This window comes from Streptomyces sp. NPDC088910, assembly GCF_044749865.1.
In the GTDB taxonomy this organism is placed as follows: Bacteria; Actinomycetota; Actinomycetes; order Streptomycetales; family Streptomycetaceae; genus Actinacidiphila.
In genome coordinates this window covers 352,597-467,939 of record NZ_JBIVIV010000002.1, presented here as the reverse complement: position 1 = coordinate 467,939, position 115,343 = coordinate 352,597, and the positions used below count along the sequence as shown (strand labels likewise).

The following is a 115,343-nucleotide window of genomic DNA, read 5'->3' as shown; positions in this document are numbered from 1 at the left end:
TCGCCTACCACCGCGACCACGCCGAGCACTGGACACTGCGGCTGGGCGACGGCACCGAGGAGAGCCACCGGCGCACGCAGCGCGCGGTGGACGGCCTGTGGCGCTACACCGGGGAGCTGTTCGAACCGCTCGACGGGCTCGGCACCGACCTTCCGTCGCTGCGCGAGCCGTGGCTGGAGCGCGTCACCGACGTCCTGCACCGGGCCACGCTGGAGATACCCCAGGGTGTCGACCGGACGCCGTGGTCGGCGGGGGCCGGACGGCAGGGTGTGCACACCGAGGCGTTCGGCCGGATGCTCGCCGAGATGCAGCACCTGCACCGCGCTCACCCGGGTGCGTCATGGTGACCGGGAGCGCGCCCGCCGCCGAGGCGACGAGCGCGCTGGAGAAGGAGCTGCTGCGGCTGGCCGGAGCCGTGCCGGATCCCGAGCTGCCGGTGATCTCGCTGGCCGAGCTGGGGGTGCTGCGCGACCTGCGGGTGACCGGGCCCGGCCGGGTCGAGGTCGAGCTGACGCCGACGTGGACGGGCTGCCCGGCGCTGGACACGATGGCCACCGACATCACCGAGGTGCTGACCGAGCACGGCATGTCGGACGTCGAGGTGCGCACCGTGCTCTCCCCCGCCTGGTCGACCGACGCGATCAGCGCGGAGGGCCGCCGCAAGCTCGCCGAGCACGGTGTGGCGCCGCCCCGCCCGCTGGCCGGCGCGCGACCGGCAGGCGGCGGGCCCGTCGCCGTGGAGCTGACCGTGCGCTGCCCGCACTGCGGCTCCACCGACACCCGGCTGCTCAGCCCGTTCTCGTCCACCGCCTGCAAGGCGCTGCGCCGCTGCGAGTCCTGCCGCGAGCCCTTCGACCACTTCAAGGAGCTGTGAATGTTCCATCCGCTCCGGGTGACGGAGGTCAGCCCGCTCACGGACGACTCGGTGACCATCGCCTTCGAGGTCCCCGAGGAGCTGCGCGCGGAGTACCGGTACGCGCCGGGGCAGCACATAGCGATCCGCCGGTTCGCCGACGGGGTGGAGATCCGCCGCACGTATTCGCTGTGCGACCCGGTGCTGCCCGAGGAGGGTTTCGGGAACGACGGCGTGGAGACCGGGCCGCGGACCCTGCGGGTGGGGGTGCGGCTGGTCGAGCAGGGGGAGTTCTCCACCTACGCGCTCAAGGAGCTGGCCGCGGGCGATGTGCTGGAGGTGATGACGCCCGCGGGGCGGTTCGTGCTGGAGCCGAGGCCGGGGCGGTTCGCCGCGGTGGTCGGCGGCAGCGGCATCACACCGGTGCTGTCGCAGATCGGCACCGCGCTGGCGCGTGAGCCGGGGGCGAGTTTCTGCCTGGTGCGCAGCGACCGTACGGCGGCGTCCACGATGTTTCTGGAGGAGGTCGCGGACCTCAAGGACCGCTGGCCCGACCGCTTCCACCTGGTGTCCGCGCTGTCCCGCGAGGAGCAGCAGGCGGGGCTGCCGTCGGGGCGGCTGGACGCGGAGCGGCTGACGGCGCTGCTCCCGGCGCTGATGCCGGTGGCGGCGGTGGACGGCTGGTATCTGTGCGGCCCGCTGGGACTGGTCGGCGCGGCCGAGCGGGCGCTGCGCACGCTGGGTGTCCCCCGGTCCCGCGTCCATCAGGAGATCTTCCATGTGGACGAGGTACCGGCGGCCGTCACCGCGGCCGAGCCGATACCCGGCGGCGGCACCGTACGGGCGACGCTCGACGGCCGCGGCGGTCAATGGCCGTCCCTGGCAGGGGAGTCGGTGCTGGAGACGGTGCTGCGCAACCGGTCGGACGCCCCGTACGCCTGCAAGGGCGGGGTCTGCGGGACCTGCCGGACGCGGCTGGTCAGCGGCGAGGTGCGGATGGACCGGAACTACGCGCTGGAGCCCGAGGAGACGGAGGCCGGATATGTGCTGGCCTGTCAGTCGCACCCGGTGACTTCCGTCGTCGAGGTGGACTTCGACGCTTGACCGCCCTAATCTGACGCATCGTCAGAATTGGTGGCGGGAGGAGCGGATCGTGGACTTCGGCTTCACCGAGGAGCAATTGGCGGCGGTCGAGGCGGCGAAGTCCGTCTTCTCCGGGGTGGCGGTGGACGGGGTGCCCAGCCCCGCGCTGACCCCCGGCGCGGTCGCCGAGGACTTCGACCGCGCGCTGTGGCGCAAGCTCGCCGACGGCGACCTGCTGAGCCTGACGCTGGACGAGGCGTACGGCGGGGCGGGGCTCGACCCCATCGCGCTCTGCCTCGTACTGCGCGAGGCGGGGCGGGTGCTGGCGCGGGTCCCGCTGCTGGAGAGCTGCGCCGGGGCGCTCGCCGTCCAGCGCTACGGCTCCGCGCCCCTGCGCGAACGGCTGCTGGCGGCGGCCGGTCGCGGCGAGACCGTCCTCACCGTCGCCGCCAACGGCCGCAGCGGGCACGACGGGGCCGAACTCGCCGTCCGGGCACAGCGGGTGGACATCGGCGGCACCGACGGCGGCGGCTTCGTGCTCGACGGGGTGCAGACCGGGGTGCCGTGGGCGCGGAGCTGCGACCTGGTGCTGGTGCCCGCGCACACGGCGGACGGCGCGGCGGTGGTGGCCGTCGTTCCCCTGGACGCGGAAGGGGTGGCGCTGGCGGAGCAGGTCTCCACCAACGGCGAGCGGTTCGCCGAGGTCACGCTGGACGGTGTGGGGGTGCCCGCGACGGATGTGCTGGACGCGGACGGCGCCTGGGAGTGGCTGCGGCAGGCGCTGACCGTCGGCACCTGCGCGCTGGCGCTCGGGCTGGGGGAGGCGGTGCTGGGGATGACCAGCGCGTACGCCTCGAAGCGGCAGCAGTTCGGGTATCCGATCGCCACGTTCCAGGCGGTCGCGGTGCAGTCCGCCGACCGTTACATCGACCTGCGGGCGATGGAGGCCACCTTGTGGCAGGCGGCCTGGCGGCTCAGCACCTCGGCGCCCGGACCCCTGCCGGTCGCGGGTGATGTGGCGGTGGCGAAGATCTGGGCGGCCGAGGGCGTCCGCAGGGTCGTACAGACCGCGCAGCACCTGCACGGCGGATTCGGCGCGGACACCGACTATCCGCTGCACCGGTACCACGCGTGGGCCAAGCAGTGGGAGCTGGCGCTGGGCCCGGCCGCGGCCCACGAGGAGGCGTTGGGCGACCTGATCGCCGCCCATCCGCTGACCACGTGACCCCTGCGGGGCTGCTTACAGGACGAAGCCGTCGCTGCCGCTGCCGTCCACCACCGGGCGGCCGGCGGCCTCCCAGTCGAGCATGCCGCCGCTGACGTTCACCGCGTCCACGCCCTGGGCGATCAGGTACTGCGCGACCTGGGCGGAGCGACCGCCGACGCGGCACACCACGTGCACCCGGCCGCCCTCCGGCACCTCACCGATCCGCGAGACGACCTCGCCCATCGGGATGTGCACGGCGCCCTCGGCGTGACCGGCCGCCCATTCCTCGTTCTCCCGCACGTCCAGCAGGATCGCGTCGGCCGGTACGGCGGCGGCATCCACCGCGGGCAGCTCAGAGCGGAACATCGGACGCGGCCTCCTGGGCACGAAATCGCGGCCCGCGAAACCGCGGCCCGCTCACCTTGGCTCACCAGATCACTGGCTGACCCGAAAAAACCTACCTCAGCCCCCAACCACCCCCCGCCCCGCCCGATTCCCCGGGGTCCCCCGGCCCCCGCACCGGGACCGGGCCCGCAGGGGGCGTCCGGGCGGAAGCGCGGGTCGTGCGAGCGGGCCGCGAGGCGCTATTCGGGGTCGCGGACCAGTTCCGCCAGGCGGGCCTCGCGTTGGGCGACCTGGGTCAGGAGCTGTTCGGCGATCTCGTTGAGGAGGGCGTCGGGGTCGTCCGGGGAGAGCTTCATCATCTGGCCGATGGCGCTCTCGTCCAGCTCGACGGCGATGGCGGCCAGCTTCTCCTTGCGTTCGGCCAGCCACTCCAGCCGGGCGTAGAGGACCTCGGCCTCGCTCGGCAGCTCCTCGTCCGCGACGGGACCCGCGTCCCACTCCGCGGACAGGGCGCGCAGCGTGTCCTCGTCGGCGTAGGCGTACGCCTCGTTGACGCGGGCGATGAAGGCGCTGCGGCGCTCCTTCTCCTTCTCGTCCTGGGCGAGGTCGGGGTGCGCCTTGCGGGCCAGCTCGCGGTAGAGGCGCTGCGCCTCCTTGCCGGGGCGGACGCGGCGCGGCGGGTTCGGGTCGTCGACCGGCCGTACCCCGTCCGTGCCGAGCAGCCCGCCGAACAGCTCCTCGACGCCCGGCATCGGCATCACCAGCGCCCTGGCCTCCCAGGCGCGCTCGATGTCCTCCCGCTCACCGCTGTGGGCGGCGACGGCCTCCGCGACCAGCGCGTCCAGTTCGTCCAGCCGCGCGTACATCGGGCCGAGCCGCTGGTGGTGCAGCCGGGAGAAGTTCTCCACCTCGACCCGGAAGGTCTCGACCGCGATCTCGAATTCGATCAACGCCTGCTCAGCCGCGCGTACCGCCTTCGCCAGCCGATCCTGCGAGCCGGGCTCGGAGGGTCCGGCGAAGGTGGCGGAAGAGGCGGAGGACTCGGTTCCTGAGCTGTTCGTCACTCGGACAGCCTAGGCCCTGCACGGCCGATCTTCGCGGGGCCGCGGGGCGCGGCAGCGCCCGCCCGCACGGATCACGCCACGGTGCCCCGCCCACCTGCGCCGACCCGCGCGCCCGCCCCCGTACGGGCTCGCACCGCCCCGGCCCTGACACCGCCCTGACAACCCGGACGCCCCGGGCAACCCGGACACCCCGGACACCCCGGACACCCCGGCCGGGGAACCCCCCTACACCCCGGCCGGGGAACCCCCTACACCCCCAGCTCCGCCGGCAGCCGCCCCGACCGGACCGCCGCCAGCAGCTCCGCGTGGTCCGCCTCCGTACGGTCCGCGTAGCCGACGGCGAAGTCCGCGACGGCCTCGTCCAGCGCCTCGCCCTTGCCGCAGTAGCCCGCGATCAGCCGGGGGTCGGCGCTGTGGGCGTGCGCCCTGGCCAGCAGGGCGCCGGTCATCCGCCCGTAGTCGTCGAGCAGGCCCGGCTCCAGCCCGGCGGGATCGACGCTGCCCTTGCGGTTCCTGAACTGCCGCACCTGGTACGGCACCGCGTCCATGTCCGTCCACCCCAGCAGGAAGTCGCTCACCACCTGCATACGTTTCTGGCCCAGCACCACTCTGCGGCCCTCGTGCCCCACCGGACCGGCCGGAAATCCGGCCTTGGCCACGTACGGCAGCAGCGCCGACGCCCTGGCCTCCTTGATCTGGAGCACCAGCGGCTCTCCCAGGTGGTCGAGGAGCAGCACCACGTACGAGCGGGTGCCGACGCTTCCGGTGCCGACGACCCGGAAGGCCACGTCGTGGACGGAGTAACGGGCGAGCAGCGGCAGCCGGTCCTCGCCGACCGTCCGCAGATAGCCGTCCAGGGCGCCCGCGACCGCCGTCGCCTCGCGGTCCGCGACCCGGCGCAGCACGGGCGGCGCGTCGGTGAAGCGCCGCCCGCCGCCGTCCACGGCCGCCGTGGCCTTCGCCGCGAATCTGGCGCTGGTGTTGGCCATGGCCTTCGCCGAGACCCGCTCGATCGTGCCGAGCAGGTCGCGGGCGTCGGCGTGGGTGACCAGTTCCTCGTCGGCGATGGCGTTCCACGCGTCGAGCACGGGCAGCGTCGCCAGCAGCCGCATCGTCCGCCGGTACGCGCCCACCGCGCCGTACGCCGCCGCCCGGCACACGTCCTCGGCCGCGCCCGCCTCCCGCCCGGCCAGCACCAGCGAGGCCGCGAGCCGTTTGACGTCCCACTCCCAGGGGCCGACGACGGTCTCGTCGAAGTCGTTGATGTCCATGACGAGACGGCCGCGGGCGTCGCCGTAGAGGCCGAAGTTCGCGGCGTGCGCGTCACCGCAGATCTGCGCGCCGACACCGGTCACCGGGCTGTCGGCGAGGTCGGCGGCCATCAGCCCGGCGGACCCGCGCAGGAAGGCGAAGGGGCTCGCCGCCATGCGGCCGACGCGCAGCGGTATCAGCTCGGGTATCCGGCCCGCGTTGGAGTCGTGGACGGCCCGGAGCGCGGCCGAGGTCCAGGGCGCGGCCGAAGTCCAGGGGGCGGCCGAGGTCCGGGGCGCGGCCGAGGTCCAGGGCGCGGTCGCCGCGAGCGCGGCGGCCACCGCAGGGACGACGTCCGCCGTGTCGCGCCACATGCCGGAGGGCGGCCGGCCGTGCGCGGCGCGCGGCACCTTCTCCCGCAGCGCCTTCCCCGCCCGCTTCGGCGACGCCCCGTGCGGCCATCGCGCGAATCCCGCCACATGCGGCACTCTCGAATCCACCGGTCACCCTCCCCACCGCCCACGTCAACGGACGGACGCCAAATCCCCACCGCCGGGGGTAATCCGGCCAATAGGTCGACCCCGCACAGGGTTTCGTGCTTGCCTTGACGTCAGGACCCTACTCAGCGCCGAACCGCAGGTGCACGACGTTGGACGAGATCACCCGGCAGCCCGCAGCCAGCGACGCAGAACACCGGACGGACCGCTCCGCCCGCTACGAACAGCGCGAACAGCAGGACCTCCACGACCAACCGGAGCATCCGGAACCCCGGGCCGACGAGTCGGCACAGGCAGACCGGCCGCGCCAGGGCACCGAGCGGCACCCACGGCGCGACCCCCATGCCTCCGACCACCCGCCGACCGGTGGCAGCGACACCAGCAGCCGTACGGAGGACGTCGATACGGACAGGGCCGGTACGGAGCACGCCGGTACGGACAGCGTCCGTACGAGCCTCGACGCGCCCCACAGCGCAGGTCGCGACAGCGCAGGTCACGAAAGCGCGGGTCCCCACACGCGAGTGTCCGACGGCCAGGGTCCCCATGCCCAAGGCCCCAACGCCCCAGGCCCCACCACCCAAGTCCCCGGCGGCCGGAGCGCCAACGGCCGGAGCCCGCTCGGCGACGGCCTCACCGGCGTGGCCGCCCTGCTGCGCCTCGCCGTCCTCTGCGTCGACCCCGACGGCCGGATCTCGTACTGGAACCGCGGCGCGGAGGAGCTGTTCGGGCACCGCTGGGATCACGTCTTCGGCCACCGGGCCTCGGGGCTGCTGACGCCCGCCCGGTCCGCCGCGGGCGTCGCGCGCACCTCGTCCTCGCCGCACCAGGACACCCTCGACCTGCTGGACGACCTCACGCAGCCCGCGTGGGCGGGCGCGCTCGCGGCCACCGACCGGGACGGCGCGCTGAAGGACGTCCTGTGGTGGACGTACCGCGTCGCCGAGCCGGGCGGACGCAGCCTGCTGGCCATCGCGGCGCACGCCAAACCGCTGCGCACGGGCGGCCTGCGGATCGCGCTCGGCGGTCGCTTACTCCCCTACACCGCGGAAGGCCCGCAGCGTCAGGACATCTCGGTGGCCGCCGTCCTGGGCAGCGTCGCCGACCCGGCGCAGGCGCTGGCCCTCGCGGCCCGGCTGGGCACCGTACTGCCCGGCGTCAGCGCGGGACGGCTCGACCGGCTCGTCCGGCAGATCGCGCCGCTCGGTCCCCCGGCGCTCGAAGTGGACGGCGGCACACGGCTCCCGGTCACCCCGCACGACTACGCCCGCATGGCCGCCGCCGCCCGCGCCGACCAGCAGGACCCGTCCCTGCGCAGGGAGTTGCTGCCCGGCCCGCGCCCCGGAGCGGAACACGGCCCCGGACCCGCACCCGGACCCGGCCACGACCCCGGACCCGGCCACGACCAGCCCCCCGACCAGACCCCCGGACACGCCGCCGCGTACGGCCCCGGCCGCGACCCCGAGTACGTCCACGGGGCGAACGGCGGCGCGGAGGCCGCCCCCGCAGGCGACCGTTCCAGCGCCTCGGCACTGACCGCCGTGCCCTTCGCCTCCCTCACCTCCCTGACCTCCGACCTCGGCCCCAACGGCTCGGCGGACGCCCTGACCGGCCAACAGCCGCTGTCCCCGACCGAGTTCACCCCTGGTCTCGCCCCCGGCTTCGCGCCCGGCCTCGCTCCGGTCCTCAGCGGCCCGCCGTCCGTCCAGCCGCTCGGCACGCCACCGGGCCAGGCCCCCTTCGGCCAACCGCCCTTCGGGCAGGCCCCGTTCGGACCCGAACCCGGCGGCCCCGCGTCCGGCGCCCACCCGCTCGGCGGCCACGTACTCGGCCGCCCCTACGGCTCCCACCTGCCGGGCACCGCGCTGGACGAGCAGTTGGCGCTGCTGCGCGAGACCGGCGCGGTGGTCGGCTCCACGCTCGACCTCCAGACCACCGCCCGCGAGCTGTGCGCGGTGACCGTGCCGCGCTTCGCGGACTTCGCGGCCGTCCTGATCGTGGACCAGCTCTTCTCCGACTCCGAGCCGCCCAAGGACGACCGCCCGGCCGCCACCGTGCTCGTCCGGCGCGTCGCCATCGCCCACGACGGACCGCCCGGACCGTGGGAAACGGCCCTGCCGGAGGGCGAGTTGCTCTCCCTCGCCGTCGACGGGATCGTGCCGCGGCTCGGCGATCACGTCCTCGTTCCCGTCGTGGACTCCTCGGTCGCACCCGACATAGCGCTCGACCTCGGCGTGCCCGCGCTCGGCCCGCTGCTGCCCGGACACTCGATGATCGTGGCGCCGCTCACCGCGCGCGGCACCGTACTGGGCCGGGTCTGCTTCCTGCGCGGCCCCGGCCGCCGCCCGTTCGACGCGCGGGACGCCGCCACGGCCACCGAGGTCGTCGCGCGCGGCGCCGTCCACATCGACAACGCCCGCCTGCACCGCCAGGAATCGCGCGCCGCCGCCACGCTGCAACGCTCGATGATGCCCACCCGGCCGCCGCGGATTCCCGGTGTCCGGATCGCGCACCACTACATGCCGGGCGACCGGCAGGCCCAGGTCGGCGGCGACTGGTTCGACGCCATCCAACTGCCCGGCGGGCGTGTGGCGTTGATCGTCGGCGACGTGATGGGCCACGGCCTTCAGGCCGCGGCCGTGATGGGCCAGTTCCGTACGGCGGTCATCACCATGGCCGCCCTGGACCTGCCGCCCGCCCAGTTGCTGCGGCACCTGGACAACCTCGCGCACCGGCTCGGCACCGAACACCTCGCCACCTGCGTCTACGCCGTCTACGACCCGATCCACCGCAGCCTCACGCTCGCCAACGCCGGTCACATCCCGCCGGTCCTGGTCGGTTACGACGGGCGGGCCGAGCTGCTGGAGATCCCCGGCGGCGCGCCGATCGGCGTCGGCGGGGTGCCGTTCGAGACGGTGGAGATCCCGGTGCCCGACGGCAGTTGGCTGGTGCTGTGCACGGACGGCCTCGTCGAGGTGCGCGGCCAGGGCATAGACGCGGGGCTCGCCGCGCTGTGCGCCACCGTCATCGAGCCGGAGCAGACCCCCGAGGACGTCTGCGCGCAGATCCTCGCGCGCCTGCACTCGGAGGACCGCAGGGACGACGTGGCGCTGCTCGTCGCCCGGTTCGAGGGCATCGCGCCGCGGGACGTGGCCGAGTGGACGCTGCGGCTCGACCACGCCGAGGTCGCCACCGCCCGCGACCTGACCCGCCGCCAGCTCGCCGCGTGGGGCCTCGAACGCCTCAGCGACACCACGGAGTTGCTGGTCAGCGAGCTGGTCACCAACGCGATCCGGGCCGCCTCGTACGAGGTCGAGCTACGGCTGATGCGGGTCGGGAAGCTGCTGGTCGAGGTCAGCGACGACAACCACAATCTGCCCCAGTTGCAGCGCGCGGACGCCGACGACGAGCAGGGGCGCGGGCTGGCGCTGGTGTCGAATCTGTCGCGGCGCTGGGGCACCAGCAGGAAGGCGGTCGGGAAGGTCGTCTGGTTCGAACTTCCGTTGCCCGCTTGATACCGTTGCGTCCCACAACGGCGCAGGTGGAGACGGGATGGAGTGGCCGCGATGTCCGCACGGGAGGCGTCCGTGGAGAGCATCCAGCGGGAGTTGACCGCCTTCGCGCGCCGGGCGCGGGCCACGGCCGCGCGCATGCACCCCGAGCTGTCGCTGGTGTCGTTCACCATCCTCGCGCACCTGGAGGAGCAGCAGGGCTGCCGGGCGACGGACCTCGCCGCGCACTATCTGCTCGACAAGTCCACGGTCAGCCGCCAGGTGGCCGCGCTGGAACGGCTCGGGTACATCGAGCGCCGGGTGGACGCCACCGACCACCGCGTGCAGGTGCTGCACCTCGCGCAGCACGGGATCGACACGCTGGCCGCGGCGCGGGTCAGCCGCAAGGAGATCTTCCAGGAGCGGCTGGCCGCCTGGGACCCGGAGGATCTGGCGCGCTTCGCCGCGTATCTGGTCCGCTACAACGCGGACGCGGCGGCGCACCCGCTGCCGTAACCCGCGGGCGGCCCCGTCCTACAAGGTCCCGTCCAACAAGGACCCGTCGCACAGGGGCCCGTCACGCACGGGCCCGTCACGCGCAGCCTCGTCAAGCACGGGCCCTTCAAGCGAAAACGGCCCCGCCCGCGACCTGCACGGTCGCGGGCGGGGCCGCTACGAGCCCGACTCTACGTCAAGCGCCGCGTCGAAAACGACGGCGTCACGTCAGAGGTTGACGCCGAAGTCCTGGGCGATACCGCGCAGGCCGGAGGCGTAGCCCTGGCCCACGGCCCGGAACTTCCACTCGGCGCCGTTGCGGTACAGCTCGCCGAAGACCATCGCGGTCTCCGTGGAGGCGTCCTCGGTGAGGTCGTAGCGGGCGATCTCGGCCCCGCCGGCCTGGTTGACGACGCGGATGAACGCGTTGCGCACCTGGCCGAAGCTCTGCTGACGGCTCTCGCCCTCGTAGATCGAGACCGGGAAGACGATCTTGTCGACCTCGGCGGGCACGGTGGCCAGATTGACCTTGACCGCCTCGTCGTCGCCCTCGCCCTCACCGGTGAGGTTGTCACCGGTGTGCTCGACGGAGCCGTCCGGGCTCTTGAGATTGTTGAAGAAGATGAAGTGCTTGTCCGACAGGACCTTGCCCGTGGCGTCGAGCAGCAGCGCGCTCGCGTCCAGGTCGAAGTCCGAACCGGTGGTCGTGCGCACGTCCCAGCCCAGGCCGACAGTGACCGCCGTGAGTCCGGGGGCCTCCTTGGTCAGTGAGACATTGCCGCCCTTGGAGAGGCTGACACCCATGGTGTATCTCCCTGCTCAATCCGGCGCGGGCCGCGCCACTTGACGATTCCTTTGCCCAATGACTCCAACGCACACCACCCTGCACCGGTTCCCGCCCCGATGCCACCGTTCGCCGCCGTTCGATCCCCCGGGCCTTCAGTACGTCACCGGGATGCGCCGCGCGGGGCCGTCCGCCGTGACCGATCCGCGGGGATCGGCGGGGGGAAGGCGACCTGCCGGCCGGAGCCGGCCTGCCGGGGAATGAGAAACGGACCCCCGGCCGCGACTTTCGTCACTTCCGGAGGCCCGTGTCGTCGGTACCTCTTTGTGCGCGAGGGGGGAGTTGAACCCCCACGCCCTTTCGGGCACTGGAACCTGAATCCAGCGCGTCTGCCTATTCCGCCACCCGCGCATGGGTGTTGCCGTTTGATTCTCACACACGGTCCGGACCGGTGGGTCCGAGTGGTGTGGGAGGGCCTCCCGACATGCAGAAGATTAGCACGAGGTCCGGGGTGGAATCACATGCGTTCGGGCGGCCCGGGGAGTGCCGGGAGCCGGGCGGGGGCAGGTGGGAGAGGGACCCGGGGGCGGTGCGGGACACTGGGAGGGGACAGGGCGGCGGTGAACGACGGCGAACCGGGCACCATGGACAGAACGCGCATCTACCATCCCAGTGGGGGACGGCGGAGGAGGCGCGGGCGGTGTGAGGGTTGACACTGCCCGGTCCAGGGGATTCGGGGAACCACAGGTTTTTCCCGCGCGTGGATACGATCAGTAAGCAGTATCGGAAATCGTTGGGCCGGAAGGTCGCGAGGAGGGAGGTGCCCCGTGGGAGTACTGAAGCGCTTTGAGCAGCGCCTGGAGGGCCTGGTGAACGGCACCTTCGCCAAAGTGTTCAAGAGCGAGGTGCAGCCCGTCGAGATCGCGGGCGCGCTCCAGCGCGAGTGCGACAACAACGCCACGATCTGGAACCGTGACCGCACCGTCGTGCCCAACGACTTCATCGTGGAGCTCAGCTCCGGCGACTTCGAGCGGCTGAGCCCGTACGCGGTGCAGCTCGGCGACGAGCTGGCCGGGATGGTCCGCGACTACGCCAAGCAGCAGCGCTACACGTTCATGGGCACCATCAAGGTGCACCTGGAGCGGGCCGACGACCTGGACACCGGGCTCTACCGGGTGCGCAGCCGCACGCTGGCCTCCAGCGAGTCGCAGCACCAGGGCGGCGCGCCCCAAGCCGCCCACCAGGCCGCCCACCAGGCCCCGGCCGCCCCCTCGTACCAGCAGAGCCCGCAGCACCAGCCGCAGGCGCCGCAGCGTCCGACGTACGCGCAGCCCGGCGGACCGCAGCGGCCCTCGGGTCCGCCGCCGATGCCCGCGGCCCCGCCCCCCGGCGGCGGTGGCGCCCGTCACGGTGTGGCGCCCGTCACGCGGCTGCCCGGCACCGGCGCTCCCGCGGGGGCCCCCGGCGCGGCCACCCGCCGCTGGATCGAGATCAACGGCAACCGCCACCAGATCTCCCGCTCGACGCTCGTTCTCGGCCGTTCCACGGAGGCCGACGTGCGGGTGGACGACCCGGGCGTATCGCGCAAACACTGCGAGATCCGGGTCGGAACGCCGTCCGTGGTCCAGGACCTCGGGTCGACAAACGGCATTGTGGTGGACGGACAGCACACCACGCGCGCTACGCTCCGCGACGGCTCCCGCATTGTCGTGGGGAGCACCACCATCGTGTACAGGCAAGCCGAAGGGTGAAGCGGGGGCAATGTCAGAGCTGACCCTGACGGTCATGCGGTTGGGTTTCCTCGCCGTTCTGTGGCTGTTCGTGATCGTCGCGGTGCAGGTCATCCGCAGCGACCTCTTCGGTACCCGGGTGACCCAGCGAGCGGCGCGCCGCGGGGACGGCCAGTCGCGCCCTCCGCAGCAGCGCCAGCAGCAGGCCGCCGCCGCGCAGGCCCAGCCGCGGCAGCAGCCGCAGAACAACCGCCAGCGCCGCGGCGCCCCCACCAAACTGGTGGTCGCCGAGGGCTCGCTCGCGGGGACGACGGTCGCGTTGCAGGGCCAGACGATCACCCTCGGCCGGGCACATGACTCGACGATTGTGCTCGACGACGACTACGCGTCCAGTCGGCATGCCAGGATCTACCCGGACCGCGACGGCCAGTGGATCGTCGAGGACCTCGGATCCACGAACGGCACCTATCTGGACCGGAACCGGCTGACCACGCCGACCCCTGTCCCGCTGGGTGCGCCGATCCGCATCGGCAAGACCGTCATCGAGCTGCGGAAGTAGTCGCACTATGGGCGAGCGGAGCCACGACGCGCGAGCGAGAGGGTGGGCAGCGTGCGGATGTACCCGGAGCCGACGGGGGAGGTGCGCATGTCTTTGAGCCTGCGTTTCGCCGCCGGTTCGCACAAGGGCATGATCCGCGAGGGGAACGAGGACTCCGGCTACGCCGGTCCGCGTCTGCTCGCGATTGCCGACGGCATGGGCGGACAGGCCGCCGGCGAGGTCGCCTCGTCCGAGGTGATCTCCACCATCGTGACGCTCGACGACGACATCCCCGGCTCCGACATCCTCACCTCGCTCGGCACCGCCGTGCAGCGGGCCAATGACCAACTGCTGCACATGGTCCAGGAGGACCCGCAGCTCGAAGGCATGGGCACCACGCTGACCGCGCTGCTGTGGACGGGCCAGCGGCTCGGCCTGGTGCACGTCGGCGACTCCCGCGCGTATCTCCTCCGGGACGGCGTCCTCACCCAGATCACCCAGGACCACACCTGGGTGCAGCGGCTGGTCGACGAGGGCCGGATCACCGAGGAGGAGGCCACCACCCACCCGCAGCGCTCCCTGCTGATGCGCGCGCTGGGCAGTGGCGAACACGTCGAGCCCGACCTGTCGATCCGCGAGGTGCGGGTCGGCGACCGGTATCTGATCTGCTCCGACGGCCTGTCCGGCGTCGTCAGCCACCAGACGCTGGAGGACACCCTCGCCGGGTACCAGGCGCCGCATGAGACCGTGCAGGAGCTGATCCAGCTCGCGCTGCGCGGCGGCGGACCCGACAACATCACCTGCATCGTCGCGGACGTGCTGGACACCGACGACGGCGACACGCTGGCGGCGCAGCTCAACGACACCCCGGTGGTCGTCGGCGCGGTCGCCGAGACCCAGCTCCCGCTGAGCGACCCGCGGCACCTCCAGACCCCGGCGGGGCGCGCCTCCGAGCTCGGCCGTACGCCCCCGCCGCAGCAGCAGGGCCCCGCGGGCTCCTTCGGCCCGCCCGGCAGCGGCGACCCCGGCGCGGCCGGCGCCGCGCCGCTGGGCACCTTCGGGTCGTACGACGACGACGGCCAGACCAAGCCCGCCAAGACCCGTAAGTGGCCCAAGCGCACGGCGATCACCGTCATCGTGCTCGCCGTCATCGCCGGCGGTCTGTACGGCGGTTACGCGTGGACGCAGACGCAGTACTACGTCGGCGCCAAGGGCGACCACGTCGCCGTGTACCAGGGCATCGACCAGAAGCTGGCCTGGATCAAGCTGTCGAAGGTCCACAAGGACCGCCCCGACATCGAACTCAAGTACCTACCGGCCTACCAGCAGAAGCAGGTCCAGGACACCATCGCGCTCAGCAGCCTCGGCCAGGCCGACGACAAGGCCGACGAGCTGGCGACGCAGGCCGGTGTCTGCAAGAAGGTCGCGACGGCCAAGACCCTCGCCGACCAGGCCAAGGCGGCGGCGAAGGCCGCCGAGGACAAGATGCCCGCAGCGGGCACCACCGGCACGCCGGGTGCGAAGAAGAGCAGCGCCACCCCGACGGCGGACCCCACGCCGCCGCTGACGCCCGACGAGAAGAAGCTGGCCCAGCAGTGCGGTACGAGCCAGCAGTAGCGGCTGGTCGCGCACCGGAAGCCCCGCGGGGACCGGCGAGCGCGCCGGCGGCGGGACCAGCAGGAGGAGTCGGCTCGTCATGAGCGCCAGCAACACCACCACCATCACGTCGATCGGCGCGCCCAACCGTCGCAACACCGAACTGGCGCTGCTGGTCTTCGCGGTGCTCATCCCGGTCTTCGCCTACGCCAACGTCGGGCTCGCCAAGAACGACTCGGTCCCGGCGGGGCTGCTCAGCTACGGCCTCGGCCTCGGCCTGCTCGCGGGGATCGCGCACCTGCTGGTCCGTAAATTCGCGCCGTACGCCGACCCGCTGATGCTGCCGATCGCCACGCTGCTCAACGGCCTCGGCCTGGTGCTGATCTGGCGGCTCGACCAGGAGCCGTCGCTGGGCAAGGCCATGGCGCCCAACCAGCTCATGTGGTCCACGCTCGGAGTGGCGCTCTTCGTCGGCGTGCTGGTCTTCCTCAAGGACCACCGCATCCTCCAGCGGTACACGTACATCTCGATGATGGTGGCGCTGGCCCTGCTGGTCGCGCCGATCTTCTTCCCCGGGGTGAACGGCGCGAAGATCTGGATCACGCTGCCGGGCATCGGCTCGCTCCAGCCCGGTGAGTTCGCGAAGATCGTCATCACCGTCTTCTTCGCCGGATACCTGATGGTCAAGCGGGACGCGCTGGCGCTGGCCAGCCGCCGCTTCATGGGCCTGTACCTGCCGCGTGGCCGCGACCTCGGCCCGATCCTGGTGATCTGGGGCATCAGCCTGCTGATCCTGGTCTTCGAGACCGACCTCGGCACCTCGCTGCTCTTCTTCGGCCTGTTCGTGATCATGCTGTACGTCGCCACCGAGCGGACCAGCTGGATCGTCTTCGGCCTGCTGCTCAGCGCGGGCGGCGCGGTCGTCGTCTCCTCGATCGAGCCGCACGTCAAGGAGCGCGTCCACAACTGGCTGCACCCCCTGCAACTGGCGTCCAACGGCGGTGTCACCGAGACCGCGCAGACGATGTACGCGTTCGGCTCCGGCGGCATCTTCGGCTCGGGACTCGGCCAGGGCTACTCCCGGCTGATCGGCGGCATCGCGCCGAAGAGCGACTACATCCTCGCCACCGTCGGCGAGGAGCTGGGCCTGGCGGGCCTGATGGCCGTCCTGCTGCTGTACGCCCTGCTGATCGAGCGCGGTGTGCGGACGGCCCTCGCGGCCCGCGACCCGTTCGGCAAGCTGCTGGCGATCGGCCTGTCGGGCGCCTTCGCGCTCCAGGTCTTCGTGGTCGCGGGCGGCGTCACCGGGCTCATCCCGCTGACCGGTATGACCATGCCGTTCCTGGCGCAGGGCGGCTCCTCGGTGATCGCCAACTGGGCGCTGGTCGCGATCCTGCTGCGGATCAGCGACACCGCCCGCCGTCCGGCCCCGAGCCCGGCTCCCTCCCCCGATGCCGAACCGACCCAGGTGGTGCGCACCCAGTGAACAAGCCTCTCCGACGGGTCGCGGTCTTCTGCGGTCTGCTCGTCCTCGCCCTTCTGCTGCGCGTGAACTACGTGCAGTTCGTCCAGGCCGACCAGCTCTCCAACGACGTGCACAACCGCCGGGTCGCCATCAACCAGTACGCCCAGCCGCGCGGCGACATCATCGTCGACGGCGGCAAGGCGATCACCGGTCACACCGAGACCACGGGCAGCGACTTCAAGTTCAAGCGGACCTACGTCGACGGCCCGATGTGGGCGCCGGTCACCGGCCACGCCTCGCAGGCGTTCGGCACCACCTTCCTCGAAGGCGTCGAGGACAAGTTCCTCACCGGCAACGACGACCGGCTGTTCTTCAACCGCACCATCGACCTGCTGACCGGCAAGGAGAAGCAGGGCGGCAACGTCGTCACGACGCTGAACGCCAAGGCGCAGAAGGCCGCGTTCCAGGGCCTGGGGAACAAGAAGGGCGCGGTCGTCGCGCTCGACCCCGGCACCGGCGCGATCCTGGCCATGGCGAGCACCCCGTCGTACGACCCGTCGACCATCGCGGGCAACTCCAAGACCGACGAGAAGAACTGGGTCGCGCTCGACAAGAAGAACGACCCCGACGACCCGACGCAGAACCGCGCGCTGCGCCAGACGTACCCGCCGGGTTCGACGTTCAAGCTGGTGACGGCCGCCGCGGCGCTGGAGAACGGCGCGGTGACCGACATCAACGCGAAGACCGACACCCCGCTGCCCTACATCCTTCCCGGCACCACGACCCCGCTGAAGAACGAGGGCAACATCCCCTGCAAGGAAGCGTCGCTGATCGACGCCCTGCGGGTTTCGTGCAACACCGTCTTCGGCCACCTGGGCGCGGACAAGGTGGGCCTCCAGGCGATGGTCGACGAGGCGGAGAAGTTCGGCTTCAACAAGGAGCAGTTCGTCCCGGTCCGCGCGAACGCCAGCAACTTCGACACCAAGATGACCAAGGACCAGGTCGCGCTCTCCTCCATCGGCCAGTTCGACACCGCGGCCACTCCGCTCCAGATGGCGATGGTCGCCTCGGCCATCGCCAACAACGGCAAGCTGATGAAGCCGTACATGGTCGACAAGCTGGTGGCGCCGAATCTGAGCACCATCTCGCAGACCAACCCGAGCGAGATGTCGCAGCCGCTGTCGCCGGAGAACGCGCAGAAACTCCAGACGATGATGGAGACGGTGGTCAACTCCGGCACCGGCACCAACGCCAAGATCTCCGGCGTCAAGGTCGGCGGCAAGACCGGCACCGCGCAGAACGGCATCAACAACGAGGGCACGCCGTACGCCTGGTTCGTCTCGTACGCGATGACCGACCAGGGGTCGCCGGTCGCCGTCGCGGTCGTCGTCGAGGACGGTGCGGCCAACCACGACGACGTCAGCGGTGGCGGTCTGGCCGCGCCGATCGCCAAGAAGGTCATGGAGGCCGTCCTCAACAAGTGAGGGCCCGCCGCCCGGCAGGCCCGGTCCCCGGCACGGTCCCCGGCCCGGCGTCGAACCCGGTGTCAGGCCCGGTCCCGGCGCCGGAAACGGTCCGGAGACCGCCCCCGGGACCGGCGCACGTACCGGACAGGTACCGGTCGGGTATCGGCGGGCGGGCAGGGCGCGAAGGGACCAGAAACGCCCGGTAGCGTATGCCCGAGCATCCGCAGGGCACGGCATTACCGGTTTTGGGTCAAGAACGGGTTTGAGGAGAGGGCAGAGCTATGGAAGAGCCGCGTCGCCTCGGCGGCCGGTACGAGCTGGGCTCAGTGCTCGGCCGTGGTGGCATGGCCGAGGTGTACCTCGCCCATGACACCCGGCTCGGCCGCACTGTCGCCGTGAAGACGCTGCGGGTGGACCTCGCCCGCGACCCGTCGTTCCAGGCCCGGTTCCGCCGAGAGGCCCAGTCGGCCGCCTCGCTCAACCACCCGTCGATCGTCGCCGTGTACGACACCGGCGAGGACTACGTCGACGGGGTCTCGATCCCGTACATCGTCATGGAGTACGTGGACGGCTCCACCCTGCGTGAGCTGCTGCACTCCGGACGCAAGCTGCTGCCCGAGCGCGCCATGGAGATGACGGTCGGCATCCTCCAGGCCCTGGAGTACAGCCACCGGGCCGGCATCGTGCACCGCGACATCAAGCCCGCCAACGTCATGCTCACCAGGACCGGCCAGGTCAAGGTCATGGACTTCGGCATCGCCCGCGCCATGGGCGACTCCGGTATGACCATGACGCAGACCGCGGCCGTGATCGGCACCGCGCAGTACCTCTCCCCCGAGCAGGCCAAGGGCGAGCAGGTCGACGCCCGCTCCGACCTGTACTCGACCGGCTGCCTGCTCTACGAACTGCTGACCGTACGGCCGCCCTTCGTCGGCGACTCCCCGGTCGCGGTGGCCTACCAGCACGTGCGCGAGGAGCCGCAGCCGCCGTCGGTGTACGACCCCGAGGTCACGCCCGCGATGGACGCGATCGTCCTCAAGGCGCTGACCAAGGACCCGAACTACCGCTACCAGTCGGCCGACGAGATGCGCGCCGACATCGAGGCGGCCCTCGACGGGCAGCCGGTGGCCGCCACGGCGGCGATGGGCTCGGTCGGCTACGGGTACGGCTACCCGGACAGCCAGGCCACCACGGCGATGCCGTCGCAGAACGACCAGCACACGTCCATGCTTCCGCCGCTGCGCGAGGAGGACGGCGGTTACGGCTACGACGACCGCCCGGACCGCCGCCGGCAGAAGAAGGGCGGCAACAACACCTCCACGGTGCTGCTGGTCGTCGCGGGCATCCTGGTCCTGGTCGGCGCGATCTTCCTGGGCAAGGCGCTGTTCAGCGGCAGCGGCGCCGCGGACAACGGCACCGTGCCGAATCTGGTCGGCGCGTCCCTCACCGACGCGCAGGCCAAGGCCACCAACGTCGATCTGAAGATCGTCCAGGGTCCGGCCGAGTTCTGCGACAGCATCGACAAGAACCTCGTCTGCAAGCAGACCCCGGCCGCCGACGCCGCGATCCCGGACGACAAGACGGTCACGGTCGTCCTGTCCAAGGGCCAGGCGCCGATCGAGGTCCCGGACGTCAAGAACGACAAGTACGACTCGGCGGCGAGCCAGCTCACCGCCAAGGGCTTCGAGGTCGACCGCAAGAACAAGACGACCACCACGGAAGACCCGGACACCGTCCTCGACCAGACCCCGAAGGCCGGTACGAAGCAGCCCAAGGGCACGACGATCACGCTGACCGTCGCGGTGGCCCCCGAGAAGAAGGCGCCCACCGACGTCAAGGGCGTCCCGTACGACAACGCGGTCGCCCAGCTCAAGGCGCAGGGCTTCACCAACATCACCCGCGCGCCGCAGGACGTCCCCTCGGACACGACCGCCAAGGGCAGCGTCACCGCCCAGACCCCGGACCCGGGCGCGGGCCCGATCGCCCTGGACACCTCGATCGTCCTGACGGTCTCGTCCGGCCCGCCGCAGACGCAGGACCCGCAGAAGCAGATGCCCGGGGATCTGGGTGGCAAGACCGTGGGTCAGGCAAAGGCCGAACTCGACGGGCTCGGCCTGAACCTCCAGGTCTCCGCGGTCGGTCCCGGCGGCAACCCGGTCGGCGACAACGCCATGGTCATCTCGGTCGACCCCGGAGCGGGCGCGCAGCTCTCCGAGGGCCAGCCGGTCAAGCTGATCGCCGTCGGCGGCAACGGCAACGGCGGGGGCGGCTGACCCCCCGGCAGTACGTGAAGGGGGGCGGCCCGCACACCTGGTGTGCGGGCCGCCCCCCTTTCACGTGTGTCGCCGTACGCGCCTACCGCAGCTCGGCCGGCGGGGTGCGGGCCGCGTCGACCTTCTCGGTGCGGACGAGTTCGCCCCAGACGATGTAGCGGTAGCGGGAGGTGTAGACGGGGGTGCAGGTCGTGAGGGTGATGTAGCGGCCCGGCGTGGTCTTGCCGGACTCCTTGGGGACCTGGTCGGTGACGGCGACGTTGTACTTCGAGGTCTGGTCGAGGATCTTGTAGACCTTGTAGACGTACCAGGTGTCCTTCGACTCGAAGACGACCGGGTCGCCGTCGTGGATCTTGTCGATGTTGTGGAACTTGGCGCCGTGGCCGTCGCGGTGGGCGGCGAGGGTGAAGTTGCCGGTCTTGGCGGTCGGCAGCGCGGCGGGGACGGGGTCGGTGTAGTAACCGGCGACGCCCTCGTTGAGGACCTTGGTCGAGGTGCCCTTCTTGACCAGCACCTCGTAGTCCTTGCCCATGGCGGGGACGTGCAGGAAGCCGATGCCGTCCTTGGTGTCGAGGCTCCCCGGTCCCGCGTCGGGCGTCCGGGCCCAGTCCTGCCGGACCTTGTCCGCCGCCTTGTGCTCATGGCGGTCGGCGAGGACGTTCGTCCACCACAGCGAGTAGGCGACGAACAGCGCGAGCACCAGGCCCGCGGTGATGAGGAGTTCGCCGATGACGCTGATGGTGGCCGCGATGGGCCCCCGGCCGCCGCGTTTGGTCGTGGTCACGCCGTTCCGTTCCTCAAGTTCCGCTTGGAGCATGGATCACTCCACCAGCGCGTCGGGCTTGCCCTTGCTGCGCGGCCGTTCCTCGGTCAGCTTTCCCCAGACGATCAACCGGTTGGTGCTGGTGAATTCGGGGGTGCAGGTGGTCAGCGTCAGATAGCGGCCGGGCCCGGTGAAGCCGGAGCCGGTCGGCACCGGCTTGATCACGCTGATGTTGGACGGCGGGGTGGACGCCAGCGAACTGGTGATCTCGTACGTGTAGTAGGTGTCCGCCGTCTCGACCACGACCTTGTCGCCGGGCACCAGGTGGTTGATGTAGCGGAACGGTTCACCGTGGGTGTTGCGGTGGGCGGCGACCGCGAAGTTGCCGGACTTGTCCCACGGCATCGCGGTGTTCAACACGCCGTCGTAGTGGCCGATCATGCCCTTGTCCAGCACATTGTGCTTCGAGACGCCCTGCGCGATGGGCGCCTTGACGTCCAGCTTGGGGATGTACATGATCGCGAAGCCCTGGCCGGGCGAGAAGGTGCCGGGGACCCGGTTCGGGTCGTCCTTCGTGGCGTCCCACTGGTGCTGGAGGTTGTTCGCGGCGCCGCTGGCCTGCTGGTGCGCGCGGACGTTGGTCCACCACAGCTGGTACGTGACGAACAGCAGCATCAGCACGCCGGTGGTGATGAACAGCTCACCGACGATACGGCTGACGACGACCGCCGGGCTCTCCTTGGCGGCCTTCGCGGCCCTGCGGGCCTCGACCCGGCTGAGCGGGACGGCTCCGGCGGGGGCCGCACCGGCCGCGCCACCGGGCGTACGGCCCCTGGCGCGGTGGCCGCCGTGTCCGGCGCCGCCGCGCTGCTGTGCCTGCGCCGCCTTCCGCCGCGCGGCCCGGCCGCCCTCGCCGTCGGGGCCGAGCACGGGACCCGGCGCCGGACCGGGCCCGGGACCCGCGGGCTCGGGGGCCGGTTCCGGGGCCGACTCCGTGGTGGGGAAGACGGATTCGAGTACGTCGTCCGCGGGCGGTTCGACGGCCGGCTGCTCGACCGGCCGTACGACGGGCCGCACGACCGTCGCCGTGCCGAGGTCCAGCTCCTCGTCCGCGGTGACGGGCCGGACCGGGGGCGGCGGAGGAGGCGGCGGGGCCGCCTGCGGCGGCTCCTCGGGGACGAACCAGGGCGCGGCCGGCTCGTCGAACACCGGCTCTTCGTAGGCCGGCTCGGGGAAGACCGGCTTCTCGTACGCCGGTTCCGGGAAGACCGGCTCGTCGAACACCGGCTTCTCGTACGCCGGTTCGTCGTAGGACGGCTCGGGAACCGCGGGGGGTCTTCCGGGGAGAGGGTCGTTCAGGGGGTCGTCGAGCTGCTCGACAACGGCTTTGAACTGCCCGGTGTCCTCATAGGACATCGGGCCGTCCGAGGGGCGCTCCGGGCGGAGCGTGGTCACGCCCCGGCCCTCCCCGCAGGACTCCCCGAACCTCCGGCGCCCCCCGCCGTACCGACCACGGGCGCCAGCCCCTCGGAGCGGCCGACGGCCCCCGGATCACCGCACTCGGCGAGCCAGTTGGCCAGCATCAGATGGCCCCACTCGGTGAGCACCGACTCCGGGTGGAACTGCACGCCCTCGACGGCCGCGTCCCGGTGCCGCAGCCCCATGATCACGCCGGACTCGGTCCACGCGGTGACCCGGAACTCCTCGGGCACGGTGTCGCGTTCGACGGCGAGCGAGTGGTAGCGGGTCGCGGTGAAGGGCGACGGCAGCCCGGCGAAGACGCCGGTCCCGTCGTGCGTCACCAGCGACGTCTTGCCGTGCAGCAGCTCCGGCGCGCGGTCCACGACCCCGCCGTACGCGACGGCCATCGACTGGAGGCCGAGGCACACGCCGAAGACCGGCACCCCGGTGTCCGCGCAGTGCCGCACCATGTCGACGCAGACGCCCGCCTCTTCCGGCGTGCCGGGGCCGGGCGAGAGCAGTACGCCGTCGAAACCGTCCTGCGCGTGCGCGGGCTTGACCTCGTCGTTGCGCCGCACCTCGCACTCGGCGCCGAGTTGGTAGAGGTACTGGACCAGGTTGAAGACGAAGGAGTCGTAGTTGTCCACCACGAGAATGCGTGCGCTCATCGGACAGCGGCCGTCCCCGTCTCGCGTACGACGGCCATCCCGTTGTCGACGGTGACCTCGTTGAACGGCAGCAGCGGCTCCGCCCACGGAAAGATGTACTGGAAGAGGAGGTAGACGACGGCCAGGGCGAGCACGAGCGAGATCAGAGCCCTCACCCACGCGTTACCCGGCAGATGCCGCCAGATCCAGCCGTACATGCGCTGCCTTCCTTCCTCTTCCCCGGAACAGAGTAAAGGGAGATCGGCGTGATAGGGGGCCCGGCTGGACAAAGGCTTCGGCATGCGTTCGCCAATGCTTCGGCCGGGGACGCCCGCCGCTCACGACGCCGGCTCCGCGTAGTGCAGGTCGGTCGAGCCCGAGTAACCGGGCAGCGTCGTCCGCTTCTGCGCGCCGACCTTCCAGCCGAGGCCGTACGCGTTCACGTACTGGAGGTAGTTCTGGATGGCCGGGCTGTCGTTGAGCGCCTTGCGCAGTTTGGCCTGGTCGCCGACGGCGGTGATGCGGTACGGCGGGGAGTAGACGCGGCCCTGGAGGATCAGGGTGTTGCCGACGCAGCGCACCGCGCTGGTGGAGATCAGCCGCTGGTCCATGACGCGGATGCCCTGGGCGCCGCCCTGCCACAGCGCGTTGACCACGGCCTGGAGGTCCTGCTGGTGGATGACCAGGTCGTTGGGCTGCGGGTCGGGGACGCCGGGGACCAGCGCGGTCGCGTTCGGCGGGGCGTCGTTGAGCGTCACGTCGATCGCGGGGCCGGTCAGCTTGCCGGTGCCCGCCGCCTTGTCGAGGGCGTCGAGCCTGGCCCGCTCGGCGGGGCTGACGCCGTCGCCCTGCCGGGTCAGCCGGTCCACGTCCTTGCGCACCCCGGAGAGCTGGTCCTCCAGCTGCTGATTACGGGTGTTCTTGGTACGTACGGTGTCGGACAGCTTCGGCAGCGGGTCGTCGCTGCGGATGTCGACGCCCTTGGCGGTGTTGAAGCTGGTCCAGAAGATCAGTCCGGCGAGCGCGAAGACTCCCGCACTCATGGTCCGCAGCGCTACGGTGCGGTGGGCAGGACGGGAGGAGGGGGTGGGGGATACCCCGTCTGAATCCGTCACCGTACCCTGTCTCCTTATAACCCGAGGAAGCACTACGCTAACGGACGCCCGGAAGCGGTAGTGACCCTTACCAGGCCCAGAACCCGCCCGGCTTACCCCGCACACCCGCGCGGTTACGCAGCGCATCGACAGGAGCGTCCCTCGTGCCGAAGTCACGGATCCGCAAGAAGGCCGATTTCACGCCGCCACCGGCGAAGACGGCCACCGCCATAAAGTTCAACACCAACCGCAACTGGGTCGCGCCGCTCATGCTGGCGTTCTTCATCGTCGGTCTGGCGTGGATCGTGCTGTTCTACGTGACGCAGGGCAGTCTGCCCGTCGAAGCGTTCGGCAACTGGAACATCGTGGTCGGTTTCGGCTTCATCGCGGGTGGGTTCGTCGTGTCCACCCAGTGGAAGTAGCCGTCCCCAGCGGGGTGCCGGGGGCCGCGTCGGCGTGCTGCCGGACGTTTGTCCACACGGTTATCCACAGTGGGGAAAAGGTCGGAAGATCTGTGGATAACCTCTACGAGGTTGACGCCGGTACGACCGGTGGCCAGGACGTCGGCCACCGGTCTTTCGCTGATCTTGGGCTTGTGCGGGCGTGAAACACGGTCTTCCGGCGACTTGTGCACAACTTGCGAAGACCCGCCTACACGCTGTGGATAACGTGTGATCAACGCCAATGGACACGGGTCCACGGCCGCGAATCCGTCCCTCAGGACGTGACCTGCGCCACAGCGATCACGCTGAGCGCGATCGAGACCACCAGGACCGCCGCCGTGGTCCCCCACTGCACCAGATCGCGGCGCTCGCGCGGCGCGTAGGCCATCCCTATGGCGATCGCGGTGCCCGCCACCAGTCCGCCGATGTGGCCCTGCCAGCTCACGTCGGCCCAGGTGAAGGTGAACACGATGTTGAGCGCCAGCAGGATCAGCACCGGCCGCATGTCGTAGCGCATCCGCCGCATGAAGACGGCCGTCGCGCCGAACAGGCCGTAGACCGCGCCCGAGGCGCCCAGGGTGAGCGACGACGGGGCGAGCAGCAGCACCAGCGCGCTGCCGCCGAGCGCGGAGACCAGGTAGAGCGCGAGATAGCGGGCCCGGCCGAGCATCCGCTCCAGCGGGGCGCCGATCCACCACAGCGACAGCATGTTGAAGCCGATGTGCAGGACCGCCTGGTGCAGGAACGCCGAGGTGATGAGGCGGTACCACTGGTCGGGGCCCTGGGCGACGCCGATGCAGCCGTGCTGTCCGAACGGGTCGTTGCCGCAGACCGCGTACAGCCCGAGGTCGTAGACCAGCCGGTCGCCGACCGCCTGGACCAGCAGGAACACCGCGATGTTCAGGCCGATGAGGATCTTGGTGATCAGGAACGGGTCGGCCGCGACCGTGCCGCCGGCGACCGTACGCGGCGCCGCCGTGTGCCGGCTGGACTCGTTGACGCAGTCCGGGCACTGGAAGCCGACCGACGCGTTGACCATGCACTCGGGGCAGATCGGCCGGTCGCACCGGGTGCAGCGAATACCGGTCTCCCGGTCCGGGTGCCGGTAGCAGCAGACCGCCTGGTCCATGAGCCTTCTCCCTGAATGAAGCGCCTCGCGATGCGGCGCGGAGGCGCTGAGACGCCCCGCCCACTCCTACGTGCGGGCGGGGCGCGATGTTCCCGAAGACGTTCCCCTGAGACGTTCCCCGAAGGTGCTTCCGAAGGGTACGGGATACGGGCCGCGGGGCGGCGGGCCGCGTCAGCGCTTCTCGATCACGACCGTCTCGATGATGACGTCGTCCAGCGGCCGGTCGGTGCGCGGGTTGGTCGGCGCGCCGATGATCGACCCGACGACCTTCTTGCTGGCCTCGTCCGCGACCTCGCCGAAGATGGTGTGCTTACGGGTCAGCCAGGTGGTCGGCGCGACCGTGATGAAGAACTGCGAGCCGTTGGTGGCCGGGCCCGAGTTGGCCATCGCCAGCAGATAGGGCTTGTCGAAGGCCAGGTCGGGGTGGAATTCGTCGGCGAACTCGTAGCCGGGACCACCGGTACCGTTCCCCAGCGGATCGCCGCCCTGCATCATGAAACCGGAAATGACGCGGTGGAAGACGGTGCCGTCGTAGAGCTTGGCCGTGGAAGGCCGGCCGGTACGGGGGTCGGTCCACTCGCGGGTGCCCTCGGCGAGCCCGACGAAGTTGTCCACCGTCTTGGGCGCGTGGTTCGGCAGCAGCCGGATCACGATGTCGCCGTGGTTGGTCCTCAGGGTGGCGTAGAGCTGCTCGGCCACGGTCTACCTTCCATAGTCTTCGCTGACAGGGACAAATCCTTTCACGGACGCGGTGGCGCGCGCGGGGTTCCCCGAGGGTCCGTGGCAAGGGAGCCGGCGGCGCGTCCCGAAGGCCCTCCCGGACACCGGGACGGACCGCTCGGAACGGGTACCTGACCCGTATGCGCGTCCACACATGCCGGACCCGCCATCGACAGGCATGATTTCAAACTGGGTGGAAAGGCGAAAACCGTACGCCACCGAGGAGGAGGATCCCGTGACCCGCATCGACAGCGTGCGCCACGCAGCCGACGTGACCAAGGACAGCGTGCGGCATGCCGCGGAGGTGGCGGCGCCGTACGCGAGCACGGCTAAGGACAACGCCGCGTACTACGCGCAGCAGGCCGGCGCACTGGCCAGGCAGCAGTACGACGCCCATCTCGCCGACCGGGTCGACCAGGCCCGCGAACAGGCGAAGTCGGCCGTGCCGCCGAAGGCCGCCGACGCGCTCGGCACCGCCGCCAAGCGGACCCGCCGCGGCGCGCGGGCCGCCGCCGACTACACCGCGCCAAAGGTGCGGGCGGCGGCCGACTACACCGCGCCCAAGGTGGAGTCCGCCGTGACCGCGACCCGCTCGGTCGCCGGTCCGGCCAAGGACGAGGCGGTGCTGCGCGGTGCCGCCGCGCTGCACGCCCTGCGCGGCCAGGTGACCGCGGCCGAGATCGACGGGCTGGTCCGCAGGCGGGTGCGCCGCGAGCGCACCGGCCGGGTCTTCCGCGGGCTCGTCGTCGCCGGTCTCGTCGGCGGTGCGGCCTTCGCCGCCTGGAAGTGGTGGTCGAAGCAGACCAACCCGGACTGGCTGGTGGAGCCGCCCGAGGCGACCGACGTCGCCGACCGCGGTCCCGTGAACAGCAGCGGCACCCTCACCGTCGTCGAGCCGGTCGGCCACCCCAACGGGTCCTCGCCGAACGGCACGATCGACCAGGTCGACGGCTCCCTCGAGGCCGATGGCCTCGACCCCGAGGTCGAGGCCAAGCAGGCCGACGCCGACCGCCCCGACGACGAGGGCCGGGGCGGCACCTACCCCTAACCGCCGACGAGGGACGAATCGCGCGATCAGCCGTGACGTGTGTGGCACGTCACGGCTGATCGCGCCGTGGCGCGGGTGAGAACCGTCCCCAGCGGGGCGGTTGCTGTTGTTTTCGGGCTGAAAGCCCGGCGGGGGCTGAGCGCGCAGTTTCCCCGCGCCCCTTCTGGGCTCGTACCCGCCGTGCGCACAAGTGCGCCGTCGTCAGACGGCAGGGGCGGGCTGGGGGGCCTGCTCCGCGGGGGCTTCGGGGACGTCGAGCACGGCGGGGACCCCGCGGAGGGCGAACAGGGCGGCGACGGCACCGGCCAGCATCAGCGCGGCGGCGATGTAGAGGGTGCCGTGCAACCCGTCGGTGAAGGCCGCCTTGGCGGCGGCGACGACCTGCCGCCCGGTGGCGCCGGGCAGGGCGGCGCCGGTCTCGACGCCGGAGGTGACGGATTCGCGCGCGGTGGCGGCCCGGTCGGGGGAGAGCCCGGCGGGCAGGGTGAGGCCGTTGCGGTAGAAGGCGCTGAGGACCGACCCGAGGATGGCGATACCGAGGGCGCCGCCGAGCTCCATGGCGGTCTCGGAAATGGCGGCGGCCGTACCGGTCTTGGTCCTGGGCACGCTGGCCAGCAGGGTGTCGGCGGTGACCGAGAAGACGAAGATCAGTCCTGCGCCGTTGACGACGAGCGCCGGAAGCAGCAGCCAGTAGCTGGTGTCGGCGCCGATCAGCCCGAACGCGGCGGTGCTCAGCGCCATGAGCAGCAGGCCGAACGAGACGGTACGGGCCCGGCCGATCCTCGGGATCAGCAGCGCGGACAGCGGCGCGGCGAAGGCGGCGGACAGCGGTCCCGGCAGCAGCGCGAGCCCCGCGGTCAGCGGCGACCACCCGCGTACCACCTGGAAGTACAGGGAGAAGCCGAGGGACAGGGTGGTGGCGGTGAACAGCGTCACGACGTTGGAGCCGACGGCCCCCGCGAAGGCGGGGTTGCGGAAGAACCTCAGGTCGAGCAGCGGTTCGGCGAGGGTGGTCTGGCGGCGCAGGAAGAGGACGAGGGCGGCGAGGCCGACGGCCGCCGAGATCCAGACGGCGTGGTCGTCGACGCCGTCGCGTGCGGCGGCCTTGATCGCGTAGATCACGCCGAAGAGCCCGGCGATCGACAGCGGCACGCTCGGCCAGTCCAGCCGTCCCGGGTGCGGATTGCGGGACTCGGGGAGCAGGACGGCGCCCGCGACGAGGACGGCGGCCATCACGGGGACGTTGATCAGGAAGACCGAGCCCCACCAGAAGTGGTCGAGCAGCGCGCCGCCGACGACCGGGCCGAGCGCGAAGCTGGCCGCGCCGATGCCGCTGCTGATGCCGATCGCGGTGGTCCGCTCCTTGGGGTCGTCGAAGACGCTGCGGACCAGCGACAGGGTCGACGGCATGATCGTGGCCCCGGCCAGGCCGAGCAGCGCGCGGGAGGCGATCAGCATGCCGGGGCCGTCGGCGTAGGCGGTGAGCGCGGAGGCGGCGCCGAAGCCCGCGACGCCCAGCAGCAGGAGCTTCTTGCGGCCGATCCGGTCGCCGACGTTGCCCGCCACGATCAGCAGGCCGCCGAGGACGAAGCCGTAGATGTCCACGATCCACAGGAGCTGCGTGGAGGACGGGCCCAGCTCGCGGGACAGGGACGGGATCGCGTAGTTGAGGACGCTGTTGTCGATGCCCAGCAGCGCGGCGGCCACGCAGCAGATGGCCAGGACGGCCCAGCGCCGCCGGTGCGCCTGTTCGGCGGCGCTCCCGCCGCCCCTCACGTCGTCGTTCGGTGTCGTCGTCATGGCAAGCAGCGTGCGGCGGCCCGCTGACGGCCGGCGCACCGTCGGCTGACAGGGCCGGTGCGCGATCCGGTCAGCGGGCGGTCGGAGCTGGGCCGGGGCGCGGGTCCCAGGACGGGAGCCGCACGCGGCAGGCGGTCGGAGAGCGTCAGGGGCGCGGGGCTCGGGCCCAGTCTCGCACACGCGGCGGGCGGTTCGCCGTCCGCTCAGTCCGCCGTGAGGTACGCCGTCAGGACGGCGAGTGCCGCGTCGCGGTCGAGGGCGGCGGCCCGCGCGCGCTCGCGCTCGTACGACTCGTCGCCCAGCGCGGCGCGTACGGCGGCGACGGTCGCGGCGGCGTCCGGCCCGGTGGGCGGCCGGCCGCGCAGGGCCTCGGCGGCGCCGAGGAGGGCGGCGGCCCGTGGCGCGTCGCCGTTGAGCAGGGCGAGGCCCGCGGTGGCCTCGGCGGCGACGGCGCCGTTGAGCGGGAGCCGCATGGCGACGCTGTCGAGGGTGACCGCCTCGCGGAAGTGGCCGCGGGCCAGGTCCGGGTCGCGGTCGGCGACGGCGACCCGGCCCAGGGCGACGAGGACGGCGGAACGGGTGCCGTTGCTGGAGAACCAGCCGACCGGGCACTCGGCCAGCGCCTGCTCGTACAGCGCGCGGGCGCCGTCGCCGTCGCCGCGCAGCCGGACGGACTCGGCCAGCGCCAGGTGGGCGAGTGCCAGGCACTCGGGGGTGCCCGCCCGGCGGGACAGCTCCACGGCCCGCTCGCTGTACGCGGCGGCGGTCGCGTAGTCGCCCGCCTTGGTGCTGTACGCGGCGCGGATGCAGAGCAGCTCCGCCATGTCGAGCGCCGAGTCCAGCTCCTCGGCGAGCAGCAGCGCGTCCTCGAGGAGGGAGTCGGCGAGCGCGAGTTCACCGCGGTGGTCGGCGAGGTCGGCCAGCACGTTGAGGGTGGTGATCATGCCCCAGCGGTCGCCGAGGCGGCGGAACTCCTCGTAGGAGGCGGTGCAGTGGATCCGCGCGGCGACCGGGTCGGCGCGCGTCAGCCAGGACTGGAATCCGCTGCCGAGCAGGATCAGCGCGCGGTACCAGGGGTGGTCCCGCTCGGTGAGGAACTCGTCGAAGACCGCTTCCAGGACGTCGATGCCCTCGTCGGGGACCCCGGCGAAGGGCGCCCACAGCAAGGTGAGCACGGGGTAGCGGCGGGACAGCCGGTGCATCGCCTCGACCACCCGGGTCGCCGCCGCGACATGGTCGGCGAACTCCTCGGGGTCGGGCAGCATCCCGACCACCGCCATCACGCACAGCGCGTACTCCTCCTCCATCCCCTCCGGCGGATTCGGGCCGAGGGCGGCGAGGACCTGGCGGGCGGGTCCGAAGCCCTCGTAGCGCACGCCGCGCAGCAGCCAGTACGAGGACAGGGCCGCGATCAGCCGCATCGCGGTACGCACCTCGCCCGCCTCCAGGCTGCGGTGCAGCGCGGCCTGGAGGTTGTCGCGCTCGTCGCCGAGCAGCCGCAGCCACTCCAGTTGCTCGGCGCGGCGCAGGTGCGGGTCGGCGGTGAGCGCGAAGTCCAGGAAGTACGCGGCGTGCGCGCGCACCGTCGCCTCGCGCTCCCCCGCCTCCGCCAGCCGCTCGGCGCCGTACGCCCGGATCGACTCCAGCGCGCGGTAGCGGATCCGGCCCCCGCCGTCCGGCTGCTCGGCCACCACCAGGGACTTGTCGACCAGCGCGTCCAGCAGGTCCAGCACGTCCTCGGCGAGGATTCGCGCGCCGTCCGCGCACACCGCCTCCGCGGCGGCGGGCGTCCAGCCGCCCGCGAAGACCGAGACACGGCGGAGCACGGCCCGCTCGTCGTCGGGCAGCAGGTCCCAGCTCCAGTCGACGACCCCGCGCAGGGTGCGCTGGCGCGGCTGGGCGGTGCGGCTGCCGCGCGACAGCAGCCGGAAGAGCGCGTCGGGCCGTACGCCCAGGCTGTACGGGGCGTCGTCGTCGGGCAGCGCGCCGAGCCGGTCGGCGATGTCGGTCACCGACAGCGAACGCAGCCGGGCCGCGGCCAGTTCGATGGCGAGCGGCAGCCCGTCGAGCGCGGTGCACAGCCGCAGGACGGCGTCCACGGTGGCCGGGTCCGCGGTCGCGTCGAGGTCGAGGTCGGGGCGTACGGCGGCGGCCCGCTCGGTGAACAGCCGCACGGCGGGGGAGCGCAGCGCCTGCTCGCGGTCGGTGCCGGGCCGGGGCACGTCGAGCGTGGGCACCGGGCACAGCGTCTCGCCGTTGATGCCGAGGGCTTCCCTGCTGGTGGCGAGCAGTCGCAGCAGCGGTGACCCGGCGAGCAGCCGCTCGGCCAGCCGGGCCGCGTCCTCCACCACGTGCTCGCAGTTGTCGAGGACCAGCAGCAGCGGGCGGCCGTCCAGGGCGGCGGTGATCCGCGCGACGGGGTCGTGCGGGCCGGGGTCGTGCCCCTGGCCGCCGGACGCGGCCGATCCGGCCGCCAGCAGCCCGCCCGCCCGCAGGCCGAGCGCGCCCAGGACGGCCTGCGGGAGTTCCGCGCCGTCGCTGAGTCCGGCCAGCGGCACGAAACAGGCGTCGTGCGCGTACCGCCCCGCGGCCTCCACCGCCAGGCGCGTCTTGCCCGCGCCGCCGGGGCCGGTGAGCGTGACGAGTCGCTGGCGCGCCAACTGCTCACCGATCCGCTCCAGTTCGGCGGACCGGCCGACGAAGCTGGTGAGCTGGGCGGGGAGTTCGTGCCGGGGCGGGGCCGGGGCGGGCGCGCCGTCCCCTGAGCCTCCCGCGCCTTCCGTCGATGTTCCACGTGGAACATGTCCGTCGGCGCCCACCCTGTCCGCCGTGTCTGTTTCACGTGGAACATCCTGCGGGGCGGCCCGCGGCGCGTCCCGTGGAACATCCCGCCGGGCGGCCCGCGGCGCGGCGCGTGGGGCCTCGCGTGAGATGTCCCGTGGAAGCAGCGCCGGGTCGCCGCGCAGCACCGCGAGGTGGACGGCGGCCAGTTCGGGTCCGGGGTCGGCGCCGAGGGAGTCGGCCAGTTCGCGCCGGGCCTCCTCGTACGCCTCCAGCGCCTCGCTCTGCCGTCCGCTGCCGTACAGCGCGCGCATCAACTGGCCGCGCGGGCGCTCCCGCAGCGGGTGCGCGGTGACGAGTTCGCCGAGTTCGGCGACCAGGGAGCGGTGGCGGCCGAGGGCGAGGTCGGCGTCGACTCGGTCCTCGACGGCGCCGGTCCGCAGCTCTTCGAGCCGGGTGATCTGCGCGGCGGCGAAGGGCGCGGGGCCGACGTCGGCGAGTGCGGGGCCGCGCCACAACGCGAGGGCGGTGCGCAGCAGTCGCTCGGCCAGGACCGGGTCGCCCGCGGCCAGGGCGGCGCGGCCCTCGGCGCTCAGCCGCCGGAAGCGGTGGGCGTCCACCTCGTCCGGTGCGACGGCGAGCCGGTAGCCCGCGGGGAGCCCTTCGAGCGGCACCGGCAGCACCTGGCGCAGCCGGGAGATCTGGGACTGCACGGCGTTCCCCGCGCCCGCGGGCGGCTCGTCGCCGTAGAGGCCGTCGATCAGTCGCTCGGCGGGCACCGCCCGGCCCGCGTCGAGCAGCAGCAGGGCGAGCACCGCGCGCCGCCGGGGGCCGCCCAGCGCGACCTCGGCGCCGTCCGCGCCCACCACCCGCGTCGCGCCCAGGATGCCGAACATCACGCCCCCGTTCTCCGCCCGGGAGCGCGGGCCGACGCCGCCCGTGGCTTCCCCGGGCACCGTCAGCAGGTCTCCGTGTCCCCCGCCTCGCCCAGGCACTCCGGCGCGGCGGCCGGGGCGTCGGTCACGCAGCTCAACGCCGCGTCCGTCGCCGTCCCGTCCACGCCGTGTCCCGACGCGGCGAGCTGGAGCAGATCGTAGAGGGTGTCGCGCTGGCCGGTGTCGAGCGCGCAGAGGACTTCGTCCTCGACGCGGGCGAGCGCGAATTCGGCCTTGGCCAGCCGCTTGCCGCCCTCGTCGGTGAGCTGCACCAGGTGGCGCCTGCGGTCCTCGGGCGAGCGGAGCCGTTCGATCAGGCCGTCCGCCTCCAGATCGTTGAGCAGGCCGACGACATTGGCGCGGTCCATCATCAGCGTCGTGGAGAGCGCCTGCTGGGTGCTGCCGTGCTGGTCACGCAGGACGGTGAGGGCCACCAGGTGCCGTGGGCGCAGGCCGAGCGGGGTCAGCACGGACTCGGCGTGCAGTCGCATCCGGCGCGTCAGCTGTTCGAGCAGCGCGCCTGAACGTCGCGGGGGCTGGTTGAGCACGGGCAGTGAGGCCACTTCCTCAGTCTATCGGGCGGCGTGGAATCATGACGTGCTATAAATCGTTGGCGTTACACAAACCAAGTATGAAGGGTTAACGAGATGCCTCACCTCCTGCACATCGATTCCAGCGTCCAGGGCGACCGATCCGTCAGCCGCCGGTTGACCGCGCGGGCCGCCGCCGCCTGGAAGGCCGCCCACCCCGATGGCACGGTCACCTACCGCGACCTGGGCAAGGACCCGATTCCGCACATCCACACCGGCACCGTGGGCGTGGCGATGATCCCGGCCGAGGACCGCACCCCCGAGCAGGCCGCCACCTACGCGCTGTCCGAGACGCTGATCGGTGAGGTCAAGGAGGCGGACACCGTTCTGCTCGGTCTGCCCGTCTACAACTTCGGCGCGCCCAGCAGCGTCAAGGCATGGGTCGACCACCTGATCGTGCCCGGTCTCTCCGTCGACGCCGAGACGAGAGACCCGCTGCTGACCGGCCGCGACTTCGTCGTCCTCGCCTCGCGCGGCGGCGGCTACGCCCCCGGCACCCCCCGCGAGGGCTGGGACCACGCGGAGCAGTGGCTCCCGCACGGCGTGGTCATGACCGGCCTGGTCCCGCGCTTCATCACCGCCGAGCTGACCCTCGCGCCGGTCACCCCGGCCATGTCCGAGCTGATCCCGCTCGCCGAGAAGAGCCTCGCGGCGGCGGAGGAGGCCGTCGACGCGCTGTGGCAGCCGGTGCGGGCCGCCTGATCCCTCGGGGTTCCCTGACCCCTCAGGGTTCGCGGATCACGCCCCGGCTCCACCTGCCCGGGCCACGGCTACGCCTGCGCCACCACGATGTAGAAGGTCACGGCCGCGAGGAAGGGCCCTGAGGCCAGGTGGTCCAGCCAGCGACGGGCCCCTTCGACGGTGAAGTACCCGGCGGCGAGGGCCCGTTGCGTGGTCCGCTCCAGGCCGAGGACCTTGTCGGCGGCGCCGACGTCCCGGAAGGCGGGCGTCACCGGGACGACCGTCGGCACCGTGAAACCGGCCTCCGCCGCCAGCCGGGGGAGCTGCCTGCCGATCCGGGCGTTACGGATCACCTCGTCGGTCACGTACCGCGTGTAGGCGCGCGACAGCTCGTCGTCGGGGTGGTCGACGGTCAGCGTGTCCCAGTCCGGCTCGCCCAGCACCAGCCGCCCGCCGGGCCGCAGCACACGGCGGGCCTCGCGCAGCGCCCGTACGGGATCGGCGACGTGTTGCAGCACCCGGTCGGTGCGGGCGCGGTCCACGCTGCCGTCGGCCAGGGGCAGTTCGTGGACGTCACCGAGGTGGACGGTGACGGTGTCCCGGTCGGCGGTACGTTCCCTGGCGGTGTCGACGGCGACCTGGTCGTGGTCCACACCGATGATCGCGCCGGGGGCGGAGCCCGAGCCCGTAGCGCTGACCGCGTCGGCGAGGGCGCCGAGGTCGGTGCCGGGGCCGCAGCCGATGTCCAGGACCGTCTGGCCGGTCCTGACATCGAGTGCGTCGAGCATGCGGCCCTTGTAGAAGCGGCCCAGGTCGGTCGCGGCGAGACGGTCGAGGTAGACGACGGAGCCGGGAGCGACGGTCTCGAAGACCGCTGAGGTCGGTGAACTCGGTGAGCTCGATGAGGTCGATGACGTCATGGCGCCAGTCAACCAACCGCCCCCGCCTCGGCGGGCTCCTTCCCCCGAAGGGGCGGCTACCAGGAGATCGCGTCGTTCATCGACTGCTGCCAGTAGCTGACCTTGAGCGAGTCGTCGATGTAGGTGCCCCCGGCGGGCAGCGACGGGTGGGCGCCGGTGCCGACGCTCTCGTTGCCGGAGCGGCCGTGGAAGTAGACGTTCAGGGTCTTCACGGTGCGGCCGTGCCCGGCGCTGCCGTCGGCGGCGGCCAGGACGATGACGGCGTAGCCGGACTCACCCGGGTTCAGGGTGACGACCGCCTGCGGCTGGGACTCCTCGATGACCGGCGGCTCGGCCTGCGCGTCGGTGAACTGCACGGACGGGTACGTGTAGAGGAGGCAGGGGTTCCCGCCGGTGTTGGTGACCGTGAGCAGCATGTGGTTCACGGGACGATTCAGCGGGGACGCGACCGTCTTGGTGTTGGAGCCCTGGCAGGTGACCGCCGTGTCCTTGGCCCCGGGCTTCTTCGGCGCGGGTGCCTTGGCCACGGGCTTCTTGGTCGAGCCGTCCGCGGCGGGCTTCGAACCGACCGGCGTGCCCCCGGCGTCCGCAGTGGTGGAGCCGGAACCGGGAGTGAGGGTCGGGGTGACCGAGGGCGAGCCGTCGGAGGAGGACGAAGAGGCCGGCGAGGCGCCCTCGTCCCTGCTGCCCGACCCGTCGTCGCAGGCGGTCAGAGCGAACGCGGCGAGCGCCACGGTCGCGGCGGCGGTGACGAAGCGGGTACGGGTACGGGAGTTCCGGATGCTGGACATGTGGCGGGTGCCCCTTAGTCGTTCGGGTGGTGGTGCTGCTTGGATGACTGGAGCTTGCGGGGCAATCCGTCCCAGCCACCACCGTCGGCGGGCAGTTGGGGACGCTGGGATGGAAAAACGGGCTCTGAGCAGGGGGAACGCACATCCCCTGGAATGCGTGACTGGGACGCGGGGGGATGGAGGAACTGATGTCGGTGGCAACAGGGGCCGGTGAAACGAACGAGTTCGCGACCCTGCTGCGGCAGCTCAAGGACCGTTCGGGCCTGAGCTACGGGGCGCTGGCGAAGCGGCTGCACATGAGCACGTCGACGCTGCACCGCTACTGCAACGGCACCGCGGTGCCGAACGAGTACGCGCCGGTCGAGCGCCTGGCGCGGGTCTGCCGGGCGACGCCCGAGGAACTGATGGAGCTGCACCGCCGCTGGATCCTCGCGGACGCGGCGCGCGACCGGCGCGCGGAACAGGCCGCGGCGGCGCGGGCGGGGGCGGCAGCGGCGGAAGCGGGGGCGGCGGCGGAGGCACCGGGTACGGAGCAGGCGGCGCCGTTGTCGCAAGCGGCGGAGGCGGGTGCCGGGGCCGAGACCGGGGCCGGGGCAGAAGCCGGGTCCCCGGCCAAGGCCAAGGCCGAGACCGACGGAAACGGTGACCTCGTCGTCACCGACCTGCCGCGCACGCCCGCGCCCGCACCGCCGTCACGCCGCCGCCGTCACGCCCTGATCGCGGCCGTCACCGTGGCCGCCGTCCTGGGAGCCGTGGTCCTCGCCGTGGACCGGCCCTGGGACGGCGGGAACGGCGGGGTTTCCGCCGACGGAAAACAGCGGGCCGTCGGCGCCACCGGCACCACCGCCGCCACGACCACCGGTACGGCGGCCACCGCGACGCCGCCCGCCACCCCGTCCTCGACCGCGCCGAGCCGCACCCCGTCCACCACGCCCACGGCCACCAGGACCGGCGGGGCCGCGCCCGCCACCAGGACCGGCGACGGCGAAGGCGACGGCACGGCCCCGCCGGTCAGCGTCGACGTCCACCCCTACGTCCGCGCCGAGGAGAACCCGTGCAGCCAGCACTTCCTCGTCGACGCCGAGCCCTCGCACATGGGGCCGCCCGCCAGCGAGCAGGACTCACCGCGCTGGGCCGCCGCGTACGGCGCGGTCTCCTCCGACGAACAGCGCCTGTCCCTCACCGTCCAGGGCACCGGCTCCGAGACCGTCGTCCTGGAGGCCCTGCACGTACGGATCGTCTCCAAGGCCGCGCCGCTCGCCTGGAACGACTACGCGATGGCCGTCGGCTGCGGCGGCAATGTCGGGACGGCGGACTTCGGCGTCGACCTCGACAAGGGCAGCCCGCACCTCACCCCGGAGAACGGCCAGCGCGACTTCCCGTACAGCGTCAGTGAGTCGGACCCCGAGGTCTTCCGCGTCACCGTCACCACCAAGGCGTACGACGTCCGCTGGGACCTGCTCCTGGACTGGTCGAGCGGCACCCGCCACGGCACCCTCCACATCGACAACAAGGGCGTCCCCTTCCGTACCAGCGCCGACGTGAACCGTCCCGGCTACGACTACCCGCCCGGCTACACCGACTGGATCAAGCGGGAGGGCGGCTGAGGCGAGGCGGGGGACGACGCGGTGACGTACGGACACGGGTGACGCGGGTGACGCCGTTACCGCGTCAGTGCTCCGAAGGCGACTTCGGCCGCCCGGGCGATGAGCGCGTCGTCGCGGGTCGCGTCCTCGGCCGCGCGGCGGGACAGGACGGCGAGGACGATCGGCGCGCCCCCGCCGGGCGGCCAGGCGATGGCGATGTCGTTGCGGGTGCCGTACCCGCCGGTGCCGGTCTTGTCGCCGATCCGCCACCCGCGCGGCGCACCGGCCCTGATGGTGTGGTCCCCGGTCGTGTTGCGCACGAGCCAGTCGGTCAGCACGGCGCGCTTGTCGGCGGGGAGGGCCGTCCCGAGGACGTACGCGCGCAGGTCGGTGGCCAGGGTGCGGGGCGTGCTGGTGTCGCGGAGGTCACCGGGGACGGCGTCGCTGAGCGCGGGTTCGAACCGGTCGCAGCGGGTGACGTGGTCGCCGAGCGCGCGCAGGGCGTCCTGGAGCCGCCGGGGGCCGCCGAGTTCGCGGAAGAGAAGATTCGCGGCGGCGTTGTCGCTGTACCGGATGGCCGCGTCGCACAGGTCGCGCACGCTCATTCCGGTGGCCACGTGCTTCTCGGTGATCGGTGAGTTGCTGACGAGGTCGCCCCGGCCGTAGCGCACGACGCGGTCGAGCCGCCGCAGCGAGTTCTTCTCCAGAACGGCTCCGGCGAGCAGGGCCTTGAAGGTGGAGGCGTACGCGAAGCGTTCGTCGGAGCGGTGCGCGACGGTACGGCCGCTGCCGGTGTCGAGCGCGTGGACGCCGAGGGTGGCGTCGAACTTCTTCTCCAGGTCGGCGAAGGCGCGCCGCGTGGCGGGGTCGGCGGCGTTCGTCGCGCCCGGGGCGGGTCGCGTGGGCCCGGTGGGCCGGGTGGGCCGGGTCACGGGCGGGGACGTCGTCGTCGGCCGCGCGCCCGACCGGGTCGGGGCGGTCGTTCCGGAGCCGCCGCAGCCGGTGATCGGCACGGCCGCGATCCCGGTGAGGGTGGCGAGCGCGGAACGGCGGGAGACAGGGGCGCGGGTGTCCATGGGGTGCGGGACTCCGTTCTGAGGGGGGTGGGTTCGCAGTTCTGAGGGGGGTGGGTTCGCACCGGGGGGCCGCCGGTCGGCTCAGGAGGTGAGCCGGTCCTGGTGGCCGCGGACGGCCCACGGCGTCGGTGCGGGGGCACACCGTACGGTCGGCCCCTCGTCCCGGAGTCAAGCCCGCGACCGGGCCGTATGTCGAATATGCTCTTGATGTCGGATCGATTCACAGGCCGTATCGGCCCACGCCAGGGGGCACGGATTGCTGACGGAACGGCATCTGGAAATCTTCGTCACGCTGGCGGAAGAGGGACACTTCGGGAGCGCCGCGCAGCGGGTCGGCATCACGCAGCCGCCGCTGTCGCAGGGCCTGCGGCGGCTGGAGGCGCTGCTCGGCGTCCGCCTCTTCGACCGCGAGCGCGGGGTGTCCCTCACCGAGGAGGGCGCCCTGCTGCTCCCGCACGCCCGCCGGGCGCTGGCCGCGCTCGCGGAGCTGCGCGAGACCGGTGCACGTGAGCAGGCCGACGGCCGCCGTCTGCGCCTCGGGCTGGCCCCCGAGGTGCCCGCGCCCCTCGCGGCCGCCGCGGCGGCCGAGGTCGCGGGCGCGCCGGTACGGACCGGTGAACGGACGCGCATCGGCGTGACGACGGCGCCGACGGCCGTACTGCTCAACGACCTCGCCGCCGGGCGGCTGGACATCGCCGTGATCCGGCACCCGTCCGTGCTGCACGGTCTCACCGCGGGCCGGGTGATCCTGCTGCCGACCTGGCTCCTCACCCCGGCCGGTCCGCACGTTTCTCACGGCGGGGGTGGGGGTGGCGGTCACGGTGACGATGGCGGTGCCGGTGGCGGTGGCGCGCCGCCGCGGCTGCCCGTCGCCGTACGACCGCGGGCCGAGGCGCCCGCGGCCCACGACCTGTTCGTGGACACCCTGGCCAGCCGTGGCCGCCGGGTGGAGACGGTGGTGGTCTCCGACGAGCGCGCCGGGCTCGCACTGGTGGCGGCGGGTCAGGCGGTGCTGGTCACGGCGGACGACACGCTGACGGCCTCGGGGGTGGAGCGGCGCGCGGCGGCCGATCCGCCGCTTCCGCTGCGGCTGCGGGTGGCCTGGGATCCGCGGCGGCCGGGGGCGGGGGAGACCGCGCGGACGGCGCGGCGGTTCGAGGAGAGCCTGGCCCGTGGCATCGCGGCCCCTCACACCTCTGGGCACTCTCCGCACGGCGTCCCGGCCCGGCGGGTGGCGCCGTGAGCGGCACCCGGCACAAGAGCGGGGTCGAGCGGGCCATCCGCGCCCTGTTCGACGACGCGGGCGTCCGCGGCTGGCTGCACGTGGCGGATCTGCGCCGCCCGTCCGACCAGGTGACGATCGACCCCGGCGAACGGCTGCCCATCGCCTCCGTCTACAAGGTGCCGCTGATGGCCGCCTTCTGCCGCCTCGCGGACGCCGGGCTGCTCGACCCGCGCCGCCCGGTGACGCTGGAGCCCGACGAGCGCGTCCCCGGCGCGACCGGCGTCTCCGTACTCCGCGACCCCGTCACCATGTCCCTGCGCGACCTGGTCGTCCTGATGATGACCATCTCCGACAACGCCGCGGCCGACGCCGTCCTCCGCGCGGTCGGCCCCGACGTGGTCGACGCCATGTGCCGTGAGCTGGGCATGCCCGACACCCGCGTCCACGGCGGCGCCGCCGGCACGTTCAGCCGCCTGGTCGCCGAGACGGGCGCCGCCTCCCTGGACGCGGCCCTCGCCCGCGTCGCCGACAACGACTCGGTCGCACCCCCCGGCGTGTACGACCCGGCCTTCACGGCGTCCGGCACCCCCGCCGACATCGCCGTGCTGCTCCGCGCGATCTGGACCGACGAGGCCGCCTCCGCCGCCCGTTGCGCCTTCATGCGCGACGTCATGCGCCGACAGCCCTGGACCCACCGCCTCGCCTCCGGTTTCCCCTACGACGACATCACCGTCTACGGCAAAACCGGCACCTTCGGCTCACTGCGCCACGAGGCGGGCGTCGTCGAATTCCCCGACGGCACCGCCTACACCGCCGTCGTCTTCACCCAGGCCGCCCGCTCCGACACCAAACTCCCGCGCGCCGACGCCGTCATCGGCACGGCGGCGCGACTGGCGGTGGAAGCACTACGCGCCACCCGCACCACCTGACCGCCCCCGGCCCCCAGGTACGACGGTGGGCCTTCGCGGTGTGGACGACTCGGCGGAGATCCTCACCACGCCTCAGGCGAGGACGTGTTCCCAGTTCAGGGCTGGCGTCCCTTCGATCCAGTAGCGGTGGGACGCCTGGGTGACGCGGAGCCGTACCGAGTTGATCTCAGGGTGTCCGGCGGCCTGCCAGGCGACGAGCGCGCCCTCGATCCTGTCCCAGAGAGGTACGGGGCCGCCCTGCCGGACCGTCCACCGGCCGTCCTGGGCGGTGAATTCCGCGAAGGACTCCCGGTCGGGGTCGAAGAGGTACAGCAGGCCGGTCCCGTCGCTCCGGACGGCGCGGACGAGATGTGCGCCGGGTGCGGCGAGTTGAGCGAGGAAGGCCGGCATCCAGTCGTCGAGGAGGGTCGGTGGCACCTTCGTCTTCCGCTCGCTGTCCACGTAGGCGGTGCGGGCGGACAGGTCGCCTGCCACCGGCACGACGGCTTGGGCACGTGCCTGCATGAACGACGAGCGGCCGGCAATGCGGCCTGCGGCGTTGCCGTCGTCGTCGACGATCACCTTGGCCAGGCCGGTTCCGTACGGCCAGGAGCCCACGGTGGCCAGGATGGTGCCCCGGGGCTTGGTCTGGAGGATCCAGGTGTGCGGGATGCGGCGGACGGCGCAGGTGGCGATCACGCGGTCGTACGGGGCGTTCCGTGGGTACCCGAGGAGGCCGTCGCCGGTGACGGTCCATGCGGAGAAACCGAGCGATTCCAGCGCGGTGTCCGCGCGCTCGGCCACCTCCGGATCGACCTCGACCGTGGTCACGTTCTCCGCGCCGAGGCCGTGGCACATCAGGGCGGAGGAGTAGCCGGTACCGGTGCCGATTTCCAGGACCCGGTGGCCGGGCTCCAGGTCCAGATTCTCGATCATCCGGACGACGGTGGCGGGGGTGGTGGAGGAGGAAGTGGGCACCCCGGCAACGGACTCGGCCGTCTGGTCGGCGGTCAGGTGGCCGTCGAGCTGAGTGGTGAGGGTGTCGCGACCGTACGCGGTCCTGAGCCACTCGGTGGGCTCGGTGCCGGCCGCCGTGACGGGTTTCCAGAGGCCGCCCTCGTCGAGGAACACCCCGGGGCGGAGGAACACCTCGCGGGGTACGGCTTCGACGGCCGCGCGCAGCCAGGGCGAGATGAGGTCGCCGTGTCGAGCCAGCGCCGTGGCGAGGCGGCGGCGCTCGGGCGCGGAATCGGTCACGGGCTTTCTCCTTGTGCGAGCAGGTCGGCGAACGCGGAGGACATCGGGAGGCCGGTCTCCGTCGCCAGCCACCCCCACTGGCCGTTGGGATTCAACTCCAGCCACCAGTAGTCGCCCGCCCGATCCACGGCGAGGTCGAAGCTCCCCGACACCAGGCCGAGACACTCCAGATAGAGGTGGAGCGCCTTGGCCACCTCCTCGGGAAGGCGCTCGACGGTGTAGGTGAGGGCGCTGTAGTCCTTGCGCCAGTCCAGCAGACCGGACTGGATCCGCACGGCGAACGTGCGCCGGCCGACCACCAGGACACGGACGTCGGCGGCTTTCTCCACGCGAGCCTGAAACAGGTGCGGCGCGACACGGACGCTTTCGTCGACCTCGTCGGCGGACACGGGTTCGGCCCAGCCGGTGACCGGTACGCCGTCCCGCACGTACGGGGTCCAGCGCAGCGTTTTGAACAGCACGTCGCCTCGGATACCGGCAATGAACTCGCGTGCTTCGTCCGGGTCGTTGGTGATGAGGGTGGCCGGGACGGCGAGGCCGAGTCGCTGTGCGAGGGCGAGCTGCGCGGGTTTGTAGTCGGCGGCGGCGATCCGCTGGGGATGGTTCACCCAGAGCGGGCCGTCCATCGCGTAGAGGAGACCGCCGAGCCCGAAGCGGACGTGCGCAGCCGCGAACCGGGCGTCGTCCGGGCGCAGATGGGAGAAGGCCGGCCACTCGGGGCGGCGCCAGTACACCGCGCGGACGCGGGCCAGGTCGGCTGTCCTCGACCGGGTGCGCAGCCGCCCGGCCATGGAGTCCGGGCGGGTGCCGAACCGGGTCGAGACCGTCAAGTCGGCACCGATGTCAGCAGGGTTGAACCTGACCACGGGCACATTCCGCCGGTTGAGTTCGGTGATCACCATGTCGGCGGTCAGGTCGTCCGCCTCGGTCACCACCAGAACCGGCCTCTCCTCGGTCACGGCGTCAGTCCTGCTCGGAATCCTGGTCGTGACCCCGTTCTTGGAGTCCGAGTTCGTGGTGGTCGACGTTTCGGTGCCCTTGCTGGTGCCGTGCGCGCCCATCTCGACCAGCAGACCGGCGCGATCGCGGAACACACCTAATTGCGTGCCGGGGTCGACGACGACCGTGGCATGCGGGCGCTGTGCGGTGGCCGGGTACGGGGCGAGACGGCCGACGCCCCACGGTGCGGTGGGCTGGGGCGCGAGTCGCTGCTCGGTTCGGGTGACCACGCTGATGACCTCCACGGCGGGACGAACGGATCGGGTCCTTCGAGCCTGCCGCGGCCCCATCCCGCCGGGAATGAACCGCCGTTGCACCTTTGTGGCACTTCCGTGGCCGCTCGCACACCGTCCGTGATTCCATGGCGGCGGGAGGTAGGCGCGCTGTGGTGAACGTGAGTCGATGGACGGGCCACGAGGCGGGCTTGCTGCGGCAGGCGCTGCGCATGAGTGTGCGTGCTTATGCGGCGCATCTCGGCGTCGGCATCCGCACCGTCTCGAAGTGGGAGAAGCTGGGCACGGACACCTGCCCCTGGCCCGACACGCAAGCCATTCTCGACACAGCCCTCGCTCGTTCCGACGCCGCCGTACAAGCCCGATTCGATCAGCTCATGGGTTCGTTCCCCGGGCGGCGACCGACCAGGACGCCCTCGCTCACGGTCGCCGATTACGAGACCTGGACGGAGGATCTGGAGCGCAGCGCGGTGTGTCTCGACCGCCAGGACTTCTCCTTCGCCGCCAGCCTCCTGGAACGTTGGCTCGGTCGGGTCCGGACACGGGACCTGGACGATCGCGGCTTGTACCTCTACGGTCGCTCCCTGGTCCTCTCCGGCGACCTGCGCCGACTCCAGGGCACCCTTCAGGACTTGATGACCGCCAAGCGCCTCTACTGCGACGCCCACGCCGTGTTCACCGAACTCGGCATCCCCCGCCGGGCCGCGCAGATCGAACTCTCGCTCGCGCTGGCGCACCGCGGCGTCGGCGATCTCACCCGGGCGCTGGCGTACATCGACACGGCCCGCAGCAACGGCCGTTTCGAGACCCCGCTCCAGCGCGTCCAGATCGACACCGCGCACGGTCACATCCTGCTCACCGACCCGGCCACCCGCAGTGCCGGCGACTCCGTGCTCGACCGGGCCTCCGACACCGCCACCCGGTACGGCCTGAAACACCAACTGCGGAGCATCAAGACCGTGCGTGAGAGCGAGGAGTACGCGTGACCAGCCAGGCACCGATCAGCGACGCGGACCGGGCCGACGCCCGCACCATCTGGGACTTCCACCAGATGGGCCACGAGCTGAAGCCCTGCTCCGCCGCGATCACCCTCGGCAGCCTCGACCTCGGTGTGGCCACCACCGCCGCTGACCTCTACCGCGCCGGCATGTTCCCGACCGTGGTCTTCACAGGCGACACCAGCGCAGCCACCCGGGCACGATTCCCGCGCGGCGAAGCCACCCACTACCGCGAGCACGCGCTCTCCCTGGGAGTGCCGGACGAGGCGATCCTGCTGGAGCCCAAGGCCACCAACACCGGTCAGAACATCGGCTTCTCCCGCGAAGTGCTGGAGAACGCGGGCATCGCGGTGACCACCCTTCTCCTGATCTCCATGCCGTACATGCAGCGCCGGGCCTACGCGACATGCCGCAAGGTGTGGCCCGAGGTCGAGCCGGTCTGCGTCTCCCAGCCTTTGCCGTACGACGAGTACGTCAGGACGCATGACGACGAGAAGCAGCTCATCGACATGCTCATGGGCGACATGGAACGGGTGATGGAGTACCCCGAGCGCGGATTCGCCATCGAGCAGCACGTCCCTGAAAGGGTCCGCGATGCCTTCGAACGCCTCCGCGCCGGTGGTTACGACACCTGGCTCCTGCCCGGCTGACCGAACCGCCTCCTTGCACGCACCGGCCGTGCGCTCGTGCGCGATCCATCAGCCCAACCTCCTGCCCCGCCTCTCCACACTGGCGAAGCTCTACGCGGCCGACGTATGGGTGGTCCTCGACGACGTCCAGTTCGTCCGTCGCGACTACCAGCACCGAGCCCGGCTCGCGGGGCTCCACCGCCCGGAGCAATGCCGGTGGCTGTCCGTGGAAACCCATCTCCCTTACAGGCGCGCAACATTGATCCGCGAGGCCCGACTCGTAGACCCGTCACGCGCCGCCCGGCGCCTCAGCCAGTTGCCCGCACAGCACTACCGCCTCAGCGGCTACTGGCCGTCACTGCAAGCCGCCCTCCAACCCGCAGTCCAGGCGGTCACTGAAACCGGTGGGACAGCGTCCGTCGCTGAATCCACCACCCGCGCCCTGCTGAACGTCCTGGACTGGCGCGGCTCCATCGTGCACAGCAGTGACCTCGCCGCGTCCTCGGACCGCTCGGCACGCCTGGCCGACCTCACGAGGGCGGTCGGCGCCGACACCTACCTCTGCGGCACGGGCGGCATGCGATACCTCGACCGAAGCCCCTTCGCCGAGCGGGGTCTCAGCGTCCACGCACTCCGTCCACCATCCTCCGAGGGCCTGTGGACGGGGGCGGCGACAGTGTCCGCCCTGTGGGCACTCGCCGCGTACGGCCCCCGCAACATCAAGGCCGCGTTCGACGAGTTCCTCACAGCTCGTGTCCCGCACGCCAGCGGCCCCCTCGCCCGGACCGGGCGAGGGGGCCGCTGAACTGCGGGAACGCTGTGGAGCCTAGGAGATTCGAACTCCTGACATCTGCCTTGCAAAGGCAGCGCTCTACCAACTGAGCTAAGGCCCCGCTACGGGAGACAGCGTACCGGTTCCGGGGGCGGGGGCCGAACGGGTATGGGGGTGGGTCCGTAGGATGGGTTTGCTGGATTCGCGGGAGCAAATTGGGAGCGCGTATGGATGCGTCGGCGCAGGACTCGGCACGTCGCGCGCAGGAGGCGAGGGAGTTGCAGCGGGGGTGGTACGGGGAGCCGTTGGGGGATCTGTTCAGGCGGCTGCTGGCGGACCTGGGGCTGAACCAGGCGCGGCTGGCGGCGGTGCTGGGGCTGTCGGCTCCGATGCTGTCGCAGCTCATGAGCGGGCAGCGGGCGAAGATCGGGAATCCGGCGGTGGTGCAGCGGTTGCAGGCGTTGCAGGAGCTGGCGTGGCAGGTGGCGGAGGGCCGGACGGGGGCGATCGAGGCCGCGGCGCGGATGGACGAGATCCGGGAGCTGGCCGGGTCGTCGGTGCTGGGCGGGACGACGACGCACTCGGCGGCCGGGGAGCTCCCGGCGGCGCCCGCGCGGCAGGTGGTGCGGGGCATCCAGGACGTGCTGCGGTCGGTCGCGTCCGCGCAGGAGATCGAGCGGGCGGCGCACTCCCTCGCGCCCGCCCACCCGCAACTGGCAGAGTTCCTTCGTGTGTACGGCGCCGGGCGGACCGGTGAGGCGGTCGCGCACTACGAGGCGCATCAGGACTGAGGGGAGGGGCGCGCACCATGGGTGAGGTCTTCGCGGGCCGGTACGAACTGGTGGACCCGATCGGCCGCGGCGGCGTGGGCGCGGTCTGGCGCTCGTGGGACCGCCGCAGGCGCCGCTACGTGGCCGCCAAGGTCCTCCAGCAGAGCGACGCGCACGCGCTGCTGCGTTTCGTCCGCGAACAGGCGATGCGGATCGACCACCCCCATGTGCTGGCCCCGGCGAGCTGGGCGGCCGACGACGACAAGGTGCTGTTCACCATGGACCTGGTGCACGGCGGCTCGCTGTCGCACCTGATCGGCGACTACGGGCCGCTGCCGCCGCACTATGTGTGCGTGCTGCTCGACCAGTTGCTGTCCGGGCTGACCGCCGTGCACGCCGAGGGCGTCGTCCACCGCGACATCAAGCCCGCGAACATCCTGCTGGAGGCGACCGGCACCGGCACCCCGCACCTGCGCCTGTCGGACTTCGGCATCGCCATGCGCAAGGGCGAGCCGCGGCTGACCGAGACGGACTACGTGGTCGGCACACCCGGCTACTTCGCGCCGGAGCAGATGCTCGGCGCCGAGCCCGACGTCCCCGCCGACCTCTACGCGGTGGGCCTGGTCGCGCTCTATCTGCTGGGCGGGCAGAAGCCGGACGCGCAGGCGATCTCGGAGCGCTTCCTGACGATGGGCATGCCGCCCGCGCCCGTGGGGGTGCCGGAGCCGCTGTGGCAGGTCATCGGCGCGCTGCTGCAACCCGACCCGCGGGCCAGATTCCGTACGGCCACCGGCGCGCGCAAGGCGCTGGCCGCCGCCGTGGAGCTGATCGGGGAACCGGCCGCGGGCGACGAACCGGTGGAGGTCTTCGACCAGATCGGCCCGCTGCCCGAGGGCTTCGGCCCGGACGGCCCGCTGCCCGCCAAGTCCTCGCAGTCCGCGGAACGCGCGAGGCACGCGGGGCCCGCGGAACCGGAACCCGCCGCGCCCGCCGCCCCGGCCGTCCCGGAACCGGCCCGCGCCCTCACCACCGGCTTCCCCCTCGCCGCCCCGCAGACGGCCGCCCCGCAGACAACGGCCCCCGCCCCCGTACAGCCGGTCACCCACACCAGGACCCGCGCGGAGCCGTACACCCCCGCCCAGCCGCTCCCCCCGGCCGCGCCCATCGCCCGTACCGCCCCGACGCGCCCGCTGCCCGACCCGGCGGCCACCGGCCCGGCCGCCGCGGACCCGGCGGCCGGTCACAGCGCCGGTACGGTCTCGGCCCACCTCCCGGTCCGCGCGCCCACGCCGGGCCCTTCGGCCAAGGTGGTCGTGCCGGTCCTCGTCGTCGCCGTCCTGTGCTTCGTCGTCGGCATCCTGGCGCTGCTGGCCTCCTAGAGCCGCCGGCCTCCGCGCGGAAACGGGTAACAGCCGCCCTCCAGGAGAGCGACTGTTACCGGCATCCGTAAACAAGAGCCCGTACAAGAACCCGTCCGAGAGCCCGTACAGGACACCCACTACCAGGCAGGCGGCGGCCCGTACCCCGGCTGCGGCGGCACCGCGTCCGCCGTCCGCGCCGCCCGTCGCCGCGCGGCGACGAACCACACCACGAGCGTGAGCAGCAGCACCGTCCCGGCGCCCATGGCGCCGAAGGCGAGGAAGCGCAGCCCCGAACTGCCGGACGACCCGGACGACCCGGTGCCCGAGCCGTTCGCCGCCGAGACGTCGTGCGCGCTGACGCCGATGCCGGCCGCGCCCGGATCACCGTCGTACGCGGGCGCGGGCAGCGCCTCGCCCTTGACGTCCACCCGCAGGGTGACCGGCACCGCGCCCGTCACCGCCTTGGCGACATCGGGGTGCACGGTGACCGCGAAGTAGTACCAGCCCGCGTACCGCACCCGCACCACATCGGTGGCGCTGCCCGCCCTGTTGGCGTACGACACCGGCGCCAGCCGCTCGTTCAGCGAGGTCGGCGCGCCGGAGTAGGAGTGGTCGACGGAGTCGATCAGCTCACGGACCGGGCTGTACGCCGTCAGCCGCACGCCCTGGCCGATGTACGTGGCGCTGTCGCCGTTGGCCGGAGCGCTGGAGAAGTCCGAGAAGACGGTGGCCTGCTGGCCCCAGTCGACCGGGACCTTGTAGAAGCGCGTCTCGCCCGGCAGCACCTTGTCCTTCCAGATGCCGGTCTTGACGGCCGCCGCCGTCTCGAAGCTGGGGCCGCCGCGGGCCTGTCGCGGCGTGCCCGCGGTCAGCGGGGTCGGCGACGCGGAGCCGAAGTTCGGCGCGGGCTGCGCCGTCGTCCCGGCCTTCAGCGCGGGTTCGAGGACGAAGCGCAGCTCCAGCGGCCACGCGCCGGGGTCGGACGTCCCCGCGCTCGTCCGGTGCACCGACAGCGTGTACTGGTTGGCCTCCTGGCAGGACGTGCCGACGCCCGCCAGCCGCGCGACCGCCGAGCCGATCGGCCGGGTCGCGTCGTCGTCACGGAAGTTGGCGTCCCGGCTGTCGCAGGTGGTGCCGTCCGCGCTCTGGAGTTCAAGCTCCAGCCCGTCGTTGTACGCCACCCGCGAGCCGGTCGGCGGCAGCGCGAAGGCCGAGGCGTACGCCGAGGACGTGGCGTCGAGCGTGATCCCGTACATCCGGGTCTCGTTCGGCTTGATCATGTCCCGGTACGTGGTCGCGGCCTTCAACGGCGGCGCGTCCGCCGTGGTCTGCGCCCCCGAGACGGCGGTGCCCTCCGGCTTCCAGGTGGCCGGGGCCTCGGTCGGGACCCCCGTGGAACCGGCCGAGGACGACCCCGACGCGGAGGACGGGGGCGCGGACGGTGACGCCGTGTCGGCCGCCGCCTGTCCCTGGAGCGCGGCGAGCGCGAGCACGCCCGCCGCCGCGGTGAACGTCAGTTGGCGCTTCATGCCCCACCCCTGTAGTCGTCGCCGGACTGAGTGCCCGGTTGAGTGCCGGTCTGTGTGCCCGGTTGAGTGCCGGTCTCAGGGCCCGTCTGAGTGCCCGGTGTGCTCGTCTGCGTGCCGGTCTGAGTACCGACCAGCGTGTCGGCCTGCGCACGGAACCGCTGACGGGCCCCGGCGCGGCGGATCAGCGCCGCCACCCCGACCCCGGCCAGCGCCACGGCGCCGCCCGTCCCCGCCGCGAGCAGGTCCTTGCCCGTGACCGAGCCGATGCCGGACCCCGCGGCGGAGCCCGTACCGTCACCGTCACCGTCACCGTCACCCGCGGCCCGGCCCTTCGTACCGCCGTCGGCGCCGCTCGCGCCGTTCCGGTCGCCGCCCTGCTCGGCCAGCTTCGGCGCCTGGTATTCGGGGCCCGCCAGCTCGTCACCGGTGACCGCGACCCGCAGGATGACGCCGACAGCGGCGTTCTTGGCCAACTGCGCCGCGTTCGGGCCGAGTCCGACCGCGATCCAGTAGTCGCCCGCGCTGTGCACGGTGTCGGCCGGGTCGCCGACCGTCCAGCGGTTGGTCCAGGTCACCGGGACCGTACCGAGGCCGACCGACAGCGGCTTGCCGAAGTACGAGCGCTCGCCGCGGGCGTCGGAGGCGCTCTCGATCGGGAGCCTGCCGGGCGCGAAGGCCGAGGTGGTGACGAAGGTGGACGCGTGGGACGAGGAGTCGTCCAGGACCGGCTCGTTGGCGAATTCCGCCGCGTAGGTGAGCTGCTGGCCCCAGCCGAGGTGGACCTTGTAGTAGCGGGTCTGGCCGGGCAGCAGGTGGTCCCGCCAGACGCCGGTGCCGACCCGTGCGGCGTCGTTGAAGCCGGTGCCGCCGACGAGGTCCTTGGGCGTGCCGGTGACGGGCGCGGGCGCGGTCCCGTAGTCGGTCCGCGCGGCGGCCGGTGTGGTGCCCGCGGGCAGCGGCGCCTCGGCGTCCAGCCGCAGTTCGACCGGCCAGCGGCTCCGGTCGGAGGCGGGCGCGCTCGTCCGGTGCACCGACAGCAGGTAGCGGCCCGCCTTGTCGCAGTCGTCCTTGTGGTCGGCGGACGGCACCCGGCTGACCGCGCCGGTCAGCGTCATCGCGCCCTCGTTCTGCCCGAAGTGCGCGGACTGCGTGTCGCAGGAGTAGGCGTACTTGCCCGTCCCCGTGAGCTTCAGCTCCAGGCCGTCGCCGTAGGTGACCGGCACGCCCGGCTGCGGGGCCGCGGTGACCGACGCGTCGGCGGTCGAGACGCCGTCCAGCGTGGCGGCGTACCAGCGCGTCTCGCCGGGGCCGATGGTGTCGAGGTACTGGCCGGTGCTGATCGAGGCGGCGTGCTCCGCCGAGTCGCCGCCGGTGATCCGGGTGCCCTCGAAGCGGTACGCGTCCGCGCTCAGTTGGGAGGCGCGCACGAGCTGGCGGGCGAGCGAGGCGGCGTCCGGCGCGTCGTAGTACGAGCCGTGCCCGGCGCGGGCGACGCACTCCAGCTCGCCGCGGGCCGCGCCCTTGACCTGGAAGCCGACCGTGTTGATCCGCAGGTCGATGCCGTCCTTGCCGTCGCCCGCGAGCCGCGCGGCCACGTCGCACGGCTTGGGCGCCCCGCAGTTGGACTCGCCGTCCGAGATCAGCAGGATCGTGCGCCGCCCGTCGGCGGGCAGGTCGTCGGCCGCCTTGGTGAGCGCGAGCGCCGTCGGGGTGTCCCCCTTGGGCTGTACGGCGTCCACCGCGCGCTTGACGGCGTCCCGGTCGAGCGGGGTGACCGGCTTGGCGAGCGAGGTGTCGTCGCAGCCGTGCGGCTTGCCCGCGCCGTAGACCCGCAGTCCGGTCGGGTAACCGTCCGGCAGCGAGTCCACGACGGAGCCGACGGCCTTGCGGGCCGAGGCGATCCGGGTGCTGCCCGAGCCGTCGGGGCCCGCCATCGAGCCGGAGGAGTCCAGCACCATGATCAGGCTGCCGTCCTGGCCGACGGCCGGGGCGGCGGGTGCGGCCGGGGCCGCGGCGGCGGTTCCCGCGCCGGTCAGCACGGCCGCGCAGGCCAGGAGCAGCGCCCCGAGCAGCGCGGCGGTGGCGGCTGCCCGCCCCGGTGGTGGTCGTCGTTCCATGCCGTCACATCCCCCTCGCTCCACTTCATTTGCAAGAGCAAACCTAAGGATTTGCTCAGGCAAACTCAAGCGGTTCCTGTCACGGTCCCGCAACAGCCGAGCCGGGCTCGCCCACACGCCCCGGCAGCGGCCAAGTCCCCCGACCCGCCCGGCGACACAGCAGAGCCCCGGACCCGCCCGGCGACAGCGAAGCCCCTGACCGCCCGCGGCAGCCAAGCCCCCGACCCGCCCCCACGGCCCCCGGAAACAGCGAAGCCCCGGCGGCACTCACCCATGAGTGCGGCCGGGGCCCGAAGACAGTACGTACGGTTCACACGGTCGTGCTGGATCCCGCCGGAACCGTGTCGGTGGCTTCGGTCCACAGGTCCTGCTCGGCGCGGTCCGCCTGAATCTGTCGGTATACGAACAGTCCGGCGACGGCGGCCAGGGCGACCAGGAGAAACTTCTTCATCGCGTGACCTCCTCCTTGATTCCGTGGGGAGAGCTTCTGACGCGCCCGACTATACACAGCGGCCGATACCGAACGGTGACCTGTGCGGCCTTTCGTTCTACCCTCAACAGCGCGGCCTCACACCCCCCGTACACACCGAAGGCCCCCAACCGACTTGCGGTTGGGGGCCTTCACGCGGTGGGGCTACCAGGACTTGAACCTGGGGCCTCTTCCTTATCAGGGAAGCGCTCTAACCGTCTGAGCTATAGCCCCGCGCTGCACCGAAAGATTAGCGCACCCTGGGCCATGTCCCAAAATCGGTATCCGCCGCCCCGACCTGCCGCCCTGACGGACGGCTACTCGTCCTCCGCCAGCGTCAGCTCGACACCGCCGACGAAGCCCGCCGAGAGGTTGTAGACGAAGGCGCCGAGCGTGGCCAGCGCGGTGGCCAGGATGACGTCGATCACGGCGATCACACAGGTGATGACCATCACCCGGGAGAGCGACAGGAACGACACCAGGTCGAAGCCGCCGCTGCCGCCCTGCTCGGACGTGGTGGCCTCGCTGATGGTGTCGCCGACGGTGCTGAAGACGCCGATCGCGTCCAGCACCATCCACAGCACCGCCACGGCGATGATCGTGCAGATGCCCAGTGCGATGGAGAGCAGGAAGCTCACCTTCATCACCGACCAGGGATCGGCCTTGGCGATCCGCAGCCGCGCCTTGCGGGTGCGCGGCACCGACCGGGCCGCGGGACGCGGCCTGCGCACCCCCGCGGCGGCGGGCGAACCCGGCGTCGGCGGAGGTGTGGCGGGTGCCGGCGGCGCGTACGCCTGCGCCGGCTGGTGCGGCGGCGGCTGACGCGTGTCAGTCACGGTGTATCCCCCCTCTTGCGGGCCGTTGAGGTTGGCCGAGCCATGGGCACCCCCGGTCCTGCCCGCCCCACCTGCGGCGCCCGTGGCTCCACTCACGGCTTACTCCTCCGCTTCACCGGTCTCGGGCTCCAGGCCCGCGACCGCTCCGTCGTCCTCACCGGCTTCGGCCACGATGGCCGACTCCGGGTCGTCGTCCGCTTCGGCGTTCCGCGCGATGCCGACGACGGCGTCCCGCTTACCGAGGTTGATCAGTTGGACGCCCATGGTGTCACGGCCCGTCTCCCTGACCCCGTTGACCCGCGTACGGATCACCCCACCGCTGAGCGTGATGGCCAGGATCTCATCGGTCTCCTCGACAACCAAAGCGCCGACCAGAGAACCGCGGTCCTCCACGATCTTCGCCGCCTTGATACCGAGTCCGCCGCGCCCCTGGACCCGGTACTCGTCCACCGATGTGCGCTTCGCGTACCCGCCGTCCGTGGCGGTGAACACGAACGTACCGGGCCGGACGACATTCATCGAGAGGAGTTCGTCACCTGGACGGAAACTCATGCCCTTCACGCCCGAGGTGGCGCGGCCCATCGGGCGCAGCGCGTCGTCGGTGGCGGTGAAGCGGATGCACTGCGCCTTACGGCTGACGAGCAGCAGATCGTCCTCCGCGGAGACCAGCTCGGCGCCGATCAGCTCGTCGGAGGTGCCGAGCACCGCGCCCTCGCCGTCCGCGTCGCCGTCCACCGCGCCGGACTCGCGCAGATTGATCGCGATGACACCGCCCGCGCGCGGCGAGTCGTAGTCCTTCAGCGCGGTCTTCTTCACCAGTCCGGCCTTGGTGGCCAGCACCAGGTACGGCGCCGCGTTGTAGTCCTTGATCGCCAGGATCTGGGCGATCCGCTCGTCCGGCTGGAAGGCCAGCAGATTCGCCACGTGCTGGCCGCGCGCGTCCCGCCCGGCGTCCGGCAGCTCGTACGCCTTGGCCCGGTAGACCCGGCCCTTGTTGGTGAAGAACAGCAGCCACTGGTGGGTGGTGGTCACGAAGAAGTGGTCGACGATGTCGTCCTGCTTCAGCTTCGCGCCGCGTACGCCCTTGCCGCCGCGCTTCTGCGACCGGTAGTCCTCGGTCTTGGTGCGCTTGACGTAGCCGCCACGGGTGATCGTGACGACGATGTCCTCCTCGGCGATCAGGTCCTCCATGGACATGTCGCCGTCGAAGGGCACCAGCTTGCTGCGCCGGTCGTCGCCGAACTTGTCGACGATGGCCTGGAGCTCCTCGCTGATGATCTGCCGCTGCTTCTCCGGCGAGGCGAGGATCGCGTTGTACTCGTTGATCTTCTGCTGCAACTCGTCGTGCTCGGCGATGATCTTCTGCCGCTCCAGGGCGGCCAGCCGGCGGAGTTGCATCTCCAGGATCGCGTTGGCCTGGATCTCGTCGATCTGGAGCAGGCCCATCAGGCCCTCGCGCGCGACCTCGACGGTGTCGCTGCGCCGGATCAGCGCGATGACCTCGTCGATCGCGTCCAGCGCCTTGAGCAGACCGCGCAGGATGTGGGCGCGCTCCTCGGCCTTGCGCAGCCGGAAGCGGGTCCGCCGCACGATGACCTCGACCTGGTGGTTCACCCAGTTGCGGATGAACGCGTCCAGCGACAGGGTGCGCGGCACGCCGTCGACCAGCGCCAGCATGTTGGCGCCGAAGTTGGACTGGAGGTCGGTGTGCTTGTACAGGTTGTTCAGCACGACCTTGGCGACCGCGTCCCGCTTGAGGACGATGACCAGCCGCTGGCCGGTGCGCGACGAGGTCTCGTCACGGACGTCGGCGATGCCGCCGATCTTGCCGTCCTTCACCAGGTCGGCGATCTTCTGCGCCAGATTGTCCGGGTTGGTCTGGTACGGCAGCTCGGTGACGACCAGGCACTGCCGGTTCTGGATCTCCTCGACCTCGACGATCGCGCGCATCGTGATCGAGCCGCGGCCCGTACGGTAGGCGTCCTCGATGCCCTTGCGGCCGACGACCAGGGCGCCGGTCGGGAAGTCCGGGCCCTTGATCCGCTCCATGAGGGCGTCGAGCAGCTCCTCGGGCGTGGCGTCCGGGTTGGCCAGGCACCACTGGGCGCCGTCGGCGACCTCGCGCAGATTGTGCGGCGGGATGTTCGTCGCCATGCCGACCGCGATGCCCGCGGAACCGTTGATCAGCAGGTTCGGGAAGCGCGCCGGGAGGACCGTCGGCTCCTGGTTGCGGCCGTCGTAGTTGTCCTGGAGGTCGACGGTCTCCTCGTCGATGTCCCTGACCATCTCCATGGACAGCGGCATCATCTTGCACTCGGTGTACCGCATCGCGGCGGCCGGGTCGTTGCCCGGGGAACCGAAGTTGCCGTTGGAGTCCACCAGCGGCATCCGCATCGACCACGGCTGCGCGAGACGGACCAGCGCGTCGTAGATCGAGGAGTCACCGTGCGGGTGGTAGGTGCCCATCACGTCGCCGACGACGCGCGCGCACTTGTAGAAGCCCTTCTCGGGCCGGTAGCCGCCGTCGTACATCGCGTACAGCACGCGGCGGTGCACCGGCTTGAGGCCGTCCCGCACGTCCGGCAGCGCGCGCGAGACGATGACGGACATCGCGTAGTCGAGATAGCTGCGCTGCATCTCGGTCTCGAGCCCGACGGGCTCGATGCGCAGGCCACCCGACTCGTTGCGCTCGTCCATCTCGGACGGGGGTACGTCGGGCACGGGGGGAACGTTGGAGGTGTCGTCGGCCATCGCTGTCGATTAGTCCTTTCACACGGCCAGTGGGGGCCGACTCAGATGTCCAGGAACCGGACGTCCTTGGCGTTGCGCTGGATGAAGGAGCGGCGGGCTTCCACGTCCTCGCCCATCAGCACCGAGAACAGGTCGTCGGCCTGGGCCGCGTCGTCGAGCGTGACCTTGCCGAGCACCCGGTGGTCGATGTCCATCGTGGTGACCCGCAGCTCCTCGGCGTTCATCTCGCCCAGACCCTTGAAGCGCTGGATCGAGTCCTCGCGGATGCGCTTGCCGGCCTGCTTGCCGATCTCCACCAGCGCGTCCCGCTCACGGTCGGAGTACGCGTACTCGAAGTCGTCCCGGCCCCACTTGATCTTGTACAGCGGCGGGCGGGAGAGGTAGACGTGCCCGGCCTCGACCAGCGGCCGCATGAAGCGGAACAGGAAGGTCAGCAGCAGGGTGTTGATGTGCTGGCCGTCGACGTCGGCGTCCGCCATCAGGATGATCTTGTGATAGCGGAGCTTGGAGATGTCGAAGTCCTCGTGCACACCGGTGCCGAAGGCCGAGATCAGGGCCTGGATCTCGGTGTTCTGGAGGATCTTGTCGATCCTCGCCTTCTCCACGTTGAGGATCTTGCCGCGGATCGGGAGGATCGCCTGGTACTGCGGGTTGCGGCCGGACTTCGCGGAGCCGCCGGCCGAGTCGCCCTCGACGATGAAGATCTCGCACTTCGTCGGGTCGTTGGACTGGCAGTCGCTCAGCTTGCCGGGCAGCGACGCGGACTCCAGCAGCCCCTTGCGGCGGGTCAGGTCCCGCGCCTTGCGGGCCGCGACCCGGGCGGTGGCCGCCTGGATCGACTTGCGGATGATGTCCGCGGCCTCGTTGGGGTTGCGGTCCAGCCAGTCGGTCAGGTGCTCGTGCACGACCTTCTGGACGAACGTCTTCGCCTCGGTGTTGCCCAGCTTCGTCTTCGTCTGGCCCTCGAACTGCGGCTCGCCGAGCTTGACGGAGATGATCGCGGTCAGACCCTCGCGGATGTCCTCGCCCGCCAGGTTGTCGTCCTTCTCCCGGAGGAACTTCTTCTCGCGCGCGTAGCGGTTGACCAGGCCGGTCATCGCCGCGCGGAAGCCCTCCTCGTGCGTGCCGCCCTCGTGCGTGTGGATCGTGTTCGCGAAGCTGTACACACCCTCGCTGTACTGGGTGTTCCACTGCATGGCGACCTCGACCGACAGCAGCCGCTCCTTGTCCTCCGCCTCGATGTCGATGACGGTGGGGTGGATCAGCTCGCCCTTGCGCGAGTTCAGGTACTTCACGTAGTCCACGAGGCCGCCCTCGTAGTGGTACGTGACGGTGAGCGGCTTGCCCTCCTCGTCCACGTGGTCGGCGCGCTCGTCGGTCAGCGAGATCCGCAGGCCCTTGTTGAGGAACGCCATCTCCTGGAAGCGCCGCGACAGCGTCTCGAAGGAGTAGTCGGTGGTCTCGAAGATGTCCGCGTCTGCCCAGAAGGTGACCGTGGTGCCGGTCTCGTCGACCGCCTCGTTCTTCAGCAGCGGCGCCGTCGGCACACCCAGCTTGTAGTCCTGCGTCCAGCGGTGGCCCTCGGTGCGCACCTCGACCGCGACCCGGGAGGACAGCGCGTTGACCACGGAGACGCCGACGCCGTGCAGACCGCCGGAGACCGCGTAACCGCCGCCGCCGAACTTGCCGCCCGCGTGCAGCACCGTCAGCACGACCTCGACGGCCGGCTTGCCCTCGGAGGGGACGATGCCCACCGGGATGCCGCGGCCGTTGTCCACGACGCGCACGCCGCCGTCTTCGAGGATGGTGACGTCGATGGTGTCCGCGTGACCGGCCATCGCCTCGTCGACCGAGTTGTCGACGACCTCCTGGACGAGGTGGTGCAGGCCCCGCTCACCGGTCGAACCGATGTACATACCGGGGCGCTTGCGCACCGCTTCGAGACCCTCGAGCACGGTGATCGCGCTGGCGTCGTAGGACTTGCTGGAATTCTCGTTGGGGTTGCCGGAATCGGCCACGAAGCGCCCTTTCTGGCACAGCACGAGCCGTCTCCCGCGGGGCGGGATCGGCTGCGTCTTCGACATGTTCCGCTGGTGTCCCCCTGTCTGCTGCCAGGGGAGGGCGGTCTGCCCATCAGTCTACCGGTAGCGCCGACATGAATGGGGCTTTGGCGGTACCTGAGTTCCCATGTGCCGTCCCGAACCGCCGCCGCCCGACTCCCTACACGCGGCCCTGGTGCCAAAACCGCTCACACGGGCGTCCAGGGCTTCCGGCTGTCAACCCCCGGCTACGCTGAGCAGGGTCGGCGCGAAGTCGCTACGGGCGCCGTACGAACGCGCTCCCCGCCGTACGCGCACCGGCGCGTTCTCAGCCGTACGTGTCGCCGGGGCCGACGCTGCCGGGGGCGCGCAGCCGTCCGTACGAGCGGGCCGGGCCCGCGGGGCCGAGCACCTTGATCAGCTTCACCGTGCCGTGGCCGAGATCCGCGTTGAGCCGGGCCACCAGGGTCGGCGCCAGCAGCCGGAGCTGGGTCGCCCAGGCGGTCGAGTCGCACTGGACGGTCAGGACCGAGTCCTCCTCGTCGTACCGCGCGGGCGCGCAGTGCAGCGCCACCTCGGGGCCGACGAGCTGCGGCCAGCGGCCCATCACCCCGCCCACCGCGGCCGGGGCCTCCCAGCCGCGCTCGGTGATCAGCCGGTTGATCGCGGCGCCCAGCGGCAGCGGGTCGCGGCCGTCGGCGCGCGCGCCGCTGCGCAGCCCGCCGCGCCTGGCCTGCTTCTTCTGCACGGCGGCCGCGCCACGGGCCCTGGCCTGCTCCTTCGCGGCGCGCAGCGCGACCCGCGCGAGGTCGACGCCGGTCTGCTCGGGGAGCGTGCCGGACGGTGTACCCGCGGGCGCTGCCGGAGCGGTGTCGGCCGCGCCGTCCCCCGGGAGTGCCGCGCCGTCCGCCGGGAGTGCCGTGCCGCCCGCGCCCCTGGCCCGCTTCGCGCCGCGCTCGCTCATACCCGCTCCACCGTCCCCTGCTCCACCGCGAACCGGGCCCCCACCAGGACACCCGGCACATCGTCGTCCACCGCCGCCGTCACCAGCACCTGCTCGCCGGGCGCGACCAGCTCCGCCAGCCGCTCGCGCCGCTTGGTGTCCAGCTCGGCGAAGACGTCGTCCAGCACCAGCACCGGCTCGCCGCCGTCGGAGCACAGCAGTTCGTACGACGCCAGGCGCAGCGCGAGCGCGTACGACCAGGACTCGCCGTGGCTGGCGTAGCCCTTGGCGGGCATCGGGCCGAGCTTGAGCAGCAGGTCGTCGCGGTGCGGCCCGACCAGCGTCACCCCGCGCTCGATCTCCTGCCTGCGCGCCTCGCCCAGCGCCTCCAGCAGCCGCCCGTACAGGTCCTCGCGGCCCTCGGCCCCGGCCATCCTCTCGCCCATCGAGCCCCGGTACTCGAAGCCGACCGGGCCGCCGCCGGGGGCGAGCTGTTCGTACGCCTTGTCGGCCAGCGGCTGGAGCGCGGCCACCAGGTCCAGGCGCTGCGCGAGCAGTTCCGCGCCGACCCGCGCCAGATGCTGGTCCCACACGTCGAGGGTGGACAGATCGCCGCCCTTGCCGCCGTGCCTGCGGGCCATCGCGGCGGACTTCAGCAGGGTGTTGCGCTGCTTGAGCACCCGGTCGTAGTCGCTGCGGACCCCGGCCAGGCGCGGGGTGCGGGCGGTGATCAGCTCGTCGAGGAAGCGGCGGCGCTCGGTCGGGTCGCCCTTGACCAGCGCCAGGTCCTCCGGCGCGAAGAGCACGCTGCGGACGATGCCCAGCAGGTCGCGCGGGCGGCCGGGCGCCGAGCGGTTGATCCGGGCGCGGTTGGCCCGCCCCGGATTGATCTCCAGCTCCACGAGCTGCTGCCGGTCGCCCTGCACGACCTGGGCCCGGACGACCGCGCGCTCGGCGCCCATCCGGACCAGCGGCGCGTCGGTGGAGACCCGGTGGCTGGACAGCGCCGCCAGATAGCCGACGGCCTCGACCAGATTGGTCTTGCCCTGCCCGTTGGGCCCCACGAAAGCGGTGACGCCCGGGTCGAGGGGGACCTCGGCCCGGGCGTAGGAACGGAAGTCGGCGAGCGAAAGGTGCGCTACGTGCATCGCGTGCTGTGGCGCGGGACCGCGCCGACCTCCCTGCTGTCTGGCTTTCGTACTACTCGGCGGCGGTGACCGCGTGCCCGCCGAATTCGTTGCGGAGCGCGGCGATCATCTTCATCTGCGGCGAGTCGTCCTGGCGGGACGAGAACCGGGCGAACAGCGACGCGGTGATGGCGGGCAGCGGCACGGCGTTGTCGATGGCGGCCTCGACCGTCCACCGGCCCTCGCCGGAGTCGTCCGCGTGGCCGCGCAGGGCGCCCAGGTGCTCGTCCTTGTCGAGCGCGTCCACGGCCAGGTCGAGCAGCCAGGAGCGGATGACCGTACCGGACTTCCAGGAGCGGAAGACCTCGCGGACGTCGGTGACCGAGTCCACCGCCTCCAGCAGCTCCCAGCCTTCGGCGTAGGCCTGCATCATCGCGTACTCGATGCCGTTGTGGACCATCTTGGCGAAGTGGCCCGCGCCGACCTTGCCCGCGTGCACGGCGCCGGCGTCGCCCTCGGGCTTGAGCGCGTCGAAGATGGGCTGCGCCTTGGCGACGTCCTCGTCCTTGCCGCCGTACATCAGCGCGTAGCCGTTGGCCAGGCCCCAGACACCGCCGGAGACGCCGCAGTCGACGAAGCCGATGCCCTTGGCCGCCAGCTCGTCGGCGTGCCGCTCGTCGTCCGTCCAGCGGGAGTTGCCGCCGTCCACGACGAGGTCGCCGGGGGAGAGCAGTTCGCCCAGCTCGTCGATGGTCGACTGGGTGGCCGCGCCCGCGGGGACCATGACCCACACCACGCGCGGTCCCTTGAGGGAGTCCACAAGCTCCTGGAGGCTGTGGACGTCGGCGAGATCCGGGTTCCGGTCGTACCCGATGACGGTGTGCCCGCCGCGGCGGATGCGCTCGCGCATGTTGCCGCCCATCTTGCCGAGACCGATGAGACCGAGCTCCATCGCAGATCCTTCGTTCGAAGCGTGTCTGACCTGAGCCGAGCCTACGACGGCCCGCTGTGACCGGCTCAGCCGGACGGTGTGTCCGGCGGGCGGGGGCGGCCCCGGCGGCCGTCAGCCGGCCGCCGACAGCCGTCAGCCGTCAGCCGGACAGCCGGACCGGCATGATCAGGTACTTGTACGCGTCGTCCGCCTCGGCGTCGAGCGCGGGACGGCCGCTGAGCAGCGCGGGCTTGGTCGAGGTCGTGAAGGAGAGCTGGGCGACGGCGGAGTCGATCGCGCTGAGGCCGTCGAGCAGGAAGGTCGGGTTGAAGGCGATCGAGATGTCGTCGCCCTCCAGCTTGGCGTCGACGCGCTCCACAGCCTGTGCGTCGTCGCTGGAACCGGCCTCCAGGGTGAGCACGCCCTGCTCGAAGCTGAGCCGCACCGGGGTGTTCCGCTCGGCGACCAGGGCCACGCGCTTGACGGCCTCGACGAACGGCGCGGTCTCGATCACCGCGACCGAGGCGAACTCGGTCGGGAAGAGCGTGCGGTACTTCGGCAGGTCGCCTTCGAGCAGCCGGGTCGTCGTACGGCGACCGGCGCCCTCGAAGCCGATCAGGCCCTCACCGGCGCCGGATCCGGCGAGCGCGATGGAGACGGTGTCTCCGCTGGTGAGCGACTTGGCGGTGTCCAGCAGCGTCTTGGCGGGCACCAGGGCGACGGCGGAGATGTCGGCCTGCTCGGGCTTCCACAGGAACTCGCGGACCGCGAAGCGGTAGCGGTCGGTGGCGGCGAGCGTGACGGTGTCGCCCTCGATCTCGATCCGCACACCGGTGAGCACCGGGAGCGTGTCGTCGCGGCCCGCGGCGATGGCGACCTGGGAGGCGGCGGCGGCGAAGATCTCGCCGGGCACCGTCCCCGAGGCGTCGGGCATCGCGGGCAGCGCCGGGTACTCCTCCACAGGCAGGGTGTGGAGTGTGAACCGCGAGCTGCCGCAGACCACGGTCACGCGGATTCCGTCGGTGGAGATCTCCACCGGGCGGTTGGGCAGGGCCCGCGAGATGTCGGCGAGCAGCCGCCCCGAGACCAGGACCGTGCCCTCCTCCTCGACCTCGGCCTCCACCGACACCCGTGCCGAGACCTCGTAGTCGAAGCCGGAGAGGCTGAGCTTGCCCTCCTCCGCCTTCAGCAGGAGCCCGGCGAGGACGGGCACCGGGGGACGGGCCGGGAGGCTACGGGCTGCCCAAGCCACTGCCTCGGCGAGTACGTCGCGCTCCACCCGGATCTTCACCGGAACCGCCTCCTGCTTGTTGCTGGCTGTCGGGGAACAGTCTGACGCACAGCACCGACAGTCGGTGCGGGTTGGCGTCAAGCCGCGACACGAGCCGCAGGGCGGGTCCGGGCCGAGTTGTGCACACCCCCCGCTTCGAAGCAGGTTCCCATCTATCTCTACGTAGTCGTAGTAATAGGGGTTGTGGATACCGTGGATAAGTGGTTCCGGTGCAGGTCAGACCCTGTTTTTTATCCACCGGGCCTGTGGGCGGGGCATGGGGACAACCAGGGGGTCCTGTGGACGGCCGGAAGTTGTGCACACCCGATTCACAGGTGACCCCGGGTTCTCCCCAGCGCTGTCCCCAGAAATACCCAGGTTCTCCCCAGGCCAACCCACCACCTTGGTGTGACGCCTTTCACTCTTCCGTGGGACCAGGCGCGTTTCGTTGCCGAACAGTGGACAGAGATGTGGAGAAACGATCCCATGCTGTGCACAACGAGCCCCAACCTGTGGGCGAGCGGTGGACAACGCGAAGTGACCCCCAAGAGGTGTCCTTTCTGTCCACAGTCTGTGGATTCGGGTTGCCCACATATCCACACCCGGCTGAGCTGGGCGTACCTCCGTTGCGGCGCCCGGCCTGTGGAGACTTTCTGGACAACTCCGGTGTCCCCAGGGTGTGGACGGTCCATTTGCCACAGTCCTGTGGAGAACTGCCCCTCGGCGTACGGGAATCGAACAGGGCGCGGCGCGGCGGACAACGCGAAGCGCCCCGGGAGAGGTCTCCCGGGGCGCTCGGAGGGGCTGTGCGCGGCGCTTCTCCGCGCGCGGCTCAGCTCTTGATGCGGTTGGTCAGCTCCGTCACCTGGTTGTAGATGGAGCGCCGCTCGGCCATCAGGGAGCGGATCTTCCGGTCGGCGTGCATGACCGTGGTGTGGTCGCGGCCGCCGAAGAGCGCGCCGATCTTCGGCAGCGACAGGTCCGTCAGCTCGCGGCACAGGTACATGGCGATCTGCCGGGCGGTGACCAGGACGCGGCTGCGCGAGGAGCCCGACAGGTCGTCCACGGCCAGCCCGAAGTACGCGGCGGTCTCGGCCATGATGGCCGTCCCGCTGATCTCGGGCACCGAGTCCTCGCCGCCGGGGATCAGGTCCTTCAGCACGATCTCGGTGAGCTGGAGGTCGACCGGCTGCCGGTTGAGGCTGGCGAAGGCGGTGACCCGGATGAGCGCGCCCTCCAGCTCGCGGATGTTCCGCGAGATCCGGGACGCGATGAACTCCAGCACCTCGGGCGGGGCGTTGAGCTGCTCCTGCACCGCCTTCTTGCGCAGGATCGCGATCCGGGTCTCCAGCTCGGGCGGCTGGACGTCGGTGATCAGGCCCCACTCGAAGCGGTTGCGGAGCCGGTCCTCCAGGGTGACGAGCTGCTTGGGCGGCCGGTCGGAGGAGAGCACGATCTGCTTGTTGGCGTTGTGCAGGGTGTTGAACGTGTGGAAGAACTCCTCCTGCGTCGACTCCTTGCTCGCCAGGAACTGGATGTCGTCGACGAGCAGGATGTCCATGTCCCGGTACCGCTTGCGGAACGCGTCCGCCTTGCCGTCCCGGATCGAGTTGATGAACTCGTTGGTGAACTCCTCGGAGCTGACGTACCGCACCCGCGTCCCCGGGTACAGGCTCCGCGCGTAGTGCCCGATCGCGTGCAGCAGGTGCGTCTTGCCGAGCCCCGACTCCCCGTAGATGAAGAGCGGGTTGTACGCCTTGGCCGGGGCCTCGGCGACGGCGACCGCGGCCGCGTGCGCGAAGCGGTTGGACGCGCCGATCACGAAGGTGTCGAAGAGGTACTTGGGATTCAGCCGGGCGGTCGGCTCGACGGCGCCGCCGGAGGAGGAGCCCGAATGGCCCGAGTGGTTCTGGCGGCCCGAGGGGTCGGAGTGCCCGGAAGGCCCCGAGGGCCCGTCGAGCCGGCCGCCCGACAGATTCGGCGACGCGTGCCGCCCGGTGGACTGCGGCTGCTGGTCCGGCCGGCCCTGGCCCTGCTGCCGGTCCTGCTGCTGGTAGCCGCCGGACTGCGGCGCGTAACCGCCCTGCGGGGACTGCGGGTACGCCTGGTGCGGTACGACCGGGTAGCCGTCGTGCGTGTCCTGTCGGTACCGGTGGCTCTGCTGCTCCGGGTACGGCTCGCGGTCCTGGAAGCCGCCGCTGTTCTGCGCGGGCAGGGTCCAACTGTCGGTACGCGGCTGCCGCCAGCCGTCGTCGCTCTGCCGCGGCGGCCACTCGTCGGGGCCCGCGTGCCTGCCCTGGCTCTGCTGCTCGGGGTAGGCGCGGCGCATCCGCATGCCGTCGTCCCCGAGGTCGCCGCCGTGCCGGTCGTCCCGAGGGCCGTCCCGCATGCCGTCGCGGTGGTCGTCGCGCAGCTCGTCCCTGTGGTCCGCGCGGTGCCCGTCGCGGCGGTCGTGCCGCTCGTGCTGCTGCTCGTACGGGTCCTGGTCGTGGTCGGCCGGGGCCGGCTCCTGGTCGCCGCCGGACGCGACGGCGATGGCGATCCCGACAGGGTGACCGAACTCACGGCTCAGCACCTCGGTGATCAGCGGCAGCAGCCGCCCCTCCAGGACGCTCTTGGCGAATTCGTTGGGCGCGGAGAGGACGGCGGTGCCCGCGACCAGGGCCAGCGGCTGGGTGCGCTTGAGCCACTCCGCGTCCTTGGGCTTCAGGTCCTCGCTGTCCACCAGCAGTTTCTGGAGTACGCGCGGCCACACTGCGGCAAGATCGGCGGTTACGTCAGCCACAGGGCACGCTCTCTCGTCGCTTAATGGTGCAAGTGCGGGCAACTCCCGCGAAAGTGTGGTCCTGAAGACAGGCGGGAAGAGTTGGGAGTTCAGCCACGGTAGTCAGGGGGTAGGCGCGGTTCAAGTCGTTGTCCACAGGGTGTGTACAAATGCCGGGCCCGCGACCGCCGGGTTTGACCGGATGGCCTAGCCGCGCGTACCGTATCGAGGTCGAGTTGTCGATGGCTGCTGCCGCCTGCCTACCGATGGGCGAGGGTCTTCCGGAAGTCCCCGGATGATCGTCAAGCGGTGCACCTGATCTGTTCCGCGAGATTCTTCGTGGGCGCACGGTGACAGCCAGGCGACGCCCCGCCGGACACGATTTTCCCTGGAGCCCCCGAGTGAGCAAGCGCACCTTCCAGCCGAACAACCGCCGTCGTGCGAAGACCCACGGCTTCCGTCTGCGTATGCGCACCCGCGCCGGCCGCGCGATTCTCGCGACCCGCCGCAGCAAGGGCCGCGCCCGCCTGTCCGCCTGATCGTCACAGGTCTCATGCCGTGCTGCCCACCGAGAATCGGCTGAGGCGGCGCCAGGACTTCGGAGAAGCGGTTCGCCGAGGACGCCGAGCGGGTCGACCGCTGCTGGTGGTCCATCTGCGCAGCGACATCACGGACCCGCATGTGCCGGGGGGGAGCACTCCCCCGGTGCGTGCGGGTTTCGTCGTGAGCAAGGCGGTGGGTGGCTCGGTGCAGCGCAATCTGGTCAAGCGCCGACTGCGTCATCTGGTCCGCGAACGCCTGTCGCAGCTGCCCCCCGGTAGCCTGGTAGTCGTACGAGCGCTACCCGGAGCCGGTGGCGCTGACCATGCGGAGCTGGCCCACGACCTGGACGCCGCCCTCAAGCGGCTGCTGGGTCGCGACACCCGAGGCGAAGCCGAGGGGAGGGTGTCTCGATGAAGTACCCGCTGCTGGCACTGATCAAGCTGTACCAGTGGACGATCAGTCCGCTGCTCGGCCCGGTCTGCCGGTACTACCCCTCGTGCTCCCACTACGGGTTCACGGCCATCGACCGGCACGGCGCGATCAAGGGCACCGCCCTGACCGCGTGGCGCATCCTGCGCTGTAATCCCTGGTCGCCGGGCGGCGTGGACCATGTCCCGCCGCGCAAGCGGCCGCCATGGCACGATCGGCTGCGCCGCGCACTGCGGGGCGGCTCCGACGGGCCCGTCACGCCCGAGCCCACCGGACCCTCTCACGCCCAAGGAGCCTGATCGTGGGGATTCTGAACCCCCTCTACGACGCTGTCTCGTGGATCATCGTCCAGTTCCACTCGTTCTACAGCCTGATCTTCGACAAGGACAGCGGCTGGGCGTGGGGTCTGTCCATCGTCTCGCTGGTGGTCCTGATCCGGATCTGCCTGATCCCGCTGTTCGTCAAGCAGATCAAGTCGACCCGGAACATGCAGGCGCTCCAGCCCAAGATGAAGGCGATCCAGGAGCGCTACAAGAACGACAAGCAGCGCCAGTCCGAAGAGATGATGAAGCTGTACAAGGAGACGGGTACCAACCCGCTCTCCTCGTGCCTGCCGATCCTGGCGCAGTCCCCGTTCTTCTTCGCGCTGTACCACGTGCTGAGCAACATCGCCAAGGGCCACGAGGTCGGCGTGATCCACGCCAACCTGGTCGACAGCGCCAAGAACGCGCACATCTTCGGTGCCCCGCTGGCGGCGAAGTTCCTGGACAGCGCGGCCAAGGTCGAGTCGCTGGGCGCCACGCAGACCAATGTGCGCATCGTCACGGTGATCATGATCCTCATGATGTCGGCGTCGCAGTTCTACACGCAGCGCCAGCTCATGACGAAGAACGTCGACATGACGGTGAAGACCCCGTTCATGCAGCAGCAGAAGATGCTGATGTACGTCTTCCCGGTCATCTTCGCCGTCATGGGTATCAACTTCCCGGTCGGTGTCCTCGTCTACTGGCTGACCACCAACGTGTGGACCATGGGCCAGCAGATGTTCGTGATCCGGCGTAACCCCACCCCCGGCAGCCTCGCGTTCCAGCAGCGCCAGGAGCGGCTGCGCGCCAAGGGCAAGCTCGTCGAGCCCCCGGAGGAAGTGGCCGCCAAGGAGGCCGTGGAGGTCGCGCGCGCCAACCGCACCCAGCCCAAGCGGCAGCCGAAGTCCAAGCGCCAGACGACCCCCACGGGCACGGGCGCCGGCGGCGGCGCGGCGGGCGGCACCGGTGGCGGCGGCGCTCCCAGGGCGGGCGGTGGAGCCCCGCGGGCGGGCGCTCCCAAGGCCGGTGCCCCGAAGGCGAGCGGCGGCTCGGCAGGCACAGGCAGGACAGGCGGCGGTACGAAGCAGGGCGGCGCTCCGGGCAAGCAGGGCGGTTCGCCCGGCAAGCAGTCCGGTGGCAAGTCCAAGCCGACCAACCTGTCGAAGAAGAAGTAAGAGGAGCCCAGGCGTGAGCGACGTCAACACCACCACCGCACCCGACAACGGCTCGGCCGCGACCCTGAACCGGCTGGAGCAGGAGGGTGATATCGCCGCCGACTACCTGGAGGGTCTGCTGGACATCGCGGACCTCGACGGTGACATCGACATGGATGTCGAGGGCGAGCGCGCGTCGGTGTCGATCATCGGTGACACCGGCACCCGTGATCTGAACAAGCTGGTCGGCCGGGACGGCGAGGTGCTGGAAGCCCTCCAGGAGCTGACCCGGCTCGCGGTGCACCGGGAGACCGGTGAGCGCAGCAGGCTGATGCTGGACATCGCCGGGTTCCGGGCGCGCAAGCGGGCCGAGCTGGCGCAGCTCGGCGCGAAGGCGGCGGCGGAGGCCAAGGCCAGCGGTGAGCCGGTGAAGCTGGACCCGATGACGCCGTTCGAGCGCAAGGTCGTGCACGACGCCGTGGCCGCCGCGGGCCTGCGCAGCGAGTCCGAGGGCGAGGAGCCCCAGCGCCGGGTGGTCGTACTCCCGGTCTGACCGGACGCTGTGTGGTACTGCTCTGTCGGCCCCGTCTGTTCGCAGGCGGGGCCGAACCTTGTGAGTGACCTAGGAAAGGACAGCCCCCGTGACGGAGGCAGCAGCGGAGCTTCCCGCGCCGCCCGAGCAGGCCAGGACGGTCTTCGGTGACCGGTTCGCCGACGCCCTGCGCTATGCCGAGCTGCTCGCGGACGCCGGGGTGCGCCGCGGCCTGATCGGCCCGCGCGAGGTGCCCCGCCTGTGGGAGCGGCACCTGCTGAACTGCGCGGTGCTCTCCGAGGTCATCGACGAGGACGTGTCCGTGTGCGACGTCGGCTCGGGCGCTGGCCTGCCGGGTATCCCGCTGGCGCTGACCCGGCCCGATCTGCGGATCACGCTGCTGGAGCCGCTGCTGCGCAGGACCACCTTCCTCGAAGAGGTCGTCAAGGTGCTGGGGCTGAGCAATGTCACCGTGGTGCGCGGCCGGGCCGAGGAGATGATGGGCAAGCTGCCCCCGGTGGACGTGGTGACCGCGCGCGCCGTGGCGCCGCTGGAACGGCTCGCGGGCTGGGGCCTGCCGCTGCTGCGCCCGCACGGTGAGATGGCGGTCCTCAAGGGCGACACCGCGCTGGACGAGCTGAAGGCGGCCAGGGCCGCGCTCGACCGGCTGGGCGCGGTCGACACCTCCGTGGTCCAGGTCGGCGAGGGCATCGTGGACCCGCTCTCCACCGTCGTACGCGTCCTGGTCGGCGAGAGCCCCGGCGGGGTACGCGCCGCGACCCGGCGGGCGAAGGCCGCGCGCGCGAGCCGTAACCCGCGGGGCGGCGCTCCCCGCCGTCGCCGCTGAACCGTCGTTCCTCGAACGGTCCCGCGCCGAACCCTCCCTCTACGCCATACAAACGGCCAAACAGACATAACCCGGAGTGTCTGCGGAGTTAGCGGTCCGGCGCTGTGCATCGTGTTCCACGTGAAACGTCGCTCGCTGCTACCAGGAGTCCTCAGCCGCGGCCGAGCCGCGGCCGAGGCACACGCCAACAAGCCCTCCAAGACGCCCCAGTCGGTGGATAGATCTACGGCTTCATCCACAGGCAGCCAAGTCTCGCTGGTTCATCACCCCTCCGGCATGGCAGGCTCTTCTCATAGCGAGCCTGAAGTCGAGGAGTGTGAGTCCTTGCGGTCCGACGCCAACATCGCGGGACCGATGGCCGATCCGGTCCCCGGTCCCCGCACAGCAGAGTTTGCCGGGGGCCCGATTGCCGTGCCCCCGGGGTTCGGAGACGGTGTTTCACGTGAAACATTGCCTCCCATGGATGACACCCCGATCGGCCGCGCCGCGCAGTTGGCCGTCGAGGCACTGGGACGCGCCGGGGAAGGACTTCCCCGGCCGGCCCAGACCCGGGTGATGGTGGTCGCCAATCAGAAGGGCGGGGTCGGCAAGACCACGACCACGGTGAATCTGGCGGCGTCCCTGGCGCTGCACGGCGCCCGGGTGCTCGTGGTCGACCTGGACCCGCAGGGCAACGCCTCCACGGCGCTGGGCATCGACCACCACGCCGAGGTCCCCTCGATCTACGACGTCCTGGTGGAGAGCAAGCCCCTGTCCGACGTCGTGATGCCGGTCCCCGATGTGGAGGGCCTGTTCTGCGCGCCTGCCACCATCGACCTGGCGGGCGCCGAGATCGAACTGGTCTCCCTGGTCGCCCGCGAGAGCCGGCTCCAGCGGGCGATCGAGGCGTACGAGCAGCCGCTGGACTACGTCCTGATCGACTGCCCGCCCTCGCTCGGCCTGCTGACCGTCAACGCGTTGGTGGCCGGGGCCGAGGTCGTCATCCCGATCCAGTGCGAGTACTACGCGCTGGAAGGGCTGGGCCAGCTCCTGAAGAACGTGGAACTGGTCCGCGCGCACCTCAACCCGAAGCTGCATGTGTCGACGATCCTGCTGACCATGTACGACGGACGGACCCGCCTCGCCTCCCAGGTCGCGGAGGAGGTGCGCACGCACTTCGGCAAGGAGGTGCTGCGGACCAGCATCCCGCGGTCCGTCCGGATCTCCGAGGCGCCCAGCTACGGCCAGACCGTACTGACCTATGACCCGGGCTCCAGCGGCGCGCTGTCGTATCTGGAAGCCGCCCGGGAGATGGCCCTGCGCGGAGTCGAGGCGTCCGTCGCCGTCGAGTACGACCCGCAGGGTGACTACACCCAGCACGATGAGCAGAACCCGCACAGCATGTCGGAGGGGATCCAGTGAGTGATCGACGCAGAGGGCTCGGCCGTGGTCTCGGCGCGCTGATCCCGGCCGCGCCGCAGTCGACGGGCGGCGCCCAGGGCGCCGCACCGGTACTGACGCAGGAACGCGGCGTCGCCGCGGCCAAGGTGGCCGGACTGGTGGACCGCAGAGTCCCCGAGGCCGCGCCGCCGCCCGTGGTGGACATCCCTGTTTCACGTGAAACAGAGCCGGACCTCTCCGACGCGAAGAACCCCGTACCGGGTGCCTACTTCGCGGAGCTGGACCTGGACTTCATCACGCCGAACCCGCGCCAGCCGCGTGAGGTCTTCGACGAGGACGCCCTCAACGAACTGATCACCTCCATCAAGGAGGTCGGTCTGCTCCAGCCGGTCGTCGTGCGGGAGATCGGCAAGGACCGCTTCGAGCTGATCATGGGCGAGCGCCGCTGGCGGGCGTGCCGCGAGGCCGGCCTGGAGCGGATTCCGGCGATCGTCCGGGCGACCGACGACGAGAAGCTCCTCCTGGACGCCCTCCTGGAGAACCTGCACCGGGCCCAGCTCAACCCCCTGGAGGAGGCGGCGGCGTACGACCAGTTGCTCCGCGACTTCTCCTGCACCCACGAGCAGTTGGCGGACCGGATCGGGCGCTCCCGCTCGCAGGTCTCCAACACGCTCCGGCTGCTGAAGCTGTCCGCCCCGGTGCAGCGCCGGGTCGCGGCCGGGGTGATCTCCTTCGGCCACGCGCGGGCGCTGCTCTCGCTGGACGACCCCGAGGAGCAGGACAAGCTGGCCCACCGGATCGTCGCCGAAGGGCTGTCGGTGCGCGCGATCGAAGAGATCGTGACGCTGATGAACAGCGACCCGAAGCCCACCAGGAAGAGCGCGGCGCCCCGGGCCGGGCGTCGGGTCTCCCCGGCGCTCACCCACCTCGCCTCCCGGCTCTCCGACCGCTTCGACACCCGGGTGAAGGTCGACCTGGGGCAGAAGCGCGGAAAGATCGTCGTGGAATTCGCGTCGATAGAGGATCTGGAGCGCATCCTCGGGGCGATGGCCCCGGGCGAGGGCAATGTGCTGGAGAACCGGCTCGAAGAGGAAACCGAGGACGAAGACGGCGAGTGACGCGGGCGCACCCCGGCGTTCGCGCCGGGGTGTACGTGGGCAGTTCGGTTCACGGCAGAGATGGGGTTCAGGCCACATGGGACGTCGGCTGGCACCACTGACACTCGACAATCTCCCGGACCTCCCCAAGCCCTGCCGCAGTTGCGTCTTCTGGGAACTGGACCCGGTCAGCGGCGAAGCGGCCGTCCAGGCGGGCAAGCCCGAGCTGGAGAAGGAGGCGTGGATCTCCGCCGTTCTGCTGGAGTGGGGTTCCTGCGGACGGGTCGTCTACGTCGACGAGGTGCCCGCGGGCTTCGTGCTCTACGCGCCCGCCGCGTATGTGCCGCGCTCCCTGGCCTTCCCGACCAGCCCGGTGTCGGCGGACGCCGTCCAGCTCATGACCGCGCGCATCCTGCCCGGCTTCCAGGGGCAGGGCCTCGGCCGGGTCCTGGTGCAGACCGTCGCCAAGGACGTCATCCGGCGGGGCTTCAAGGCGATCGAGGCGTTCGGCGACGCCAAGTGGACCGCCCCCTCGTGCGTCCTGCCCGCGGACCATCTGCTCGCGGTCGGCTTCAAGACGGTCCGCCCCCACCCGCGCTATCCCCGGCTGCGGCTGGAGCTGCGCTCCACGATCTCCTGGAAGGAGGACGTCGAGATGGCCATCGACCGCCTCCTGGGCGCCGTCCAGAAGGAGCCTGCCCTCCGGCCCCTGTGAGCCGCTGTCACTCCCCACGGCCGTGCCGGGCACCCGGCCCGGACATGCGAGAGGGCCGACCCCGGATCGGGGGTCGGCCCTCTCGTGTTCCACGTGGAACAGCGTCCGCCGGTGAAGACGGCCGCCGGTGAAAGCGTCAGCCGGTGAGCGTCAGCCGATGAAGTCGGACAGGTCGCGCACGATGGCGGCCTTCGGCTTGGCGCCGACGATGGTCTTCACGACCTCGCCGCCCTTGTAGACGTTGAGCGTCGGGATGGACATCACGCCGTACTTCGCCGCGGTGACCGGGTTCTCGTCGATGTTCAGCTTGACGATGGTGATGTTCTCCGCGTGCTCCTCCGCGATGGCCTCCAGCGAGGGGGCGATCTGGCGGCACGGGCCGCACCACTCCGCCCAGAAGTCCACCAGCACGGGCTTGTCGCTGGCGAGCACCTCCTCGGCGAACGTCTCGTCGGTCACGTGCTTGGTGTTGCCGGCCACGGCGGTCTCCTCAGGTCGTGATGTGTGCGTGTCGGGGGTGAGGGATGGAAGCGGGTCAGACGGCGGCCTTGTCGGCCGACGCGTCGGCCGTCTCGGCCTTCTCGGCGTCGGCGAGGGCGGCCAGGTAGCGCTCGGCGTCCAGCGCGGCGGAACAGCCGGTGCCGGCCGCGGTGATCGCCTGACGGTAGGTGTGGTCCACGACGTCTCCCGCGGCGAAGACACCGGGGACGTTGGTCCGGGTGCTCGGCGCCTGGACGGTGAGGTAGCCCTCGCCGTCGACGTCGAGGACGCCCTTGAACAGCTCGCTGCGCGGGTCGTGGCCGATCGCGATGAACAGCCCGGTGACGGGCAGCTCCGAGGTCTCGCCGGTCTTCGTGTTGCGCAGGGTCAGACCGGAGAGCTTGCCGTCGCCGTGGATCTCGGCGACCTCGCTGTCCCAGACGAAGGAGATCTTCGGGTCGGCGAAGGCGCGGTCCTGCATCGCCTTGGACGCCCGCAGGCTGTCCCGGCGGTGCACGATCTTCACGGACTTGGCGAAGCGGGAGAGGAAGGTCGCCTCCTCCATCGCGGTGTCGCCGCCGCCGATCACGGCGATGTCCTGCTCGCGGAAGAAGAAGCCGTCACAGGTGGCACACCAGGAGACGCCGCGGCCGGAGAGCTGGTCCTCGTTGGGGAGGTTCAGCTTGCGGTGCTGCGAGCCGGTGGTGACGATGACGGTCTTGGCGCGGTGGACGGTGCCCGCCGAGTCCGTGACGGTCTTGATGTCGCCGCCGAGGTCGACCGCGACCACGTCGTCCGGGACCAGCTCGGCGCCGAAGCGCTCGGCCTGGGCGCGCATGTTGTCCATGAGGTCCGGGCCCACGATGCCGTCGCGGAAGCCGGGGAAGTTCTCCACCTCGGTGGTGTTCATCAACGCGCCGCCGGCGGTGACCGACCCCTCGAAGACCAGCGGGTTGAGGGATGCGCGCGCCGTGTAGAGCGCCGCGGTGTACCCCGCGGGCCCCGAGCCGATGATGATCACGTTACGGACGTCGCTCACGGGTGTCTTCCTCGTCTCTGCGGACAACTGCGGGGGCCCTGGCTGGACTCTCGTCCTCCCTAACGGATCCTACGGGTCCAGCATTCCCCGGACGGCGCGGCGCACGCCGTACGCCACGCCCCCCGGACGAACGGCTCAGCGCGGGTAGGTGCTCCGGAAGAGGACCGCGCCGGGACTGGTCGCCGTACAGGCGGCGCTGACCACGAACGCGTCGACCGCCGAGGCGTCACTCGGGTGCGGCAGCACCACAAGGTAGGAGTCCGTCCCGTGGAAGGACTCGCGCTCGGCGGCCAGCGCCGGGCCGGTGCGCTGGGTGGCCTTGAGCACACACGGGGGGACGGTGGGCACCGCCTTGTCCGGGCTCATGGTGGCGCCCTCGCTGCTGACGCCGGGACCGCTGAGCATCGGGGAGTCGGACTCCCCGGCCGCGTGGTTCGGCGCCGCCTCATCGAGCAGCTCCCTCACCTGGACCGCGATCGGGTCGGCGGCGGTGTCCGCCTTCTTGCTGCTGGCGGTCGCGTCGCTCTGCGAGGTGGTGTCGTCGCCGACGTGATAGATCGTGACCCCCAGGCCGACGACGACCACGGCGGAGGCGGCGACGAGCAGTCCGCGCCGCCACCGCCGACCGGTGCGGCCGGGACCGGCGGACCCGGAGGCATGTCCGTCGGGACCGGTCGATGTTCCACGTGGAACATGCGTCGGTGTCGGTGTCGGTTTCGGTGACGGCCGAGATGTTCCACGTGGAACATCGGGCGTGGTGGCGTCGAGGAGCGCTTCGGCGGCGAGCGCCGCGTCGATCCGTCCGGCGATGTCGGCGGGCATCCGCTGCGGTCCCGGCAGGGTGCCGAGCAGTCCCCTGATCTCCTCCAGGGAGTCCCGGACGTCGGCGCACAGCGAACAGCCCGCGATGTGCTCGGTGACCTCAGTGGCGCGCTCGGGGCGGAGCAGCCCCTCGGCCAGGTCGGAGATCTCGGCGACCTCGGGATGCGCGTCGTGGTCCGCTGTCGATGTCACCGCTGTTCACCTCCGCCCTGTTCCGGTCCCGTCTCTGGGACGGATGTCCCCTCCGCCCGGTTCCTTCCCCCGCCGCGATCGGCGCTATCCACGCCCTGCGCGCGCAGATGGGTGACGAGGGGAAGCAGTTTCGCCCGGCCTCTGGCGCACCGGCTCTTGACCGTACCGGTGGGCACATCGAGCACCGCGGCGGCTTCGGCGACCGAGTAGCCCTGCATGTCGACCAGGACCAGTGCGGCGCGCTGGTCGGGCGGCAGCGTGGTGAGGGCGGCTATCAGCTCGCGGTGGAGTTCCCCGCGCTCGGCCGGGACCTCGGCCGACTCGTGGGGTTCGAGCAACGCCTCGAAGTTCTCCTCGTCGGCCACCGGGGCTGTCCTGCGGGAGGCGGCCTTACGGGCCCGGTCGAGGCAGGCGTTGACCGTGATGCGGTGCAGCCAGGTGGTGACGGCCGACTGGCCGCGGAAGGTATGGGCGGCCCGGAAGGCGGACACCAGCGCGTCCTGGACGGCGTCAGCGGCTTCCTCGCGGTCCCCCAGGGTGCGCAGGGCCACCGCCCACAGCCGGTCCCGGTGGCGGCGCACCAGCTCGCCGAAGGTGTCGGGATCGCCCGCGACATGACGGGCCAGGAGATCGGCGTCGGCGACATCGCCGAGCGGGTTTGCCTCCAAGGCCGTTCTCCCCCGTCCCCTGCCCCTGTGGGTCTCGCCGTGGGTGTCCCCGCGGCCGTCGCCGCGGGGTCAGCCCGTCTCCGGGATCAGCCCGTCACGCTGATCTCGGAGATCCTGCCACGGAAGTGACCGGTCTCGGCAGGCGCCAGACGCGTCATCCACACCAGCACGTAGCGCGAGGTGAGATCGGCGCTCGGCTTGAACGTCACCGAACTGCCCGAGCCCTGGGCCACCTTGGTGAAGGCGTCGAAGGTGGTCGGCATCGCGGAGGTGCCCTTGGGCGCGGCCAGGAGCTGCGCGGTGACGTCGCCCACGAAGTCGACCTTCACCGTGCTCACGTGCTTGGCGCTGCCCAGGTCGACGATGACGCCGACACCCGGCTTGAGATTGCCCAGATCGGCGCCCAGGTAGTAGTTCGTCTCCCAGTACGTGGAGGGGTCGCCGTCGAACGCCTTGGGGAGATCCTTCGGATTCTCGCTGCCGTCGCCGAGCGGGTCGAAGTCCTTCAGCCCGGCGATCTTGATCGGGACCGGGGCCTTGCGCGTCGGGTCCTGGCTCGCCTTCTGGCCGGTCGTCGGGTGACTGGTCGGCCGGTCCTCACGCGACTTGAGGGTGTCCGCGAGCTGCCAGCTCCCCAGGCCGATCGCCACGATCACCAGTGCCGAGACCGCCCATTTCAGTGCCCGGCCGGTACGGCCGGGCAGGGCGGGCGGCGGAGCGGGGGCCGCGACCGCGGGCGGCTGCGGCGTACCCGGTGGCGCGGGCGGCTGGCGGAAGGCGGCGACCGGGTAGACCGGCGGTGCCTGCTCCGGCGGCCGGATGCGCGGGATGCCCGCGACGGCCTTGGCCAGCTCCTCGGGAGTGGTGCAGGGCGGGTCCTGCCGGGAGGCGGTCGCGCCGTCGTTGACGAGCGCGCGCATGGCCAGCTCGGACAGCCCGCGGTGGACGCCCGCGCGGACCTGGTCCGGTGCGACCAGGCCGACGCCCTTGGGCAGCCCCGCCAGACCGTGCGCGTCCTCCTCGTACGGCCAGCGCTGCGTGAGCGAGGCGTAGAGCAGCGCGCCGATCGCCTCGGTGTCCTGCCGCTGCGGACGCTCGGAGTTGAGCCCGCGCAGTGCGGCGGCGACCGCGAGGCCGCGGATGCGGTACTGCCCGGAGACCGTACGCAGCACGGCGCCGGGGTCGAGACGCAGGTGTGCCAGGCCCTCGCGGTGGGCGGCGGCCATGCCCTGGGAGACCTGGCTGACCATCTGGTACGCCTCGTGCGGCTCCATCGCGCCCGCGGCGAGCAGGTCGGCCAGCGAGGAGGCGTCGGGCAGCCACTCGTGGATGACGTACACCAGGTCGTTCTCCTCGACGGCGTCGAGGACCTGGACGAAGCGCGGGTCGCCGAGGAGCGCGGCGGACCGGGCGGCGGCCAGCACCTGGCGGGCCCGCCGGTGGTCGGCGGGCAGGATGTGGATGCCGACCGCCCTGCGCAGCTTCTCGTCGACCGCGCGCCAACTGCTGAAGCCGTCGATCCGGGTGACGCACTCGGCGAGCTGGTAGCGCCGGGCGAGCTTGTGACCGCTGTGCAGCTCGGGCTGCGCGCTGCGGACGGGCCTGGGCGCCGTGGTGGCGCTGCCGCCGCCCTTGGCGGGGCCGGCGGGCCGCCGGCCGTCGGCGGGCGCTGTGGAGGCGGCTGTGGGGCTTCCTGGGGCAGCCTCGGTCGCCGGGCGGTCCCCGTTTCCGGTCTTCTCGTCGGGGGCGAGCGTGGCGGTGCCCCCGGAGCCGGACGTCGAGGGCGCGGGGGACGGTGCGGACGGGGCCTTCACAGAGGCGACCGGCGTGCCCTTGGCGGGCGTCCCCTTGGCCGGGGTGCCCTTCGCCGACGTGCCCATCGAGGAGGTGCCCTTGGCGGGTGTCCCCTTGGCCGACGTGCCCTTGGCCGGTGTCCCCTTCGCCGGGGTGCCCTTCGCCGGGGTGCCCTTGGCGGGAGTGCCCGTCCCGACGGGCGCGGTCGCGGAAGCCGCCTTGGCGCCGTTCGTCGAAGCGGACGCCTTGGGGCTCCGGCCGTCCTTGACGGTCTGCTTGGCGGCCCTCTTGGCCGGGGCCTTGGCCGCGGTCGGTGCGGCGGCGTTGGCGGAGGAGGTGCCCGAGGAGGTGCCCGAGGGCGCGGGGGAGGTCGTGGTGGAGGCTCGGGCGGCGGTGGGGGTCTCCTCCGGTGACGGGGGCACCGCGGGCAGCACGGCGGTCGTCAGTTTCGTCGTCGCCGTCGGCGAGGACGCGGGGGCCGTCACGGGAACGGGCGCGGTCAGTTCGGCGGTCGCGGCCACCGCGGTGTCGACCACCACGGTCTCGCTGGTCGCGCTGTCGCCGTCGACCGCGGCCGACATCGAGGTTTCGGCGGTGGTCTGCGTGCCGTCCGGCCCGTCCTGGGATCGTGTGCCGGAGTCGGTGCTGCTGCTGGTCTGGTCGTCCGTCGTCGTCCCGTCGGATGTGGCGCCGTCCTGCTGGGCGGCGAGCGGGGGCTCGCCACCCTCATTGGCCACTCCGACGGCGGCCGTGCTCCGATCCGCCACCGTCGTTCCTGCCTCCCCATCCATTGCGCGATCCCACATCGAGCCGATGACAATTGTGCCCACAGTCCGGCTCTATGCACGACACACAGCGAACCGTGATGGTTGCCCGCCGCTTCGCGACGGGTTCGTTCAGCGCCCGAGCCGTCCTCGCACCATGCCGATCATGGCGGTCATCTCCTCGATCCTCATCCGCTTGGCCGCGAAGAGGAAGATTCCGAGCAGCAGGCCGCCGCCCACCACGAGTGCGGCGAGCGAGCCCACGGCGCCGCTGCCCAGCGCCCCGAGCACGGCGTAGACGGCCAGCCCCGCGATCAGCGCGGCGGGCACGCAGGCGCCGGTCAGACGGGCGTAGGTGCGTACCACCCGCTTGCCGTCCAGGTCGCCGTCGAGCCGCGAGCGCAGCCGCTTGGCGGCCACCCCGACGCCCACGGCGTACGCGAGGCCGTACGCGGCGGCCATGCCGACCACGGCCCAGCGGGCGGGCAGCACCACGAAGCAGATGGCCGCCGCCGCCGCGTTGACCGCGGCCACGATGACCGTGTTGTAGAAGGGCGTGCGCGTGTCCTCGAAGGCGTAGAACCCGCGGAGGATCACGTACTGCACGGAGAAGGGGATCAGTCCGGCGCCGAAGGCCATCAGGATGAATCCGATGTTGCGCGCGGAACCGGTGCCGGTGCTCGCGTAGAGCAGGCTGCACATCGGGACGCCCAGGGCCAGGAAGGCGAAGGCGGCGGGCACGATGGCCACCGCCGAGGTGCGCAGACCGTAGGAGATGTCGTCGCGCACCGCGGAGACGTCGTTGTCCGCCGCGGCCCGCGAGATCCGCGGCAGCACCGCGGCCATCACCGAGACGGTGATGATCGCCTGGGGCATCTGCCAGATCAGCAGCGCGTTGTTGTACGCCGTGATGCCGGTGCCCTGGTTGCCGCTCTTGTCGGCGTTGGCGCCCGCCCAGGTGGCGAGCTGGGTGACGACGATCAGGCCCGCCTGGTTCGCCAGCACGAAGAAGAACGTCCACTTGGCGAGCTTGGCGGCCTTGCCGAGGCCGTGGCCGCGCCAGTCGAAGCGCGGCCGGAACTTGAAGCCCGCGTCCCGCAGGTACGGCAGCATCGCCAGCGACTGCACGGTCAGACCGAGCAGCGTGCCGATGCCGAGCAGCCGCGCGCCCTCGGGAGTGATGGTCGTCGCGTCCATCCGGGTGGTGCTGTAGGCGCCGTACACCCAGATGAACATGCCGAAGCTGAAGATCACCACGATGTTGTTGAGGACCGGCGTCCACATCATCGCGCCGAATTTGCCGCGCGCGTTGAGCACCTGGCCCATCACCACGTGCACGCCCATGAAGAAGATGGTCGGCAGGCAGTAGCGGGCGAAGGTGATGGCGATGTCGTACGTGTCGGGGTTGTCGGCGATCTTCGCGGACATCAGCCGGATCAGCAGCGGGGCCGCGATCACGGTGACGGCCACGATGCCGCCGAGCACCACCATCACGACCGTCAGCAGCCGGTTCGCGTACGCCGTACCGCCGTCGTCGTCGTCCTTCATCGCGCGGACGAGCTGCGGGACGAAGACGGAGTTCAGACCGCCGCCGATGGTGAGGATGTAGATCATCGTCGGCAGCGTGTTGGCGACGGCGTACGAGTCGCCGAGGGTCGCCACGCCGATCGCGGCGGCGATCACCAGGGTGCGGACGAAGCCGGTGAGGCGGGACACCAGGGTGCCCGCCGCCATCAGCGCGCTGGACTTGAGGATGTTGCCCGCGCGCGTGTTGGAGGTGGCCTCCGCCGCGCGCGGCGGCCTGGCGGCCATCGGCGGCGCGGCCGGGATGATCGGGATCTGCCCGGTGGCGTCCAGCGCGGACACCGGCTCGCCGATGTACGAGGGCGTGTACGCGTACTGCACGGGCTGCTGTTGCTGGTTCGGGTACGGCAGATTCGCGTAGCCGTACCGCGGGTCGGCGTACCGCTGGTCCTGGTAGGCGGCCTGCCCGTACGCCGGATTCTCGTACGCGGGCTCGGCGTACCCCGTCTCGGCGTTGTCCGCGGGCGCGGGCGCCTGCCCGTACGCCGCCGGGTAGCCGGGCGGCTGCTGCTGGTGCTGCGGCGGATAGCCGTAGCCCTGCTGCGGCTGCTGCTGCGGGTACGCGTACCCCTGCTGGGGGTGCTGCGGCTGCTGGTACGGGGCGGGACCCGGCTGCTGGTACGGCTGCTGCTGTTGCCTGGGGTCCTGCGGCGGCGCGTACCCCTGCTGCGGCTGCGGGGCCTGCTGCTGCGGCTGCTGGGCCTGGGGTGCCTGCGGGGCCTGGGGCTGTTGCGGCTGCTGCGCAGGCGCGCCGCCGCCGCGCTGGTCGCGGAAGAGGTGATCGAACGCGTCGTACCCCGGGTCCTGCTGGCCCTGACCGCCCTGCTGCCCCTGGGGCGACCCGCCGACCAGGTCGTCCACGCCGACGTACTGGGTCGCGGAGTTGTCGCCGTACGGCATCTGGGGGTACGCCGAAGGCTGCTGCTGCGGATACTCCTGCCCGTACGGCGGCGGCGGGTGCGCGGCGCGGTCGTACAGCGCCTCGCCCACCGGGTCCTGCGCGGTGGGGTCCTGCTGCTGGTACGGGTCGTAGGCGTAGGTGTTCTGCAGATACGGGTCAGGGGGTGAGGGACGCTGCTCGGGCGATGGAGGCATCTGGCCCGCAGAGTCGCGATCACCGTCATACGGCGCGTTCATCAGTGCCCCACCTTATTGTCCGCCGGCTATCCCTCCACCTTCTCACCCGTCGGGGACAGCTCAACGCTTTCCCGACCGGTGTCCTCGGTGTCAGTGCCAGGGTCACCCGGCTGCCCCGGATCACCGTCCTCCTGCCCGCCGCCGTTGTCCCCGTCCTCACCGTCCCCGCCGTCTCCGCCGCTGTCCGCGGCTGCCTGCCGCTTCCGCTGACGGTAGATGCGAACGCCCGCGAGCACCAGAAGGAGCAGACCGGCGGCGATGATCAGCATCACCAGATCGGTGACCTTGGTGATCTTGACGTCGAACTCGACGGCGTTGCTGTTGCGGTAGAGCACGCCCTGCGCGGTGAAGAGCGCCGCGGTGACCCTGACCTTGCCGTTCGCGCTCGCCGACGTCTGGAACTTCAGGGTACGGGTGTGGCCGCCGTCGATCGCGATCGGCTGCTGCGGGTCCTTGATCTCCAGCCGGATGTCGGTGTTCGACGTGAGACGCAGCACAAGGTTGGTGATCGGCTGGTTCAGCTCGTTCTTCACCGTCACCGGAATGGTCCCGCTGCGGCCGGAGAGGGTGAGGGTGGTCTTGGGCAGGATGCGGACCGCGTTGATCAGGTCCTGGAGGTAGCCGCCGATCGAACTGCGGAACTCGGTCGCGTCGGCGGGGTCGCCGCGCCAGCCGGCCGACATGGCGCGCAGCACCGAGTTGCCGAAGGGCACCGTCACCTTGTCCTTGCGGGTGAGGATGGTGACGAAGTCGTTGAGATGGGTCTGCGTCTCGCTGAGCTGCTGGAAGGCGCCCACGGACAGCTCGTGCCTGCGCAGCGCCTTGGGGTACTTCTTCGCCGACGGCACCTTGCGGTTCGCGTCCGGGTCGGCCTTGGCCTTGGCGGCGGTGTCGAAGCCGACCGTGGCGGCCCACGGGCTCGTGCCGACCGTGCCGATCGCCTCGGCCATCGCCTGTGCCTGCGAGACCGTGGGCATGCGCTGCGGGGCGACCAGGATGGTGCGCTGCCTCTCCGGCGCCTGCATGGTGATCATCAGGGTCTGCGCGACGAAGTCCTGCACGGCGAGATCGGCGGGCTCCGCGCGCAGCATGTCGCCCTCGAACGCGGTCGACAGCGAGGCGTCGGCGACCACCGCGGTCACCCCGTGGCCGATCGGGCGGGCCGCGTTGGGCGTGTAGCTGAGCGCATCGCTCTCGCCGACGCTGTCGCTGCGGGCCACGATCCGCTTCGCGCCGCCGGTACGGGCCACCGAGACGATGGCGGGGTCGACGGCCCCGTCCACCGGCCAGGCCACGTCGGAGGTGGCCTGGACGCCGAGGACGGTGTCGAGGGTGCTCACGCCCAGTTCGGACGCGGTCTTGAGGTGGTTGAGGGTGCCGGGCACGCGCAGGCCGTTGTGCGCGACGGAGGCCAGGTCGGTGTCGGCGAACGGCAGCGCGATCACCTGGTCGCCCGCGACAGCGCTCTTGAGCGAGTTCAGCCAGGCCTTGGCGACCGCGCCGCCGGTGCCCTCGGTGGTGTGGGTGACGTCGCCGCCGGGGCCGGCGACCCGGTACGGCTTGGTCATGAAGTCGATCGAGGCGAGCAGGTCGGGGTCGATGATCCAGGTCACCGGCAGCGACTTGGCCAGGTCGACCATCACCTGGAGCCGCCCGCCGGGGGACAGCTCCTTGGCGAGGTCGTCGTCGAGGAAGATCGGGCTCTGCTGGGAGTCGGTGTCGCCGCGGGCGGCCACGTGCGGCCGGTCGGTGAGCGGCCACAGGTAGGTGATCTGCGTGGCCTTCGCGGTGGTGGTGTTGGTGTCGTACCAGGGCAGGAAGGTGCGCTTGATGCCCAGGACGTGCTCGCCGGGCTCCGCGGACGTCTCGCCGTCCAGCGCCACGCCGAGCTGGTAGACGCCCGAGGCGTCGAAGCCCAGGGACTTCACCGGGACCTTGAGGGAGAAGGGCTGGCTCTGCCCGGCCGGGATCTTCGGGAGGTCGACCGTGTGGCCGTCGATCTCCGAGCCGTCCAGGTAGCTGGTGTAACCGGTACGGTCCTGGGCGCTCTTCATCGCGCTGAGGGACGTCAGGGGGCCGTCCGGGGCGACCCTGACGCCCATCCGGGCGCCGGTGATCGTCGTCTTGCCGTTGTTGGTCACCGTGCCGGACACGGTGACGGAGCCGTCCTTGGCGGGGACGCGGGGGTCGACCTTGTTCAGCGCCACCGCGGCGGTGCGCGAGCCGCTGCCGACGGCGGCCTGCGCGCCGGGCGCCTGGAGCGTCTGGACGACCTGGAGCAGCCCGGTGAGCAGCGTGCCCGCGGCGATCAGGGCGACCGCCCGCAGCAGACGCGGCGAGCGCGCCGACGGGGGTCTTCCGGGTGCCTGTGCCGCCTCGCCCACGCGTTCGCCCGTCCCTCGTGTCGGATGTCGACGGGCGGGCGACGGTGGTCGTCGGTCCGCGCCCATCTGATGTGCGTGCTGGCATGTTAACGATCGGCGCTGTGCCAAAGTGCTGCGGAGTCCGGGGAAGAGGCCCGATGCGGCCCAGTCGAGATCTGGCCGGGGTCCGGCCGATGCCCCGCCGGGGTCCGCCGAGGTCCGGAACCGGACGGTATGCCCTCGGGACGCGCGCCATATGCGCCCGCGACGCGGTCCCGCGGGGAAACCCGGCAGCCGTGGGCTCCGCGGACCCGTACCCTTTTACGTTGTGCCGAATGCCAACAATGCCGCTCAGACCCCGCGGGCCCGCCACCAGGTCGCGCCCGTCGCCGAGGAACTCGGCCACCGATTCCGCGACGCCGGATTCCGGCTCGCCCTCGTCGGCGGCTCCGTCCGGGACACCCTGCTGGGCAGGCTCGGCAACGACCTCGACTTCACCACCGACGCCCGCCCCGAGCAGGTGCTGAAGATCCTGCGGTCGTGGGCGGACTCGGTGTGGGAGGTCGGCATCGCCTTCGGCACGGTCGGCGCGATGAAGGACAGCTTCCAGATCGAGGTGACGACGTACCGCTCCGAGGCGTACGACCGGACCTCGCGCAAGCCGGAGGTGTCCTACGGCGACACCATCGAGGACGACCTGGTCCGCCGGGACTTCACGGTGAACGCCATGGCGGTCGCGCTCCCCGAGGGCGACTTCGTCGATCCGTACGGCGGCCTGGACGATCTGGCGGCGCGGCGGCTGCGTACGCCCGGCACCCCGGAGTCGTCGTTCTCCGACGACCCGCTGCGGATGCTGCGGGCCGCCCGCTTCGCCGCGCAGCTCGACTTCGAGGTCGCGCCCGAGGTGGTCGCCGCGATGTCGGCGATGGCCGACCGGATCGGCATCGTCTCCGCCGAGCGGATCAGGGACGAGCTGAACAAGCTGATCCTGTCCGACCACCCGCGCAAGGGGCTGCGGCTGCTGGTCGACACCGGGCTGGCCGATCTCGTGCTGCCCGAGCTGTCCGCGCTGCGTCTGGAGCGCGACGAGCACTTCCGGCACAAGGACGTCTACGAGCACTCGCTGACCGTGCTGGAGCAGGCGATCGACCTGGAGACCGACGGGCCGGATCTCGTCCTGCGGCTGGCCGCGCTGCTGCACGACATCGGCAAGCCGAAGACGCGCCGCTTCGAGACCGACGGCCGGGTCTCCTTCCACCACCACGAGATGGTGGGCGCGAAGCTGACCAAGGCCCGGCTGACCCAGCTCAAGTACCCCAACGATCTGGTGAAGGACGTCTCCCGGCTGGTCGAGCTGCACCTGCGCTTCCACGGATACGGCAGCGGCGAGTGGACCGACTCGGCCGTACGCCGCTACGTCCGCGACGCGGGCCCGCAGCTCTCCCGGCTGCACAAGCTGACCCGTTCGGACTGCACGACCCGCAACAAGCGCAAGGCAGCCGCCCTGTCCCGCACCTACGACGCCCTGGAAGCGCGCATCGCCGAACTCCAGGAGCGCGAGGAGCTGGACGCGATCCGGCCCGACCTCGACGGCAACCAGATCATGTCGATCCTGGGCGTCCCCCCCGGCCCCCTGGTCGGCAAGGCGTACCAGCACATGCTGGAACTCCGGCTGGAGAACGGCCCGATGACCGAGGACGAGGCGATCGCCGCGCTCAAGACGTGGTGGTCCGAGCAGCAGTGAGAACGGCGGCGTGAAACGGCGGAGGGGCGATGTTCCACGTGGAACATCGCCCCTCCGCCGTCTCGCCGAACGCGATGTTCCACGTGGAACATCGGCGTCAGCTCAAAGGCATCGGCATGGCGCCATCAGCTCAAGGACGTCAGCTCAAGGACGTCAGCTCAAGGACGTCAGCCCACGCGCGTCAGGCAGAGCGCGTAGTCGCCGCCGCGCCCCGAGTGGTCGTACTCGGCGTCGCCGTTGGAGCAGGCGTCTCTGTAGTGCTTGCCGCCGTGCCGCTCCACGACGCGGTACGCGGCCGAGCCCGACGTGCAGTCGACGACCTTCAGGGTCGGGTCGGAGTCGGAGCCGCTCTTGCTGACGCAGTCACCGGCGGACGCCGAATTCGCGTCGTTGCCGCCCATCGCGACTCCCGCGACGATGAGGGCGAGCACCAGCAGCGGCGCCAGCATGACGTACGCGCCGCCGCGCAGGAAGATCGGCTTGCCCGGGTTCATGGGCGGTCCGAAGCCGCCGCTGGGCGCGGGCAGCTTGTTGAACTTGCCGCGCGGCCCGAGGTTGATCAGCACCGTGATCGGCGTGATGACGAACGAGGCGATGCTCCACCAGCCCTGCCACAGCGTCTTGGTGGTCATCTCCCGGTGCGTGGCTATCCCGCAGGTGCGGCAGTAGTTCGCCCGTCGCTTCAGGAAGCGCATGATGATCAGGAAGCCCTGGTGGCCGCGGACGGTGGCCTGCACGGCCGGGAAGCCCCCGCAGAAGGTGCACGCCGGGCCGCCGTCCGGCGCCGTCTGCGGCCCGGTCTGCGGGTAGCCGAACGGCTGCTGCCCCTGGCCCTGCGGCGGCCCGTACGGGTTCTGGCCCGGCTGGCCCTGCCCGTACGGATTCTGCCCGTACGGATTCTGGCCGTACGGGTTCTGTCCCTGCTGCGGAGGCGCGGGCGGAGGCGGTGCTGTCTGCTGTGCGTACGGCTGGCCGTAGGGATTGCGGCCAGGAGGTGGCGGAGTAGCCACGGTTTCCCCCATGTGTGGTGTGCGTCCCGGCGCGACGCCGGGGTCAGGAGCGGAGTCGGGTCATCGTGGCGGCCACCCCGGCGTAGAGCAGGGCGAGGACGGTGATCAGCGCTGGGGAACGGCCGTCGGGCGGCAGCATCAGGGCGGAGACCGCCGCGGCGCCTACGAAGGCGACGTTGAAGGCGACATCGTAGAGGGAGAAGACGCGCCCGCGGTAGGAGTCCTGGACGTCGGTCTGCACCACGGTGTCGGTGGCGATCTTCGCGCCCTGCATGGTGAAGCCCAGCACGAAGGCCGCGACCATCATCGGCCCGACGGCGAACGGGAGCGCCAGCGGGAGCAGCAGCACGGCGGACGCGGCGGCGCACACGGTGATCCAGCCGCCGGTGCCGAAGCGGCCGGTGGCCCACGGGGTGAAGACCGCCGCGGTGAAGAATCCGGCCGCGGACAGGCCGACCGCCAGGCCGAGCAGGGCGAGACCGGCGTCGGTGTCCGAGGGGTCGGACCAGGTGTAGCGGCTGAGCATCAGCAAGGTGACGGTCAGGGCGCCGTAGCAGAAGCGCATCGCCGTCACCGCGCCCATCGCCCGTCGCGCCGCGGGCCGTTGGCGCAGATGCCGCCACCCGGCGGCCAGGCCCTGCGCGGTGCCCGCGAGCGCCGTGCGCAGCCGCTGCCGTACCTCGGAGGGATCGGGCCCGAGCCGGTCGCGGCCCAGCGTCAGCGCGGACAGCCCCGCCACCAGATAGACGCCCGCGCCCAGCAGCACGGTCGTCGCGTTGGCCCCGGCGCCCTCGGGCAGGAAGAGGTGCACGACGAAGGCGACGCCGCCGCCCGCGGTCGCCGCGAGCGTCCCGGCCGTCGGGGACAGGGAGTTGGCGATCACCAGCCGCTCGGCGTCCACGACCCGCGGCAGCGCGGCGGACAGCCCCGCGAGCACGAAGCGGTTGACGGCGGTGACCGACAGGGCGGAGAGATAGAACAGCCAGTCCGGCACGTGCAGCAGGATCAGCGCGGCCGTCCCGCAGGACAGCACCGCCCGCAGCAGATTGCAGGAGAGCAGCACCTGCCTGCGCCGCCAGCGGTCGAGCAGCACGCCGGTGAACGGGCCGAGCAGCGAGTACGGCAGCAGCAGTACGGCCATGGCGGAGGCGATGGCGCCGGGCGAGGTCTGTTTCTCGGGCGAGAAGACGACATAGGCGGCCAGCGCGACCTGGAAGACGCCGTCGGAGAATTGGGACAGCAGGCGCACCGCGAGCAGCCGCCGGAAGCCCGACAGCCGCAGCAGCACGCGAAGATCGCGCACAACAGCCATGGTCACAGCCTCACATGACGCGGAAGGCCCCGGGCACGCGACCCGGGGCCTTTCCTTGGTACTGCGGTGGTGCCGTCCTGCGGCGGTGCGGTCCTGCGGTGACGCTGTGGCACCGTGCCGCCGGACGCGGCGTTGTCCGGCTCAGCCGGTCAGCGCTCGACCTCGCCGCGGATGAACTTCTCCACGTTGTCGCGGGCCTCGTCGTCGAAGTACTGCACCGGCGGGGACTTCATGAAGTACGAGGACGCCGAGAGGATCGGGCCGCCGATACCGCGGTCCTTGGCGATCTTCGCCGCGCGCAGCGCGTCGATGATGACACCGGCGGAGTTCGGGGAGTCCCAGACCTCCAGCTTGTACTCCAGGTTCAGCGGGACGTCACCGAAGGCGCGGCCCTCGAGGCGGACGTATGCCCACTTGCGGTCGTCCAGCCACTGCACGTAGTCCGACGGGCCGATGTGGACGTTCTTGGCGCCCAGCTCACGGTCCACGATCTGCGAGGTGACGGCCTGCGTCTTGGAGATCTTCTTGGACTCCAGGCGCTCGCGCTCGAGCATGTTCTTGAAGTCCATGTTGCCGCCCACGTTGAGCTGCATGGTGCGCTCCAGCAGGACACCGCGGTCCTCGAAGAGCTTCGCCATCACGCGGTGCGTGATGGTGGCGCCCACCTGGGACTTGATGTCGTCACCGACGATCGGCACACCGGCCTCGGTGAACTTGTCCGCCCACTCCTTGGTGCCGGCGATGAAGACCGGGAGGGCGTTGACGAAGGCGACCTTCGCGTCGATGGCGCACTGCGCGTAGTACTTGGCCGCGACCTCGGAGCCGACGGGCAGGTAGCAGACGAGGACGTCGACCTGGCGGTCCTTGAGGATCTGGACGATGTCGACCGGGGCCTCGGTGGACTCCTCGATCGTCTCCCGGTAGTACTTGCCGAGACCGTCGTTGGTGTGGCCGCGCTGGACGGTCACACCGCTCTGCGGGACGTCGCAGATCTTGATCGTGTTGTTCTCGCTGGCCCCGATGGCGTCCGCGAGGTCGAGGCCGACCTTCTTCGCGTCGACATCGAAGGCGGCCACGAACTCGACGTCACGTACGTGGTAGTCGCCGAACTGCACGTGCATGAGACCAGGCACCTTGCTGTCCGGGTCGGCGTCCTTGTAGTACTCGACACCCTGCACCAGCGACGCGGCGCAGTTGCCTACGCCAACGATGGCTACGCGAACCGAACCCATACCGGTTGCTCCCTGTGTAATCGTCACGCGGTTCCCCGGTTTTCGGGTCGGCCGCCGTTCTCTTGGTTGTTGTCGTGTGTGTCCTGCTCGGAGTCCGGGCGCGTGGTGCTGCGTCCGGCCCGCTCGGTCTCGATCAGCTCATTGAGCCAGCGGACCTCGCGCTCCACCGATTCCATGCCGTGCCGCTGAAGCTCGAGCGTGTAGTCGTCGAGCCGTTCGCGGGTGCGCACGAGTGAGGCGCGCATCTTCTCCAGCCGTTCCTCGAGGCGGCTGCGCCGCCCCTCGAGGACCCGCATCCTGACGTCCTTCGACGTCTGCCCGAAGAAGGCGAAGCGAGCGGCGAAGTGCTCGTCCTCCCAGGCGTCCGGGCCGGAGTGGGCGAGCAGCTCCTCGAAGTGCTCCTTGCCCGCGGCCGTCAGCCGGTAGACGATCTTCGCCCGGCGGCCGGCGAGGGGTGTCGCGGGCGGATCGCTGTCCACCACCGACTCCTCGATCAGCCACCCCTGAGTGACCAGCGTCTTCAGGCAGGGATAAAGACTGCCGTAGCTGAAGGCGCGGAACACCCCGAGCGAGGTGTTGAGCCGCTTGCGCAGCTCGTAGCCGTGCATAGGGGACTCGCGCAGCAGACCGAGAACCGCGAATTCGAGGATTCCGGAGCGCTTGCTCAATCCCTCGTCCCCTCGTTCCGGCCGGTCGCCGCTGTCCCGTACTGTGTGCCGACCCGATGCCTCCGCACGATGCATCGGAGTGATGTGTCGGTGCGATGTATCGAGTCGATACATCGGGACGATAGAACGGTTCGACACATCATGCAAGGCGGTCCGCGGTGACCGCCGTCACAGCGGGTGTCACAACATGAAACCTGTGAGGCGTCAACCGTCCGTTATGTGATGAACGCTCGCATCGTGCGTCTTTTGACCGTGCGTACTCTGTTCGCCATGCAGAGCACCGGGAACCCTGGGACGTCGGCGTGCGTCTTGGTCCTGGGTGCAGTGCGGCCTGACACAGCCGTACTCAGGGGGACAGACCGGAATGTCATCGATGCCTGCAGGCGATCCCGCCTGTCGAGGAGTAGCTGTTCATGAGCGAGCACCGTCGCAAGCCGCCGCAGTCGCCCTCCGGCGGCCGTGCTGCCGCCAGGCGCGGGGGACAGCAGCCGACGCCCCCTGCGTCAGGCGGCCGACGCGCGGCCGGCGGCCCCCCCGCCGGGTCCCCTAGCGGTATGCCCAGTGGCGGTACGCCGCCCGGCGGTACCCCGGGCGCCGTACCCGGCCGTCCCCCCGGCCCTCCCGGCGGCGTGCCCAGCGGTTCCCCTTCCGGCACCGGCGGCCCCGGTGTCCCCTATGAAGGACGCGCCGCGGCCCGCCGCGCCGCCCAGGGACGCGGCGGTGGCGGCAACGGCAACGGCGGCGGTCGCCGCAGAGGCACCGGCGGCCCCGGTGAACCCGGCGGCCCCGCGGGCCGGGGAGGCCGCAGGCCCGCCAAGAAGCGCTTCATCGACTACCCGCGCTTCGGCAAGCAGGGCTGGCGGCACTGGGTGCCCTCCTGGCGCCAGGTCACCGCGCTGTGCATCGGCTTCGTCGGCACCCTGGTCGGCATCGCGGGCATCGCGTACGCCATGGTCGACATCCCCGACGAGAACAAGGCGGCCGTCGCCCAGAACAACGTCTACTACTGGGCCGACGGCACCCGCATGGTCGCCACCGGCGGTGACTTCAACCGGCAGAACATCACGTACGACCAGATCCCCAAGGCCATGCGCTACGCGGTGATCTCGGCCGAGAACAAGACCTTCGAGACCGACTCCGGTGTCGACCCGATGGGCATCACCCGCGCGCTGTTCAACATGGCCAAGGGCGGCGAGACGCAGGGCGGCTCGACCATCACGCAGCAGTACGTGAAGAACTCGATGCTCGACCAGTCGCAGACGGTCAGCCGGAAGTTCAAAGAGCTGTTCATCTCTATAAAGGTCGGCGCGAAGGTCGGCAAGAACGACATCATCACCGGCTACCTGAACACCTCGTACTTCGGCCGCGGCGCCTACGGTCTCCAGGCCGCCGCGCAGACGTACTACGGCGTGGACGCGGTCAAGCTCGACCCCAGCCAGTGCGCCTTCCTGGCGGCGTTGCTCAAGGGCCCGACGTACTACGACCCGATAGGCGCCACCAACATCGACACGTCGGCCACCGCCGAGGCCAACACCAAGCGCTCCACGCAGCGCTGGGCCTGGATCCTTGACCAGGAGGTCAAGTACGGCCACATGACGGCGACCGAGCGCGCCAAGTACACCAAGTACCCGATGCCCCAGGGGCTGAAGGTGCAGGCGGGCATGAGCGGTCAGATCAGCTACCTGGTCGACACGGTGAACAACTACGTCACCACGCACTCCTCGCCGAAGATCACCCAGAAGGACCTTGACCTGGGCGGATACCAGATCTACACGACCTTCGACAAGGCCAAGGTCAACGCCCTGAAGAAGTCCGTCGAGGCGGTCCGCAAGGCGAACATCAAGCCCGGCGGCTCGCACAAGTACCTGGGCGACGACCCCGACTACAAGGGCACGGACGCGGACAGCAATGTGCAGTTCGGCGCCGCCTCCGTGGTGCCGGGCGACGGCAAGATCGTGGCCATCTACGGCGGCGAGGGCTACGAGCACAACGAGTTCAACAACAACGCCAACACCGCCGGTGTGCCGGTCGGCTCGACCTTCAAGCCGTTCGTGCTCTCCGCGGCCATGATGTACGGCACCAACCACAGCGACGGCAAGCCCATCACGCCGGACAGCAAGTACAACGCCAACGACCTGCTGGTGATCAAGGACCACGACGGCAATGTGGTCCTCGACAAGGAGAACAAGCCGTTCCGGCAGAAGAACGAGGACTCGATCAAGCACGGCTACGTCACGCTGACCAAGGCCATGCAGAACTCGATCAACACCCCGTTCGTCCAGCTCGGCGAGGACGTCGGCCTGCCCAAGGTCAAGGCGACGGCGGAGAGCGTGGGCCTGCTCGACGAGAGCATGGCCACCATGGTGCCGTCGTTCTCGATCGGTACGTCCACGCCCAGCGCGATCCGGATGGCCGACGCGTACGCCACCTTCGCCAAATCCGGCGTGCAGGTGGACCCGTACTCGGTCACCAAGGTGATCCACAACGGTGACCAGATCAACGGCTTCTCGCGGCCCAAGCCCAAGCAGGCGCTGCCGGACAACATCGCCAACAACGTCACCAAGGTCCTGCAGAACGTGGTCGAGAACGGCACCGGAACCAAGGCCAAGGCCCTGGGCCGTACCGCGGCGGGCAAGACCGGTACCACCGACAGCCCCGGCGGCACCCGGTCCGCGTGGTTCGTCGGCTACACCCAGCAGCTCTCCACGTCCGTGGTGATGTTCCGCCAGGACACCAAGGCCAAGAAGCTGCTGCCGATGTCCGGCACCGGCGGCAACTCCTCCATCCACGGTGGTGACCTCCCGGCCACCATCTGGACCGACTACATGAAGGCCGCCCTCGGCAACTCCGAGGACCCCGGCTTCCCGGACGCCAGCAAGATCGGCGAACCGCAGAACGAGCCCGGCGCCCCGTCGCCGACGCCGTCCATGACGACGCCGCCGCCGAGCCCGACCGACACCGCGACCACCCCGCCGCCCACCACGACGACGCCGCCGACCACCCCGCCGACGACGCCGCCCACCACGCCGCCCACCACGCCGAGCGGCCCGTGCCTGCCGTGGGACCAGACCTGCAACACGCCGACGCCGAGCGACACCCCGACCACGTCGGGCAGCACCGGAGGACCGGGCGGCGGCGGAGGCAACAGCGGCGGAACATCCACCCGCAAACCCGGCGACGGAGGATGACGGACGGCGGCTGACGGGGGACGGCGACCGTCGCTGACAGCAGACAGCGACGGTTGGTGTCCCCGGGGACTCTCGCTCACACAGACCGGTACGGCAGGATGTTCGCCATGACGAGCGTGCGCGACCGCGAAGAGGCCGACCGGCGAGAGCTCCCCGTGCGACCCTCCGACGAGGACCCGGTCGCCGCGGCCGGCAGTGAGTTCCTGGGCGGGCCCACCGGACGGTGGGCCCGCTCCGGCGGTTACCGCTGGTGGAACCCGGTCCGCGTGATGGTGCTCGTCGTCATCGGGATGTTCGCCCTCGGCATGGCGCAGAAAGCGTCCTGCTACTCCGGCGGCTGGTTCCAGGGCGGCTCCCCGCAGTACATCCACGCCTGCTACTCCGACATCCCGCACCTGTACTCGCAGCGCGGCTTCGCCACCGACCTGGTCCCGTACTTCGACCGCATCCCGGACTCGGTCTCCGGCAGCGGCTTCCACTACCTCGAGTACCCGGTGCTCACCGGCCTGTTCATGGAGGTCGCCTCCTGGCTGACCCCGCACGGCGGCGACCTCCAGCACCGCGCGCAGATCTACTGGATCGTGAACTCCGCGATGCTGATGATCTGCGCGGTCGTCCTCGTCACGTGCGTGGCGCGCACCCAGCGGCGGCGCCCCTGGGACGGCCTGCTCATCGCCCTGTCCCCCGCGCTCGCGCTCACCGCGACCATCAACTGGGACCTGTTCGCCGTCGCCCTGACCGCCGTCGGCATGCTGCTGTGGGCCCGCAGCCGACCGCTGGCCGCGGGCATCCTGATCGGCCTGGCCACCGCGGCCAAGCTCTACCCCGTCCTGCTGCTGCTCGCGCTGTTCCTGCTGTGCCTGCGCGCCGGGCGGCTACGGGCCTTCGGCACGGCGCTCGGCGGCGCCGTCCTGTCCTGGCTGGTGGTCAACGGCCCGGTGATCCTGCTCGCCCGGCACGGCTGGTCGGAGTTCTACAGCTTCAGCCGCACCCGCGGCGTCGACTACGGCTCGCTGTGGCTGATCGTCATGCAGCGCACCGGCAACCCGCTGACCGGCGTGAGCGCGTACGTGGCCGCCCTGATGCTGCTGCTGTGCGCCGGGATCGCCGCCCTCGCGCTGTACGCCCCGCGCCGCCCGCGCTTCGCACAGCTCGCCTTCCTGCTGGTGGCCGCGCTGGTGATCAGCAACAAGGTCTACTCGCCGCAGTACGTGCTGTGGCTGCTCCCGCTCGCCGTGCTCGCCCGCCCGCGCTGGCGCGACCTGCTGATCTGGCAGGGCGCCGAGGTGCTGTACTTCATCGGCATCTGGATGCAGCTCGCGTACGTCACCGGCGGCACCAAGCACCACGGTCTGTCCGCCGACGGCTACCACCTCGCCATCGCCGTGCACCTGCTCGGCACGCTCTACCTGTGCGGCATGGTCATCCGCGACATCCTCCTGCCGCAGCACGACGTACTGCGGCAGGACGGCGACGACGACCCCTCGGGCGGAATCCTGGACGGCGCGGAGGACGTGTTCGTGCTCGGCGCCGTCCACCACGAGCCGCGGCACGCGGCGCCCTTCGCCGGACAGCGGGTCGAGTGGGGTACCACGATGCCGACGGACTCCGCGCCCACGACGCCTTCGCCCGCGGTGGACGAGAAGGACTAGACGGCTGGAGAAGAAGCCGAGGAGGGAGCGACAGGCGTCCTACGACGGGTGGCGGTCCACGACCCGGTCGAACTGGGTCGTGGTGTGCCGCAGGTGCGCCACCAGCTCGTCGCCCACCGCGGGCGGCGCCACGTCACCCGGCAGGAACAGGATCGACACCTGCATGTGCGGCGGCTCCGCGAACCAGCGCTGCTTGCCCGCCCACACGAACGGCGACAGATTGCGGTTGACGGTCGCCAGGCCCGCCCGCGCGACCCCCTTGGCCCGCGGCATCAGACCGTGCAGCGCCTTCGGCGCCTCCAGGCCCACACCGTGCGAGGTGCCGCCCGCCACGACCACCAGATGGCCGTCGGCGGCCGACTTCTCCTGCCGGTAGCCGTACCGGTCGCCCTTGACGATCCGCGTGACGTCGAGCACCGCGCCGCGGTACTCCGTCGCGTCGTGGTCGCCGAGCCACATCAGCGTGCCGATCCGCGCCCGGAACCTGGTCTGCGGGAACTGCTGCCTGAGCTGCGCCAGTTCGGTCGCCTTGAGGTGGCTGACGAACATCGTGTGCAGCGGCAGCCGGGCCGCCCGCAGCCGCTCCATCCAGGCGAAGACCTCCTCGACCGCGTCCGTACCGTCGGTGCGGTCCAGCGGCAGGTGGATCGCGAAACCCTCCAGGCGTACGTCGTCTATCGCCGTGTGCAGCTTGACCAGGTCGTCCTCGGCCACGCCGTGCCGGCGCATGCTGCTCATCACCTCGATGACCACCCGCGCGCCGACCAGACCGCGCACACCCTCCACCGAGGACACCGAGCGGATCGCCCGGTCCGGCAGCGGCACCGGCTCCTCGCCCAGCCGGTACGGGGTCAGCACCAGCAGGTCGCCGCTGAAGTAGTCCTTGATCCGGGCGGCCTCGTACGTCGTGCCGACGGCGAGCATGTCGGCGCGCAGCCGGGTCGCCTCGTCGGCGAGGCGCTCATGGCCGAAGCCGTACCCGTTCCCCTTGCATACCGGCACGATGCCGGGGAACTGGTCCACCACGGACTGGTGGTGTGCACGCCAGCGTGCGGTGTCGACGTACAGGGTGAGGGCCATGGCCTGGTCGGGACCTTTCCTTGAGCGAGCCTTCGGCGGGCCGCGCGCGGGCCTTGTCGTGGCCCATGCGCGGGCCCGGGGTCAGCGACGCGACATGTAGATGTCGAGCGCCTTGTGGAGCAGCTTGTTGAGCGGGAAATCCCACTCGCCCAAGTATTCGGCAGCCTGCCCGCCCGTGCCCACCTTGAACTGAATCAGACCGAACAAATGGTCGTTCTCGTCCAGGGAATCGCTGATTCCGCGCAGATCGTAGACGCTGGCGCCCATCGCGTACGCGTCCCGCAGCATCCGCCACTGCATCGCGTTGGACGGCCGCACCTCACGCTTGTGGTTCGCCGAGGCGCCGTAGGAGTACCAGACGTGCCGGCCGACGGTCAGCATCGTCGCCGCGGCGACCGCCTCGCCCTCGTGCACCGCCAGGTAGAGCCGCATGCGGTTGGGGTCCTCGGCGTTCAGCGAGGTCCACATCCGCTGGAAGTACGACAGCGGGCGCGGCCTGAAGTGGTCGCGCTCGGCCGTCACCTCGTAGAGCTTCTGCCAGGTCGGCAGGTCGTCGTAGCCGGCCTGGACCACCTCGACACCGGCCTTCTCGGCCTTCTTGATGTTGCGCCGCCAGAGCTGGTTGAAGCCCTTGAGGATGTCGTCCAGCGAACGGTTCTCCAGCGGGACCTGGTACACGTACCGCGGCTGTACGTCGCCGAAGCCCGCGCCGCCGTCCTCGCCCTGCTGCCAGCCCATCCGGCGCAGCTTGTCCGCGACCTCGAAGGCGCGCGGTTCGATGAAGTCGGCCTCCACGTCGCGCAGCCGCTTGACGTCCTGGTCGGCGATGCCGGTCTTGATGGTGTTCGCCTCCCACCGGCGGATGATCACCGGCGGGCCCATCTTCACGGTGAAGGCGCCCTGCTGCTTGAGGTGGGCGAGCATCGGCTTCAGCCACTCGTCCAGGTTGGGCGCGTACCAGTTGATGACCGGGCCCTCGGGCAGATACGCCAGGTACCGCTTGACCTTCGGGATCTGCCGGTAGAGCACCAGACCGGCGCCGACGATCTGGCCGGTCCTGTCGTCGATCCAGCCGAGATTCTCCGACCGCCACTCCGACTTCACATCAGCCCATGCCGGGACCTGGCAGTGGCTTGCCGAGGGCAGGCTCTGGATGTACGCCAGATGCTGCTCGCGGCTGATGGTCCTCAGGGTCAGGCTCATGCGGGGCGCTCCCCAAACTCACGACGAACTCACGACTGCGGGCTGGAATGCTCACTACTTGCTTGTGGTGGGTTTCCGGTGCTGTTTTCTGGCCCGAAGCCTACTGCGCGGGGGAAGCGCCCTCGCTACTGCTCGCCGGTGCTGTCGGCGACTGCCGGCCGCCGCTACCAGAGCCCGCCGAACAGCCCGCCGTGCGCGACACCGATGTAGAAGCCGACCGCCGCCATGCCGAGGCCGATGACGAGAGCGAACCGCTCCGCCGTGGTCGCCGAGATGAACTGGCCGTAGCCGCCGGTGAGGATGCCGACCAGACCGGTCCAGGAACTGAGCAGATGCAGGCTGTTGAAGGCCGAGGAGATGATCGCGATCGCGCCGAGGACGACGGTCACCGCGACCAGCGTGTTCTCCAGCGGGTGCGGCCGGCCGTCGGTGTTGAAGGTGAGGTGGTGGGTCCGTTCCGCGTGCTGTGCCATGGGGCACCTCCGTGACGGAGTAGATGTGTCCAGATTGGGGGCAAAAGGGGGCGGATTTCAACCCGGGGGACCTGTGCGGGTAGTCTGTACGGTCTGCACCGGTGTCTGTGCGTGGGCCGGGCCTCGCCCGACTCGGCGGAACGGTCCTCGGACCGATCCGCCGCTCGACTGTCTGTCACTCGACTGTCAGTGCCCCGCGCTACCGTTGCGACGCAGATACAAACCCTCCTGCCACGGAAACGCCGTGGCCGCCTGAGTCCAAAGGAGGTGGGTTCCCCTATGCGTCACTACGAGCTCATGCTCATTCTCGACCCCGATCTTGAGGAGCGCGCTGTCTCCCCGCTGATCGAGTCCTTCCTCGCCGTCGTCCGCAATGGTGGCGGCAGCGTGGAGAAGGTCGACACCTGGGGCCGTCGTCGCCTCTCCTACGAGATCAACAAGAAGCCCGAGGGCATCTACTCGGTCGTCGACCTCAAGGCCACGCCTGAGGTCGTCAAGGAGCTCGACCGTCAGCTCAACCTGAACGAGTCGGTTCTGCGGACCAAGGTCCTCCGCCCCGAACTGCACTGAGCTCTCCGCTCAGCGCACCGGGGCAGTAACCGAGTAGTAGCCAGCAGTAGTCAGTAGCAGCAGCCAGAAGCAGTCAGCACACCGCCGAGAGGTCATCCCATGGCAGGCGAGACCGTCATCACGGTTGTCGGCAATCTTGTCGACGACCCCGAGCTGCGCTTCACCCCGTCGGGTGCGGCGGTCGCGAAGTTCCGAGTCGCGTCCACTCCGCGCACCTTCGACCGGCAGACCAACGAGTGGAAGGACGGCGAGAGCCTGTTCCTGACCTGCTCGGTCTGGCGGCAGGCGGCCGAGAACGTCGCCGAGTCGCTCCAGCGAGGCATGCGCGTCATCGTGCAGGGCCGGCTGAAGCAGCGGTCGTACGAGGACCGTGAGGGCGTCAAGCGGACGGTCTACGAACTGGACGTCGAAGAAGTCGGCGCCAGCCTGAAGAGCGCGACGGCCAAGGTCACCAAGACCAGCGGTGGCGGTCGTGGCGGTCAGCAGGGCGGCGGGTTCGGCGGAGGCGGCGGCCAGGGCGGCGGCGGCAACTGGGGCGGAAGCTCCGGTGGCGGCCAGCCCCAGGGCGGCGGCGGTGCTCCCGCCGACGACCCGTGGGCGACCAGCGCGCCGGCCGGCGGCGGCCAGGGCGGCGGTGGCGGTAACTGGGGCGGCGGCTCCGGTGCCGCTTCTTCCGGCGGCGGCTACTCGGACGAGCCGCCCTTCTAGGGCGGGCATCCTCACTTCTTGATCGCAAGATCGCATTAGGAGAATCACCATGGCGAAGCCGCCCCCGCGCAAGCCGAAGAAGAAGGTCTGCGCGTTCTGCAAGGACAAGACCGTGTACGTGGACTACAAGGACACGAACATGCTGCGGAAGTTCATTTCCGACCGCGGCAAGATCCGTGCCCGCCGCGTCACCGGCAACTGCACGCAGCACCAGCGTGACGTCGCCACGGCCGTGAAGAACAGCCGTGAGATGGCGCTGCTGCCCTACACGTCGACCGCTCGATAAGGAAAGGGTGACCTGAAGCATGTCGAAGATCATCCTTACCAACGAGGTCAGCGGCCTGGGTGCCGCGGGCGACATCGTCGACGTCAAGCCGGGCTACGCCCGCAACTACCTGATCCCGCGTGGCTTCGCCATCGCGTGGACCAAGGGTGGCGAGAAGGACGTCGAGCAGATCCGCCGCGCCCGCCGCATCCGCGAGATCCACTCGCTGGACGACGCGAACGCGGTCAAGGCGCAGCTCCAGGGCGTCAAGGTCCAGCTCAGCACCCGCGCCGGTGACACCGGCCGGCTGTTCGGCTCGATCACCCCGGCCGACATCGCCGCGGCGATCAAGACCGCCGGTGGTCCGGCCGTCGACAAGCGTCGTCTCGAGGTCGGTTCGCCGATCAAGACGCTGGGCGCGCACAAGGTGACGGTGCGGCTGCACCCCGAGGTCGAGGCCGTCCTCGACCTGGAGGTCGTGGCCGCGTAATCGCGACCGCTGTGTTCCACGTGGAACAGGGAGGGCCGGGCACCCCGATTACGGGGGTGCCCGGCCCTTCGTCGTTCCGGGGTTCCGGGCGCGGCGGGCGCTGTGAGGTCTGGCCGCTCGCTGTGAGGTGTGTCGGCGGGCGGCTCGGCGGGCGGCTCGGGCTCTCGGCGAGTGCCTTGGGCTCCTCGGCGGGCGGCTCGGGCTCTCGGCGAGTGCCTCGGGCTCCTCGGCGGGCGGCTCGGGCTCTCAGCGGGCGGCGCCCGTGACGATCCAGCGGCCGGAGCGGGCCCGGAGCCACAGGGCGGCGAGCCGGGTCAGCATCATCAGGGTCATCGCCCACCAGAGCGCGGTCAGCCCCCAGCCCAGGGCGGGCACGGCCAGCGCGGCGGGCGCGAAGACGGCCAGCGTCCCCAGCATCGACCAGGCGAGATACGGCCCGTCGCCCGCGCCCATCAGCACGCCGTCCAGGACGAAGACGATGCCGCAGACCGGCTGCGCCACCGCGACCACCAGCAGTGCGGACGCCAGCGCGTCCCGTACGGCCGGGTCCGAGGTGAACATCGGCCCGATCAGCGGCCGGGCCAGCGTCACCAGCAGCCCCAGGACGACCCCGCAGGCCACTCCCCACTCGATCATGCGGCGGCAGGCGGCGCGGGCGCCCTCGGGGTCGTCCGCGCCCAGGTAGCGGCCGATGATCGCCTGTCCCGCGATGGCGATGGCGTCCAGGGCGAAGGCGAGCAGGGACCAGACGGTGAGGGTGATCTGGTGGGCGGCGATCTCGGCGTCGCCGAGCCCCGCGGCGACGGCGGTGGCGATAAGCAGGACGGCCCGCAGGCTGAGGGTGCGGACGAGGAGGGGGACGCCGGCTCGGGCGCAGGCGCGTATGCCTGCGGGGTCGGGGCGCAACAGGGTCCACAGGGCGGAGCGTGCACCCGTACGGGCGTCCGTCGCGGGGTCGTGTGGCGCGGGGTCGTGTGGCGCGGTGTCGTGTCGCGGCGCGAGGTGCGGCGTCGTGTCGTCCCGCGTCGGGAGGTGCGGCTTGGCGAGGTGCCGCTTGGCGAGGTGCCGCTTGGCGCCGCGGATCACCACCCACACGTAGACGGCCGCCATGCCGTTCTGGGCGATGACCGTGCCCCACGCGGAGCCCGCGATGCCGAGTCCGGCGCCGTAGACCAGGCCCGCGTTGAGCCCCGCGTTGGCGGCGAATCCGCCGACCGCCACGTACAGCGGGGTGCGGGTGTCCTGGAGGCCGCGCAGGACGCCGGTCGCCGCCAGCCCCATCAGCATCGCGGGGATGCCGAGCGAGCTGATCCGCAGATACGTGGTCGCGTACGGTGCGGCGGTCGGCGACGCGCCGAACAGGTCGACCACGGCCGGGGCGGACGGGAGGACGACGGCGATCACCAGCGCGCCCAGCAGCAGCGCGAGCCAGATGCCGTCCACGCCCTGGCGGATCGCGGCGGGCAGATCGCCCGCGCCGACCCGGCGGGCGACGGCGGCGGTGGTCGCGTACGCCAGGAAGACGAAGATGTTGACGGCGGTGGTGAGGAGCGCGGCGGCGACGCCGAGGCCCGCGAGCTGGGCGGTGCCGAGATGGCCGACAACCGCGCTGTCGGCCATGACGAAGAGGGGTTCGGCGACCAGCGCGCCGAAGGCGGGGACCGCGAGGGCGAGGATCTCCCGGTCGTGGCGGCCCCGGGCGGGCGTGCGGGGGGACGAGGCCGGATCCTTCTCCACTGCGGGCTTGGCGACCGGATTCACATGCACAGGGTAATCGTCCACAAGTAAGAGGTAAAGGCCCCCCTCGACTATTACGGGTGACTGCGTAGAGTGATCTCCTCCGCGTTGTTTGTGGCGATCTTGGGCCGACCGTGAATTTTTTTCTCCTGCACAGGCTATGGATGGAGAAAGGCCAGGTCAGAGCCGTTCCCTTGAGTAGATTGTCAGCTTGTCCACAGCGTCGTCCCAAGGGCTGTACACAGGTTGGGGCCACTTCTCCACAGGTATGCCGCCGCCGTCCACACCCCCTGTGGATAACCGGGTTGGTCAGGGCCGCCGAGAGCCCTACCGTGGACCGTCCCCCGACGCGCCGCGAGCGGCCCCGGGTGACTCAAATGTCGGCGCCGTGCCGTAAGAAAGAGCCGTGCCCCACGAACGCGTGGCACGTAACGGGGTGCGGTCGAACGCGGTCGAACGGTCCGCAGGGACGGGAGGAGGTGGCGCGGATGAGCCAGCCCGAACCCGCGGACGAGCACTGGGGGGAAGCACCCCCGGAAGCCGGTCCGAGCGACCGGCCCCCCGTCACCCGCTTCCGCAAGAAGAACGGCAACGACGACAGCGACAGCAACCGCTGGTCCGAGGGCGGCGGCGGCTTCGAGCGCGTCCCCCCGCAGGACCTCGACGCCGAACAGTCCGTCCTCGGCGGCATGCTGCTCTCCAAGGACGCCATCGCCGACGTCGTCGAAGTCCTCAAGGGCGCCGACTTCTACCGCCCCGCCCACGAGACGATCTACGCGGCGATCCTCGACCTCTACGCCCGCGGCGAGCCCGCCGACCCCATCACCACCGCGGCCGAACTCACCAAGCGCGGCGAGATCGCCCGCGTCGGCGGCGCCCCCTACCTCCACACCCTCGTCAACGCCGTCCCCACGGCGGCCAACGCCGAGTACTACGCCGAGATCGTCCACGAACGCGCCGTCCTGCGCCGCCTCGTCGAAGCCGGCACCCGCATCACCCAGATGGGATACGCCGCCGACGGCGACGTCGACGAGATCGTCAACAACGCCCAGGCCGAGATCTACGCCGTCACCGAACAGCGCACCTCCGAGGACTACCTCCCCCTCGGCGACATCATGGAGGGCGCCCTCGACGAGATCGAGGCCATCGGCTCCCGCAGCGGCCAGATGTCCGGCGTCCCCACCGGCTTCACCGACCTCGACTCCCTCACCAACGGCCTCCACCCCGGCCAGATGATCGTCATCGCCGCCCGCCCGGCGATGGGCAAGGCCCTGGCGCTCGACACCCCCCTGCCCACCCCGACCGGCTGGACGACGATGGGCGCGGTCCAGGTCGGCGACCACCTCCTCGCCGCCGACGGCACACCGACCCGAGTGGTCGCCGCCACCGACGTCATGGTCGGGCGTCCTTGCTACGAGGTCACGTTCTCCGACGGTACGAAGGTCCTGGCTGACGCGGACCATCAGTGGCTCACCTGGGACCGGAACACTCGCGAGGCATTCGACCACGCGAGGCCAGAGGCCACCTCCTACCCGGACAACTGGCCGTCCTGGTCTCCCTCACGGTCATCCGCCGGCACCAAGCCCGGCAGGACCGCGGGCGCCGTCCAGGAGCAGTGGAACCGTCCCGAACCCGAGAGCAAGGCAGTCAGGCCGCGCAGCACCAGGGAGATCGCCGCCACGGTCCGTGCGCTGCACGAGAACAATCACGCGATCCCGGCCACGAGGGCTCTCGTCGGCCCTGAAGTCGATCTGCCCATCGATCCGTACGTGCTCGGCTACCTCCTCGGAGACGGCGATACCGCCGGAAGCGGGCGTGTCGCCTGCGATCCACAGGACCGCGACTGGCTGATCAAGGAGTTTGACGCGGCCGGGTATGACGCTCGTCGGCACAGCAGCACCGGCCACTTCGGTGTGCGTGGGCTGAGGGACGCGTGGAGCCAGCTCGGTGTGTCCGCTGGCAAGCACATCCCGGCCGGGTACCTGCGCGCGTCCTTCGACCAGCGTCTGGCGCTGGCGCAGGGCATGGTGGATGCGGACGGGACCGTCGATGGCGACGGGGCCTATCGGTTCACGAACACCCATCGCGAACTGGTCGACGGATTCTGTGAGCTTGTCGTCTCCCTCGGTTGCGTCCCGCGGGTTCACCACCGCACCGGGCGTACCAGGGCCGGCGTGATCGGCGCGGACTCCTGGGACGTCATCGTTCCGACGAATCTTCCTCTTGCCCGGATTCCGCGTAAGGCGAGTTCCGCTCGAGGGCAGTGGAAACGCGAGCAGGTCACGCGGTACATCACTTCCGTCACCCCGGTCACGAGCGTCCCGGTCCGCTGCGTGCAGGTGGACAACCCGGACCACCTGTACCTGGCCACCCGCTCCATGGTGCCCACCCACAACAGCACGCTCGCGCTGGACTTCGCGCGGACGTGTTCCATCGCCAACAAGATGCCCAGCGTCATCTTCTCGCTCGAAATGGGGCGCAACGAGATCGCGATGCGGCTGCTGTCCGCCGAGGCGCGGGTGGCGCTGCATCACATGCGGTCGGGGACCATGACGGACGACGACTGGACGAAGGTGGCCCGGCGGATGTCGGACGTCACCGAGGCGCCGCTCTACATCGACGACTCGCCGAACCTGTCGATGATGGAGATCCGCGCCAAGTGCCGTCGCCTCAAGCAGCGCAACGACCTGCGCCTGGTCGTCATCGACTACCTCCAGCTCATGCAGTCGGGCGGCTCGCGCCGCCCCGAGAGCCGTCAGCAGGAGGTCTCGGACATGTCCCGTAACCTCAAGCTCCTCGCCAAGGAGCTCGAAGTCCCGGTCATCGCGCTCTCCCAGCTCAACCGTGGCCCCGAACAGCGCACCGACAAGAAGCCCATGGTCTCCGACCTGCGCGAATCCGGCTCCATCGAACAGGACGCCGACATGGTGATCCTCCTCCACCGCGAAGACGCCTACGAAAAGGAGTCCCCCCGCGCGGGCGAGGCCGACCTGATCGTCGCCAAGCACCGCAACGGCCCCACCGCCACCATCACGGTCGCCTTCCAGGGCCACTACTCCCGCTTCGTGGACATGGCCCAGACCTGACCGGGGACGTTGTGGGATCCCAGGTCCCGTGTCCTTTTCCCACCGGCGATGTCCACCGCGTGGCCAATAGGACAGGGGGATGGGATTCATGCCCCGTGAGCGAGCAGTTCCCCTCTTTGTGTACGGGACCGCCCCGTTCAGCGTCTGCGTGCGTGGCTGGGGCAGGACCCCGGCGTTACGCGGCCAGCGGGGCCGCCTCCGGAAACGCGGGGTTGGTGGTCCGATGGGTACAGCGGTGGCCGCGCCGGTACGGCTGAGTGTCCGGCGTGGTGACGAGTCCGTGGTGGAGGACCTGGAGTGGCCGTCGGTGCCGCTCGGGCTGCTGCGGGAGGCCCGGCCGTGGCGGATGTTCCGCTGTTACAAGGGGCAGCAGCACTATTCGGGCACGTACTGGTCGGCGACGGTGGGCGACCACGTGATCTACGAGTCGCGGCTGGAGCTGGGGCGGCTGCTGTTCGCCGACTTCGCCCCAGAGGTGCGGCACATCATCGCCCAGCCGTTCATGCTCAAGGCCGACGTGGATGGCAAGGTTCGCAAGCACATCCCGGACTATCTGCTGGTGACGGACGACGGGCCGGTGGTCGTGGACGTCATAGCCGCGTCACCGGCTTGAGAAGCCGGAGATCGCGTTCAGCGCACGTCTGGCCCCGTTGGTGTTCCGGCTGGCAGCCACCCCGCGCAGTTCGTTGGCTCAAAAGCGCAGAGAATGGCCACGTGACCATATTTCGCTGCGCCAACTGCCGACAGCCTCTAACGAACGAGTTGGTAGCAGGAGAGCCAGTCAGGGGCCCCGAGCGGCATCCGAGCCACGAGGTGGTCCCACCCCGGATGGCCCCAGGAAACTTCAAGGTCAACTTCGATGCCAGCCTCTTGATCCTTCACCCGGACGACGCTCCGGGGACTGCGGTTCATACCGATCCGCGGCGTCTCGCTGGTTGCTGCGGACTCGCCGGCCAGGACGGACCTAACCTCATGTGTATTGGCTGCGGTGTTGAAGTCGCCACCAAGGAGTCCGACTGCTGGACCGACAATCTTGTGGCGCTTATCGCCGCTGCAGTGACCGGTGAGCCCGAGGTGTTGTAGGCCTGGAACGCTCGACGGCCTCCCGAGGCATGGCGGCTGTGGATGATGGTGCGGTGACGAACATCAAGGACGACCACATAAAGGTCCACTTCCGGCTGGAGACAGATGAGGACGGCTGGCCGCCGGTGAGTGTGGAGAGCCTTTGGGCGGTAGACCTCGGCGACGGCACCGTGCGCTTGGAGTCACCGCTGCATGGAGGGCCACAGCCGCAGCATGACCGCCTTCTGGGCGGCGAGTCTTCCTCCCACTCCGCCGGGCAGGCTAGGTAAATGACACGGAACTGGGATTCCAGCGGATGACATGGCGTGGGATGCCCGAGAACTGACCAGGTCAGAGGCGCGGCAGATGACACCGGCCGTGGGAACCTACAACGCTGTAGGGTCTCAGATTTCGTGTCGGAATCTCACGGTCGATGTCGGATGGAAGTCGGATCCGACATCGACCGTGAGACACCGCAGTTCAGCGGAGCGCGATGCCTGCAGGGGTGCCGGGTGTTCGTAGAGTCGCTCGGCCGGCCGAAGAAGTGGGGGAAGCGTGCGGGTCGCCATTGATGGGGCACAGATCGGAAGCCAGGCGGACCTGCACCGGGTTCTTGCCGGGCCTCTGGACTTCGGTCCGTACTACGGGCACAACCTGAGCGCCCTGTGGGACCGTCTGAGCAGGGATGTTGAGCGCCCAGTCGAGATTGTCTGGGAGAACGCAGCAGTCAGTCGTGACCGCATGGGCGATGAAGCGTTCGAGGCAATCGCGTCCGTCCTGGTTCGAGCTGCCGCGGAAGACGAGTCGAACGCGCCGGACGAGAGGCTGACCGTGCGTTTCACCTGATGTGGAGTCCAGCGGCCAGCGCCGCCTGCGACTTCCGACGTGGAGCTGAGACGCTGAGCGTCCGACACAGCGTGAGACGGCGGACGGGGCCGTAGGTCATGGCCTATCGAGGGTGATCGCCCGGTTCGGCACGGAGGTGGTGCCGCGGCCGAGCCGGGCAACCGCGTTCCGGATCCTCCGAGAACTGGAGGGCCGCCATCCGCTGTTCCGGCTGAGCACGAAGCGGAATCGGGACATCGCCGGCCGATCGGAGGACCGTACGGGAAGCTGCGGCCCACGCGGCCGGGCGAGTACGTGCTGATGGACACCACGCGGCCGGACGTATTCGCGCTCGACCCGGTGACACTGCGGTGGATGCAGGCGGAGTTGACCGTTGCGATGGATTGGTACACCCGCTGCATCATCGGTTTGCCGGTGACTCCGGTGTCGACGAAGGCCATCGACGCGGCCTGACCGTCCGTGAGCCTCTTCGTGGGCGGCGGGTGCCGGGGGTGGGGTTGGTTATGGGGTGGGCGGGGTGTGGTGGTAGAGGGCTACCAGGACGCCGTGGACGGGCTGGGATTCGGTGTTTTCGGGGGTCTCGTCGACGAGTTGGGTGAGGGTGTCGCCGAGGTGTTTCGCCTGGGCGGGGCTGAGGCGGAGGTGGCGGAGGGTCAGGTGGGGGGCGACGGGTGAGCGGTCCAGTTCGTGGGCGACGGCGGCGAACATCGCGGCGGTGCCTGCCGCTTGGGGTTCGGCGACGAGCATGCGGCGGGCCGTGCGCTGGTAGGAGTGCTCGGTGCCGCCGCGGACCTGGCGGGTCTCGGCGATGTGGACGAGCCCGGCCTCGCGGAGCACTTTGAGGTGGTGGGCCACGTTGCCCTTCTTCGCGTCGAGTTGGGCCGCGAGTCGGCTGACGGTGGCGGGCCGCTGGCCCAGGGCGAAGAGCAGCCGCTGGCGCAAGGGGTGGGAGAGCGCCGCGAACTGCTCGGGCGCGCTGATCTCCAGGACGTCCTCGGGAGGCGGCGGGTAGGTCGGCTGATCGGACATACCGAAAGTGTCTAAAGTCTTTGACGCTTTCGCAAGGACGGTGCTCTACTCCCAGCCATGACGATTCCGACGAACCTTCACCCGGCCCCTGTCATCGACGAGACGGTCCGGCTGCTCACCGAGCACTACGTCTTCCCCGAGACGGCCGAGCAGCTCGCCGCCCTGCTGCGACGGCGTCTCGCCGAGGGCGCGTACGGCGTCGACGACGCCGAGGAGCTGGCCCGGCTGGTCACCGCGGACCTCCAGTCCGTCAACGGCGACCGGCACTTGAGGCTGAAGCACCACGCCGACCCGGTCTCCCCGGAGCAGGGGGCGGCCGGCCTGGCCGCCATGCGCCGGGACTTCGACACCTCGCTGGGCGGTGTGCCCCGGCTGGAGCTGCTCGACGGCGGCGTCGCCGTACTGACGCTTGGGCCGATGCTGTTCCCGCTGGAGTGGGCCGCGGAGCCGCTGGGCGCCGCACTCACCCTGGCCTCCCGCGCCCAGGCGCTGATCGTGGACCTTCGGGCCAACCGGGGCGGCGACCCGGACACGGTCGCCTTCGTGTGCAGCTACCTGCTGGACGAGCGCACCCACCTCAACACCATGTACTGGCGCGGCGATGGGGGTGGCGATGAGCTTGGCGGCGAGCGCAACGGCGAGCGCAACGGCGAGCGCGGCGAGCAGTCCTGGAGCCTGCCCCACGTCCCCGGTGCCCGCTTCGGCGGCAGCGGGCCGGTGTACGTGCTGTCCAGCGAGAGCACCTTCTCCGCCGCCGAGGAGCTGGCCTACGACCTGCAACAGCTCGGCCGCGCCGTCGTCGTCGGCGAGCGCACCCGCGGCGGCGCGCACCCGTGCAACGGCTGGACCGTACACCCGCACCTGGAGGCCACCATCCCCGTGGGCCGCGCGGTCAACCCCGTCTCCGGCACGAATTGGGAGGGCACCGGTGTGCGGCCGGACGTCCCCTGCGCCGCCGCCGACGCCCTGGACCGCGCGCACGCGCTGGCCCTCGCGCGACTGGCGGGCTGAGCCCTGCCGGGCGGTCAGGCCGGTTGGAAGAACGCGAGCATTCTCCGGCCGGCGTCGGGCGACGTCAGGATGTCGTGGACGCGGGCCGACTCGCGGGCGGCGGCGCCGGTGCGGGCGAACATCTCGCGTTCGTACTCCGCGACGGCGCGGGGGATGTCCTCCGGGTGCGCGGCCAGGGCGAGGCCGAGGAGGGCGCCGTCCAGGAGGGCCATGTTGGCGCCCTCGCCGACCGGTGGCATCAGGTGGGCGGCGTCGCCGATGAGCGTGACGTCCGGTGTCGACGGCCAGGTCAGGCCGACCGGGAGGGTGGTGATCGCCCGTGGCACGACGGTGTCGTCGCAGGCCGCGATCAGGGCGGTGAACCGTGGGTGCCAGCCGGGGAGCAGGTCGATCAGGCGCGCCCGGGCGGCGGCGGGGTCGTCGAAGGGGATCTTGCTGGTGGCGAACCAGTCCTCGTCGGTGTTGTAGAAACTCAGGCCGATACGGACGCGGCCGTCGCCGTTGCGCTGTGCGGCCAGCGACAGTCCGCCGCCGAGCACCCAGTAGTTTCCGCGCCCGACCATGGCCGCGAGGTCGGGGTGCGTGCGGTCGATGTCGGGGATGCCGAGCTCGACGATGTTCTGGCCGATGTGCGCCGGGCGGGCGTCGGTGAGCAGGGGGCGGACCCGGGACTGCGCGCCGTCCGCGCCGACCAGCAAGTCGTACGTCGTACTGCCGCCGTCGGCGAAGCGCAGCAGGCCGTCGGCGGCGGAGGTGAACGCGTGCCCCCACCGCACCGTGTCCTCGGGGAGGGAGTCCAGCAGCAGGTCGCGCAGGTCGGCGCGGTCGACCTCGGGGCGGTCGAGCGGGGCGTCCTCGGGGGTGTCCTCCTGGAGCAGCAGGGTGCCGTCCGGTTCGAGCAGGCGCATGTCCTGGCCTTCGCCGCGGGCTATCGCGTGGAATCGGTCGATGAGCCCGGCCTCGCGCAGTGCCCGCTGCCCGGAGTGGATGTCGAGCATGCCGCCCTGACCGCGCGCGGCGCGTGACGCCTCGCGTTCGTACACGACGGCGTCGATGCCGTTGACGTGCAGCACGCGGGCGAGGGCCAGGCCGCCGAGGCCGGCCCCGACGATGGCGACGGCCGCGGTCGGGCTCGGGCTCGGGGTCGGGGTGGTGGTCGTTGGCATGGGTGTCCCCTTCGGTTCCTTCGATACACCGTACGAGTCGATACACTGTATCGCGACAATGCGATGTACCGTATGCGGCATGTTGGTGTGGGAGCGGCCCGAGCCGCCGAATCGACCCGTACCGGCCCCCCTGGACCGGGAGCGGATCGTCCGCGCCGCGATCGAGCTGGCCGACGCGGACGGCCTGGACGCGGTGTCGCTGCGCAAGGTCGCCACCGCGCTGGGCGTCGGACCGATGCGGCTGTACGGCTACATCGAGAGCAAGGACGAACTGCTCGACCTGATGGTCGACGCGATCCACGCCGAGATCCGGCCGGTCGGGGACACCTGGCGGGAGGTCCTGCGCTCGCTCGCCGAGACCACCCGGCAGGCCGCCCACGACCACGAATGGCTCGCCGACCTGCTCGGCGGCCGGCCGCAACTCGGCCCGCACGCGCTGGCCAGGGGCGAGGCCGTCGTCGCCGCGCTGGACGGGGTCCACGTGGACGCCGTCATGCCCGTGGTCACCGCGGTCGACGCCTACGTGACCGGCGCCGTCCGCCGCGAGATCGCCGCCCGCCGCGCGGAGCGGACCACCGGCCTGGACGAGAAGCGCTGGCAGGCCGCACTGGGCCCCTACCTGGAACGCACCTTCGCCACCGGCCGCTTCCCCGCCCTGTCCACCGTGATCCACGACGCCGCCCACCTCGACGCCGACCACACCTTCCGCCTCGGCCTCGACTTCCTCCTCGACGGCATCGAGGCCCACATCTCGCGCTAGGGCTGGCGCGGGCGCCGCGTCTTGAGCGCGGTCTCGAAGCTGCGGACGCAGGCGTGGTCGCCCTCGACCGCGCTGCTCACCCGGGAGGCCCCGGCCCCGGCGCCCCCGCGGGAGGGCACCGGAGCCGGAACCGAACCGGCTAGGTGGCCGTCCAGACGAACGTCACCGGCGCGGACGCCGCAGCCGAGGACGTACGGGCGGTGACCGTCACCGTGTACGTACCCCGCTCAGTGGCCGCGCCCGTGAACCGCCCCGCCGAGCTGAGCGAGATCCCCGGCGGGAGACCGGTCGCCGAGAAGGCCGTGCCGCTCGGGGCCCTCTGGTCCAGCGCCCAGTCCACCGCCGTGTGCAGCGGGCTGCTCATGCCGTGCGGATTGGGCACGGCGTACGAGGCGTCGCCGCCCCCCACCCGCGCCGCCGCGGCGTTCACCTGCGTCGGCACGCTGAGCGTGCCGCTCAGCGGGAGATTCCGCGACGAGTCCCCCACCAGGATCTGGTAGCTGCCCGCCGCCGTCGTCCACCCGTTGGTGCCGGTGTTCCAGTACGCCAGGTCGTGCGTGGACACCGTGAAGGTCAGCGTCTGCGACTGGCCCGGATTGAGCGTGACCCGCTGATAGCCGCGGAGCTGGTGGACCGGCTCGCCGGTGGAGGCCGGGTCGCCCACGTAGAGCTGCGCGACCTCGGTACCCGCCCGCGTCCCGGTGTTGGTCACCGTCGCGCGCACGGTGGCGTTCCCGCCGGACAGCGCGCCGACCTGGAGCCCGGAGAAGGAGAAGGTGGTGTACGACAGGCCGAAGCCGAACGGATACAGCGGCTCGATGTTCTGCGCGTCGTACCACTTGTAGCCGACCTTCAGCCCCTCGCTGTACTGCACCGTGCCGTTGGTCCCCGGCCACTGCGCCGGGGTGTGCGCGGGCACGTCCGCGAGCGACTTCGGGAAGGTGACGGGCAGCTTGCCGGACGGGTTGACGTCACCGAAGATCAGCGCCGCCATCGCCGTACCGATCTGCTGGCCCGGATAGAAGCCCTCGAAGACGCCCGCGACCTGGTTCAGCCACGGCATGTTGATCGCCGAGCTGTTGTTGAGCACCACGATGGTGTGCGGATTGGCCGCCGCCACCTGGGCGATCATGTCGTTCTGGTTGGTCTGGGCGTTGCCGACCGGCGGCAGGTCGAGCGTGGTGGTGTCGTGCTCCTCGTTGCCGTAGTTGTCGCTGGCGAAGACGATCGCGACATCGGAGGAGCGGGCCAGCGTGACCGCCGACGCGAGATTCGACGCGTCGTTGTACTGCACGGTGGTGCCGGTGCCCGCGACCCGGTTCTGGATGCCGGTGATCGGCCAGACCGTGCCGGAACTGGTCACCGTCGCACTGCCGCCGCCGATGGACTGCACGCCCGCGCCGCCGTCCCAGCCGATCACCGCGATCGAGTGGGTGGTGGCGGTGGACAGCGGCAGGATGCCGTTGTTCTTGAGCAGTACGGTGCCCTCCTCCGCGCCCTGGAGCGCGGTCGCCACATGCGCCGGGGTGGTGACGACGGCGTCCCGCGAACCGCTGGGCGCCTTGTCGAAGAGACCGAAGGCGAAGAACTGCGTCAGCAGCCTGCTCACCATCGTGTCCAGCGTGGCCTGGCTGACCGTCCCGTTGGCGACCGCCTGCGCGAGGAAGTCCGCGTAGAAGTAGCCGTTCGGCATCTCCACCGTCAGACCGGCGTTGGCGGACTCGACGGTGGAGTGCGCGCCGCCCCAGTCGCTGGTGATGAAGCCGCCGAAGCCCGCCTGCTGGTAGAGCCCGACGTTCATCAGCGCCGGATTCTGGCAGGCCGGTACGGAGTTGACGACGCTGTACGCGCACATCGCCGCCGCCGGCGAGCCCTGCTGCACCGCCGCCTGGAACGCGGGCAGATACAGCTCCTGCATGGTCCGGTTGTCGACGACGACCGTCCCCGCCGGATTCTCGATGTTGTAGACGGCCACGTGCTTCATCTCGGCCATCACACCCTGGCTCTGGATGCCCCGGATGTCGGCCGCCGCCAGCCGCCCGTTGAGGTACGGGTCCTCGCTGAACGTCTCGAAGGCCCGGCCCCAGCGCGGGTCGCGCACGATGTTCAGCGTCGGGCCGAGCGCCACCTGCACACCCTTGCCCGCGAACTCCGCGCCGATCGCCGCGCCGTACTGCTGCTCCAGCGCGTCGTCCCACGTCGCCGCGGACGCGTTCGCCGACGGCATCTGCGTGACGCCGCCGAGGCCGTCACCGACACCGTGCGGCCCGTCCTGGAGGCCGATGTTCGGGATGCACAGCGACGGTACGCCGGTGATGTTGCCGATGTACGGCGTCGCGTTGTTGTTGCCGTGCAGGATCGAGACCTTCTGCGCGGTGGTCATCTGCGCCATGACCTGCTGGACGCGGGTGGCCACCGGAGCCGTGGAACCGACCCACGGGCAGTTGCCGTTGCCCCCGCTCGGCGGCGGGGAGGTCGTACTGCCACCGGGCGTCAGGATCGTGAACTCCCACAGCGAGTAGCCGTACTGCGTCGCCCGCTGCGTGCCGTACATCCGCACATAGCGGCCGGTCGCGTTGAACGACAGATTCTCGGTGCCACCGGCCCCGGTCGTCGTGGAATACGCGTTGTTCCACGTGGAACCATCGGTCGAGACCTGGATCTGATACGCCTTCGCGTACGCCGTCTCCCACGTCAACTGCGCGCCGCACAGCGTCTGCGACGAGCCGAGGTCGACCTGGACCCACTGCGGGTCGGAGGCCGCGCTGGACCAGCGGGTGCCCGCGTTGCCGTCGAAGGCGGCGGAGGCGGGGGTCCCGGCGTTCTCGGTCGAGGACGCGGTGGCGGGCCTGCCGAGCGCGGCGGTCGTGGTGCCGCAGGTCGCCGGGGGCGTACCGCCGCCGGAACCGCCGTAGACCTGGAACTCCCAGAGCGAGTAACCCCATTGGGTGGCGCGCTGGGTGCCGTACATCCGCACGTAGCGGCCGGTGCCGGTGACGCTGAGCGTCTGGATGCCGCCGGTGCCGGTGGTGGTGGAGTAGACGTCGGTCCAGGCGGTCGCGTTGTCCGAGACCTGGATCTTGAAGGCTTTGCCGTACGCCGTCTCCCAGTTGAGGACGACCTGCGTGATCGGCTGCGACGAGCCCAGGTCGACCTGGAGCCACTGCGGATCGGACGCGGCGCTGGACCAGCGGGTACCGGTGTCACCGTCCACGGCGGCGCTCGCGGCGAACGCGTCCTGGACGGATGACGCGGTCGTCGGCTTGCCCTGGGAGAGCAGGGTCGGCGTCGCCGCGTGCGAGGAGGTGGGCGCCAGGGACAGATACGCCGAGGCGATCAGCACCAGCGCCATCAGCAGGACGCCCTGCGGTGACCGTGCGAGAGGGAACCGGAAACGTTTACGGTGCGCGGAGAGCCCTCGTGGGGTGACCCTCATGTGTGCTCCTACGTGTCTACGTGTCGGATGACGGCTCGCGGAAGTCCGCGAGCACGGGCGCGAGAGGGTGAGAAACCGACAACGAGGGCACGTAGCGCCGTCCTTGCGGAGATCCGCGCGCGGCGAGCGCGCGGCCACGCACGTGACAAGCACGTGACAAGCACGCGGCCGGCGTGCGGCGAGGTGCGCCGCGTACGCGCGAGCCTCCGGTTGGGGGGTGGACGTCGGTGGTGCCCTGCTGCGGTGTGCGGCACCGACCCCGGTCTCGCGGCCACGATCGGCGTTCGTGCGCGGTGCGGCTGTGCGGAGGTGCGGTCGTGCGCGTGCGGAGGTGCGGAGGTGCGGTCGTACGCGTGCGGTTGGTACAGCGGTGCGGTCGTACGCGTGCGGCTGTGCGGCGGCCCGAGGGTGCTGTCCCGCCGCCTCGCCGGACGGCTGTGAGAGCGCTCTCTGGCCGACGTGATGTCTACGCCTGGCGAAAACCGCTGTCAAGGTTCCGCGCAGCCGTGACCGGACGGCGCCGCTTTCTTCAAGCGGGCCCAACGCGAGCCGGGGGCAACGGGGTTGCGAAGTACCGCCGTGGCGGGCACGGCCGGGCGCGGCGGCGAGTGGGATCGTAAGGGGATGGACGACAACGACGACGTCGGTGGTGGCGTGAGCGGAGACGGCCGGGACGGCGACGGGAGCGGGGCGGCCGGCGGCGACGAGGGCGGGACCGGCGGCGTCGGCCGGTTCAAGGTCGAGCTGGAGGGCGTACCGGAAACGCTGCTGTGGAATCTGTACAACCGGGCCGCCGAGGCCCGGCGGCCGGGGGCGCGGCTGCTGGACGACCCGCTCGCGGTGGAGCTGGTCGACCGTATCGACTACCCCTTCGAGCGGTTCGGCGGCTCGGGCATGGCGCAGTGGCACGCGCTGCGGGTGCGGTGCCTGGACGACGAGGTACGGCGCTTCGTCGCCGAACACCCCGACGGCACGGTGGTGGCGCTCGGCGAGGGCCTCGAAACGCAGTTCTGGCGGGTGGACAACGGCCGGGTGCGCTGGCTGACGGTGGATCTGCCGGAGACGGTCGAGGTCCGAGACGTTCTGCTTCCGGACGATCCGCCACGGCGCCGTTCGCTGGCCCGGTCGGCGCTGGACCTGGGCTGGATGGACGAGGTCGACGACTCCGAGGGCGTACTGGTCACCGCCCAGGGCCTGTTGATGTATCTGCCGCCGTCCGACGTGAAACGCCTGATCGCCGCCTGCGCGGAACGTTTCCCCGGCGGCTGGATGCTCTTCGACGCCCTCCCCCGGGGGATGGTCGCCCGCAGCCAGGCCCAGGCCGACGACCGGGCCCGGGCGGACGCCCAGGCGCGGGCCGAGGCGCGCAGGGACACGGACGCGGGCGGGACGGGGCCGGACGCGGGGACGGAGGCGAGCCCGGAGGCGGGCGGGAGCGCGGCGCGCCCCGGCTATCGCGCGCCGCGCTGGCTGTGGGGCATGGACGGCAAGGAGTACCGCAAGGTCGCGACCGCCTCGCCGCGCATCGCCGAGGTCCGCAGCCTGCGCCTGCCGCGCGGTCGCGGCCCGTACGCCATCGCGCCCGTCTCGCATCTGATCCCGCTGCTGCGCGGGATGCGGATGTCAATTGTGTCGCTCCGCTTCGGCACCGCCGATTACCGTAACGGCGACCGTCCGTAGGGGAGTCCAGGTCGGCCGGGCGCACGGATCCGGCCACCAGGACCGCCCCGGACCCCGTACCGAGACAAGAGGCGCGCGCCGAGTGACGACCGATTCCCAGCACCCACCGCAGTCCCCCGACCGGCCCCGGCCCGCGGCCCCCGCCCCGTACGCGCTGCCGACGCCCGGCCCCGCGCCCGCCGCGCCGGACGGTGAACTGCTGCCCGCCACCCGCCGCGCCCTGCTGCGCCGGATCGCGGTCGGCCAGGCCGAGGGCCGTACGCCGTCGATCGTCGGCGCGGTCGTACGGGACGGGCGGATGGTCTGGTTCGGCTCGCGCAGCATGATCGAGGGGCACGCGCCGGACGCCGACACGCAGTACCGGATCGGCTCGATCACGAAGACGTTCACGGCGGTGCTGGTGATGCGGCTGCGCGACGAGGGGCTGCTGGAGCTGACCGATCCGCTGGCGCGGCACCTGCCGGACCTGCCGGACGACGCGGAGGACGTGGCCGGTCTGACGATCGGCCAGCTCGTCACCCACACCTCCGGCCTGGCCTCCGAGACGCCGGGCCCCTGGTGGGAGCGGACCCCCGGCGACCTGCGGCCGGAACTGGCCGACATCCTCGGCCCGGCCCCCGTCAAACACCCGGCCGGACGGCGCTACCACTACTCCAACCCCGGATTCGCGCTGCTCGGCGCCCTGGTGGAGGCCAAACGCGGCGTGCCGTGGGCCGAGGCCCTGAAGGCCGAAGTGCTCGACCCGCTGGGCATGCCGCGTACGACGGCGCTGCCGCAGGCCCCGGCCGCCGGGGGCTTCGCCGTCCACCCGTGGGCGGACGTGATGCGGCCCGAGGTCGTACAGGACACCGGACTGATGGCGCCCGCGGGCCAACTGTGGTCGACGGCCCAGGACCTGGCGCGCTGGGCGGGCTTCCTCGCGGCCGGGCACCCGGACGTGCTGGCCGCGGCGACACTGGCCGAGATGCGCGCGCCCGCCGCGCCGCCGGACGCGGCCGACCCCGACTCGGGTTACGGCCTCGGGCTCCAGCTCACCCGGCACGGCGACCGCCCGCTCGCCGGTCATACGGGCTCGATGCCGGGCTTCCTGGCCACCGTGTGGGTGAGCGTCGCGGACGGCGTGGGCGCGCTCGCGATGGCCAACTCCACCTCGGGGCCCGCGATCGGCACCATCGCCGCCGACCTGCTGGCGATCACCGCCGACGCCGAGCCCGGCCTGCCCGCGCCCTGGCGGCCCGCCGACGCGCTCGACCCGGCGCTGCTCGACCTGGCGGGCCCCTGGTACTGGGGCACGTCCGGCTACAGCCTGCGCGTCCACGCCTCCGGCGACCTCGCGCTCGCGCCGCTGACCGGCCAGGGCCGCGGCGCGCGCTTCCGCGCGGAATCCGACGGCACCTGGACCGGCCTCGAGGGGTACTACGCGGGCGAGACGCTGCGGCCGGTGCGGCGCGCTGACGGCTCGGTCGGCCATCTCGACCTGGGGTCCTTCGTGTTCACACGCGTGCCGTACGACCCTTCGGCGCCGCTGCCGGGCGGCCCTGGCCCTGGCCCTGGTCCCGGTC

At 71.2% G+C, this 115,343-nt stretch carries 95 protein-coding genes, 3 tRNA genes and 2 pseudogenes (2 of these 100 only partly in view); 48 read left to right on the top strand and 52 right to left on the bottom strand.

Going from position 1 to position 115,343, the window contains the following annotated elements:
* The 4 genes in view from paaC to ACIP4Z_RS06590 are tightly spaced (at most 49 nt apart) and all read left to right on the top strand, a layout consistent with a single transcriptional unit that may run on beyond the window.
* Positions 1 to 347 carry the 3' end of a 1,2-phenylacetyl-CoA epoxidase subunit PaaC gene (gene paaC, locus ACIP4Z_RS06605; RefSeq protein ID WP_401305514.1) on the top strand. The gene continues 472 nt to the left of window position 1, outside the view, so only the last 347 of its 819 coding nucleotides appear in the window; the start codon falls outside the window, past its left edge; the stop codon is at positions 345 to 347.
* Positions 341 to 874 carry a 1,2-phenylacetyl-CoA epoxidase subunit PaaD gene (gene paaD, locus ACIP4Z_RS06600; protein ID WP_391041941.1) on the top strand — a complete coding sequence of 178 codons (534 nt, stop codon included), beginning with the start codon at positions 341 to 343 and terminating at the stop codon, positions 872 to 874. Before paaC ends, paaD begins: the two co-directional genes overlap by 7 nt.
* Positions 875 to 1,957 carry a 2Fe-2S iron-sulfur cluster-binding protein gene (locus ACIP4Z_RS06595; RefSeq protein ID WP_401305511.1) on the top strand — a complete coding sequence of 361 codons (1,083 nt, stop codon included), beginning with the start codon at positions 875 to 877 and terminating at the stop codon, positions 1,955 to 1,957.
* Positions 1,958 to 2,006: 49 nt separating this feature from the next.
* Positions 2,007 to 3,161, top strand: coding sequence for an acyl-CoA dehydrogenase family protein (locus tag ACIP4Z_RS06590; protein ID WP_401305509.1), 1,155 nt, complete (start codon positions 2,007 to 2,009; stop codon positions 3,159 to 3,161).
* A 15-nt stretch (positions 3,162 to 3,176) separates the two neighbouring features.
* On the opposite strand, the gene ACIP4Z_RS06585 is transcribed toward ACIP4Z_RS06590, so the two are convergent.
* The 3 genes from ACIP4Z_RS06585 to ACIP4Z_RS06575 all read right to left on the bottom strand — a co-directional run bounded on the left by ACIP4Z_RS06585 (position 3,177) and on the right by ACIP4Z_RS06575 (position 6,303).
* The gene (locus ACIP4Z_RS06585) at positions 3,177 to 3,509 is read right to left on the bottom strand and encodes a rhodanese-like domain-containing protein (protein WP_355336710.1); all 333 of its coding nucleotides are present in this window, start codon (positions 3,507 to 3,509) and stop codon (positions 3,177 to 3,179) included.
* A 218-nt stretch (positions 3,510 to 3,727) separates the two neighbouring features.
* Entirely contained in the window at positions 3,728 to 4,552 is an 825-nt protein-coding gene (locus ACIP4Z_RS06580) for a hypothetical protein (RefSeq protein WP_355336709.1), read from the bottom strand.
* A gap of 248 nt (positions 4,553 to 4,800) precedes the next feature.
* Positions 4,801 to 6,303, bottom strand: coding sequence for a DUF2252 domain-containing protein (locus ACIP4Z_RS06575; RefSeq protein ID WP_401305507.1), 1,503 nt, complete (start codon positions 6,301 to 6,303; stop codon positions 4,801 to 4,803).
* Positions 6,304 to 6,452: 149 nt separating this feature from the next.
* On the opposite strand from ACIP4Z_RS06575, the gene ACIP4Z_RS06570 reads away from it, so the two are divergent.
* Together ACIP4Z_RS06570 and ACIP4Z_RS06565 are read left to right on the top strand one after the other, a co-directional pair.
* Positions 6,453 to 9,812 (top strand): SpoIIE family protein phosphatase, encoded by a 3,360-nt coding sequence (locus tag ACIP4Z_RS06570; protein ID WP_401305505.1) that lies wholly within the window; start codon positions 6,453 to 6,455, stop codon positions 9,810 to 9,812.
* Positions 9,813 to 9,863: 51 nt separating this feature from the next.
* On the top strand, positions 9,864 to 10,304 hold the full coding sequence (locus tag ACIP4Z_RS06565) for a MarR family winged helix-turn-helix transcriptional regulator (RefSeq protein WP_401305503.1): 441 nt from the start codon (positions 9,864 to 9,866) through the stop codon (positions 10,302 to 10,304).
* A 207-nt stretch (positions 10,305 to 10,511) separates the two neighbouring features.
* On the opposite strand, the gene ACIP4Z_RS06560 is transcribed toward ACIP4Z_RS06565, so the two are convergent.
* Complete coding sequence (locus ACIP4Z_RS06560; protein WP_355336705.1) at positions 10,512 to 11,087, bottom strand: TerD family protein; 576 nt, start codon at positions 11,085 to 11,087, stop codon at positions 10,512 to 10,514.
* Positions 11,088 to 11,394: 307 nt separating this feature from the next.
* Positions 11,395 to 11,478 (bottom strand) — tRNA-Leu (locus ACIP4Z_RS06555).
* Between the two features lie 416 nt (positions 11,479 to 11,894).
* On the opposite strand from ACIP4Z_RS06555, the gene ACIP4Z_RS06550 reads away from it, so the two are divergent.
* From ACIP4Z_RS06550 to pknB, 6 genes are all read left to right on the top strand, one after another.
* Positions 11,895 to 12,818: a DUF3662 and FHA domain-containing protein gene (locus ACIP4Z_RS06550; protein WP_355336704.1), complete on the top strand. Its 924-nt coding sequence runs from the start codon at positions 11,895 to 11,897 to the stop codon at positions 12,816 to 12,818.
* Between the two features lie 10 nt (positions 12,819 to 12,828).
* Positions 12,829 to 13,356, top strand: coding sequence for an FHA domain-containing protein (locus tag ACIP4Z_RS06545; protein WP_355336703.1), 528 nt, complete (start codon positions 12,829 to 12,831; stop codon positions 13,354 to 13,356).
* A 57-nt stretch (positions 13,357 to 13,413) separates the two neighbouring features.
* On the top strand, positions 13,414 to 14,952 hold the full coding sequence (locus tag ACIP4Z_RS06540) for a Stp1/IreP family PP2C-type Ser/Thr phosphatase (protein ID WP_401306020.1): 1,539 nt from the start codon (positions 13,414 to 13,416) through the stop codon (positions 14,950 to 14,952).
* A gap of 79 nt (positions 14,953 to 15,031) precedes the next feature.
* Positions 15,032 to 16,417 carry an FtsW/RodA/SpoVE family cell cycle protein gene (locus ACIP4Z_RS06535; protein ID WP_355336702.1) on the top strand — a complete coding sequence of 462 codons (1,386 nt, stop codon included), beginning with the start codon at positions 15,032 to 15,034 and terminating at the stop codon, positions 16,415 to 16,417.
* Entirely contained in the window at positions 16,414 to 17,880 is a 1,467-nt protein-coding gene (locus ACIP4Z_RS06530; protein ID WP_355336701.1) for a penicillin-binding protein 2, read from the top strand. The genes ACIP4Z_RS06535 and ACIP4Z_RS06530 overlap by 4 nt, the downstream gene beginning before the upstream one ends.
* Positions 17,881 to 18,143: 263 nt before the next feature.
* Entirely contained in the window at positions 18,144 to 20,135 is a 1,992-nt protein-coding gene (gene pknB, locus ACIP4Z_RS06525) for a Stk1 family PASTA domain-containing Ser/Thr kinase (protein WP_391158751.1), read from the top strand.
* A gap of 82 nt (positions 20,136 to 20,217) precedes the next feature.
* Here the strand turns inward: pknB and ACIP4Z_RS06520 are convergent, their stop codons facing one another.
* The 5 genes from ACIP4Z_RS06520 to ACIP4Z_RS06500 all read right to left on the bottom strand — a co-directional run bounded on the left by ACIP4Z_RS06520 (position 20,218) and on the right by ACIP4Z_RS06500 (position 24,049).
* On the bottom strand, positions 20,218 to 20,919 hold the full coding sequence (locus ACIP4Z_RS06520) for a class E sortase (RefSeq protein WP_391041969.1): 702 nt from the start codon (positions 20,917 to 20,919) through the stop codon (positions 20,218 to 20,220).
* 36 nt (positions 20,920 to 20,955) lie between these two features.
* Positions 20,956 to 22,353, bottom strand: coding sequence for a class E sortase (locus ACIP4Z_RS06515; RefSeq protein ID WP_401305499.1), 1,398 nt, complete (start codon positions 22,351 to 22,353; stop codon positions 20,956 to 20,958).
* Positions 22,350 to 23,027 carry an aminodeoxychorismate/anthranilate synthase component II gene (locus ACIP4Z_RS06510; RefSeq protein WP_391041973.1) on the bottom strand — a complete coding sequence of 226 codons (678 nt, stop codon included), beginning with the start codon at positions 23,025 to 23,027 and terminating at the stop codon, positions 22,350 to 22,352. The genes ACIP4Z_RS06515 and ACIP4Z_RS06510 overlap by 4 nt, the downstream gene beginning before the upstream one ends.
* Positions 23,024 to 23,224 carry a hypothetical protein gene (locus ACIP4Z_RS06505; protein WP_355336696.1) on the bottom strand — a complete coding sequence of 67 codons (201 nt, stop codon included), beginning with the start codon at positions 23,222 to 23,224 and terminating at the stop codon, positions 23,024 to 23,026. Before ACIP4Z_RS06505 ends, ACIP4Z_RS06510 begins: the two co-directional genes overlap by 4 nt.
* A gap of 120 nt (positions 23,225 to 23,344) precedes the next feature.
* Positions 23,345 to 24,049, bottom strand: coding sequence for a DUF881 domain-containing protein (locus tag ACIP4Z_RS06500; protein ID WP_355336695.1), 705 nt, complete (start codon positions 24,047 to 24,049; stop codon positions 23,345 to 23,347).
* A gap of 215 nt (positions 24,050 to 24,264) precedes the next feature.
* Between ACIP4Z_RS06500 and crgA the strand changes: the two genes are divergently transcribed.
* On the top strand, positions 24,265 to 24,522 hold the full coding sequence (crgA, locus tag ACIP4Z_RS06495; protein ID WP_188281586.1) for a cell division protein CrgA: 258 nt from the start codon (positions 24,265 to 24,267) through the stop codon (positions 24,520 to 24,522).
* 295 nt (positions 24,523 to 24,817) lie between these two features.
* Here the strand turns inward: crgA and ACIP4Z_RS06490 are convergent, their stop codons facing one another.
* Both ACIP4Z_RS06490 and ACIP4Z_RS06485 read right to left on the bottom strand, forming a co-directional pair.
* Entirely contained in the window at positions 24,818 to 25,672 is an 855-nt protein-coding gene (locus ACIP4Z_RS06490; protein ID WP_355336694.1) for a rhomboid family intramembrane serine protease, read from the bottom strand.
* Positions 25,673 to 25,843: 171 nt separating this feature from the next.
* A complete protein-coding gene (locus ACIP4Z_RS06485) occupies positions 25,844 to 26,371 on the bottom strand; it encodes a peptidylprolyl isomerase (protein WP_355336693.1) in 528 nt (175 codons plus the stop codon).
* 256 nt (positions 26,372 to 26,627) lie between these two features.
* Between ACIP4Z_RS06485 and ACIP4Z_RS06480 the strand changes: the two genes are divergently transcribed.
* Positions 26,628 to 27,440 (top strand): DUF5324 family protein, encoded by an 813-nt coding sequence (locus tag ACIP4Z_RS06480; RefSeq protein WP_355336692.1) that lies wholly within the window; start codon positions 26,628 to 26,630, stop codon positions 27,438 to 27,440.
* A 201-nt stretch (positions 27,441 to 27,641) separates the two neighbouring features.
* On the opposite strand, the gene ACIP4Z_RS06475 is transcribed toward ACIP4Z_RS06480, so the two are convergent.
* From ACIP4Z_RS06475 to ACIP4Z_RS06465, 3 genes are all read right to left on the bottom strand, one after another.
* Positions 27,642 to 29,240, bottom strand: a complete 1,599-nt coding sequence (locus ACIP4Z_RS06475) for an MFS transporter (RefSeq protein WP_401305495.1) — start codon at positions 29,238 to 29,240, stop codon at positions 27,642 to 27,644.
* Positions 29,241 to 29,443: 203 nt separating this feature from the next.
* Positions 29,444 to 32,977 carry an AfsR/SARP family transcriptional regulator gene (locus ACIP4Z_RS06470; protein ID WP_401305493.1) on the bottom strand — a complete coding sequence of 1,178 codons (3,534 nt, stop codon included), beginning with the start codon at positions 32,975 to 32,977 and terminating at the stop codon, positions 29,444 to 29,446.
* A 2-nt stretch (positions 32,978 to 32,979) separates the two neighbouring features.
* On the bottom strand, positions 32,980 to 33,519 hold the full coding sequence (locus ACIP4Z_RS06465; protein ID WP_401305491.1) for a MarR family winged helix-turn-helix transcriptional regulator: 540 nt from the start codon (positions 33,517 to 33,519) through the stop codon (positions 32,980 to 32,982).
* An 84-nt stretch (positions 33,520 to 33,603) separates the two neighbouring features.
* Between ACIP4Z_RS06465 and ACIP4Z_RS06460 the strand changes: the two genes are divergently transcribed.
* A complete protein-coding gene (locus ACIP4Z_RS06460) occupies positions 33,604 to 34,248 on the top strand; it encodes an NAD(P)H-dependent oxidoreductase (RefSeq protein ID WP_355336689.1) in 645 nt (214 codons plus the stop codon).
* A gap of 68 nt (positions 34,249 to 34,316) precedes the next feature.
* Here the strand turns inward: ACIP4Z_RS06460 and ACIP4Z_RS06455 are convergent, their stop codons facing one another.
* A complete protein-coding gene (locus ACIP4Z_RS06455; protein WP_401305489.1) occupies positions 34,317 to 35,147 on the bottom strand; it encodes a methyltransferase domain-containing protein in 831 nt (276 codons plus the stop codon).
* A 56-nt stretch (positions 35,148 to 35,203) separates the two neighbouring features.
* On the bottom strand, positions 35,204 to 35,938 hold the full coding sequence (locus tag ACIP4Z_RS06450; protein ID WP_401305487.1) for a DUF4232 domain-containing protein: 735 nt from the start codon (positions 35,936 to 35,938) through the stop codon (positions 35,204 to 35,206).
* A 188-nt stretch (positions 35,939 to 36,126) separates the two neighbouring features.
* Here ACIP4Z_RS06450 and ACIP4Z_RS06445 point away from each other — a divergent pair, with 188 nt between their 5' ends.
* The gene (locus tag ACIP4Z_RS06445) at positions 36,127 to 37,545 is read left to right on the top strand and encodes a helix-turn-helix domain-containing protein (RefSeq protein WP_401305485.1); all 1,419 of its coding nucleotides are present in this window, start codon (positions 36,127 to 36,129) and stop codon (positions 37,543 to 37,545) included.
* A 56-nt stretch (positions 37,546 to 37,601) separates the two neighbouring features.
* Here the strand turns inward: ACIP4Z_RS06445 and bla are convergent, their stop codons facing one another.
* Positions 37,602 to 38,600, bottom strand: a complete 999-nt coding sequence (bla, locus tag ACIP4Z_RS06440) for a class A beta-lactamase (protein WP_401305483.1) — start codon at positions 38,598 to 38,600, stop codon at positions 37,602 to 37,604.
* 256 nt (positions 38,601 to 38,856) lie between these two features.
* On the opposite strand from bla, the gene ACIP4Z_RS06435 reads away from it, so the two are divergent.
* Together ACIP4Z_RS06435 and ACIP4Z_RS06430 are read left to right on the top strand one after the other, a co-directional pair.
* Positions 38,857 to 39,843, top strand: coding sequence for a LysR family transcriptional regulator (locus ACIP4Z_RS06435; RefSeq protein WP_401305481.1), 987 nt, complete (start codon positions 38,857 to 38,859; stop codon positions 39,841 to 39,843).
* Positions 39,840 to 40,754, top strand: coding sequence for a serine hydrolase (locus tag ACIP4Z_RS06430; protein ID WP_355336683.1), 915 nt, complete (start codon positions 39,840 to 39,842; stop codon positions 40,752 to 40,754). The genes ACIP4Z_RS06435 and ACIP4Z_RS06430 overlap by 4 nt, the downstream gene beginning before the upstream one ends.
* Positions 40,755 to 40,826: 72 nt before the next feature.
* Here ACIP4Z_RS06430 and tgmC read toward each other — a convergent pair whose 3' ends face one another.
* The 3 genes and pseudogenes from tgmC to tgmA all read right to left on the bottom strand — a co-directional run.
* Positions 40,827 to 41,990 (bottom strand): ATP-grasp peptide maturase system methyltransferase, encoded by a 1,164-nt coding sequence (tgmC, locus tag ACIP4Z_RS06425; protein WP_401305479.1) that lies wholly within the window; start codon positions 41,988 to 41,990, stop codon positions 40,827 to 40,829.
* The gene (gene tgmB / locus ACIP4Z_RS06420; protein ID WP_401306018.1) at positions 41,987 to 42,949 is read right to left on the bottom strand and encodes an ATP-grasp ribosomal peptide maturase; all 963 of its coding nucleotides are present in this window, start codon (positions 42,947 to 42,949) and stop codon (positions 41,987 to 41,989) included. Before tgmB ends, tgmC begins: the two co-directional genes overlap by 4 nt.
* A 45-nt stretch (positions 42,950 to 42,994) precedes the next feature.
* Positions 42,995 to 43,279 (bottom strand): annotated as a pseudogene (tgmA, locus tag ACIP4Z_RS06415) (putative ATP-grasp-modified RiPP); the annotation flags it as partial.
* Between the two features lie 95 nt (positions 43,280 to 43,374).
* Between tgmA and ACIP4Z_RS06410 the strand changes: the two are divergent.
* The 3 genes from ACIP4Z_RS06410 to ACIP4Z_RS06400 all read left to right on the top strand — a co-directional run bounded on the left by ACIP4Z_RS06410 (position 43,375) and on the right by ACIP4Z_RS06400 (position 45,654).
* Positions 43,375 to 44,208, top strand: coding sequence for a helix-turn-helix domain-containing protein (locus ACIP4Z_RS06410; RefSeq protein ID WP_401305477.1), 834 nt, complete (start codon positions 43,375 to 43,377; stop codon positions 44,206 to 44,208).
* Between the two features lie 65 nt (positions 44,209 to 44,273).
* Positions 44,274 to 44,870 carry a YdcF family protein gene (locus tag ACIP4Z_RS06405; protein ID WP_401306016.1) on the top strand — a complete coding sequence of 199 codons (597 nt, stop codon included), beginning with the start codon at positions 44,274 to 44,276 and terminating at the stop codon, positions 44,868 to 44,870.
* Between the two features lie 28 nt (positions 44,871 to 44,898).
* On the top strand, positions 44,899 to 45,654 hold the full coding sequence (locus ACIP4Z_RS06400; RefSeq protein WP_401305475.1) for a WbqC family protein: 756 nt from the start codon (positions 44,899 to 44,901) through the stop codon (positions 45,652 to 45,654).
* 15 nt (positions 45,655 to 45,669) lie between these two features.
* Here ACIP4Z_RS06400 and ACIP4Z_RS06395 read toward each other — a convergent pair.
* A tRNA-Ala gene (locus ACIP4Z_RS06395) sits at positions 45,670 to 45,742 on the bottom strand.
* A gap of 106 nt (positions 45,743 to 45,848) precedes the next feature.
* On the opposite strand from ACIP4Z_RS06395, the gene ACIP4Z_RS06390 reads away from it, so the two are divergent.
* On the top strand, positions 45,849 to 46,412 hold the full coding sequence (locus ACIP4Z_RS06390; RefSeq protein ID WP_355336678.1) for a DNA-binding protein: 564 nt from the start codon (positions 45,849 to 45,851) through the stop codon (positions 46,410 to 46,412).
* Between the two features lie 17 nt (positions 46,413 to 46,429).
* Complete coding sequence (locus ACIP4Z_RS06385; protein WP_401305473.1) at positions 46,430 to 47,770, top strand: serine/threonine-protein kinase; 1,341 nt, start codon at positions 46,430 to 46,432, stop codon at positions 47,768 to 47,770.
* Between the two features lie 119 nt (positions 47,771 to 47,889).
* Here the strand turns inward: ACIP4Z_RS06385 and ACIP4Z_RS06380 are convergent, their stop codons facing one another.
* From ACIP4Z_RS06380 to dnaA, 12 genes are all read right to left on the bottom strand, one after another.
* Positions 47,890 to 49,281, bottom strand: a complete 1,392-nt coding sequence (locus tag ACIP4Z_RS06380; protein ID WP_401305471.1) for a hypothetical protein — start codon at positions 49,279 to 49,281, stop codon at positions 47,890 to 47,892.
* Entirely contained in the window at positions 49,278 to 51,398 is a 2,121-nt protein-coding gene (locus ACIP4Z_RS06375) for a VWA domain-containing protein (protein ID WP_401305469.1), read from the bottom strand. The genes ACIP4Z_RS06380 and ACIP4Z_RS06375 overlap by 4 nt, the downstream gene beginning before the upstream one ends.
* 310 nt (positions 51,399 to 51,708) lie before the next feature.
* Positions 51,709 to 51,849: a DLW-39 family protein gene (locus ACIP4Z_RS06370; RefSeq protein ID WP_223187219.1), complete on the bottom strand. Its 141-nt coding sequence runs from the start codon at positions 51,847 to 51,849 to the stop codon at positions 51,709 to 51,711.
* 178 nt (positions 51,850 to 52,027) lie between these two features.
* Positions 52,028 to 52,101, bottom strand: a tRNA-Ile gene (locus tag ACIP4Z_RS06365).
* An 83-nt stretch (positions 52,102 to 52,184) separates the two neighbouring features.
* The gene (locus tag ACIP4Z_RS06360) at positions 52,185 to 52,799 is read right to left on the bottom strand and encodes a DUF3566 domain-containing protein (protein WP_391042007.1); all 615 of its coding nucleotides are present in this window, start codon (positions 52,797 to 52,799) and stop codon (positions 52,185 to 52,187) included.
* A gap of 3 nt (positions 52,800 to 52,802) precedes the next feature.
* Entirely contained in the window at positions 52,803 to 55,454 is a 2,652-nt protein-coding gene (gene gyrA / locus ACIP4Z_RS06355; protein ID WP_391042009.1) for a DNA gyrase subunit A, read from the bottom strand.
* A 41-nt stretch (positions 55,455 to 55,495) separates the two neighbouring features.
* Positions 55,496 to 57,496, bottom strand: coding sequence for a DNA topoisomerase (ATP-hydrolyzing) subunit B (gene gyrB / locus ACIP4Z_RS06350; protein ID WP_355336774.1), 2,001 nt, complete (start codon positions 57,494 to 57,496; stop codon positions 55,496 to 55,498).
* A gap of 325 nt (positions 57,497 to 57,821) precedes the next feature.
* A complete protein-coding gene (locus tag ACIP4Z_RS06345; protein ID WP_401305466.1) occupies positions 57,822 to 58,457 on the bottom strand; it encodes a DUF721 domain-containing protein in 636 nt (211 codons plus the stop codon).
* On the bottom strand, positions 58,454 to 59,584 hold the full coding sequence (gene recF / locus ACIP4Z_RS06340; RefSeq protein WP_355336672.1) for a DNA replication/repair protein RecF: 1,131 nt from the start codon (positions 59,582 to 59,584) through the stop codon (positions 58,454 to 58,456). The genes ACIP4Z_RS06345 and recF overlap by 4 nt, the downstream gene beginning before the upstream one ends.
* Positions 59,585 to 59,636: 52 nt before the next feature.
* Positions 59,637 to 60,584 carry a phosphogluconate dehydrogenase (NAD(+)-dependent, decarboxylating) gene (gene gnd / locus ACIP4Z_RS06335; RefSeq protein ID WP_355336773.1) on the bottom strand — a complete coding sequence of 316 codons (948 nt, stop codon included), beginning with the start codon at positions 60,582 to 60,584 and terminating at the stop codon, positions 59,637 to 59,639.
* A 70-nt stretch (positions 60,585 to 60,654) separates the two neighbouring features.
* The gene (gene dnaN, locus ACIP4Z_RS06330) at positions 60,655 to 61,785 is read right to left on the bottom strand and encodes a DNA polymerase III subunit beta (RefSeq protein ID WP_355336671.1); all 1,131 of its coding nucleotides are present in this window, start codon (positions 61,783 to 61,785) and stop codon (positions 60,655 to 60,657) included.
* An 811-nt stretch (positions 61,786 to 62,596) separates the two neighbouring features.
* Positions 62,597 to 64,549 (bottom strand): chromosomal replication initiator protein DnaA, encoded by a 1,953-nt coding sequence (dnaA, locus tag ACIP4Z_RS06325; RefSeq protein ID WP_401305463.1) that lies wholly within the window; start codon positions 64,547 to 64,549, stop codon positions 62,597 to 62,599.
* 380 nt (positions 64,550 to 64,929) lie between these two features.
* On the opposite strand from dnaA, the gene rpmH reads away from it, so the two are divergent.
* From rpmH to ACIP4Z_RS06280, 9 genes are all read left to right on the top strand, one after another.
* Positions 64,930 to 65,067 (top strand): 50S ribosomal protein L34, encoded by a 138-nt coding sequence (rpmH, locus tag ACIP4Z_RS06320; RefSeq protein ID WP_003975051.1) that lies wholly within the window; start codon positions 64,930 to 64,932, stop codon positions 65,065 to 65,067.
* Positions 65,068 to 65,086: 19 nt separating this feature from the next.
* Positions 65,087 to 65,485, top strand: coding sequence for a ribonuclease P protein component (gene rnpA / locus ACIP4Z_RS06315; protein WP_355336669.1), 399 nt, complete (start codon positions 65,087 to 65,089; stop codon positions 65,483 to 65,485).
* On the top strand, positions 65,482 to 65,799 hold the full coding sequence (gene yidD / locus ACIP4Z_RS06310) for a membrane protein insertion efficiency factor YidD (protein WP_188282916.1): 318 nt from the start codon (positions 65,482 to 65,484) through the stop codon (positions 65,797 to 65,799). The genes rnpA and yidD overlap by 4 nt, the downstream gene beginning before the upstream one ends.
* Entirely contained in the window at positions 65,799 to 66,980 is a 1,182-nt protein-coding gene (gene yidC / locus ACIP4Z_RS06305) for a membrane protein insertase YidC (RefSeq protein ID WP_355336772.1), read from the top strand. Before yidD ends, yidC begins: the two co-directional genes overlap by 1 nt.
* Positions 66,981 to 66,993: 13 nt before the next feature.
* Complete coding sequence (locus ACIP4Z_RS06300) at positions 66,994 to 67,512, top strand: R3H domain-containing nucleic acid-binding protein (RefSeq protein WP_355336668.1); 519 nt, start codon at positions 66,994 to 66,996, stop codon at positions 67,510 to 67,512.
* Between the two features lie 88 nt (positions 67,513 to 67,600).
* Positions 67,601 to 68,338, top strand: a complete 738-nt coding sequence (gene rsmG, locus ACIP4Z_RS06295) for a 16S rRNA (guanine(527)-N(7))-methyltransferase RsmG (protein WP_355336667.1) — start codon at positions 67,601 to 67,603, stop codon at positions 68,336 to 68,338.
* Between the two features lie 276 nt (positions 68,339 to 68,614).
* Positions 68,615 to 69,739: a ParA family protein gene (locus ACIP4Z_RS06290; protein ID WP_355336666.1), complete on the top strand. Its 1,125-nt coding sequence runs from the start codon at positions 68,615 to 68,617 to the stop codon at positions 69,737 to 69,739.
* Positions 69,736 to 70,836, top strand: a complete 1,101-nt coding sequence (locus ACIP4Z_RS06285; protein ID WP_355336665.1) for a ParB/RepB/Spo0J family partition protein — start codon at positions 69,736 to 69,738, stop codon at positions 70,834 to 70,836. Before ACIP4Z_RS06290 ends, ACIP4Z_RS06285 begins: the two co-directional genes overlap by 4 nt.
* Positions 70,837 to 70,912: 76 nt before the next feature.
* The gene (locus ACIP4Z_RS06280; protein ID WP_355336664.1) at positions 70,913 to 71,530 is read left to right on the top strand and encodes a GNAT family N-acetyltransferase; all 618 of its coding nucleotides are present in this window, start codon (positions 70,913 to 70,915) and stop codon (positions 71,528 to 71,530) included.
* A gap of 150 nt (positions 71,531 to 71,680) precedes the next feature.
* Here ACIP4Z_RS06280 and trxA read toward each other — a convergent pair whose 3' ends face one another.
* The 7 genes from trxA to ACIP4Z_RS06245 form a co-directional block, all read right to left on the bottom strand.
* Positions 71,681 to 72,010, bottom strand: a complete 330-nt coding sequence (gene trxA, locus ACIP4Z_RS06275; protein WP_355336663.1) for a thioredoxin — start codon at positions 72,008 to 72,010, stop codon at positions 71,681 to 71,683.
* 55 nt (positions 72,011 to 72,065) lie between these two features.
* A complete protein-coding gene (gene trxB, locus ACIP4Z_RS06270; RefSeq protein WP_355336662.1) occupies positions 72,066 to 73,049 on the bottom strand; it encodes a thioredoxin-disulfide reductase in 984 nt (327 codons plus the stop codon).
* 135 nt (positions 73,050 to 73,184) lie between these two features.
* Positions 73,185 to 74,063, bottom strand: coding sequence for a hypothetical protein (locus tag ACIP4Z_RS06265; RefSeq protein WP_355336661.1), 879 nt, complete (start codon positions 74,061 to 74,063; stop codon positions 73,185 to 73,187).
* On the bottom strand, positions 74,060 to 74,731 hold the full coding sequence (gene sigM / locus ACIP4Z_RS06260; RefSeq protein ID WP_355336660.1) for an RNA polymerase sigma factor SigM: 672 nt from the start codon (positions 74,729 to 74,731) through the stop codon (positions 74,060 to 74,062). The genes ACIP4Z_RS06265 and sigM overlap by 4 nt, the downstream gene beginning before the upstream one ends.
* 86 nt (positions 74,732 to 74,817) lie before the next feature.
* Positions 74,818 to 76,611 carry a protein kinase family protein gene (locus ACIP4Z_RS06255; RefSeq protein ID WP_401306013.1) on the bottom strand — a complete coding sequence of 598 codons (1,794 nt, stop codon included), beginning with the start codon at positions 76,609 to 76,611 and terminating at the stop codon, positions 74,818 to 74,820.
* A gap of 810 nt (positions 76,612 to 77,421) precedes the next feature.
* On the bottom strand, positions 77,422 to 79,968 hold the full coding sequence (gene murJ, locus ACIP4Z_RS06250; RefSeq protein WP_401305457.1) for a murein biosynthesis integral membrane protein MurJ: 2,547 nt from the start codon (positions 79,966 to 79,968) through the stop codon (positions 77,422 to 77,424).
* A gap of 68 nt (positions 79,969 to 80,036) precedes the next feature.
* Positions 80,037 to 82,394 carry a DUF6049 family protein gene (locus tag ACIP4Z_RS06245; RefSeq protein WP_391042023.1) on the bottom strand — a complete coding sequence of 786 codons (2,358 nt, stop codon included), beginning with the start codon at positions 82,392 to 82,394 and terminating at the stop codon, positions 80,037 to 80,039.
* A 307-nt stretch (positions 82,395 to 82,701) separates the two neighbouring features.
* Between ACIP4Z_RS06245 and ACIP4Z_RS06240 the strand changes: the two genes are divergently transcribed.
* Positions 82,702 to 84,117, top strand: coding sequence for a CCA tRNA nucleotidyltransferase (locus ACIP4Z_RS06240; RefSeq protein WP_391158848.1), 1,416 nt, complete (start codon positions 82,702 to 82,704; stop codon positions 84,115 to 84,117).
* 167 nt (positions 84,118 to 84,284) lie between these two features.
* Here ACIP4Z_RS06240 and ACIP4Z_RS06235 read toward each other — a convergent pair whose 3' ends face one another.
* From ACIP4Z_RS06235 to ACIP4Z_RS06220, 4 genes are all read right to left on the bottom strand, one after another.
* Positions 84,285 to 85,127 carry a hypothetical protein gene (locus ACIP4Z_RS06235; RefSeq protein ID WP_401305454.1) on the bottom strand — a complete coding sequence of 281 codons (843 nt, stop codon included), beginning with the start codon at positions 85,125 to 85,127 and terminating at the stop codon, positions 84,285 to 84,287.
* 43 nt (positions 85,128 to 85,170) lie between these two features.
* The gene (locus ACIP4Z_RS06230) at positions 85,171 to 86,439 is read right to left on the bottom strand and encodes an MFS transporter (protein ID WP_355336655.1); all 1,269 of its coding nucleotides are present in this window, start codon (positions 86,437 to 86,439) and stop codon (positions 85,171 to 85,173) included.
* A gap of 149 nt (positions 86,440 to 86,588) precedes the next feature.
* Complete coding sequence (locus tag ACIP4Z_RS06225) at positions 86,589 to 87,671, bottom strand: inositol-3-phosphate synthase (RefSeq protein WP_355336654.1); 1,083 nt, start codon at positions 87,669 to 87,671, stop codon at positions 86,589 to 86,591.
* Positions 87,672 to 87,694: 23 nt separating this feature from the next.
* Positions 87,695 to 88,339, bottom strand: coding sequence for a PadR family transcriptional regulator (locus tag ACIP4Z_RS06220; RefSeq protein ID WP_355336653.1), 645 nt, complete (start codon positions 88,337 to 88,339; stop codon positions 87,695 to 87,697).
* A 413-nt stretch (positions 88,340 to 88,752) separates the two neighbouring features.
* Between ACIP4Z_RS06220 and ACIP4Z_RS06215 the strand changes: the two genes are divergently transcribed.
* Both ACIP4Z_RS06215 and ACIP4Z_RS06210 read left to right on the top strand, forming a co-directional pair.
* Positions 88,753 to 91,527, top strand: coding sequence for a transglycosylase domain-containing protein (locus ACIP4Z_RS06215; protein WP_391042033.1), 2,775 nt, complete (start codon positions 88,753 to 88,755; stop codon positions 91,525 to 91,527).
* 107 nt (positions 91,528 to 91,634) lie between these two features.
* A complete protein-coding gene (locus ACIP4Z_RS06210; RefSeq protein WP_401305451.1) occupies positions 91,635 to 93,179 on the top strand; it encodes a glycosyltransferase family 87 protein in 1,545 nt (514 codons plus the stop codon).
* Positions 93,180 to 93,218: 39 nt separating this feature from the next.
* Here ACIP4Z_RS06210 and ACIP4Z_RS06205 read toward each other — a convergent pair whose 3' ends face one another.
* From ACIP4Z_RS06205 to ACIP4Z_RS06195, 3 genes are all read right to left on the bottom strand, one after another.
* Positions 93,219 to 94,259, bottom strand: coding sequence for an alanine racemase (locus ACIP4Z_RS06205; protein ID WP_355336651.1), 1,041 nt, complete (start codon positions 94,257 to 94,259; stop codon positions 93,219 to 93,221).
* An 81-nt stretch (positions 94,260 to 94,340) separates the two neighbouring features.
* The gene (locus tag ACIP4Z_RS06200; RefSeq protein ID WP_355336650.1) at positions 94,341 to 95,462 is read right to left on the bottom strand and encodes a peptidoglycan bridge formation glycyltransferase FemA/FemB family protein; all 1,122 of its coding nucleotides are present in this window, start codon (positions 95,460 to 95,462) and stop codon (positions 94,341 to 94,343) included.
* Positions 95,463 to 95,626: 164 nt separating this feature from the next.
* Positions 95,627 to 95,935 carry a hypothetical protein gene (locus tag ACIP4Z_RS06195; RefSeq protein ID WP_355336649.1) on the bottom strand — a complete coding sequence of 103 codons (309 nt, stop codon included), beginning with the start codon at positions 95,933 to 95,935 and terminating at the stop codon, positions 95,627 to 95,629.
* Positions 95,936 to 96,214: 279 nt separating this feature from the next.
* Here ACIP4Z_RS06195 and rpsF point away from each other — a divergent pair, with 279 nt between their 5' ends.
* From rpsF to rplI, 4 genes are all read left to right on the top strand, one after another.
* Positions 96,215 to 96,505 (top strand): 30S ribosomal protein S6, encoded by a 291-nt coding sequence (gene rpsF / locus ACIP4Z_RS06190; protein WP_093711983.1) that lies wholly within the window; start codon positions 96,215 to 96,217, stop codon positions 96,503 to 96,505.
* 99 nt (positions 96,506 to 96,604) lie between these two features.
* The gene (locus ACIP4Z_RS06185) at positions 96,605 to 97,213 is read left to right on the top strand and encodes a single-stranded DNA-binding protein (RefSeq protein ID WP_355336648.1); all 609 of its coding nucleotides are present in this window, start codon (positions 96,605 to 96,607) and stop codon (positions 97,211 to 97,213) included.
* A gap of 49 nt (positions 97,214 to 97,262) precedes the next feature.
* The gene (gene rpsR / locus ACIP4Z_RS06180; RefSeq protein ID WP_031512678.1) at positions 97,263 to 97,499 is read left to right on the top strand and encodes a 30S ribosomal protein S18; all 237 of its coding nucleotides are present in this window, start codon (positions 97,263 to 97,265) and stop codon (positions 97,497 to 97,499) included.
* A gap of 19 nt (positions 97,500 to 97,518) precedes the next feature.
* On the top strand, positions 97,519 to 97,968 hold the full coding sequence (rplI, locus tag ACIP4Z_RS06175; RefSeq protein ID WP_355336647.1) for a 50S ribosomal protein L9: 450 nt from the start codon (positions 97,519 to 97,521) through the stop codon (positions 97,966 to 97,968).
* A gap of 246 nt (positions 97,969 to 98,214) precedes the next feature.
* On the opposite strand, the gene ACIP4Z_RS06170 is transcribed toward rplI, so the two are convergent.
* Positions 98,215 to 99,705, bottom strand: a complete 1,491-nt coding sequence (locus ACIP4Z_RS06170) for an MATE family efflux transporter (protein ID WP_401306011.1) — start codon at positions 99,703 to 99,705, stop codon at positions 98,215 to 98,217.
* A 164-nt stretch (positions 99,706 to 99,869) separates the two neighbouring features.
* Between ACIP4Z_RS06170 and dnaB the strand changes: the two genes are divergently transcribed.
* The 5 genes and pseudogenes from dnaB to ACIP4Z_RS06145 form a co-directional block, all read left to right on the top strand.
* Positions 99,870 to 102,791: a replicative DNA helicase gene (gene dnaB / locus ACIP4Z_RS06165; RefSeq protein ID WP_401305446.1), complete on the top strand. Its 2,922-nt coding sequence runs from the start codon at positions 99,870 to 99,872 to the stop codon at positions 102,789 to 102,791.
* 223 nt (positions 102,792 to 103,014) lie between these two features.
* Positions 103,015 to 103,404: a TnsA-like heteromeric transposase endonuclease subunit gene (locus ACIP4Z_RS06160; protein ID WP_401305444.1), complete on the top strand. Its 390-nt coding sequence runs from the start codon at positions 103,015 to 103,017 to the stop codon at positions 103,402 to 103,404.
* 523 nt (positions 103,405 to 103,927) lie between these two features.
* Positions 103,928 to 104,143, top strand: a complete 216-nt coding sequence (locus ACIP4Z_RS06155; RefSeq protein WP_401306039.1) for a hypothetical protein — start codon at positions 103,928 to 103,930, stop codon at positions 104,141 to 104,143.
* Between the two features lie 265 nt (positions 104,144 to 104,408).
* A complete protein-coding gene (locus ACIP4Z_RS06150; protein ID WP_401305442.1) occupies positions 104,409 to 104,699 on the top strand; it encodes a barstar family protein in 291 nt (96 codons plus the stop codon).
* A 106-nt stretch (positions 104,700 to 104,805) separates the two neighbouring features.
* A pseudogene (locus ACIP4Z_RS06145) lies at positions 104,806 to 105,149 on the top strand (transposase); the annotation flags it as partial.
* A gap of 51 nt (positions 105,150 to 105,200) precedes the next feature.
* Here the strand turns inward: ACIP4Z_RS06145 and ACIP4Z_RS06140 are convergent.
* Positions 105,201 to 105,728: a winged helix-turn-helix domain-containing protein gene (locus ACIP4Z_RS06140; RefSeq protein WP_355336643.1), complete on the bottom strand. Its 528-nt coding sequence runs from the start codon at positions 105,726 to 105,728 to the stop codon at positions 105,201 to 105,203.
* 57 nt (positions 105,729 to 105,785) lie between these two features.
* On the opposite strand from ACIP4Z_RS06140, the gene ACIP4Z_RS06135 reads away from it, so the two are divergent.
* Positions 105,786 to 106,739 carry a S41 family peptidase gene (locus ACIP4Z_RS06135; RefSeq protein ID WP_401305440.1) on the top strand — a complete coding sequence of 318 codons (954 nt, stop codon included), beginning with the start codon at positions 105,786 to 105,788 and terminating at the stop codon, positions 106,737 to 106,739.
* A 14-nt stretch (positions 106,740 to 106,753) separates the two neighbouring features.
* Here the strand turns inward: ACIP4Z_RS06135 and ACIP4Z_RS06130 are convergent, their stop codons facing one another.
* Positions 106,754 to 107,905: an FAD-dependent oxidoreductase gene (locus tag ACIP4Z_RS06130; RefSeq protein ID WP_401305438.1), complete on the bottom strand. Its 1,152-nt coding sequence runs from the start codon at positions 107,903 to 107,905 to the stop codon at positions 106,754 to 106,756.
* A gap of 79 nt (positions 107,906 to 107,984) precedes the next feature.
* On the opposite strand from ACIP4Z_RS06130, the gene ACIP4Z_RS06125 reads away from it, so the two are divergent.
* On the top strand, positions 107,985 to 108,665 hold the full coding sequence (locus ACIP4Z_RS06125; protein WP_391042063.1) for a TetR/AcrR family transcriptional regulator C-terminal domain-containing protein: 681 nt from the start codon (positions 107,985 to 107,987) through the stop codon (positions 108,663 to 108,665).
* Between the two features lie 139 nt (positions 108,666 to 108,804).
* Here the strand turns inward: ACIP4Z_RS06125 and ACIP4Z_RS06120 are convergent, their stop codons facing one another.
* Positions 108,805 to 112,101, bottom strand: coding sequence for a discoidin domain-containing protein (locus tag ACIP4Z_RS06120; protein ID WP_401305435.1), 3,297 nt, complete (start codon positions 112,099 to 112,101; stop codon positions 108,805 to 108,807).
* Between the two features lie 624 nt (positions 112,102 to 112,725).
* On the opposite strand from ACIP4Z_RS06120, the gene ACIP4Z_RS06115 reads away from it, so the two are divergent.
* Together ACIP4Z_RS06115 and ACIP4Z_RS06110 are read left to right on the top strand one after the other, a co-directional pair.
* A complete protein-coding gene (locus tag ACIP4Z_RS06115) occupies positions 112,726 to 113,781 on the top strand; it encodes a class I SAM-dependent methyltransferase (RefSeq protein WP_401305433.1) in 1,056 nt (351 codons plus the stop codon).
* 196 nt (positions 113,782 to 113,977) lie between these two features.
* A protein-coding gene (locus ACIP4Z_RS06110; protein WP_401306009.1) for a serine hydrolase domain-containing protein crosses the window boundary here: on the top strand, positions 113,978 to 115,343 show its 5' portion. It continues 53 nt past the right edge of the window; 1,366 of the gene's 1,419 nt are visible here — the first part of the coding sequence; its start codon is at positions 113,978 to 113,980; its stop codon lies off the right edge, out of view.

Bases quoted from the DNA above. Each gene is read 5' to 3' on its own strand.
- paaD (WP_391041941.1), top strand. From the start codon at position 341: ATGGTGACCGGGAGCGCGCCCGCCGCCGAGGCGACGAGCGCGCTGGAG.
- ACIP4Z_RS06595 (WP_401305511.1), top strand. From the start codon at position 875: ATGTTCCATCCGCTCCGGGTGACGGAGGTCAGCCCGCTCACGGACGAC.
- ACIP4Z_RS06585 (WP_355336710.1), bottom strand. From the start codon at position 3,509: ATGTTCCGCTCTGAGCTGCCCGCGGTGGATGCCGCCGCCGTACCGGCC.
- ACIP4Z_RS06565 (WP_401305503.1), top strand. From the start codon at position 9,864: ATGTCCGCACGGGAGGCGTCCGTGGAGAGCATCCAGCGGGAGTTGACC.
- ACIP4Z_RS06560 (WP_355336705.1), bottom strand. From the start codon at position 11,087: ATGGGTGTCAGCCTCTCCAAGGGCGGCAATGTCTCACTGACCAAGGAG.
- ACIP4Z_RS06545 (WP_355336703.1), top strand. From the start codon at position 12,829: ATGTCAGAGCTGACCCTGACGGTCATGCGGTTGGGTTTCCTCGCCGTT.
- ACIP4Z_RS06540 (WP_401306020.1), top strand. From the start codon at position 13,414: ATGTACCCGGAGCCGACGGGGGAGGTGCGCATGTCTTTGAGCCTGCGT.
- ACIP4Z_RS06535 (WP_355336702.1), top strand. From the start codon at position 15,032: ATGAGCGCCAGCAACACCACCACCATCACGTCGATCGGCGCGCCCAAC.
- pknB (WP_391158751.1), top strand. From the start codon at position 18,144: ATGGAAGAGCCGCGTCGCCTCGGCGGCCGGTACGAGCTGGGCTCAGTG.
- ACIP4Z_RS06510 (WP_391041973.1), bottom strand. From the start codon at position 23,027: ATGAGCGCACGCATTCTCGTGGTGGACAACTACGACTCCTTCGTCTTC.
- ACIP4Z_RS06505 (WP_355336696.1), bottom strand. From the start codon at position 23,224: ATGTACGGCTGGATCTGGCGGCATCTGCCGGGTAACGCGTGGGTGAGG.
- ACIP4Z_RS06500 (WP_355336695.1), bottom strand. From the start codon at position 24,049: ATGAGTGCGGGAGTCTTCGCGCTCGCCGGACTGATCTTCTGGACCAGC.
- ACIP4Z_RS06490 (WP_355336694.1), bottom strand. From the start codon at position 25,672: ATGGACCAGGCGGTCTGCTGCTACCGGCACCCGGACCGGGAGACCGGT.
- ACIP4Z_RS06475 (WP_401305495.1), bottom strand. From the start codon at position 29,240: ATGACGACGACACCGAACGACGACGTGAGGGGCGGCGGGAGCGCCGCC.
- ACIP4Z_RS06460 (WP_355336689.1), top strand. From the start codon at position 33,604: ATGCCTCACCTCCTGCACATCGATTCCAGCGTCCAGGGCGACCGATCC.
- ACIP4Z_RS06455 (WP_401305489.1), bottom strand. From the start codon at position 35,147: ATGACGTCATCGACCTCATCGAGCTCACCGAGTTCACCGACCTCAGCG.
- ACIP4Z_RS06450 (WP_401305487.1), bottom strand. From the start codon at position 35,938: ATGTCCAGCATCCGGAACTCCCGTACCCGTACCCGCTTCGTCACCGCC.
- ACIP4Z_RS06445 (WP_401305485.1), top strand. From the start codon at position 36,127: ATGTCGGTGGCAACAGGGGCCGGTGAAACGAACGAGTTCGCGACCCTG.
- bla (WP_401305483.1), bottom strand. From the start codon at position 38,600: ATGGACACCCGCGCCCCTGTCTCCCGCCGTTCCGCGCTCGCCACCCTC.
- ACIP4Z_RS06405 (WP_401306016.1), top strand. From the start codon at position 44,274: ATGGGCCACGAGCTGAAGCCCTGCTCCGCCGCGATCACCCTCGGCAGC.
- ACIP4Z_RS06390 (WP_355336678.1), top strand. From the start codon at position 45,849: ATGGATGCGTCGGCGCAGGACTCGGCACGTCGCGCGCAGGAGGCGAGG.
- ACIP4Z_RS06385 (WP_401305473.1), top strand. From the start codon at position 46,430: ATGGGTGAGGTCTTCGCGGGCCGGTACGAACTGGTGGACCCGATCGGC.
- ACIP4Z_RS06380 (WP_401305471.1), bottom strand. From the start codon at position 49,281: ATGAAGCGCCAACTGACGTTCACCGCGGCGGCGGGCGTGCTCGCGCTC.
- ACIP4Z_RS06375 (WP_401305469.1), bottom strand. From the start codon at position 51,398: ATGGAACGACGACCACCACCGGGGCGGGCAGCCGCCACCGCCGCGCTG.
- ACIP4Z_RS06370 (WP_223187219.1), bottom strand. From the start codon at position 51,849: ATGAAGAAGTTTCTCCTGGTCGCCCTGGCCGCCGTCGCCGGACTGTTC.
- gyrA (WP_391042009.1), bottom strand. From the start codon at position 55,454: ATGGCCGACGACACCTCCAACGTTCCCCCCGTGCCCGACGTACCCCCG.
- ACIP4Z_RS06345 (WP_401305466.1), bottom strand. From the start codon at position 58,457: ATGAGCGAGCGCGGCGCGAAGCGGGCCAGGGGCGCGGGCGGCACGGCA.
- recF (WP_355336672.1), bottom strand. From the start codon at position 59,584: ATGCACGTAGCGCACCTTTCGCTCGCCGACTTCCGTTCCTACGCCCGG.
- yidD (WP_188282916.1), top strand. From the start codon at position 65,482: ATGAAGTACCCGCTGCTGGCACTGATCAAGCTGTACCAGTGGACGATC.
- ACIP4Z_RS06290 (WP_355336666.1), top strand. From the start codon at position 68,615: ATGGCAGGCTCTTCTCATAGCGAGCCTGAAGTCGAGGAGTGTGAGTCC.
- ACIP4Z_RS06280 (WP_355336664.1), top strand. From the start codon at position 70,913: ATGGGACGTCGGCTGGCACCACTGACACTCGACAATCTCCCGGACCTC.
- ACIP4Z_RS06255 (WP_401306013.1), bottom strand. From the start codon at position 76,611: ATGGGCACGTCGGCGAAGGGCACCCCGGCCAAGGGGACGCCCGCCAAG.
- murJ (WP_401305457.1), bottom strand. From the start codon at position 79,968: ATGCCTCCATCGCCCGAGCAGCGTCCCTCACCCCCTGACCCGTATCTG.
- ACIP4Z_RS06230 (WP_355336655.1), bottom strand. From the start codon at position 86,439: ATGGCTGTTGTGCGCGATCTTCGCGTGCTGCTGCGGCTGTCGGGCTTC.
- ACIP4Z_RS06225 (WP_355336654.1), bottom strand. From the start codon at position 87,671: ATGGGTTCGGTTCGCGTAGCCATCGTTGGCGTAGGCAACTGCGCCGCG.
- ACIP4Z_RS06215 (WP_391042033.1), top strand. From the start codon at position 88,753: ATGAGCGAGCACCGTCGCAAGCCGCCGCAGTCGCCCTCCGGCGGCCGT.
- ACIP4Z_RS06210 (WP_401305451.1), top strand. From the start codon at position 91,635: ATGACGAGCGTGCGCGACCGCGAAGAGGCCGACCGGCGAGAGCTCCCC.
- ACIP4Z_RS06205 (WP_355336651.1), bottom strand. From the start codon at position 94,259: ATGGCCCTCACCCTGTACGTCGACACCGCACGCTGGCGTGCACACCAC.
- ACIP4Z_RS06200 (WP_355336650.1), bottom strand. From the start codon at position 95,462: ATGAGCCTGACCCTGAGGACCATCAGCCGCGAGCAGCATCTGGCGTAC.
- ACIP4Z_RS06195 (WP_355336649.1), bottom strand. From the start codon at position 95,935: ATGGCACAGCACGCGGAACGGACCCACCACCTCACCTTCAACACCGAC.
- rpsF (WP_093711983.1), top strand. From the start codon at position 96,215: ATGCGTCACTACGAGCTCATGCTCATTCTCGACCCCGATCTTGAGGAG.
- ACIP4Z_RS06185 (WP_355336648.1), top strand. From the start codon at position 96,605: ATGGCAGGCGAGACCGTCATCACGGTTGTCGGCAATCTTGTCGACGAC.
- rpsR (WP_031512678.1), top strand. From the start codon at position 97,263: ATGGCGAAGCCGCCCCCGCGCAAGCCGAAGAAGAAGGTCTGCGCGTTC.
- rplI (WP_355336647.1), top strand. From the start codon at position 97,519: ATGTCGAAGATCATCCTTACCAACGAGGTCAGCGGCCTGGGTGCCGCG.
- dnaB (WP_401305446.1), top strand. From the start codon at position 99,870: ATGGAGAAAGGCCAGGTCAGAGCCGTTCCCTTGAGTAGATTGTCAGCT.
- ACIP4Z_RS06160 (WP_401305444.1), top strand. From the start codon at position 103,015: ATGGGTACAGCGGTGGCCGCGCCGGTACGGCTGAGTGTCCGGCGTGGT.
- ACIP4Z_RS06140 (WP_355336643.1), bottom strand. From the start codon at position 105,728: ATGTCCGATCAGCCGACCTACCCGCCGCCTCCCGAGGACGTCCTGGAG.
- ACIP4Z_RS06135 (WP_401305440.1), top strand. From the start codon at position 105,786: ATGACGATTCCGACGAACCTTCACCCGGCCCCTGTCATCGACGAGACG.
- ACIP4Z_RS06130 (WP_401305438.1), bottom strand. From the start codon at position 107,905: ATGCCAACGACCACCACCCCGACCCCGAGCCCGAGCCCGACCGCGGCC.
- ACIP4Z_RS06125 (WP_391042063.1), top strand. From the start codon at position 107,985: ATGTTGGTGTGGGAGCGGCCCGAGCCGCCGAATCGACCCGTACCGGCC.
- ACIP4Z_RS06120 (WP_401305435.1), bottom strand. From the start codon at position 112,101: ATGAGGGTCACCCCACGAGGGCTCTCCGCGCACCGTAAACGTTTCCGG.
- ACIP4Z_RS06115 (WP_401305433.1), top strand. From the start codon at position 112,726: ATGGACGACAACGACGACGTCGGTGGTGGCGTGAGCGGAGACGGCCGG.